The sequence below is a fragment of the Curtobacterium sp. MCLR17_045 genome, assembly GCF_003234405.1.
Taxonomy (GTDB): Bacteria; Actinomycetota; Actinomycetes; order Actinomycetales; family Microbacteriaceae; genus Curtobacterium; species Curtobacterium flaccumfaciens.
The window spans coordinates 336535-432641 of record NZ_QKTB01000001.1; the positions used below are offsets into that span (position 1 = coordinate 336535).

Annotated in this window: 95 protein-coding genes and 1 pseudogene (1 of these 96 running past the window's edge); 58 read left to right on the top strand and 38 right to left on the bottom strand. The window is 71.6% G+C overall.

The features are described 5' to 3' along the window. The 4 genes from DEJ05_RS01690 to DEJ05_RS01705 form a co-directional block, all read left to right on the top strand. Positions 1 to 1692, top strand: the 3' portion of a protein-coding gene (locus DEJ05_RS01690; protein WP_258376063.1) for a carboxylate--amine ligase/circularly permuted type 2 ATP-grasp protein. It extends 915 nt beyond the left edge of the window; the window shows 1692 of its 2607 coding nt (coding positions 916-2607); its start codon lies off the left edge, out of view; its stop codon occupies positions 1690 to 1692. Continuing rightward, positions 1692 to 3539 (top strand): N-acetylglutaminylglutamine amidotransferase, encoded by a 1848-nt coding sequence (locus tag DEJ05_RS01695; protein WP_111109557.1) that lies wholly within the window; start codon positions 1692 to 1694, stop codon positions 3537 to 3539. The genes DEJ05_RS01690 and DEJ05_RS01695 overlap by 1 nt, the downstream gene beginning before the upstream one ends. Then, complete coding sequence (locus DEJ05_RS01700) at positions 3536 to 5482, top strand: prolyl oligopeptidase family serine peptidase (protein WP_111109558.1); 1947 nt, start codon at positions 3536 to 3538, stop codon at positions 5480 to 5482. Before DEJ05_RS01695 ends, DEJ05_RS01700 begins: the two co-directional genes overlap by 4 nt. Before the next feature lie 172 nt (positions 5483 to 5654). Beyond that, positions 5655 to 6572 carry a GNAT family N-acetyltransferase gene (locus DEJ05_RS01705; RefSeq protein ID WP_220036990.1) on the top strand — a complete coding sequence of 306 codons (918 nt, stop codon included), beginning with the start codon at positions 5655 to 5657 and terminating at the stop codon, positions 6570 to 6572. A gap of 20 nt (positions 6573 to 6592) precedes the next feature. On the opposite strand, the gene DEJ05_RS01710 is transcribed toward DEJ05_RS01705, so the two are convergent. Further along, the gene (locus tag DEJ05_RS01710; RefSeq protein ID WP_111109559.1) at positions 6593 to 7447 is read right to left on the bottom strand and encodes an aminoglycoside phosphotransferase family protein; all 855 of its coding nucleotides are present in this window, start codon (positions 7445 to 7447) and stop codon (positions 6593 to 6595) included. 116 nt (positions 7448 to 7563) lie between these two features. Here DEJ05_RS01710 and DEJ05_RS01715 point away from each other — a divergent pair, with 116 nt between their 5' ends. The 3 genes from DEJ05_RS01715 (at position 7564) to DEJ05_RS01725 (ending at position 8818) form a co-directional block, all read left to right on the top strand. Continuing rightward, on the top strand, positions 7564 to 8088 hold the full coding sequence (locus tag DEJ05_RS01715; RefSeq protein ID WP_111109560.1) for an NUDIX domain-containing protein: 525 nt from the start codon (positions 7564 to 7566) through the stop codon (positions 8086 to 8088). 34 nt (positions 8089 to 8122) lie between these two features. Next, a complete protein-coding gene (locus DEJ05_RS01720; RefSeq protein ID WP_111109561.1) occupies positions 8123 to 8491 on the top strand; it encodes a hypothetical protein in 369 nt (122 codons plus the stop codon). 111 nt (positions 8492 to 8602) lie between these two features. After that, entirely contained in the window at positions 8603 to 8818 is a 216-nt protein-coding gene (locus tag DEJ05_RS01725; RefSeq protein ID WP_111109562.1) for a hypothetical protein, read from the top strand. An 8-nt stretch (positions 8819 to 8826) separates the two neighbouring features. Here DEJ05_RS01725 and DEJ05_RS01730 read toward each other — a convergent pair whose 3' ends face one another. After that, the gene (locus DEJ05_RS01730) at positions 8827 to 9018 is read right to left on the bottom strand and encodes a hypothetical protein (protein WP_111109563.1); all 192 of its coding nucleotides are present in this window, start codon (positions 9016 to 9018) and stop codon (positions 8827 to 8829) included. A gap of 102 nt (positions 9019 to 9120) precedes the next feature. On the opposite strand from DEJ05_RS01730, the gene DEJ05_RS17770 reads away from it, so the two are divergent. The 9 genes from DEJ05_RS17770 to DEJ05_RS01770 all read left to right on the top strand — a co-directional run bounded on the left by DEJ05_RS17770 (position 9121) and on the right by DEJ05_RS01770 (position 18090). Continuing rightward, positions 9121 to 9645 (top strand): hypothetical protein, encoded by a 525-nt coding sequence (locus tag DEJ05_RS17770; RefSeq protein ID WP_146244991.1) that lies wholly within the window; start codon positions 9121 to 9123, stop codon positions 9643 to 9645. A 278-nt stretch (positions 9646 to 9923) separates the two neighbouring features. After that, positions 9924 to 10268, top strand: a complete 345-nt coding sequence (locus DEJ05_RS01735) for a hypothetical protein (RefSeq protein ID WP_111102827.1) — start codon at positions 9924 to 9926, stop codon at positions 10266 to 10268. Between the two features lie 244 nt (positions 10269 to 10512). Next, positions 10513 to 11229 carry a GntR family transcriptional regulator gene (locus DEJ05_RS01740; RefSeq protein ID WP_017887786.1) on the top strand — a complete coding sequence of 239 codons (717 nt, stop codon included), beginning with the start codon at positions 10513 to 10515 and terminating at the stop codon, positions 11227 to 11229. 93 nt (positions 11230 to 11322) lie between these two features. Beyond that, complete coding sequence (locus DEJ05_RS01745) at positions 11323 to 12345, top strand: sugar phosphate isomerase/epimerase (RefSeq protein WP_111109564.1); 1023 nt, start codon at positions 11323 to 11325, stop codon at positions 12343 to 12345. Beyond that, the gene (locus DEJ05_RS01750; RefSeq protein WP_111109565.1) at positions 12342 to 13295 is read left to right on the top strand and encodes a 3-hydroxyacyl-CoA dehydrogenase family protein; all 954 of its coding nucleotides are present in this window, start codon (positions 12342 to 12344) and stop codon (positions 13293 to 13295) included. The genes DEJ05_RS01745 and DEJ05_RS01750 overlap by 4 nt, the downstream gene beginning before the upstream one ends. Before the next feature lie 16 nt (positions 13296 to 13311). Further along, positions 13312 to 14097, top strand: a complete 786-nt coding sequence (locus tag DEJ05_RS01755; RefSeq protein ID WP_111109566.1) for an SDR family NAD(P)-dependent oxidoreductase — start codon at positions 13312 to 13314, stop codon at positions 14095 to 14097. Positions 14098 to 14237: 140 nt separating this feature from the next. Beyond that, positions 14238 to 15629 carry an MFS transporter gene (locus DEJ05_RS01760; protein ID WP_111088818.1) on the top strand — a complete coding sequence of 464 codons (1392 nt, stop codon included), beginning with the start codon at positions 14238 to 14240 and terminating at the stop codon, positions 15627 to 15629. Next, the gene (locus DEJ05_RS01765) at positions 15626 to 17332 is read left to right on the top strand and encodes a dihydroxyacetone kinase family protein (protein ID WP_111109567.1); all 1707 of its coding nucleotides are present in this window, start codon (positions 15626 to 15628) and stop codon (positions 17330 to 17332) included. Before DEJ05_RS01760 ends, DEJ05_RS01765 begins: the two co-directional genes overlap by 4 nt. Next, the gene (locus DEJ05_RS01770) at positions 17329 to 18090 is read left to right on the top strand and encodes a triose-phosphate isomerase family protein (RefSeq protein ID WP_111109568.1); all 762 of its coding nucleotides are present in this window, start codon (positions 17329 to 17331) and stop codon (positions 18088 to 18090) included. The genes DEJ05_RS01765 and DEJ05_RS01770 overlap by 4 nt, the downstream gene beginning before the upstream one ends. Here the strand turns inward: DEJ05_RS01770 and DEJ05_RS01775 are convergent. Next, on the bottom strand, positions 18083 to 18925 hold the full coding sequence (locus DEJ05_RS01775; protein ID WP_111109569.1) for an NAD(P)H-binding protein: 843 nt from the start codon (positions 18923 to 18925) through the stop codon (positions 18083 to 18085). The two genes, DEJ05_RS01770 and DEJ05_RS01775, sit on opposite strands and share 8 nt — an antisense overlap. A 79-nt stretch (positions 18926 to 19004) precedes the next feature. On the opposite strand from DEJ05_RS01775, the gene DEJ05_RS01780 reads away from it, so the two are divergent. Beyond that, positions 19005 to 19757: a TetR/AcrR family transcriptional regulator gene (locus tag DEJ05_RS01780; protein ID WP_258376064.1), complete on the top strand. Its 753-nt coding sequence runs from the start codon at positions 19005 to 19007 to the stop codon at positions 19755 to 19757. Here the strand turns inward: DEJ05_RS01780 and DEJ05_RS01785 are convergent. The 5 genes from DEJ05_RS01785 to DEJ05_RS01805 all read right to left on the bottom strand — a co-directional run bounded on the left by DEJ05_RS01785 (position 19754) and on the right by DEJ05_RS01805 (position 23369). Then, positions 19754 to 20425, bottom strand: coding sequence for a response regulator transcription factor (locus tag DEJ05_RS01785; RefSeq protein ID WP_111109570.1), 672 nt, complete (start codon positions 20423 to 20425; stop codon positions 19754 to 19756). The two genes, DEJ05_RS01780 and DEJ05_RS01785, sit on opposite strands and share 4 nt — an antisense overlap. Next, complete coding sequence (locus DEJ05_RS01790; protein ID WP_258370460.1) at positions 20422 to 21633, bottom strand: sensor histidine kinase; 1212 nt, start codon at positions 21631 to 21633, stop codon at positions 20422 to 20424. Before DEJ05_RS01790 ends, DEJ05_RS01785 begins: the two co-directional genes overlap by 4 nt. Before the next feature lie 250 nt (positions 21634 to 21883). Beyond that, the gene (locus tag DEJ05_RS01795) at positions 21884 to 22429 is read right to left on the bottom strand and encodes an SDR family NAD(P)-dependent oxidoreductase (RefSeq protein ID WP_258376065.1); all 546 of its coding nucleotides are present in this window, start codon (positions 22427 to 22429) and stop codon (positions 21884 to 21886) included. Between the two features lie 237 nt (positions 22430 to 22666). Next, the gene (locus tag DEJ05_RS01800; RefSeq protein WP_111028792.1) at positions 22667 to 22987 is read right to left on the bottom strand and encodes a DUF6355 family natural product biosynthesis protein; all 321 of its coding nucleotides are present in this window, start codon (positions 22985 to 22987) and stop codon (positions 22667 to 22669) included. A gap of 10 nt (positions 22988 to 22997) precedes the next feature. Then, positions 22998 to 23369, bottom strand: coding sequence for a DUF6355 family natural product biosynthesis protein (locus DEJ05_RS01805; protein WP_111028791.1), 372 nt, complete (start codon positions 23367 to 23369; stop codon positions 22998 to 23000). Between the two features lie 489 nt (positions 23370 to 23858). Between DEJ05_RS01805 and DEJ05_RS01810 the strand changes: the two genes are divergently transcribed. Further along, on the top strand, positions 23859 to 24740 hold the full coding sequence (locus tag DEJ05_RS01810; protein WP_111022461.1) for a manganese catalase family protein: 882 nt from the start codon (positions 23859 to 23861) through the stop codon (positions 24738 to 24740). Positions 24741 to 24821: 81 nt separating this feature from the next. On the opposite strand, the gene DEJ05_RS01815 is transcribed toward DEJ05_RS01810, so the two are convergent. The 4 genes from DEJ05_RS01815 to DEJ05_RS01830 form a co-directional block, all read right to left on the bottom strand. After that, positions 24822 to 25148 (bottom strand): hypothetical protein, encoded by a 327-nt coding sequence (locus tag DEJ05_RS01815; protein WP_071248763.1) that lies wholly within the window; start codon positions 25146 to 25148, stop codon positions 24822 to 24824. An 11-nt stretch (positions 25149 to 25159) separates the two neighbouring features. Continuing rightward, on the bottom strand, positions 25160 to 25615 hold the full coding sequence (locus tag DEJ05_RS01820; RefSeq protein ID WP_071248766.1) for an Hsp20/alpha crystallin family protein: 456 nt from the start codon (positions 25613 to 25615) through the stop codon (positions 25160 to 25162). Positions 25616 to 25724: 109 nt separating this feature from the next. Beyond that, positions 25725 to 26378 (bottom strand): helix-turn-helix domain-containing protein, encoded by a 654-nt coding sequence (locus DEJ05_RS01825; RefSeq protein WP_258376066.1) that lies wholly within the window; start codon positions 26376 to 26378, stop codon positions 25725 to 25727. Beyond that, positions 26375 to 27892: an APC family permease gene (locus tag DEJ05_RS01830; RefSeq protein WP_111109571.1), complete on the bottom strand. Its 1518-nt coding sequence runs from the start codon at positions 27890 to 27892 to the stop codon at positions 26375 to 26377. Before DEJ05_RS01830 ends, DEJ05_RS01825 begins: the two co-directional genes overlap by 4 nt. Positions 27893 to 28085: 193 nt before the next feature. Between DEJ05_RS01830 and DEJ05_RS01835 the strand changes: the two genes are divergently transcribed. From DEJ05_RS01835 to glgX, 7 genes are all read left to right on the top strand, one after another. Beyond that, positions 28086 to 29579 carry an APC family permease gene (locus DEJ05_RS01835; protein ID WP_111109572.1) on the top strand — a complete coding sequence of 498 codons (1494 nt, stop codon included), beginning with the start codon at positions 28086 to 28088 and terminating at the stop codon, positions 29577 to 29579. Positions 29580 to 29628: 49 nt separating this feature from the next. Next, on the top strand, positions 29629 to 31656 hold the full coding sequence (locus tag DEJ05_RS01840) for a primary-amine oxidase (protein WP_111109573.1): 2028 nt from the start codon (positions 29629 to 29631) through the stop codon (positions 31654 to 31656). Position 31657: 1 nt separating this feature from the next. After that, complete coding sequence (locus DEJ05_RS01845; protein ID WP_111028786.1) at positions 31658 to 32218, top strand: hypothetical protein; 561 nt, start codon at positions 31658 to 31660, stop codon at positions 32216 to 32218. Between the two features lie 141 nt (positions 32219 to 32359). Further along, positions 32360 to 32542 carry a hypothetical protein gene (locus tag DEJ05_RS01850; RefSeq protein WP_071248776.1) on the top strand — a complete coding sequence of 61 codons (183 nt, stop codon included), beginning with the start codon at positions 32360 to 32362 and terminating at the stop codon, positions 32540 to 32542. A gap of 18 nt (positions 32543 to 32560) precedes the next feature. Beyond that, the gene (locus DEJ05_RS01855) at positions 32561 to 33097 is read left to right on the top strand and encodes a MarR family winged helix-turn-helix transcriptional regulator (RefSeq protein ID WP_071248777.1); all 537 of its coding nucleotides are present in this window, start codon (positions 32561 to 32563) and stop codon (positions 33095 to 33097) included. A gap of 133 nt (positions 33098 to 33230) precedes the next feature. Next, positions 33231 to 33845, top strand: a complete 615-nt coding sequence (locus DEJ05_RS01860) for a TetR/AcrR family transcriptional regulator (protein ID WP_027466979.1) — start codon at positions 33231 to 33233, stop codon at positions 33843 to 33845. A gap of 59 nt (positions 33846 to 33904) precedes the next feature. Then, on the top strand, positions 33905 to 35923 hold the full coding sequence (glgX, locus tag DEJ05_RS01865) for a glycogen debranching protein GlgX (RefSeq protein WP_111109574.1): 2019 nt from the start codon (positions 33905 to 33907) through the stop codon (positions 35921 to 35923). Between the two features lie 126 nt (positions 35924 to 36049). Here the strand turns inward: glgX and DEJ05_RS01870 are convergent, their stop codons facing one another. Beyond that, complete coding sequence (locus DEJ05_RS01870) at positions 36050 to 37165, bottom strand: Gfo/Idh/MocA family protein (RefSeq protein ID WP_111038652.1); 1116 nt, start codon at positions 37163 to 37165, stop codon at positions 36050 to 36052. Then, a complete protein-coding gene (locus DEJ05_RS01875; RefSeq protein WP_171907779.1) occupies positions 37162 to 37962 on the bottom strand; it encodes a sugar phosphate isomerase/epimerase in 801 nt (266 codons plus the stop codon). Before DEJ05_RS01875 ends, DEJ05_RS01870 begins: the two co-directional genes overlap by 4 nt. Positions 37963 to 38177: 215 nt before the next feature. Between DEJ05_RS01875 and DEJ05_RS01880 the strand changes: the two genes are divergently transcribed. The 4 genes from DEJ05_RS01880 (at position 38178) to DEJ05_RS01895 (ending at position 42504) form a co-directional block, all read left to right on the top strand. Further along, entirely contained in the window at positions 38178 to 39476 is a 1299-nt protein-coding gene (locus DEJ05_RS01880; RefSeq protein ID WP_051597042.1) for an MFS transporter, read from the top strand. 112 nt (positions 39477 to 39588) lie between these two features. Then, positions 39589 to 40911 (top strand): carboxylesterase family protein, encoded by a 1323-nt coding sequence (locus DEJ05_RS01885; protein WP_111109575.1) that lies wholly within the window; start codon positions 39589 to 39591, stop codon positions 40909 to 40911. A 77-nt stretch (positions 40912 to 40988) separates the two neighbouring features. Beyond that, positions 40989 to 41579, top strand: a complete 591-nt coding sequence (locus tag DEJ05_RS01890; RefSeq protein WP_181440622.1) for a TetR/AcrR family transcriptional regulator — start codon at positions 40989 to 40991, stop codon at positions 41577 to 41579. Between the two features lie 484 nt (positions 41580 to 42063). Continuing rightward, positions 42064 to 42504: an NUDIX hydrolase gene (locus DEJ05_RS01895; protein ID WP_111109577.1), complete on the top strand. Its 441-nt coding sequence runs from the start codon at positions 42064 to 42066 to the stop codon at positions 42502 to 42504. A gap of 5 nt (positions 42505 to 42509) precedes the next feature. Here DEJ05_RS01895 and DEJ05_RS01900 read toward each other — a convergent pair whose 3' ends face one another. From DEJ05_RS01900 to DEJ05_RS01910, 3 genes are all read right to left on the bottom strand, one after another. Beyond that, positions 42510 to 43013, bottom strand: coding sequence for a hypothetical protein (locus DEJ05_RS01900; RefSeq protein ID WP_111102861.1), 504 nt, complete (start codon positions 43011 to 43013; stop codon positions 42510 to 42512). A gap of 209 nt (positions 43014 to 43222) precedes the next feature. Further along, positions 43223 to 43411 carry a hypothetical protein gene (locus DEJ05_RS01905; protein ID WP_071404442.1) on the bottom strand — a complete coding sequence of 63 codons (189 nt, stop codon included), beginning with the start codon at positions 43409 to 43411 and terminating at the stop codon, positions 43223 to 43225. A 74-nt stretch (positions 43412 to 43485) separates the two neighbouring features. Further along, the gene (locus tag DEJ05_RS01910) at positions 43486 to 43854 is read right to left on the bottom strand and encodes a VOC family protein (RefSeq protein WP_111038647.1); all 369 of its coding nucleotides are present in this window, start codon (positions 43852 to 43854) and stop codon (positions 43486 to 43488) included. 54 nt (positions 43855 to 43908) lie between these two features. Between DEJ05_RS01910 and DEJ05_RS01915 the strand changes: the two genes are divergently transcribed. After that, the gene (locus DEJ05_RS01915; RefSeq protein ID WP_111109578.1) at positions 43909 to 44550 is read left to right on the top strand and encodes a nucleoside/nucleotide kinase family protein; all 642 of its coding nucleotides are present in this window, start codon (positions 43909 to 43911) and stop codon (positions 44548 to 44550) included. Positions 44551 to 44599: 49 nt separating this feature from the next. Next, positions 44600 to 45433 carry an SDR family oxidoreductase gene (locus tag DEJ05_RS01920; protein WP_111109579.1) on the top strand — a complete coding sequence of 278 codons (834 nt, stop codon included), beginning with the start codon at positions 44600 to 44602 and terminating at the stop codon, positions 45431 to 45433. A 1353-nt stretch (positions 45434 to 46786) separates the two neighbouring features. Here DEJ05_RS01920 and DEJ05_RS18270 read toward each other — a convergent pair. The 4 genes and pseudogenes from DEJ05_RS18270 to nucS all read right to left on the bottom strand — a co-directional run. Beyond that, positions 46787 to 47332: pseudogene (locus DEJ05_RS18270) on the bottom strand (ArnT family glycosyltransferase); the annotation flags it as partial. A 314-nt stretch (positions 47333 to 47646) separates the two neighbouring features. Beyond that, positions 47647 to 48924 carry a CynX/NimT family MFS transporter gene (locus DEJ05_RS01930; protein WP_111109581.1) on the bottom strand — a complete coding sequence of 426 codons (1278 nt, stop codon included), beginning with the start codon at positions 48922 to 48924 and terminating at the stop codon, positions 47647 to 47649. Beyond that, the gene (locus DEJ05_RS01935) at positions 48921 to 49595 is read right to left on the bottom strand and encodes an HAD hydrolase-like protein (RefSeq protein ID WP_111109582.1); all 675 of its coding nucleotides are present in this window, start codon (positions 49593 to 49595) and stop codon (positions 48921 to 48923) included. Before DEJ05_RS01935 ends, DEJ05_RS01930 begins: the two co-directional genes overlap by 4 nt. A gap of 101 nt (positions 49596 to 49696) precedes the next feature. Then, positions 49697 to 50392, bottom strand: coding sequence for an endonuclease NucS (gene nucS, locus DEJ05_RS01940; RefSeq protein ID WP_017887754.1), 696 nt, complete (start codon positions 50390 to 50392; stop codon positions 49697 to 49699). Between the two features lie 175 nt (positions 50393 to 50567). Here nucS and DEJ05_RS01945 point away from each other — a divergent pair, with 175 nt between their 5' ends. The 6 genes from DEJ05_RS01945 to DEJ05_RS01970 all read left to right on the top strand — a co-directional run bounded on the left by DEJ05_RS01945 (position 50568) and on the right by DEJ05_RS01970 (position 58613). Continuing rightward, positions 50568 to 51956, top strand: a complete 1389-nt coding sequence (locus DEJ05_RS01945; protein ID WP_111109583.1) for a cytosine permease — start codon at positions 50568 to 50570, stop codon at positions 51954 to 51956. Positions 51957 to 52103: 147 nt separating this feature from the next. Next, positions 52104 to 53660, top strand: a complete 1557-nt coding sequence (locus DEJ05_RS01950; protein WP_111109584.1) for a hydantoinase/oxoprolinase N-terminal domain-containing protein — start codon at positions 52104 to 52106, stop codon at positions 53658 to 53660. Further along, positions 53657 to 54799, top strand: a complete 1143-nt coding sequence (locus DEJ05_RS01955) for a DUF917 domain-containing protein (protein ID WP_220036992.1) — start codon at positions 53657 to 53659, stop codon at positions 54797 to 54799. Before DEJ05_RS01950 ends, DEJ05_RS01955 begins: the two co-directional genes overlap by 4 nt. Then, positions 54796 to 55920: a DUF917 domain-containing protein gene (locus tag DEJ05_RS01960; protein ID WP_017887750.1), complete on the top strand. Its 1125-nt coding sequence runs from the start codon at positions 54796 to 54798 to the stop codon at positions 55918 to 55920. The genes DEJ05_RS01955 and DEJ05_RS01960 overlap by 4 nt, the downstream gene beginning before the upstream one ends. Positions 55921 to 55998: 78 nt before the next feature. Then, complete coding sequence (locus DEJ05_RS01965; RefSeq protein WP_111109585.1) at positions 55999 to 57093, top strand: DUF917 domain-containing protein; 1095 nt, start codon at positions 55999 to 56001, stop codon at positions 57091 to 57093. Continuing rightward, positions 57090 to 58613, top strand: a complete 1524-nt coding sequence (locus DEJ05_RS01970; protein ID WP_111109586.1) for a helix-turn-helix domain-containing protein — start codon at positions 57090 to 57092, stop codon at positions 58611 to 58613. Before DEJ05_RS01965 ends, DEJ05_RS01970 begins: the two co-directional genes overlap by 4 nt. A gap of 12 nt (positions 58614 to 58625) precedes the next feature. On the opposite strand, the gene DEJ05_RS01975 is transcribed toward DEJ05_RS01970, so the two are convergent. Further along, positions 58626 to 59933, bottom strand: a complete 1308-nt coding sequence (locus DEJ05_RS01975) for an MFS transporter (protein WP_111040046.1) — start codon at positions 59931 to 59933, stop codon at positions 58626 to 58628. A 115-nt stretch (positions 59934 to 60048) separates the two neighbouring features. On the opposite strand from DEJ05_RS01975, the gene DEJ05_RS01980 reads away from it, so the two are divergent. Beyond that, on the top strand, positions 60049 to 61182 hold the full coding sequence (locus DEJ05_RS01980; protein WP_111109587.1) for a substrate-binding domain-containing protein: 1134 nt from the start codon (positions 60049 to 60051) through the stop codon (positions 61180 to 61182). A 30-nt stretch (positions 61183 to 61212) separates the two neighbouring features. Here DEJ05_RS01980 and DEJ05_RS18275 read toward each other — a convergent pair whose 3' ends face one another. The 4 genes from DEJ05_RS18275 to DEJ05_RS01995 all read right to left on the bottom strand — a co-directional run bounded on the left by DEJ05_RS18275 (position 61213) and on the right by DEJ05_RS01995 (position 64374). Next, entirely contained in the window at positions 61213 to 61338 is a 126-nt protein-coding gene (locus DEJ05_RS18275; RefSeq protein WP_258376067.1) for a hypothetical protein, read from the bottom strand. Between the two features lie 14 nt (positions 61339 to 61352). Then, a complete protein-coding gene (locus tag DEJ05_RS01985) occupies positions 61353 to 61778 on the bottom strand; it encodes a hypothetical protein (protein WP_111109588.1) in 426 nt (141 codons plus the stop codon). Next, positions 61775 to 62980, bottom strand: a complete 1206-nt coding sequence (locus tag DEJ05_RS01990; protein WP_146244992.1) for a lipopolysaccharide biosynthesis protein — start codon at positions 62978 to 62980, stop codon at positions 61775 to 61777. Before DEJ05_RS01990 ends, DEJ05_RS01985 begins: the two co-directional genes overlap by 4 nt. 83 nt (positions 62981 to 63063) lie before the next feature. After that, the gene (locus DEJ05_RS01995; protein WP_111109590.1) at positions 63064 to 64374 is read right to left on the bottom strand and encodes an MATE family efflux transporter; all 1311 of its coding nucleotides are present in this window, start codon (positions 64372 to 64374) and stop codon (positions 63064 to 63066) included. 237 nt (positions 64375 to 64611) lie between these two features. Between DEJ05_RS01995 and DEJ05_RS02000 the strand changes: the two genes are divergently transcribed. After that, positions 64612 to 65187, top strand: a complete 576-nt coding sequence (locus tag DEJ05_RS02000; RefSeq protein ID WP_111109591.1) for an RNA polymerase sigma factor — start codon at positions 64612 to 64614, stop codon at positions 65185 to 65187. After that, entirely contained in the window at positions 65187 to 65951 is a 765-nt protein-coding gene (locus DEJ05_RS02005; protein ID WP_111109592.1) for a hypothetical protein, read from the top strand. Before DEJ05_RS02000 ends, DEJ05_RS02005 begins: the two co-directional genes overlap by 1 nt. 165 nt (positions 65952 to 66116) lie before the next feature. Here DEJ05_RS02005 and DEJ05_RS02010 read toward each other — a convergent pair whose 3' ends face one another. Beyond that, positions 66117 to 67454 carry a uracil-xanthine permease family protein gene (locus DEJ05_RS02010; protein WP_111109593.1) on the bottom strand — a complete coding sequence of 446 codons (1338 nt, stop codon included), beginning with the start codon at positions 67452 to 67454 and terminating at the stop codon, positions 66117 to 66119. An 81-nt stretch (positions 67455 to 67535) separates the two neighbouring features. On the opposite strand from DEJ05_RS02010, the gene DEJ05_RS02015 reads away from it, so the two are divergent. After that, positions 67536 to 69500: a M13 family metallopeptidase gene (locus DEJ05_RS02015; protein ID WP_111029087.1), complete on the top strand. Its 1965-nt coding sequence runs from the start codon at positions 67536 to 67538 to the stop codon at positions 69498 to 69500. After that, entirely contained in the window at positions 69500 to 70438 is a 939-nt protein-coding gene (locus DEJ05_RS02020) for a serine hydrolase (RefSeq protein WP_111040034.1), read from the top strand. Before DEJ05_RS02015 ends, DEJ05_RS02020 begins: the two co-directional genes overlap by 1 nt. Positions 70439 to 70519: 81 nt before the next feature. On the opposite strand, the gene DEJ05_RS02025 is transcribed toward DEJ05_RS02020, so the two are convergent. From DEJ05_RS02025 to DEJ05_RS02035, 3 genes are all read right to left on the bottom strand, one after another. Beyond that, positions 70520 to 71845 (bottom strand): hypothetical protein, encoded by a 1326-nt coding sequence (locus DEJ05_RS02025; protein WP_146244993.1) that lies wholly within the window; start codon positions 71843 to 71845, stop codon positions 70520 to 70522. Between the two features lie 60 nt (positions 71846 to 71905). Further along, positions 71906 to 72325, bottom strand: a complete 420-nt coding sequence (locus DEJ05_RS02030) for a GNAT family N-acetyltransferase (RefSeq protein WP_111109619.1) — start codon at positions 72323 to 72325, stop codon at positions 71906 to 71908. A gap of 174 nt (positions 72326 to 72499) precedes the next feature. Continuing rightward, positions 72500 to 72694 carry a hypothetical protein gene (locus DEJ05_RS02035; protein ID WP_111022407.1) on the bottom strand — a complete coding sequence of 65 codons (195 nt, stop codon included), beginning with the start codon at positions 72692 to 72694 and terminating at the stop codon, positions 72500 to 72502. Between the two features lie 129 nt (positions 72695 to 72823). Between DEJ05_RS02035 and DEJ05_RS02040 the strand changes: the two genes are divergently transcribed. The 3 genes from DEJ05_RS02040 (at position 72824) to DEJ05_RS02050 (ending at position 76992) form a co-directional block, all read left to right on the top strand. Next, positions 72824 to 73990, top strand: coding sequence for a sensor histidine kinase (locus tag DEJ05_RS02040; protein ID WP_111109595.1), 1167 nt, complete (start codon positions 72824 to 72826; stop codon positions 73988 to 73990). Further along, positions 73987 to 74646 carry a response regulator transcription factor gene (locus tag DEJ05_RS02045; RefSeq protein WP_111022404.1) on the top strand — a complete coding sequence of 220 codons (660 nt, stop codon included), beginning with the start codon at positions 73987 to 73989 and terminating at the stop codon, positions 74644 to 74646. The genes DEJ05_RS02040 and DEJ05_RS02045 overlap by 4 nt, the downstream gene beginning before the upstream one ends. A 135-nt stretch (positions 74647 to 74781) precedes the next feature. Beyond that, on the top strand, positions 74782 to 76992 hold the full coding sequence (locus tag DEJ05_RS02050; protein ID WP_111109596.1) for an MMPL family transporter: 2211 nt from the start codon (positions 74782 to 74784) through the stop codon (positions 76990 to 76992). Between the two features lie 114 nt (positions 76993 to 77106). Here DEJ05_RS02050 and DEJ05_RS02055 read toward each other — a convergent pair whose 3' ends face one another. Beyond that, on the bottom strand, positions 77107 to 77778 hold the full coding sequence (locus DEJ05_RS02055) for a DUF4232 domain-containing protein (protein ID WP_111109597.1): 672 nt from the start codon (positions 77776 to 77778) through the stop codon (positions 77107 to 77109). 99 nt (positions 77779 to 77877) lie between these two features. Between DEJ05_RS02055 and DEJ05_RS02060 the strand changes: the two genes are divergently transcribed. Next, positions 77878 to 78153 carry a hypothetical protein gene (locus DEJ05_RS02060; protein ID WP_111109598.1) on the top strand — a complete coding sequence of 92 codons (276 nt, stop codon included), beginning with the start codon at positions 77878 to 77880 and terminating at the stop codon, positions 78151 to 78153. Positions 78154 to 78222: 69 nt separating this feature from the next. Further along, complete coding sequence (locus DEJ05_RS02065; RefSeq protein WP_206647597.1) at positions 78223 to 79491, top strand: Fic family protein; 1269 nt, start codon at positions 78223 to 78225, stop codon at positions 79489 to 79491. 3 nt (positions 79492 to 79494) lie between these two features. On the opposite strand, the gene DEJ05_RS02070 is transcribed toward DEJ05_RS02065, so the two are convergent. Together DEJ05_RS02070 and DEJ05_RS02075 are read right to left on the bottom strand one after the other, a co-directional pair. Further along, a complete protein-coding gene (locus DEJ05_RS02070; protein ID WP_110862035.1) occupies positions 79495 to 79893 on the bottom strand; it encodes an NUDIX domain-containing protein in 399 nt (132 codons plus the stop codon). A 35-nt stretch (positions 79894 to 79928) separates the two neighbouring features. After that, positions 79929 to 81251: a glutamyl-tRNA reductase gene (locus DEJ05_RS02075; RefSeq protein ID WP_110863603.1), complete on the bottom strand. Its 1323-nt coding sequence runs from the start codon at positions 81249 to 81251 to the stop codon at positions 79929 to 79931. A 38-nt stretch (positions 81252 to 81289) separates the two neighbouring features. Between DEJ05_RS02075 and hemE the strand changes: the two genes are divergently transcribed. From hemE to hemL, 11 genes are all read left to right on the top strand, one after another. Beyond that, positions 81290 to 82426 (top strand): uroporphyrinogen decarboxylase, encoded by a 1137-nt coding sequence (hemE, locus tag DEJ05_RS02080; protein WP_111028758.1) that lies wholly within the window; start codon positions 81290 to 81292, stop codon positions 82424 to 82426. Beyond that, on the top strand, positions 82423 to 83739 hold the full coding sequence (locus DEJ05_RS02085) for an NAD(P)/FAD-dependent oxidoreductase (RefSeq protein WP_220036993.1): 1317 nt from the start codon (positions 82423 to 82425) through the stop codon (positions 83737 to 83739). The genes hemE and DEJ05_RS02085 overlap by 4 nt, the downstream gene beginning before the upstream one ends. Before the next feature lie 100 nt (positions 83740 to 83839). Continuing rightward, complete coding sequence (locus tag DEJ05_RS02090; protein ID WP_017887727.1) at positions 83840 to 84094, top strand: hypothetical protein; 255 nt, start codon at positions 83840 to 83842, stop codon at positions 84092 to 84094. Beyond that, the gene (locus DEJ05_RS02095) at positions 84091 to 84549 is read left to right on the top strand and encodes a phage holin family protein (RefSeq protein WP_071404474.1); all 459 of its coding nucleotides are present in this window, start codon (positions 84091 to 84093) and stop codon (positions 84547 to 84549) included. The genes DEJ05_RS02090 and DEJ05_RS02095 overlap by 4 nt, the downstream gene beginning before the upstream one ends. Positions 84550 to 84599: 50 nt before the next feature. After that, complete coding sequence (locus DEJ05_RS02100; RefSeq protein WP_071404475.1) at positions 84600 to 84830, top strand: DUF3618 domain-containing protein; 231 nt, start codon at positions 84600 to 84602, stop codon at positions 84828 to 84830. Positions 84831 to 84898: 68 nt separating this feature from the next. Continuing rightward, entirely contained in the window at positions 84899 to 85666 is a 768-nt protein-coding gene (gene hemQ / locus DEJ05_RS02105) for a hydrogen peroxide-dependent heme synthase (RefSeq protein WP_181440624.1), read from the top strand. After that, the gene (locus DEJ05_RS02110; RefSeq protein WP_111022397.1) at positions 85663 to 86895 is read left to right on the top strand and encodes a ferrochelatase; all 1233 of its coding nucleotides are present in this window, start codon (positions 85663 to 85665) and stop codon (positions 86893 to 86895) included. The genes hemQ and DEJ05_RS02110 overlap by 4 nt, the downstream gene beginning before the upstream one ends. Continuing rightward, positions 86892 to 87944, top strand: coding sequence for a hydroxymethylbilane synthase (gene hemC, locus DEJ05_RS02115; RefSeq protein WP_232536557.1), 1053 nt, complete (start codon positions 86892 to 86894; stop codon positions 87942 to 87944). Before DEJ05_RS02110 ends, hemC begins: the two co-directional genes overlap by 4 nt. 258 nt (positions 87945 to 88202) lie before the next feature. Further along, complete coding sequence (locus DEJ05_RS02120) at positions 88203 to 88784, top strand: uroporphyrinogen-III synthase (protein WP_258376068.1); 582 nt, start codon at positions 88203 to 88205, stop codon at positions 88782 to 88784. Next, complete coding sequence (gene hemB, locus DEJ05_RS02125) at positions 88781 to 89836, top strand: porphobilinogen synthase (protein WP_258371260.1); 1056 nt, start codon at positions 88781 to 88783, stop codon at positions 89834 to 89836. The genes DEJ05_RS02120 and hemB overlap by 4 nt, the downstream gene beginning before the upstream one ends. Further along, positions 89833 to 91164: a glutamate-1-semialdehyde 2,1-aminomutase gene (gene hemL / locus DEJ05_RS02130; RefSeq protein WP_111109600.1), complete on the top strand. Its 1332-nt coding sequence runs from the start codon at positions 89833 to 89835 to the stop codon at positions 91162 to 91164. The genes hemB and hemL overlap by 4 nt, the downstream gene beginning before the upstream one ends. A 48-nt stretch (positions 91165 to 91212) precedes the next feature. Here hemL and DEJ05_RS02135 read toward each other — a convergent pair whose 3' ends face one another. From DEJ05_RS02135 to DEJ05_RS02155, 5 genes are all read right to left on the bottom strand, one after another. Continuing rightward, positions 91213 to 91860, bottom strand: coding sequence for a hypothetical protein (locus DEJ05_RS02135; protein WP_111109601.1), 648 nt, complete (start codon positions 91858 to 91860; stop codon positions 91213 to 91215). Positions 91861 to 91959: 99 nt separating this feature from the next. After that, entirely contained in the window at positions 91960 to 92757 is a 798-nt protein-coding gene (locus tag DEJ05_RS02140) for an ABC transporter ATP-binding protein (protein WP_111109602.1), read from the bottom strand. After that, positions 92754 to 94076 carry a hypothetical protein gene (locus DEJ05_RS02145; protein ID WP_111109603.1) on the bottom strand — a complete coding sequence of 441 codons (1323 nt, stop codon included), beginning with the start codon at positions 94074 to 94076 and terminating at the stop codon, positions 92754 to 92756. The genes DEJ05_RS02140 and DEJ05_RS02145 overlap by 4 nt, the downstream gene beginning before the upstream one ends. A gap of 3 nt (positions 94077 to 94079) precedes the next feature. Then, the gene (locus DEJ05_RS02150) at positions 94080 to 94748 is read right to left on the bottom strand and encodes a GntR family transcriptional regulator (protein ID WP_111040019.1); all 669 of its coding nucleotides are present in this window, start codon (positions 94746 to 94748) and stop codon (positions 94080 to 94082) included. Between the two features lie 92 nt (positions 94749 to 94840). Then, positions 94841 to 95818, bottom strand: coding sequence for an MDR family oxidoreductase (locus tag DEJ05_RS02155; protein ID WP_111040018.1), 978 nt, complete (start codon positions 95816 to 95818; stop codon positions 94841 to 94843). Positions 95819 to 96107 lie beyond the last annotated feature (289 nt).

Sequence of the window (96107 nt, forward strand, 5' to 3'; positions counted from 1 at the left end):
CTCGTGTCCCGCCTGCGTCCGGAGCTCGAGGAGCTCGGCGACTGGGGGACGGTGACGGAGCTGCTCGACGCGACCCTGGCCCGTGGCAACTCCACCGACCGGCAGCGCACCGCGTACGCCGAGCGCGGGGAGATGGACGACGTCGTCGCCCTGGTGGTGGAGGACACCGCGGGGCTCCCGTCCGGACGCGACGAGGACCCGGTGGTCCCGATCCCCGGGTACCGCGTCCGTGCCGGCGACGAGGCGGTCGGCCCCGGGGCGCGCCCCCGTCCGGCGTTCCGTGACCTGGCGGCGTTCTTCGACGGCTGGGACGCCGAGACCGCGATCGAGCGCTGCACCGCCCGCGACGTCTGGACCCGCGAGCACCACGTCGGCTTCGTGGTGGACGGCGGGGCGCAGGCGTTCGGCTGCGACCTGGTGCCCCGGACGATCAGCGCGTACGAGTGGTCGCAGCTCGAGCGTGGCCTGGGGCAGCGTGCCCGCGCGATCGAGCTGTTCCTGCGTGACGCGTACGGCGACCGGCGGATCGTGGCCGACGGCGTGCTGGACGCGGACCACTTCGTCGGCGCGAAGGGCTGGGACCCGGACGCCACCCGGCTGCCGGCGACCGCCGTCCGTGCGCCGGTGCTCGGGTTCGACCTGGTGCGCAACGAGTTCGGCGGCTGGCGAGTGCTCGAGGACAACGTCCGCTCGCCCTCGGGCGTCGCGTACGGCATCGCCCTGCGCGAGCTGATGGACGACGTCGTGCCGGACGCCCCGCGGCCGGCGCACCTGCGCGACCCGCACGGCGTGATCGACCGGCTGCGCCGGACCCTCTGCGCGAACACCACCGCGGTGACGGGCGCGACCGATCCCGTGATCGCGCTGGTCAGCGACGGCCCCGCCGCCGGCGCGTGGTTCGAGCACCGCAGGCTGGCCGACGGGGCCGGGTTGCGCCTCCTGCCCGGGTCGGACCTGGACGTCCGTGACGGACGCGTGGTCGACGCGACGACGGGTGACGTGCTCGACGGGCTGTACCTGCGGATCGACCGCGACGTCAGCGCGCTGACGGCGGAGCACGCTCCCGACATCGGTGCGCGGATCCTCGACGCGGCGGAGGCAGGACGCGTCTACCTGGCGAACGCGCCGGGCAACGCGCTCGTCGACGACAAGGCGATGTACGTCACCGTGCCGGACCTGATCTGGTACTACCTGGACGAGAAACCCCTGCTGGCATCGGTGCCGACGTACCGCACGAGCATCGAGGTCGAACGGCTGTCGGTCCTGGACCGCGTCGGGGAACTCGTCACGAAGCCGGTCGACGGCGAGGGCGGCCGCGGGGTCCTGATCGGACCGAGCGCGAGCGCCCCCGAGGTGGCCGAGCGACGGCGCGAGATCGCGGCCGACCCCGCCGGGTGGGTGGGGCAGGAGGTGGTGCAGCTGTCCTCGCACCCGACGATCGGACCCGCCGGTCTCGACCCTCGACACGTGGACCTGCGGGCCTTCGTGTACGCGACGGGGACCGGACCGGACGACGTGCACCTGGCCGACGTCGCCCTGACGCGCGTCGCGCCCGAGGGCAGCATGGTCGTCAACTCGTCGCAGGGCGGCGGCGCGAAGGACACGTGGATCGTCGGGAACGCCCCGGCGGACACCGACCCCGCCCCGGCGGACACGGACTCCGATGTGGCGGACACCGAGGGAGAGCGCTGATGTGTGGACTCGCGGGTGAGATCCGGTTCGACGGCCGAGCGCCGGACGTCGGGGCGGTCGCCCGGATGACCGGCTGCATGACGCACCGCGGCCCGGACGGCGACGGCCTGTGGGCTCGCGGCCCGGTCGCCCTGGGGCACCGACGGCTGTCCATCGTCGACCTGTCCACCGCGGGCGCGCAGCCGATGGTGCTGGCCGAGGCCGGGCTGACGATCGCCTACAACGGGATGGTCTACAACTACCGGCAACTCCGCGACGAGCTGCACGGCAAGGGGCACCGGTTCGCGTCGACGTCGGACACCGAGGTCATCGCCCTGGCGTACGCCGAGTGGGGCACCGCGTTCGTCGACCACCTGATCGGGATGTTCGCCATCGCCATCTGGGAGCACGGCAGCGGCCGGCTGGTGCTGGCGCGGGACCGGCTCGGCATCAAGCCGCTCTACGTCGCACCCGTCCCGGGCGGCCTCCGGTTCGCGAGCTCCCTGCCGGCGATCCTGGCCGGCGACGCCGGCGACGCCGGCAGCGGAGGCAACGGCAGCACGAGCGGCAGCGGCGGCACGAGCGCCGGCGGCATCGACACGTCCATCGACCCCGTCGCCTTCGCCTCGTACATGAGCTTCCACTCCATCGTCCCCGCACCCCGCACGATCCTGGCCGGCGTCGGCAAGCTCCCGCCGGCGACCGTCCGGGTGATCGAGCCCGACGGCACCGCGCACGACACCGTCTACTGGGAGCCCCGTTTCGAGCGTGACCCCGCCCGGGCCGACTGGTCGGAGCGGGACTGGGAACAGGCGTTCATCGGCTCGCTCCGCACCGCCGTCGAGCGCCGTATGGTCGCCGACGTCCCGGTCGGGGTGCTGCTCTCCGGCGGGATCGACTCGTCCCTGGTGGTCGGGCTGCTCGCCGAGGCCGGGCAGCAGGACCTCGCCACGTTCAGCATCGGGTTCGAAGCGGCGGGCGGTGAGTCCGGCGACGAGTTCGAGTACTCCGACCAGGTCGCGAAGCACTTCGGCACCGACCACCACCGCATCCACATCCCCTCGTCACGGCTGCTCGACGGCATCGACGGTGCGGTCGCCGCCATGAGCGAGCCGATGGTCAGCCACGACTGCGTCGCCTTCTACCTGCTGTCGCAGGAGGTCTCGCAGCACGTCAAGGTGGTGCAGTCCGGCCAGGGCGCCGACGAGGTGCTCGCCGGCTACGACTGGTACCCCCCGCTCGCCGACGTCCCGCGCGACCAGGCGGCCGAGGCCTACCGCTCCGTGTTCATGGACCGCCGCTGGCCGGCGCTGCAGGGCCTGCTCGGGGAGCGGTGGAAGAGCGACGACGACACCCCGTCGGCCTTCGTGGACCGCCAGTTCGCACGGCCGGGCGCGGAGACGAGCGTGGATGCCGCGCTCCGCAGCGACACCACGATCATGCTCGTCGACGACCCGGTGAAGCGCGTCGACAACATGACGATGGCGTGGGGGCTCGAGGCCCGCGTGCCGTTCCTGGACCACGAGTTCGTCGAGCTCGCCGCCGCGATCCCGCCGTCGATGAAGCTCACCGACGGCGGCAAGGGCGTGATGAAGCGCGCCTCGCGCGGGATCGTGCCCGACGCCGTCATCGATCGCAGCAAGGGCTCGTTCCCGGTCCCCGCCATCCGGCAACTCGAGGGCCCGTACCTGGAGCGCGTCCGCGACGCGCTGCACGCACCCGAGGCGCGGGAGCGCGGGCTCTTCGACCCCGCCACCGTCGAGCGGATGCTCCAGGACCCGAACAGCACCAGGACCGCGATCGGCGCCAACGCGCTCTGGCAGCTCGGCCTGATCGAGATGTGGCTGCAGCAGCAGGGGGTGCGGTGACCGTGGGTTCCGTCCGGACTGGAGGCGCGCAGGGCGTCGCGTCGTCGGCCAGCGTCGAGCCGTCGGTCACCACCACGGCCGCGGCCGACCTGGGTGCGCGCCTCACCGCCGCCTGGGGGTCGTGGGGACCGACCATGACCCGGAACGCCCGGCGGGTGGCGTTCGTGAGCGACCGGCACGGCACCCCCGAGGTCTTCGTGCAGGACGTCGTCGTCGACGGCGAGCTGCCGGAACCGGTGCGGATCGCGCTCTCCGACGACCCCGTGATCCGGGTGTCGTGGTCGTCCGACGGGGAGTGGCTCGCCGTCGCCATCGCGACCGACGGCGGCGTGAAGCAACAGGTCTGGGTGGTGCGGCCGGACGGCTCCGACGCCGCGCAGATCGCCGGCTCGCGGTACCAGCACGCCGAACTCGGACCGTGGAGCCGCAGCGGCCACCGGGTCGTCATCACCCTGCCGTCGACCGAGCCCGAGCAGCCGGCCCGCGCGTACCTGGTCGACCCGGTCACCGGGGACCGCGACGACCTGGCCGTGGGGGAGCTCATCCACATCCTCGACCTGTCGGTGGAGGAACGGCTCGTCGTGCTGAGCGACGGGCAGCGCGGCCAGGAGTTCGTCGTGGTCGTCGACCGGCTGACCGACGAGAGCCACGCCCTGTTCGCCGACGACCCCGACGGGTCCGCCGAGATCGCGTTCCTGCGGCCCTCGCCCGCGAGCGAGACCAGCCCGCTCGTCGCCTACGTCGCCACCGAGGCCGGACTGCCCCGCCGCGGACTCGTCGCGCAGCCGGTCGGGCCGCACGGCTGGCGCGGCACACCCCGACGGATCGTCGAGCGCGACGACGCCGAGCTCGAGTACCTGGACGCCGACGACGCCGGCCGCACGCTGCTGCTCGTCTGGAACGTCGACGGTCGCAGCGAACTCGACCTCATCAACACGCACGACGCCTCGCGCACCCCTGTGCCGGACCTGCCCGGGTACGTCGTCACCGACCCCGTGCTCAGCCGCGACGGTCGGAGCGTGCTGCTCGCCGTCGAGGGGCCGACCCGTCCGCGCGAACTGTGGCGGCTCGACACGAACGCGCTGACCTGGAGCCGGGTCACCGACGTGCCGGTGCTGCCCGACGTGCGGCTGGTCGAGCCGACGCTCGAGCGGTTCGCCGCCCGGGACGGACTGGAGCTGACCGGCTGGCTGTACCGGGCCGTGGAGCCGACCGCGTCGGGGACGGGAGCCGACGTCGGAACGCATGTCGGGCCTCCCGGCCGCGCAGCGCTCGTCCACCTGCACGGCGGACCAGAGTCGCAGGAACGACCCACGTTCTCGCCGCAGCACCAGGCGCTCGCCGCCGCCGGGGTGACCGTGTTCGCACCGAACATCCGCGGCTCCAGCGGGTACGGCCACGAGTTCGTGCACGCCGACGACCTGGCGCTGCGGTGGAACGCGCTCGCCGACGTCGTCGACTGCGCGCGGTTCCTGGTGACCAACGGGTACGCCGAGCGGTCCCGGGTCGCCGTCGAGGGACGCTCGTACGGCGGGTACGCGACCCTCGCGTCGTTGGCGTTCACGCCCGACGTGTTCGCGGCCGGGGTCGCGGTGTGCGGGATGAGCGACTTCGCGACCTTCTACCGGGACACCGAACCGTGGATCGCGGCCGCTGCCGCCACGAAGTACGGCCACCCCGTCGAGGACGAGGCCCTGCTCGCGGCACTGTCGCCGATGCGCGCGATCGACGACGTCACGGCGCCGTTGCTCGTCGTGCACGGCGAGCTCGACACGAACGTGCCGATCGGCGAGGCGCACCAGGTGGTCGCGGCGCTGCGGGAGCGGTCGCACGACGTGGAGTACCTGGAGCTCGAGGGCGAGGGGCACGAGTACCGGCGGGCGGCGTCGCAGGCGCTGCTCGTGCGGCGGATGGTCGAGTTCGTGGCGTCGCGGCTGGGGTAGTCGGGGGCGGGGTGCTCGCGCTGGTGCTCGCGCTCGCGCGGGTTCTCCGTGGTGCGAGGTTGCACGCTCGGTGCGAGGTTGTTTCCTCGCACCGGGTGGTCAACTTCGCACCGTGCCGTCACCGGGTGCAACGATGCGTCGGCGGCGCTCGCCGCGGGCGGAGAATGGTGGGATGACGACGACTGCGCCGACCTCGACCGCGCTGCCCCGACCCGGAGAGGTCCTCGTGGCCTCGGCAGCGGACATCGAGCAGGTCGTCCACCGTGCCACGAACCAGTACGCCTCCGGTGTCGTCGCAGACACCGCCGGGTGGGCGGACGGCGATCGTCGGCGGATCGAGGACCTCGGGTTCCGCGGCGGAGACTCCCGCGGCGACGCGCTCCGGACGCTCGACCTGACGATCGCCGACGACGGCACCCCGACACGCATGCTCGACGCACCCGCCATGGCCGCGCTGAACAGCCACCACGCGCGGTTCGCCGAGCGGCGCGGCGACGTCGTCCGCTACCAGACCGACGTGTCGGTGTGGACGGGGATCCCCGAGCAGCCCACCGCGCAGGACTGGGAGGACGTCCGGGCGCTGCTCGGGTCGGGCGGGATGCTCGGCGTCGGCGCGGCTGCCGTCCTGCCCGAGGGGTGGGAGCTCGTCGAGGGTGCCGGCGGCGTGCAGCTGACCGGTGAGGCGATCGAGGGTGCGCCGGACGACGAAGCCGTGGTGCTGACGCCCGACGACGTGCCGGAGATGACCGCCCTGGTGGAGCGGACGAAGCCGGGGCCGTTCCTGCCGCGGACGATCGAGCTCGGCACGTACCTGGGCATCCGGCGGGACGGACGGCTCGTCGCCATGGCGGGGGAGCGCCTGCACCCGCCGGGGTGGACCGAGATCAGCGCGGTGTGCACCGACGAGGCGTACCGGGGGCAGGGGTTCGGGCGTCGGTTGGTGCTCGCCGTCGCGCACGGGATCCGGGAGCGCGGGGAGACTCCTCTGATGCACGCGGCCGCCGGGAACACCGGGGCGATCGGGCTGTACCAGCACCTCGGCTTCCGACTGCGGGACCGTGGGGCGCCGCGGTTCGTGCGGGTGCCGTGAGCTGCGTTCGCGCCTGACCGTCAGAAGGCCGCGAGGGCGCGGCGGAGCATGTCGTGGCCCTGGGCCTCGAAGCCCTCGTCGCCGACTACGTAGGCCCAGGTCGCGGTGCCCACTGCTTCGCGGAGTTGGAGCCAGCGCCACGCGTCCGGAGTGCGCGGATCGTCCCCGTACCCGTCGAAGAACGCCGCTTCGAGGGCGGGATCGTGCTGCCAGTGGAGCACCGCGAGGCGGGTGAGGTCGAAGGACGCGGGGCGCCAGCCGAACCGGCCGAAGTCGATGACGCGCAGCCGTCCGTCGTCCACGATCCAGTTGCGCGGGTGGAAGTCGCCGTGGGTCGGGACGAGGGCCTGCGTCGCGTGGTCGGTCGGGAGTGCGCGCAGTGCCGCTCGTGCGCGGGCGACCACGTCGTCCGGGATCCGGTGCGGGGCGTCGAGCGCGGCCAGTGCCTTCGCCTGCTCGTGCAGTAGGCACGTCGGGTCGTGGCGGGTGTCCTGGTCGTGCAGCCGTCGGAGCACTGCGCCGGCCTGGCGGTGGACGTCGGTGTCGTGCTCGTCCGGGGTCCCGAGGGCGAGGTGCCCGGGGACGCGTTCGAGCACGAGGACGCGGTGTTCCTCGTTCGCGGCGACGAGGGCACCGGTGTCCCCGCTGGCTCGGAGTGCGGCGGTGGCGGTGCGGTGTGCTTCGAGCTCGCGGGGGAAGTGGGTGTTGGTCGGGCCGGAGGCCTTCACGGTGAAGCCGTCGTCGCCAGCGCGGACGTGCAGGACCCTCGTGTCGAGGAGCCCCCAGGAGTCATCGGCCACGACGACGGCATCGGGGAGTGTCTGCTGCACGAACGCGATCTGCTCGTCGTCGAGTCCGGTGTCCCCCCAGTGCACGGCGGCACGTTACCGTCCTGCTCCGACCACTGGAAACCCTCGACAACGTCGCGGCCGCCGATCCGCTGCCACCGCATGTCGACGTTCCGCCTGCCGGTTCGTCCTACGCTGGCGGTGTGGACGAGTGGTGGGATCTTCTTGACGCGGCCGGGGTGCCGATGGGTGGGACGTTCCGGCGCGGTGAAGCGGGTTGGCCGGGCGGGGCGTTCCATCTGGTGGTAACGGTGTGCGTCTACCGGGCCGACGGAACCGTCCTGCTCACGCAGCGGGCTCCGACGAAGGAGTTCGCCTTCGGGTGGGAGTTCCCCGGTGGGAGCGCGTTCGCAGGCGAAACTGGTCCTGCAGCTGCGTGCCGAGAGCTGCTCGAGGAGACCAACGTCACCGTCGAGCCCGAGGCGCTGCGCCGCGTCGGCCGCTTCACCGAGGAGACGGCGCTCGTGGACCTCTTCGTCGTGCAGGAGCCGAATGGGTCCGCGGTGCGAGCGGATCCGACCGAGGTGATGGATTCGCGCTGGGTCTCCCTGTCGGAGGTCACCGCGCTTCGTCAGAGTGGGGTGATGGCAGAACCATGGGGACCGCGGCTGGATGCGCTGTGGCCAGCGGCGATGGCATCGATCCTCGCTGCCCTCGTGGCACTCTAATGACATCCGAGAGACGGACCAGAACAGGAGCCCGATGGCGTTTCGCATCCAACGCGCACCGCTCGGCGACCGCGGCGCGCTGTGGAACCTCGTCCTCATCTGGGTCGTCATCGTCGTCGGGCTGCTCGCCGCGATCGGCTGCGTCGGCTACATCCTGAACGAGAGCCTCATCTCGTACAGCACTTGCGCCGCCCGCACCGTTTCCTGCGGGGATGCCGGCTGGTACAGCAGCATGGGCCTCACCTTCTTCGGCGGCTTCGCGGCAGTCGTCACCGGCGGTGCGTTCGGCATCCGCCGCCACCACCGCGCCAGCGGCGTCTGGTACCCGCTCGCCGGCCTCGGCGGCGCCCTCCTGCTGACCGCGGTCGCCGTCGTCATCCTCAAGGCGGCGACGAACACGTAGGTCGCCGCACCTCGCCGTCGCGGCAGGTAGGGGACGGCCGCAGTCCCCGTTTCAGTGAGCCATCGCCCATCGGGACGTCGGTCGGGTGGTTCCACGGGTACCTTGAGCATCATGACGACTCGCGAGTGGCTGGGCCGACGCCTGCCGCTATGGGCGCTGGTCCTCGTCGGTGTCGTTCTTCTCGGCGTCGCCGCGTCGCTATTGGTCCTCGTCGACTCGATGTTGGTCTTCCTGGCCATCTCGCCACTCACCATCGTGGGGCTGTACACGCTCGCCTATGCCGGCGGGGAGTGGCGACGACGAAGCGACAAGCAGAGCTCCCCGTAGCCGACCCGCTAGCGGTCTTCGCCGTCCCGCAAGCTTTTCAAGCCCGCAAACAGCGGCCACGGCATGAGCACGATCAACAGGAGCCACGACCCGGGGTGGGTGGTGTTGATGATGAGGTTCAGCAGTCCGAGCGCGAGCAAAAGACTGGCTGCGATCACCATGAACCACGCAAACGGGCGCGGATACTTCGGCGGCTTCACCAGCTCAACGTAACGGCGAACACATGGTCTCGCAGAACGATCCTCAACCGGGCGGGTGCCCGGTTGGAACGACCGCCGCGCTCGCCCTATAGCCTCCTTGGCGTGCGCATCTCCGACTTCGACGTCGAGCCCAGAACAGGGTCGCGCTCTGGGGTGGTCGTGCTCGGAATCGCGAGCGCAATCGCCGGAGTTCTCGCGATCATCGGGTGGCCGTTGCCTGTCATCTCGTCGACACATGGCCGAGGTCAGCATGCTTGGGTACGAACCATCCGAGGAGTCCAAGACTGGTTTGCGCACGACGGCTGGCGGATGTCTGGCGCATCGTGGATCTACGGTGCTTTCGCGGTCGTCGCCGCGGCCGCCGTGGTCGTTCTGCTTCATCCTGCTTGGAGCGGCCGCCGCGCCTTGCTCATCGTCGTCGTGCCGGCCGGAGCGTTACTCGTGCTGGGCCCTGCACTGCAATGGGCTCTCGGGTTGCCTTGGTCTAACTACGGAAGCGGGTCGACCGGCGGCACGGTCATTGGCATCGTTGCGACGGTTGTGTGCGGCGCCGTGCTCATGGCCTTCCGTCGGGCAGCGAAGCGAAGGGCCCGACGCGACAAAGATCACGGGACGCTCGCTCACTGACTTGGTGAGCCAGCGGGCGGACTCCCAGGGAGAAGGGCGAGCTGTCGCCCTGACACGTCTCGTAAGCCGATCGGCGGCCGGGCAGCGGCTCGACCGCAGCGGGATCTAGAGTGCGAACTGTGCTCGTTCCGTACGATCCGTCCTGGCCCAACCAGTTCGATGCTGCCGCTGAGGAGATCCAGAAGCTGGGGGGCAAGTCAGGACCCCTCTCCGAACACGATCGGGAAGTGGCACAGGCGCTCTTGGACGATCTGCAGAACGCAATGGGAGGCTAAGCCTTGACACCGACCGAATGGGGCGAGCAGTTCGTGGTCAAGCGCCCTGAATACAAGCAACTGCTCGACGACCCGGTCAATTGGGATGACAACCAGAATCTAATGGAGCACTTGTTCCTAGGTGACGTTGCTATCCAGATCTCCGCCGCATACCGGCTCGATCCCACGGATGCACGCATTCAGATGACGCTTGACGATTTAGATATCGATTATGCCCGCGGCGAGGAATGGTTGCAGAATGCGATAGCTGTATCATTCGTCGAAAGTCTCGGTCGGCGATCTCCTATTGTCGAGATCCTCGGGCCGGAACTGCGCCAAGTTGCTCGGGAGATGTTGCACGTGAAGTAGGCGTCTGATGATGCGGTTCCGTCGTTCAGCTGCGTTTTTTCCTCATGTTTTCCTGAGGCCTTAGCTGATGACCAGTTGACACAAGAGCGCCCTATCGGCGCGCGGGGCGCGGCAATCGAGCAAGCCAATCGGCGACATGAGCGCGTGGTCGAGGCGACGTCAAAGCGGGTGACGGCCGTGATGGCGCAGCGTGGCCCGGAGCCCACCCACCGAGCCCGAGTCGTGGATTCTCTAGGATCGACCCATGTCCACGACCATGCCCGGCTTCGGCACGGAGCGCATCACGCAGCTCGGTCTGCGCGACCGCGTCTACGACCGGGTGCTCGAGGTCCTGATGGGCCACGACGTCGAACCGGGCATGCGGCTGTCGATCGACGGCCTCGCCCGCAGTCTCGGGGTGTCCCCGACCCCGGTCCGCGAAGCCCTGGTCCAACTCGAACGCACCGGCCTCGTCACCCGTGAAGCGAACAAGGGCTACCGGGTCTCCCCGCCCCTGGCCGGCGACCAGCTCGAGGCCCTGTTCGACGCCCGGCTGATCGTCGAGAGCGGCGCCGTCGAGCTCGCGGCCCGCGGGGACGTCGACGGCCTGCGCGAGCGACTGGCGGCAGCGCTCGACGAGCAGGCGGCGGTGGCCGCCGAGGTCGCGTCCGTCGGTGCTGCGCACGCTCCAGAAGAGCTGATGGCCCGCTTCTTCCGCAGCGACTGGCAGTTCCACCAGCTGATCTTCGACGCGACACGGAACCCGTTCCTCGAGGAGATGTCCGAGATCATCACGACGCGCGTGCACCGCATGCGGCAGATCGTCGAGGGTGGCGGGGACGACACGGATCGTGCGGTCCAGGAGCACCGGGCCATCCTGGAGGCGCTGGCTGCGGACCCGACGTCGGCCGTCGCTGCGATGCGGCTCCACATCGACGCCGTCCGGTTGCGTTCGCGCGCGGACGCGTCCCACACGAGCTGAGGCGGAGGGGTTGCGTTCCGGCGTCGTGCGAGTATCTTTCCTATAGGAAAGAGGTTCAAGGCTGAACCACCACGACATGCAAGGGAGCATTCCGTGACCACTCCACAGGACTGGGTCGACCAGGATTGGGATCCCACCACCTGGACGTCGAAGACCTGGCCGATCGCCGCCTGCCTGCACGGGTTCGCGCAGGTCACCCGTGACGGGACGGCCTTCCACGACGCCCCCGCCGAGGTGTGGGACGAGGTGTTCGGGCAGATCGAGGCCGTCGGCTTCTCGCTCGCCGAACTCGCTGACAGCCACATCCGGCCCGCTGACCTCGAAGCCTCGCGCCGCGACGAGCTGTTCGCCGTCGCGAAGGCGCACGGCATCGGCATCCCGTCGGTGCACCTGCAACGCAAGAGCGTCATCCAGCCCGGGCAAGAGGACGAGAACCTGGCCTACGCCCACCGCACCATCGACGCGGCGGCCGAGTGGGGCATGCAGGTCTTCTCGACCGGGCTGCACCAGCCGTTCACCGACGCCCAGAAGCGCGCGCTCTGGTTCTGGACGGCACCGGGCCCGAAGGACCCCGACGACCCCGAGGTCTGGAACGCGGCGGTCAAGCGCCTGCGGGAGCTCGGCGAGCACGCTGCGAGCGTCGGGCTGCCGATGGCGCTCGAGCTGTACGAGGACACGTACCTCGGCACCGCCGACAGCGCGGTCCGCCTGGTCGAGGAGATCGGGCTCGACAACGTCGGGCTGAACGCGGACGTCGCGAACCTCATCCGTCTGCACCGTCCGGTCGAGGACTGGCGGGAGCTCTTCGCGAAGACCATGCCGTACACGAACTACCTGCACGTGAAGAACTACACGCGTGACGAGGCCGGCGACGGCAGCTGGGCGACGAGCGCGCCGAGCACGATGGAGACGGGCCTCATCAACTACCGCCAGGTCCTGCGCGACGCCGTCGCCGACGGGTTCCGCGGGATCGTCATGACCGAGCAGTACGGCGGGGACAGCCTCGGCGTCTGCGCCACCAACCAGCAGTACATCCGATCCGTCCTCGCGACGACGAAGCTCGACGCGACGGCGACCCCGACTGCAGCAACCAGCACCGAAGGAGCAATCCGATGAGCACCCTCGACATCGCCGTCGTCGGGTCCGGCTACATGGGCGGCGGGATCGCCCAGGTCCTCGCCCTCGCCGGCCACACCGTCCGGATCGCCGACGTCTCGGCCGAGATCGCCCAGCAGAACCTGGAGCGACTGCTCGGCGAGACCGCACAGTTCGTCGCCGACGGGCTGTTCCCCGAGGACGCCGTCGAACGGGTCCGCGCACACCTGAGCGCTGCCGAGTCGATCGAGGCCGCCGTCGCCGACGCGGACTTCATCGAGGAGGCCGTGCCGGAGAAGCTCGAGATCAAGCACGCCACGCTCCGCCGCATCAGCGAGGCCGCCCGCCCCGACGCCGTGATCGGCTCGAACACGTCGACGATCCTGATCGAGTCGCTGGCCGAGGCGGTCGTGGGCCCGGAGCGGTTCCTCGGCGTGCACTTCTCGAACCCGGCGCCGTTCATCCCCGGCGTCGAACTCATCCCGCACCCGACCACGAACGAGCACGCGGTCGAGGTCGGCGAGACCGTCGTCGCCGCGACCGGCAAGCAGTCGGCGCGGGTGAAGGACTCGACGGGGTTCGTCCTGAACCGCCTGCAGTACGCGCTGTTCGAGGAGGCCACGAAGATCGCCGACGAGGGCATCGCGAGCCCCGACGACATCGACACCATCGTGCGCACCACGTTCGGGTTCCGCCTGCCGTTCTTCGGTCCGTTCGCGATCGCCGACATGGCAGGGCTCGACGTCTACGCGTTCTGCTTCGAGTCGCTGCAGACCCGCTGGCCGGAGCGCTTCGCCACTCCGCCGTCGCTGCAGCAGCACGTGGACGCCGGTGAGCTCGGCACGAAGTCCGGCGCCGGGTACCTCGAGGTGCCGGCCGACCGAACGCCCGAGCTCGTGGCCTACCGGAACAAGGCGTACGTCGCGATGCAGAAGCTCCTCGACGAGCTCGGCCCGGCACCGATCCACTGAGCCCGGAGCACGAACCATGAGCACGCAGAACCAGTCAGCCGGCCAGCACCGGGACCGCACCGTCGTCCTCACCGGTGCCGCCTCACCGCGGGGCATCGGCCGCGCCACCGCCCACCACCTGGCCGAGGCCGGGTGGGACGTCGGGATCATCGACCTCGACCAGACGGCGAGCGAGCAGGTCGCCGCCGAGATCCGCGAACAGCACGGCGTGCGGGCCGTCGGTGTCGGTGCGAACGTCGCCGACGAGTCCGCCGTCCGTGCGGCCTTCGACACGATCGAGGCCGAACGCCGGCCGATCACCGCACTCGTGAACCTGGCCGGGGTGTCGTCCGCGCACGCCTACCTCGACCTGCCCGAGGGGGAGTGGCACCGGGTGCTGTCGATCAACCTCGACGGTGTGCACTTCGCCAGCCTGCGGGCGGCGGAGTCGATGGTGCGGTCCGGCTACGGGCGCATCGTGAACCTGTCGTCGGTCTCCGCCCAGCGCGGCGGCGGCACCTTCAGCAAGACCCCGTACACGGTGGCGAAGGCCGGCGTGATCGGCCTGACCCGTGGCCTGGCGCGCGAGCTCGGCCCACGCGGCGTCACGGTCAACGCGATCGCCCCCGGTCCGATCGACACCGACATCATGGGCGGCACCCTGTCCGAGGAGCGGAAGACCGAGATGGCCGCCGACGGCGTCCTGCCGCGCATCGGCACCCCGCGGGACATCGCTGCCGCCATCGCGTACCTGATCAGCGAGGACGCTGGGTTCGTCACGGGCCAGACGCTCAACGTCGACGGCGGCCTGTACATGCACTAGGGCCAGCCGCCCCCGGAACGCGCGCCGACCGGGCGACGCGATCCGTGCCTCCCGTCCGACAGGCCGACAAGCTGACAAGCCGACAGGCCCGACCGCCGGACGCCAGAACGACCGCACCGTGCTCGCAAAGGAGCGAACCCGTGTCACTACCCCCTGCCCCCGCGCTCGGGTCGACGAACGACCCCGGCCTGAAGTCCGCCATCGGCAAGGCGACGAAGCACCTCATGCCGATGCTCGTCATCCTGTACTTCGTCGCGTTCCTCGACCGCACGAACGTCGGCTTCGCCGAAGAGGCCCTCCGCGTCGACCGCGGTATCTCCGACGCCGCCTTCGCCCTGGGCGCCGGCATCTTCTTCATCGGCTACGCGATCTTCGAGATCCCGTCGAACCTGCTGCTCAAGCGGTTCGGTGCGCGCTTCTGGCTCGCCCGCATCGCCGTCACGTGGGGCATCGTCGCCGCACTGTTCGCCTTCACGACGAACGACACGATGTTCATCATCCTGCGGTTCATCCTGGGTGTGACCGAGGCCGGGTTGTTCCCGGGCGTGATCATGTACCTGTCCGAGTGGTTCCCGAACAAGGTGCGCGTGCGCATGTTCGCGATCTTCTACCTGGCGCAGCCGTTCTCGCAGATGATCGGCGCCCCGCTGTCCGGTGGGCTGATCAGCATCGGTGACCAGGTCACCCCGTTCCACGGCTGGCAGGTCATGTTCGCCGGCGAGGGGATCCTCGCGGTGCTGGCGGGCATCGCTGCCCTGGTGTTCCTGACGAACAGTCCGCAGCAGGCGAAGTGGCTCGAACCGGGCGAGAAGGCGTCGCTCACCGCGGCCATGGAGCGCGAGGACACCGCCCGCAGCGAGGACGGCCCGAAGGGCATCTGGCGCGCGATGGCGAGCGGGCGCGTCTGGTACTTCACGATCATCTACTTCTGCCTGCAGGTCGCCGTCTACGGCACGACGTTCTACCTGCCGCAGCAGGTGTCCTCGCTGCTCGGGCAGGACGTCGGCTGGCAGGTCGGTCTGGTGTCCGCGATCCCGTGGCTCGTCGGGCTCGTCGCCTGCTACCTGATCGGGTCGCGTGCGGACTCCGTCGGACGCCGTCGTCGCTGGGGCACCCTGTTCTACGTCACGACCGGCCTGTCGATCCTCGGGTCGGCGTGGGCGGGTGCGAACGGGCAGCCGGTGCTCGGCATCCTGTTCATCACCCTGGCCGTCGCGAGCTTCCTGGCCGTCGGCCCGATCACCTGGGCGTACCCGACGGCGTTCCTGACCGGTGCCGCAGCCGCAGCGGGCATCGGCCTGATCAACTCGCTCGGCAACCTCGGCGGGTTCGTCGCCCCGATCATGCGCACCGCGATCAACGAGGTGGTGCCCACCGACAGCGGTGCGTTCGGCATCGTCTCGCTCGGCGTCCTGGCGTTCGTCGCCGCGGTGATGATCTTCTGCACCAAGTTCTTCCGCGGGGCCAAGGCCGACGAACTGCTCGACACCTCGCACGTCCGCACCACCGACCCGAAGGGCAGCAAGCGATGACCAGACTGTTCAACGACCCGGCGGACTTCGCCGACGAGGCGACCGACGGCTTCGTCGCCGCGAACGAGCGGTGGGTGCGCGGGGTGCACGGCGGGGTCGCCCGTTCCACCACGAGCCCCGACGGCACGGTCGCGGTCGTGATCGGTGGCGGCTCGGGGCACTACCCCGCGTTCGGCGGACTGGTCGGACACGGACTGGCCGCCGGTGCCGCGATGGGCAACCTGTTCGCCAGCCCCAGCGCCCAGCAGGTCACCGGGGTCGCGAAGGCGTCCGAGCACGGTGGCGGTGTGCTGCTCAGCTACGGCAACTACGCCGGCGACGTCCTGAACTTCGACGCCGCGGCGCGCACGCTCGAGGCCGACGGCATCCCGGTGCGGACGGTCCGCGTCACCGACGACGTGACGAGCGCCCCGGCCGACGACCGCGCGAAGCGCCGCGGCGTCGCGGGTGACCTCTGCGTCTTCAAGGTCGCCGGCGCCGCCGCAGAGCGCGGGGACGACCTCGACACGGTCACCGCCGTCGCCGAACGGGCGAACGACCGGACGCGCAGCTTCGGCGTCGCGTTCTCCGGGTGCTCCCTGCCGGGCGCCGAGGAACCCCTGTTCACGGTACCCGAGGGCCGGATGGCGGTCGGCATGGGCATCCACGGCGAGCGTGGCATCGACGAGACGGACGTGCCGTCGGCCGACGGTCTGGCCGAGCTGCTGGTGTCCCGGCTGCTCGACGAACTGCCCGACGGCGTGACGCTCGAGGGCCAGCGGGTGGTCCCGATCCTGAACGGCCTGGGCTCGGTCAAGTACGAGGAGCTCTTCGTCGTCTACCGCTCGGTGCAGCGGCGCCTGGCGGACGCCGGCGTCGTCATCGTGGAGCCCGAGGTCGGCGAACTCGTCACGAGCTTCGACATGGCCGGGGTCTCCCTGACGCTGTTCTGGCTCGACGACGAGCTCGAGGAACTCTGGGCAGCACCCGCGGACACCCCCGCCTACCGCAAGGGCGGTGCCGTCGCCGAACAGCGGGTCGACCCGTCGACCGTGGCGGCGGACGCCGAGGGCGTCGGCATCGGCCCGGCGACCGACGAGTCCCGTGCGGTCGCCGAGCAGGTCGCCGCCGGGTTCGCGGCGGTCCGAGCCGTCCTCGACGAGCACGCCGACGAACTCGGGCGCATCGACGCCGTGGCCGGTGACGGTGACCACGGCATCGGGATGCAGCGGGGATCGCACGCCGCCGACGCCGCAGCCGCCGACGCGGTCAGCCGCGGTGCCGGTGCCGGCACCGTCCTGCTGGTCGCCGCGGATGCGTGGTCCGACAAGGCCGGCGGCACGTCCGGTGCGATCTGGGGTGCCGCCCTGGAGGCACTGGGTCGCGTGGTCGGGGACGACTCGCGTCCGTCGGGTGCCACCGTCGCGCAGGGGGTCCGCGCGGCCACCGAGGCCGTGCTCGCGTTCGGCGCCACCGTCGGTGACAAGACGATGGTGGACGCGCTGGTGCCGTTCGACGAGGTGCTCCACACCCGGCTCGACGCCGGGGCGGCGCTCGCCGAGGCCTGGGGCGACGCCGTCCGTGCCGCCCGCGAAGCCGCCGACGCCACGGAGTCCCTCGTGCCGAAGATGGGCCGGGCGCGCACCCATGCCGACCAGGCCGTCGGCACCGCGGACCCCGGCGCGCTGTCCTTCGCCCTCGTCGTGGAGACGGTCGCCCCGTGATCACCGTCGGGGTGTCGCTGAAGACGTACTTCTCGCACGCCCGGACGCTGTCGTGGGCGGCCGAGGTCGCGGACATCGCCCGGCGACACCCCGCGACACTGTCGAGAGCGGCGACGCTGTTCGTGGCGCCGACGTTCCCGGCCCTCGTCCCGGTGCGTGACCTGCTCGCCGGCACCGGTGTGCAGCTCGCCGCGCAGGACCTGTCGTGGGCCGACGCGGGCGCGTTCACCGGCGAGGTCTCCGGCGCCGAACTGCGGGAGATCGGTGTCGACCTTGTCGAGATCGGGCACGCCGAACGGCGCTCCCTGTTCCACGAGGACGACGCGACGATCGCGGGGAAGGTGCACGCGGCCTTCCGCAACCACCTGCGTCCGCTGGTCTGCGTCGGGGAGCCGGGCCGGGCCTCCGATCCGACCGAGGCCGTGGCGGCGGTGACCGCGCAGCTCGACCGGGCCGTCTCGACCGCCGTCGCGGACGGTCTCGCCGGACCCCTGACCGTCGCCTACGAGCCGGTGTGGGCGATCGGCGCACCGGCACCCGCACCGGACGACCACATCGTGGCGGTGCTCGCCGGGATCGAGCAGCACCTCGGCACCCGGCCCGAGCTGCACGGCAGCACCGTCCTCTACGGGGGCAGTGCCGGACCGGGCCTGCTCACCCGGGGGCAGGGCCGGATCGGCGGGCTGTTCCTCGGACGGTTCGCCCACGACCCCGCAGCGGTCGAGGCGATCCTCGACGAGGTCGCGGCGCTCAGCTGAGCTGGTCACGCACCGGCCGTGGGGCGCGACCGAGCAGTTCGCCGAGCAGCGGATCGGTGCCGGCGAACAGGCCCCGCTCGGCGGCCTGGTACATGCCGAGCAGGAACCCGACCATGTGCGGGTCCTGCCCCGCGGCCAGCGCACGGGCACGCCACTCGTCCTCGCCCAGGGCCTCGAACCCGATCGTCCGACCGGACACCTCGGACGCCTGCCGAGCCAGGTCGGCGAAGGTCGGCGCGTCCGGAGCGGTGAGCGTCACCGGCCCGTCGAACGGCTGGTCGGCGAGCAGGATCGCGGCGGCTGCCTCGGCGGCGTCCTCGCGGGCCGTCCACGACACCGGGCCGTCGACGGGGACGGACACCGTGCCGGTCTCCTGCCACGGGCCCGTCATCCAGGCGGCGCTGTGCGCGTAGAAGCCGTTTCGCAGGCTCGTCCAGGGCAACCCGGAGTCGCGGAGCAGGTCCTCGGTGGCGGCGTGGTGCGCGGCGGGCACGAAGGGCGAACCGTGCGCGGCGCCCTGGTGGCTCGTGTACAGGACCCGGCCGACGCCGGCGTCCACGGCTGCGTCGACCGCGGCACGGTGCAGCGCGACGGCGTCGGCGGCCGGGTCGCTCGACGAGACGAGCAGGAGCTGGTCGGCGTCCGCGAAGGCTGCCGGCAGGGTCTCCGGTTCGGCGTAGTCGCCGCGGCGGACCTCGACGCCGCGGTCGGCGAACCGCTGTGCTCGGGCTGGATCACGGGTCACCACCGCCAGGTCGGACGGCGCGAGGTGCTCGAGCAGGTGGTCGGTGGTCGCGCCGTTGAGGGCTCCGGTGGCGCCGGTGATGACGATCATGACTTCTCCGTATCGGTGAAAACAACTTGTTGGTATCGCTGGTAACACAGTGATAGCACAGATCCGTTATCGTTGTTCCGTGATCGAGCAGGGAAGCCAGCGCGACGAGACGCGTTCACGCATCGTCGAGGTCGCAGGCACCATGCTGCGTGAACGCGGTGCCGCGGCGGTGACCACGCGGGCGGTCGCGGACGGCGCGGGTGTCCAGGCACCGACCATCTACCGGCTGTTCGGCGACAAGGACGGTCTGCTCGAAGCGGTCGCCGAGCACGCGATGGCGACGTTCTCGGCGATGAAGGCCGACGCCGTCCGGGCTGCTCGTGACGAGGCGACCGATCCCGTCGAGGACCTGCGCACCGGGTGGTCGATGACGATCGGCTTCGGGCTGGCGAACCCCGACCTGTTCGTGCTGTTGAGCGACCCGGAGCGCGGCCGTCGGTCGGCAGCCGCCCGCGCCGGCACCGCGCTGCTCGCCGAACGCATCCGGCGGGTGGCCGAGGCCGGACGACTGGCCGTGCCGGAACACCGCGCGGTCGAGCTCGTGCACGCGGCCGGCACCGGTGCGGTGCTCGCGATCCTGGCCGCTCCGGCGGACGAGCGGGACCCGTCGATCGCCGACGACGTCCTCGACGCGGTGCTCGGGCGGATCCTCGTGCCGAGTGGGCCGACGACGGATGACGGCGGCGCGGCCCCGGGTGGTCGCGGTCGGGGGACCGACGCCGTGACGAGCGCCGCGATCACGCTCCGTGCCGCAGCGCCCCGGCTCGATCGACTGTCGGCAGCCGAGCGGACGATGCTCGCGGAGTGGCTCGACCGGATCGCCGCGGACTAGCCCTCGCGGGTGCCCGCCAGCCCGTGGTCGTGTGCGTAGACGACGAGCTGCACCCGGTCGCGCAGCGACAGCTTGCCCAGGATGCTCGAGATCTGGGTCTTCACCGTCGACTCGGTGACGTACTCCCTGGTGGCGATCTCGGCGTTCGACAGGCCGCGGGACGCCCACCCGAACACGACGCGCTCCCGCTCGGTCAGGGTCGCGAACTCCGGCGGCTGCGGTGCCGGGGCCCGCGCCACGTCGGTGCCGAACAGCTGCGCGAGGTCGTTCGGTGCGATGACCGAGCTGCCCTCGTGCACGGCCCGCACCGCGGCGAACAGGAACGGCGGCGTGGTGTCCTTGAGCAGGAACCCGCTGGCGCCGAGCCGGATCGCGGTCGCCGCCGCCGGGTCGAGCCCGAAGGTGGTGAGCACGACGACGCGGGGCAGCGGGCCCGGGACGGCGCCGGAGTAGAGCTGCCGGACGGTCTCCACGCCGTCCATGCCGGCCATCCGCATGTCGAGCAGCACCACGTCGGGGCGCACCTCGGGGATGAGCGCGAGCGCTTCGGCACCGTCGGAGGCCTCACCGACCACACGCATGTCCTCCTGGGCGTCGAGCACCACCCGGAGCCCGGCGCGGAACAGCGCCTGGTCGTCGGTGAGCAGGATCCTGATCGGTTCGGTCATCGGACGGGTCCCCCTTGGACGTCGAACGGGATGCGGGCGCGTGCCGTGAACACGTCGTCCAGCACGGCGGCGTCGAACGACCCACCGAGGGCGCCGAGGCGCGAGTCCATGCCGTCGATCCCGCGGCCCGAGCCGGCGGTGGTGCCGTCGCCGGCGACGTTCTCGACCTCGAGCACCAGGTCGGCGTTCCGCCAGGTCTCCCGCACGACGACCGGGTTGCCGGGGGCGCCGTGGCGCAGGGCGTTCGTGAGCATCTCCTGCAGCACGCGTCGGGCGGCGGTGCCGGTGTCCGGGCGCAGGGCCAGTGGGACCCCGCGCACCGTGCGGTCGACGTCGACCCCGGCGTCGCGGATGCCCTGCACGATCTCCTCGAGCGAGCCCGGGCCGGTCGCCTCGGCAGAGCCGTCGATGTGCCCGAGGACCTGTCGGACCTCGACCAGGGAACTCCGGGCGGTGCTCGCGATGGTGGCGCTGACCGCTCGGATGCGCGCCTCGTCGTCGAGGAACGGCACCGAGTCGGCCTGCGCGATGATGACCGCGAGCGAGTGGCCGACGACGTCGTGCACGTCGCGGGCGATGTCCGCGCGGATGCGTTCGGACTCGGCGACGTCGATGGCGCGGGTGGCGGTGGCCTCGGCCTCGGTGGCGACGGCCTCGGCACGCGATGCTGCGGCCTCGGCGTCGGCACGGCGCTCCGACTCGCGGTCGCGGGAGCGGAAGGCCCGGACGGCGACCCCGCCCGCCCAGACCCCGAGCAGCGCGGTCACCGGGGCGGCCATCGCCAGGAACGCCTGGTCGCGCGGGCCGTTGATGAGCACGAGGAACCGGAAGCCGGTCGACGCCAGGTAGACCGTCGCACCCGCTCCGGCGACGACCGCGAGCACGCCGGAGACGACGACCTCGGTGCGGGTGCCCACGACCGCGGCGGTGCCGATCACGACGAAGAGCGCGAGGTCCACCAGCGACGGGCGCTCGCCGCCGCCGACCTGGATCACCCCGAGGACGACGACCATGGCCATCGCGGCGGACGGGGAGATGCGACGCAGGGCGATCGCCACCGAGGCCGACAGCACCGCGGCGAGGCTCGCGTGCTCGAGCTCGAGGTCGATGGGCAGCAGGAAGACGAACGCCGCCAGGGCCGCCCAGGCCACGTCGACGGCGATCGACCGGGTGGCGAGCGGCCGGAGGAACGTGCGCCGGTCCGTCACGGCTCGATCATCGCATGCCGCCCACGCCGGGCAGCGCGGACCGACGTCACGCGCCCGCGGTCATGGCGGCGAGGGCGATGACGGTCGTGGTGACGATCGCGGCGCAGAGCAGCAGCGTGGCGATCGTGTGCTTCGTCGAGGACTCCATGTCACCAGACTCGTGGCCCGGAGTCGCCGGGGCATCGGGCGCAGGGGCGAAGCGCTTCGTCCCTGCGGGTGAAGCGAGGGGTGATCACCCGGTACTCGGGGATCAGACGACGACGGACCCCAGCTGGCGGTGCGCGATCGAGACGGACTCGCCGGACACCGCGTTCAGCGGCGACGACAGGAACGCGACGAGGTCGGCGATCTGCTGCGGTGTCGAGTCGCCGGGGCCTCCCGGGCGGACCTCGGCGGACGGGGTGTCCGTCACGGTCCCGGGGTTGATGACGTTCACCGTGACCCCGGTGCCCGCCACGTCGTCGGCCAGGTTCTTCGCGATGACGCTCACCGCCGTGTTCCGGAGCGAGGCCGTGATGTTGCCGGAGAAGTAGGCGTTCTGCCCGCTCACCACGACCACGCGGCCGAACCCGGCCTCGCGCTGGGCCGGGAGCACGGCGTTCGCGACGCGGAGGAACCCGAGCGCCTTGCCGTCGATCGCGTCGAGGACCTGCTCCGGGTCGGACTTCCGGGCCGGGTCGAGGGTGCTCGCGCTCGGGGCAGCGGTCACGACCAGCACGTCGATGCGCCCGTGCCGCTCGAGGACGGCGGCGATGCCTGCGTCCACCGACTCCTGCGAGGCGGTGTCGATCGGCACGCTGCCGTCGGAGTCCTCGGCGCTGCGGGAAGCGACGACGACGGTCGCCCCTCGGTGCGGAGGCGGTGGGCGACGGCGGTACCGATGTACCCCTTGCCTCCGACGACGAGTGCGACACGGTTCTTGAGTTCGAGGTCCACGCGGCCACGCTATGCCGGGACGGTGCGGTCTGCCCGCCCGTCGCGCACCGGAGCCCCCACCCGATGGCGGGCAGGAGCTCCGGTGGTCAGATCGCGATCAGCAGTACTTGCCGGTCCACGAGGCACCGGTCAGGGCCCCGTAATCCGGATTGGCGTACAACGTCGTCTCGCCGGCCGACAAGCACAGGCTCTTCGACGTGTACGTGTACTTGACGGTGATCTGGACCGGGTCCGACTTGCAGTTGTTGTAGGTGCCCTTCTCGTAGTGTCCGTCGTCCCCGCCGCCGATGTTCCCCGTCGTGATCGGGTAGAAACCGCACGGTGACGCGGCGTTCGCGGGACCGGCCGCTGCCAGCGACCCGCCGAACATCATGGTGGCGGCGAGTGCCGTGCCACCGATCTTCGTCCAGAGCTTCATCGCTCTCCCCCTAACAGCTTCCGACCTTGCTGGCCCCTGAGATCTGCTTGTCGTTCTCGGTGAATCCCAGTCGGACGTCGCCGGGCTGGACGCAGTAGTTCTTGCTCCCGCCCTTCATCGTCACCTTGATCTTCACATTGCCGCTGCCGCAATTCCCGTAATGCGCGACCTGGCGCTGACCACTGAACGGCGATATCGACCCGACCACTGGGACGTTGATCGCGAAGGTCGAATCGTAGTCCTCGATCTCTTCGCTGTACCCGCAGACCATCGCGCTCGCCGGCGCTGCGGTGACGGTACTCACACCGACGACTCCGCCGAGTGCGAGTGCGGCGGCCGCACTCCCCAGTGCTGCCTTCCGGATTTTCTGATGCAGATGCATTCTTTCTCCCCTCTGCGGGACTGCGGTAGGCTGTCCGCGCAACGAATTGTGCATCGTGCCCCGAATTCCGTTCGTGGAATTCGGAACAACAACGAACTTACTCTTGAAGAATCATCACGCAAGCCCGCCAGGTGTGCATGCGGTGGGTATCGCAACGGAACGAGGTGGACATGGGCTCACGATCAGCTGGCAATGTCGCGACGATCATCGCCGCAGGGTGTTTGGTACTGCTCCTCGTCGTCGTCTGGCTCCGCGGACAGCAGTCGATCGGAGATGGGTTCGCGATCCCCGTCGTGTCCGTGCTCGTTCTCGGGTTCACCGGCTGCACGGTCTGGGCCGGGGTCGTCGCCTTGCGTCGACGCGGGAGAGGACGCTGACGCCCGTCTGCGCGATCTGGCTTTCCTTGGGACGGCGCTGAGGCGGTCGCGCCGACCATCGCACACGGACCCGCTCGATCGACGGGCACCCGCTGGAGTGAAGGAGAGCCACGTGTACTTCCACAAGCAGGAACTGCAGTTCAAGGCAACGCCCGACAAGCCCGACGCGATCTACGCCCGCAAGCTGCAGGAGGTGCTCGGTGGCCAGTACGGAGAGATCTCCGTCGCCATGCAGTACCAGTTCCAGGCGTGGAACATGCACATCCCCGGCAAGTACCGCGACATGGTGTTCGGCATCGGCGCCGAGGAGATGGGCCACGTCGAGATGCTCGCGACGATGATCGCGCAGCTGCTCGAGAAGTCCCCGCTCGGCATCACCGAGGACGCGCTGCAGGACGACCCCACGGTCGCCGCGATCGTCGGCGGCACCGACGTCCAGCACGCGATCGTCGCCGGTGCGGGTGCCCGCCCGGTGGACAGCAACGGCAACCCCTGGCAGGGCTCGTACATCACCGCCAGCGGCAACCTGCTCGCCGACTTCACGGCGAACGAGAACGCCGAGATGCAGGGTCGTGTGCAGGCCGCCCGGCTCTACCACATGACCGACGACCACGGCGTGCGGGACCTGCTGTCCTTCCTCATCGCCCGCGACACCATGCACCAGAACATGTGGGCGACCGCTGCCGCCGAGCTGCGCGAGAAGGGCGTCGAGGGCTTCCCCGTGCCGAGCAACTTCCCGCAGTCGAAGGAGAACCAGGAGGTCAACTACCAGTACCTCAACTTCTCCGACGGTGCCGAGGCGAAGAACGGCCCCTGGGCGAGCGGCCCCTCGTTCGACGGCAAGGGCGAGTACTCGTACCACGACGGCCCGACGACCTCGGTCCCGATGCCCCCGCCCACGCACCCCGACGTCCGGCTCTACGGCACCACCGAGCTGCCGAACGTCGTCGAGAAGACGGCCGGCCTGGTGCAGGACAAGCTGAACAAGGAGTAGTCCCGACGGTCGCCCACGCGACCGACGGATGACAGGAGGCCCGGCGCACGACGTGCACCGGGCCTCCTGTCCGTCAGGTGGTCACCGCACCGACGGGGCGGACCCGCCCACGGTCATCAGCGCCCCCGTCTCGGGTTCTTCGTCGCGCGGTGCCTCGAAGATGCCCGAGTAGGCGCGCACCGCGCTCCACCCCGCGATCAGCAGGGCCGTGCCGAGGACCGCCGCGACCCAGGGCGCCAGGAGTGACTGCTCGAACAGCCGAGGCGCGGCGACCCAGGTCAGGAACGTGCCGGTCAGGCTGCCGGTCGCCCCGAGGAGCACGGCGGTGCGCCGGTCCAGGCTCGTCAGCGCGAGCGCCGCGGTGACGACGAGGACCGCGACCACCGCGTTCAGCAGGACGGACGTCATCGCTCAGCTCCTCACTCGGCGGCGCCGGAACCGGCGGCACCGGAGCCGACCGCGAGCTGCTCGGACGCGCCACCGACGGTGACGGCGATCTTGCGCGGCTTCGCGGACTCCTTGACGGGGATCGTGACGCTCAGCACACCGTTGTCGTACCCGGCGGTGATGCGCTCGGCGTCCAGACCGTCGCCGAGCGTCAGCTGCCGGACGAACGTGCCGGGCTGGCGCTCACGCGTGAGCCACTGCGAGCCCTCGGGCGCGCCAAGGGTGCGCTCGGCGCGGATGGTCAGGACGGAACCGTCCACGTCGATGTCGACCGAGCCCGGGTCGATGCCGGGCAGGTCGACGTCGAGGACGTAGTGGTCCCCGGTGCGGTACAGGTCCATCGGCATCGAGCGCGGGCCGGCGGCGGTGCCGAGGAGCGAACCCGCGAGTCGGTCGAGCTCGCGGAACGGATCGAAGTTCATCGTCATCGAAATCAACTCCTTCGTGGTTCTCGTTGAGTCCCCTCGACTCAACTGCCACCGTTTTAGCACTCGACCCTGGTGAGTGCCAAAAGATCGCTCGGAGGACGCCGAGAACTCAGCCGAGCAGGGGCTCGAGCCGCGCGACCGCCGTCCGCAGGTGCACCAGGGCCTGGCCAGGGGACTCCACCCGGGCCGCGGGCGCGGACAACGTCAGCCCCGCCACGAGCTCACCGCGCTCGCCGCGGACGGGCAGTGCCAGGCACCCGAAGCCCCGCACGAAGGCACCGACCTGCGACGCCGAGGCACCGCCGGCCGCGTGCAGCCGCCCCATCGCGCTCGACCCGGGTGCCGATCGCAGGGCGGTCGCGTCGAGGAGCGGGAAGTCCGGGTCGACGTCGACGTCGCAGATCCCGTCGGCGTCGTACCGGGCCAGGTGCACCCCGGCGCGGACCGCCGAGCGCACGTCAGACAGCACGGACCGGACGGCTCGGGGGAGTGGTGGGACCGACGGAGCCGCGGCCGGGGCGACACCGGCGAGCTCCGAGACCTTGTGCCCCAGCGCGAAGCCGCGCAGGTCCGGCAGCCGCACCAGGTACTCGTCCTCCACGAGCAGCGTGACGAGCCGGTAGGTGGTCGCCCGCGGCATCCCGAGCGCGTCCGAGATCTGCTGGGCGGTGACGCCGGGCCCGGCGTGCGCGACCGCCTCGAGCACCGCGAGGGCGTTCTGGATCGCCTTCGGCTGCCGCGCGCGGAGACCGGGTTCGCTCACCGCACCCCCGTCCCGTGGCCGGGTCCGGCGGACGGCCGGGAGGCGCCCAGCAGGTCCGCCTCGACCGGCACGTCGTACACCGCCCGGCTCCGACCCCGTCGCCAGGGTCGCCGACGGGTCGCCACCAGGAACGCGACGACGACCGCGGTGACCGCCCCGACGGCGAGGACGACGGCCGGCCACCGGGGCGATGCGGCCTCGACCCCGGCGTAGGTGAGCAGCACGGCGGTGAGCAGGACACCGGTCGTCACCGCGGTGGTCGCCACCCCCGTCGTCAGCTCGCCGATGCGTCGCAGGAACACCGGAGCCGCGAAGCACGTCATCGCGTACGCCGTCAGGTACCCGAGTGCCGCGACGACCAGTTCGGCCTCCATCAGGGACCAGGTCGGGATGCCGGTGAGGAGCCCGAGGACCGGCAGCGCGGTCAGCACCGAGCACGCCAGCACGCCCGCGACGAAGGGTGTCCGGAACCGGGGCGACGCCCGCCCGAGCGCGGCCGGCAGCACCCCTTCACGGCCCATCGCGAACAGCACCCGGACGAGCGCCGTCGTCGAGGCGATCGCGCACGCGGCGAACGAGGCGGCGATCCCGAGGTCGAGCGCCCACCCGACCCACTGCATGCCGAAGGCCGTGGCGAGCTCGTTGACCGGCGAGGCGCTCGTGGCGAGGTCGGCGCCGATCGCGGCGAACCCGGTCTGCTGGGCGGCAGCGCTCACGACGTAGAGCACGCCCGCGACCAGGACGGTCCACGAGATCGCGCGGGGGATCGCCTGGAACGGGCGCCGGGCCTCCACGCCGAGCACCGACGCGCTCTCGAACCCGACGAAGGCGGTGACCGCGAGCGCCGTGCCCACCGCGAAGGGCGCCGGTGCGGTCGGGCCGAGTGCGAGGGCGGACGTGTCGACGGGCTGCAGCCGTGCGACCAGGGCGACGATCAGCACGACGATGACGGCGACGGACAGGGTCTCGACGAGCAGGGTGAGGCGCGTCGACAACCGGACCCCGAGGGCGATGACGGCGAACACCGCGGCGCCCATGACGGTGATCACCACGACCGTGACCAGGGAGCCGGTGCCGGCCAACGGGACGAACCGGGACAGCAGGTAGTCGAGGTAGTAGCCGCTGCCGGTGAGCGAGAACATCGCGATGAACCCGTAGCCGAGCAGCAGTGCGGCGCCCGCGACCACACCGGCCGCCGGCCCCAGGCCGAGCGAGACGTAGGTGTAGAGCGAGCCGGTGCCCGCCACGCGTCGGACGAACTGGTTCACGGTGCGTCCGACCAGGAACGACAGCGCCATCGCGGCGAGCAGGGACCACGTCGCGCCCTGCCCGGCGACGGTCGCGACGAGCACCGGGATCGTGGTGGCCGCCGCCGACGGTGCGACCGCGGACACCGACTGCGCCAGCACGTCGACCGGGCCGATGCTCCGCCGGGACAGCCCGTCGACGGGGGAGCGCGTGCCGACGCCCGGCACCCGGGGCGGGTCGGCGATGGCACGGTCGAGCGCGGTCATGCGGCAACGGTACGGGCGCTGCGTTGCCCCGGTGTCTCGGTCGTGTTTCGCGGTGGTCTCGGGCAAATGAGACGCCTCGTCCGGGCCGTCCCATTCGGGTGCGTGCGGGTTTCACACCCGTGGAACGGGGGCGCAACGGCAGCGCGGGACCGTGGTCCCACCCCGACCCAGTCACCCGAACCGGAAGGCCACGATGTCCAGCATCACGAAGGACCCCGCGTCACTCGGAGCCGTACCCGCACCGCAGCGGACGATGCGCGGCTCGCTCGGCGTCACCGCGATCGTGTTCATGGTCGTCGCGGCCGCCGCCCCGCTCACCGTCGTCGGCGGTGCCGCCCCGCTCGGCATGCTGCTCGGCAACGGCGTCGGGTTCCCGTCGCTCTACGCCGCGTCCGCCGTGATCCTGCTGCTGTTCTCGGTGGGGCTGGCGGCGATGACCCGGCACCTGCCACGACCCGGCGCCTTCTTCACGTTCGTGGGCCACGGGCTCGGTCGTCCGGCCGGTGCGGGAGCGGCCACCCTGGCGCTGCTGACCTACACGACGATCCAGGTCAGCGTGCACGGCTACATCGGGTACCTGCTCGGGGTGACCGTCACGGGCCTCGGTGGGCCGGACATCCCCTGGTACGTGTGGTCCCTGGTCGTCGTGGCGCTCGTCGGGGTGCTCGGTTACCGGCACATCGACCTGTCGAGCAAGGTCCTCGGCGTCCTGCTCGTCGGCGAGGTCGGGATCGTGCTCGTCCTGGTCGCCGCGATCGTGTTCCGGGGCGGTGCCGACGGGCTCTCGCTCGCGCCGTTCGAACCGACCCACGTCATGTCCGGCTCGCCCGGCGTCGGCCTCATGTTCGCCATCGCGGCGTTCATCGGGTTCGAGGCCACCGCGATCTTCCGTGACGAGGCGAAGGACCCGGAGCGCACGATCCCGCGGGCCACCTACACCGCCGTCATCGGGATCGGGGTGTTCTACACGCTGGCGTCGTGGGGACTCGTGATGGCCTGGGGTCCGGACGGTGTGCTCGCCGAGGCCGCGAAGGACCCCGGCGCGCTCATCCTCGCCACGGCGGCGCAGTACATCGGCACCGCGGGCGAGGCCGTCATGAACGTGCTGCTGCTCACGAGCATGTTCGCCTGCGTCCTGTCCTTCCACAACGTCATCACCCGCTACCAGCACTCGATGGCGAACGCCTCGCTCCTGCCCGGTCGTCTCGGCAGCGTGCACCGCAAGCACGAGTCGCCGCACACCTCGAGCGTCGTGCAGACCGTCACCGCCGCCGTGCTCATGGTCCTGTTCGCCGTCCTCGGCCTCGACCCGGTCCTGCAGGTCTTCAGCTGGTTCGCCGGCGTCGCCACCCTGGGCGTGGCGATCCTGATGGCCGCGACGAGCCTCGCCGTCATCGTGTACTTCCGCCGGAACCGCGCCGACCGCCGCATCTGGAACACCGTCATCGCCCCGGTCCTGGGGTTCGTCGGGCTCGTCGCCTCGGCCGTCCTGATCTGGGCGAACTTCCCGACGCTCGTCGGCGACGTCGACGGTTCCGGAGCGAGCGTCTTCGGTGTCGTCAGCACCGTGCTCACCGGCCTCGTCGTGGTCGTGCCCGCCGTCGGCGTGCTGCAGGCCGTGGTGCTGCGCCGGCGCGACCGCCGCCGCTACGACCAGATGCTCGACCGTCTCGCCAGCGACGGCTGACCGACCCACCCGACCCGCGCCTCCAGACCGAACCGAAGGAACCACCAGCATGACCCTCACCGATCCCGTCACCGCCACCACCCACCCGCTCGCGAACCTGAGCCCCGACGAGTTCACCGCCGTCCGCGACGTCGTCACGGCGCAGCCGGACTGGACCGACACCACGCGCTTCGTCTACGTCGGCCTCGAGGAGCCGCACAAGCAGCAGGTCCTGGCCTGGCAGGCCGGCGACGGTCCCCTGCCGGACCGCCGCGCCCGCGTGATGCTCCTCGACATGGCGACCGGACGCTCCACCGACGGCGTCGTCTCGATCACCGACCGGATCGTCCTGTCCACCGACGTGCTCGACGGGTCCCGTGGACAGCTGCCCGTCCTCATCGAGGAGTTCGACGCCGTCGGCGAGATCGCGAACGCGGACGAGCGCTGGGTCGCCGCCCTGGCGAAGCGCGGCCTGACGCCGGACGAGGTGAAGTGCGTCCCGCTGTCGGCCGGGTACTACGACTACCCCGAGGAGGAGGGGCGCCGGATCCTCCGCGTGCTCGCCTTCCGCCAGGACCACCCCGCCGACCACGTCTGGGCGCACCCCGTGGACGGCCTGTCCGTGTACGTCGACGCCGCCAACCGCGCCGTGACCCGCATCGTGGACGTCGCGGAGATGCCCGTGCCCGCGACGTCCGGCAACTTCGACGACCCGGCGGTGCAGGGCGAACCGCTCGACCTCAAGCCGATCGTCATCACGCAGCCCGAGGGGCCGTCGTTCTCGGTCGACGGCGAGTTCGTGGAGTGGGCGAACTGGCGGTTCCAGGTCGGGTTCGACGCCCGCGAGGGGCTCGTGCTCCGGCAGCTGTCGTGGCAGGACGGTGCGCGGCTGCGGCCGATCGTCTACCGGGCCTCGATCGACGAGATGCTCGTGCCCTACGGCGACCCGTCGCCGGTGCGGTTCTGGCAGAACTACTTCGACACCGGCGAGTACCTGTTCGGACGCTTCACCAACTCGCTCGAGCTCGGCTGCGACTGCGTCGGCGAGATCAAGTACTTCGACGCCGTCCTGGCCGACGAGCTCGGCAACCCGCAGACCATCCGGAACGGCATCTGCATGCACGAGGAGGACTTCGGCACGCTGTGGAAGCACGGGGACATCTACACCGGGTCGCAGGAGGTCCGGCGCTCCCGTCGGCTGGTGATCTCCTTCTTCACCACCGTCGGCAACTACGACTACGGGTTCTACTGGTACCTGTACCTCGACGGCACGATCGAGTGCGAGGCGAAGCTCACCGGCGTCCTCTTCACCTCGTCGTACCCGGGTCGGACGGAGTCCGGTGCGGACTACCCGTACGCCTCCGAGGTCGCGCCCGGCCTCGGCGCCCCGTACCACCAGCACCTGTTCTCGGCGCGGCTGGACATGATGGTCGACGGGCTGTCGAACGCGGTGGACGAGGTCGATGCCGTCCGGGTCCCGGTCGGCCCGGGCAACGAGCACGGCAACGCGTTCACGAAGTCGGTCACCCGGCTGTCGTCCGAGTCGTCCTCCGGCCGTCTCGCCGACGCGTCGAAGGCCCGGACGTGGTTCATCTCGAACACCGAGGAGCGCAACCACCTCGACCGCCCGACCGGGTACGTGCTGTACCCGCAGGACGCCCCGGTGCTGCTCGCGGACGACTCGTCGTCGGTGGCCGCACGCGCCGAGTTCGCACGGAAGCACCTGTACGTGACGCAGTACGACCCGGCCGAGCGTTTCGCCGCCGGTGACTTCGTGCACCAGAACCCCGGCGGGGACGGTGTCGCCCGGTACGTGCAGGGTGACCGTCCGCTCGACGGCGAGGACATCGTGCTGTGGCACACCTTCGGTCCCACGCACTTCCCCCGGCCCGAGGACTGGCCCGTCATGCCCGTCGACTACGCCAAGTTCACGCTCAAGCCGTACGGGTTCTTCCCGCGGAACCCGGCCCTGAACGTGCCGGCGTCGATCGGGGCGGCGGCCGGGTCGCACTGCTCGCACCACGTCTCCGGCGCCGTCGAGGCCGCACACGACGCAGCCGAGCACCAGCACGACCACGGGCACGGGCACGGGCACTGACGTGACCGATCTGCTCGGGCTCGCGGCCATCGTGCCGGCGTCGGCCGGGGCCTGCTGCACGGTCGGGGCGTGGCGCCCCGGCCGTGCGGTCGACGTGGTCGCCGCGGTCGCGATGGTGGCGGCGATGGTCGACGGGGCGTTCGGACCCCGGGTCCTGCCGGGTGTCCTGTGGTTCCTGGTGCTGGCGTTCCTCGCCGTGGTGGTCGCGGGGGTGCACCGGTTGCAGTCCACGTCCGCCTGGAGGCGCGGGTCGGCTCAGCCGCCGGGCGCGGCCTCGGCGCACGGCCGGTACGGGCGACTGCACGCTGCCCTGGGCCTGCTCGTGATGGGCGCGATGGGTGTCGGCATGGCGCACGACGCCGGCGCCGCGGGGATGCACCAGCACCTCGGGGTGGTCGCGGTGACGTGGCAGGTGGTGCTCGGCGGGTTGACCCTCGGGTACCTGGTGCTCACCGTCCACATGCTCCGTGACGGCGTCCGGCGACGATCACGTCCGCTGCCGCTGGTCGAGACCTTGGCGATGGGGGTCGCGGTCGCGGTGATGTCCGCGGCGATGGTCTGAGGCGCGTGCCGCGTGCCGCCGAACCGTTCGGCGCGCAAAACGTACACAGCGCGAATGGTTCGTTGAACTGACCGTTCACATTGTGAAAGAGTTCAGCCGTCCGCAGGGGACACACGGCAAGCAAGAAGGGCGGGACACGACATGCACAGCACGTACTCCGGGATGCCTCGGACGGCGCGGATCGGTGGCAGCCACACCCGCGTCGGTCTCACCGACCCGGCGATCATCGACGCGTACGTCGAGCGTCGCATCCAGGACCCCTCGCTGCTCGCCGGTCGTTCCGAACCGTCCTACGCGGACTTCTTCAGCACGCCTGCCGTTTAGCAAGGAGCGCATGACCCCATGCCGTTGACCGTCGTCCGTCGAGAGCACGTCCACCTCTACGCCCGCGAACCCGAGTCCGGGGTCGCGAAGACCGCCGTCGACGCGCTGCTCCGCCTGCAGCACGCCGAGGACCAGCAGATCGAGTCCGCCCGCATCGAGAGCGGCCTGTCGAAGAACGAGTTCCTCGCCGTCCGGTACATGCTCCAGGCACACAGGGACGGCCGCACGATGGGCCCGAAGGACCTCGCCGTGATGCTCGCCGTCTCGAACGCCTCCGTCACCAAGATCGTCGACGGGCTCGTGCAGAAGGGGCTGCTGTCACGCACGGCGCACCCCACCGACCGTCGTGCGCAGGTGCTCGCCCCGACCGACCAGGCCGCCGAGAAGATCGACGCCTCGTACGCGCGCTTCCACGCGGCCGTCGTCGAGGTGCTCGAGCAACTCCCCGACGCGGACAACGCCGTCCTCGCCGACTCGCTCACGAAGATCGTCGACGCGCTCGCCGCGGGCACGCCCGCGCCGGTCGACGAGTACACGGTCGACGACCAGGACTGACGCGAGCGCACCCGGCTGACGCGACCCGGCGGGTGCGACGCGACCCGATACGGACGGGAGGCCCGTGGTGCGCCCGCCACGGGCCTCCAGACCGGACGGTGGCGAGAAAACCTTCCAGCGGTAAGTTGGGTGCATGACCCACCCCGCGGACGACGCCGACGCGGCCCAGCCGCGCCGCGGCGGGTACCGCAAGGGTGCCGAGCGGCGCACGCAGATCCTGGACGAGATGATCCGCATGGTCGCGGAGCAGGGGGTCGACGCATCGTCGCTCCGCTCGGTGGCCGAGGCCCTCGGGATCACGCACGCGGCACTGCGCCACTACTTCCCGAGCCGTGACGAACTGCTGCTCGCCGTCTACCGGGAGCACGAGGTCCGCGAGCAGGGCGCGCCCGACCGGATGAAGTCGGCGATCGGCGACATGCGCGAGAGCGCGTCGCGCAACCGGGCCGTGCCGGGGCTGGTGCAGCTGTACACGACCCTCGCGGCCGACGCCGTGCAGGAGGGCCACCCGGCCACGCGCGACTTCATGCGCGAACGCTTCGCCCGGCTGCGCGCCGAACTCGCCGAACTGATCGAGGCGGACCAGGCGAGCGGCCGGATCCGCGCCGACCTGGACCCGGTCGACCTGGCGAGCCTGAGCATCGCGGCATCCGACGGGCTGCAGGTCCAGTGGCTGCTCGACCCCGACGCCGTCGACGGCGAGCGGGTGCTGCGGCTGCTCGAGCAGCTCGTCCCGCCGGTGCGCTGAGCGGCCAGGGGTACGCCCAGACCGCCGGTGGCACAGCGACCGGCCGGTAGAAGGGCAGCATGACCACTTCCACGCGCACCCCGCTCGGCGTCACGCTCGTCGACGGGGGCGCCAACGTCGCCCTGTTCTCGAGCACCGCCGAGCGGGTCGAGTTCTGCACCTTCGACGACGACGGCACCGAGCACCGCACCGAGCTCCGCAACCGCACCGGCTACACCTTCCACGACGTCGTCCCCGGCGTGACCGTCGGCACCCGCTACGGCTTCCGCGTGCACGGCGCGTGGGACCCGGCGAACGGCCTGCGCCACAACGGCGCGAAGCTCCTGCTCGACCCCTACGCCACCGCGATCGACGGCGAGTACAAGTGGGGCCAGGCGCTCTTCGGTCACGACATGAACGAGCCCGAGCAGATCGACGAGACCGACTCGGCCAGCGCGATGCCCAAGTCCGTCGTCGCCGACCGGTCCTTCGACTGGGACGGTGACACCCTGCTGCGGACCCCGCTCGCCGACACCGTCGTGTACGAGGTGCACGTCAAGGGCTTCACGAAGCAGCACCCGGACGTCCCCGAGGAGATCCGCGGCACCTACGCCGGCATGGCCCACCCGGCGGCGATCAAGCACCTCACCGACCTCGGCGTCACCGCGGTGGAGCTGCTGCCGACGCACCAGTTCGTGCAGGACTCGACGCTCCTCGACAAGGGCCTCCGCAACTACTGGGGCTACAACAGCATCGGCTTCTTCGCACCGCACGACGAGTACTCGTCCGCCGGCACCGCCGGGCAGCAGGTCGCCGAGTTCAAGGAGATGGTGAAGGCCCTGCACACCGCGGGGCTCGAGGTCATCATGGACGTCGTCTACAACCACACCGCCGAGGGCAACCACATGGGCCCGACGCTGTCGTTCAAGGGGATCGACAACCAGTCGTACTACCGGCTGGTCGAGGGTGACGAGGCGAACTACTTCGACACCACGGGCACGGGCAACAGCCTGAACGTCGGGCACCCGGCGGCCCTCGGACTCATCATGGACTCGCTCCGGTACTGGGTCGAGGAGATGCACGTCGACGGCTTCCGGTTCGACCTGGCCACGACGCTCACCCGCCAGGACGGCGAGGCCGAGAAGCACTCCGCGTTCCTCGACATCATCCACCAGGACCCCGTGCTGCGCGAGGTCAAGATGATCGCCGAGCCGTGGGACACCGCCGGCTACCAGGTCGGCGGGTTCCCGGCCGACTGGTCCGAGTGGAACGGCAAGTACCGCGACGACCTGCGTGCCTTCTGGCGCGGCGACGAGGGCGCACTCGGCGACGCCGTCCAGCGGGTCCTGGGCAGCCCGGACGTCTACGAGGGCTCACGGCGCTCCCCGCTGTGCTCGATCGACTTCGTGACCGCCCACGACGGTTTCACCCTGGCCGACCTGACGATGTACGCCGACAAGCACAACGAGGCGAACGGCGAGGACAACAACGACGGCGAGAGCGACAACACCTCGTTCAACGGCGGTATCGAGGGCCCGACCGACGACGGCGCGGTGAACGACTACCGCGACCGGCAGCGCCGCAACTTACTCGGCACCCTGCTGCTCTCCGCCGGCGTACCGATGATCCTGGGTGGCGACGAGCTCGCCCGGTCACAGGGCGGCAACAACAACGCGTACTGCCAGGACGACGAGATCTCGTGGTTCGACTGGGCCGCCGCCGACCAGGACCTGCTCGCCTTCACCACGGCGGCCATCGCGTTCCGTCGACAGCACCAGGCGCTGCGTCCGGAGTGGTTCCGCACCGCGCCGGGTGACTCGGAGTCGACGGTGACCGTGCTCCGTGCCGACGCCGCCGGGTTCGAGGACGGCGACTGGGCGGACGGCGGCAACCGGGCCGTGACGCTCGTGCTGCACCAGGGCGACGACACCGTGGCCGTGCTGCTGAACGCGTCGGACACCACGGTGGAGTTCACGCTGCCGGAGCGTCCGGGTGGGGGCAGCTGGTCCCTCGGGCTGTCGAGCGACCCCGACCAGGCCGTGGTGGGCGACGCGGCGACCCTGCTCGTGCGCGACGCGTCCTTCACCGCGCTGGTCTGACGGGCGCGGGCTCGCGCGGCGGCGCGCTCGCGCGGTTTCGCTTGGTGCGCAGAAATGGTCGGGTTCCCGCGGGGGGACCCGACCATTCCTGCTCACAAAGTGGTGCGCGTGGTGCTCGCGGCGCTCCTAGGCGTTCGCGCCCGCGGTCAGCACAGCTGCCGCGGGGTCGAAGTCCTCGGGCAGCGGCGGGACCGCGTCCACGGTCGACGTGATGTCGACGGCGGAACCCGACTCGGCCGCGTCACGGATGCCGAGCAGCACGTCGAGCACGTGCAGCGCGACGGCGCCGGAGGCACGCTCGGGGCGGTCCTCCGCGATGGCGCGGGCGAGCTCGACGACACCAGTGCCACGGCCCCAGGTGGAGCCGACCGCTTCGAGCGTCTCGGGCTCGTCCTGTCCGTAGCGCCAGAGCTGCGACGAGCCCTCGAACGTGTTCGGGTCCGGCAGCGAGATCGTGCCGAGCGTGCCGTTGATCTCGACGAAGCCCATGCGCGGCAGGGCGTGCTGGAACGAGAACGTCGACTGGGCGGACTGCCCGCCGGCGAACTCGATCAGGGCAGCGTGGTGCGTCGGGACCTCGACCGGGAACGTCTCGCCGGCGCGGGGGCCGGACGCGATCGTGCGACGGTCGAGCGACTTCGAGGACACCGCCTGCACGCGCGAGGCGGTGCCGAACGCGTGCACCAGGGTCGTCACGTAGTACGGGCCCATGTCGAACAGGGGGCCGGCGCCGGTGGCGAACAGGAAGTCCGGGTTCGGGTGCCACGCCTCGGGTCCGGGGACGTGGAACAGCGTCGTCGCGGACAGTGGCTCGCCGATGTCACCGCGGGCGATGGCCCGCAGCGCCGTCTGGATGCCCGCGCCGAGCACGGTGTCCGGAGCGGTCGCGACGCGCAGGCCCTTGGCCTTCGCCGACTCGAGCACCGCGGCGGCCGACGCGTGGTCGGTCGCGATCGGCTTCTCGCTCCAGACGTGCTTGCCGGCGTCGATGATCTGCTGGTCGACCTCGGCGTGCGCGGCCGGGATCGTCAGGTTGATCACGATCGAGATGTCGTCGCGGGCGAGGAGTTCCTCGACCGATCCCGACGAGGCGACGCCGTACTCCGCCGCCTGGGCAGCAGCGCGGTCGAGCAGCACGTCGGCGACGAAGCGGACCTCGACGTCGGCGAACTTGGTCAGGTTCTCGAGGTACTGGGTGGAGATGTTGCCGGCACCGATGATGCCGATCCCGACACGGCTCACTTGTCGTTGTCCTTGAGCCAGGTGAGGGACTCGGTGATGCCCTCGAAGACGTCGCCCTTGTACGCGTCGAACTCGACCACGCGGATCGCCTGCGGTGCGGCGGCGAGGATGGCGGTCACGTCGACGTCGCCTTGACCGGCCGGCGTCTGGTTCTCGAAGGCGCGCTGCAGTGCCTCGGGCACGATGAGGGCGCTCTCGGACGAGGGCAGCGCGGTGCGGATGTCACCGTCGACCTTGCCGTCCTTGACGTGGATCGCGACGACACGGTCGCCCAGGCCCTTGAGCACGGCGGGGGCGTCGGCGCCACCGACGGTCGCCCAGAAGGTGTCGACCTCGAGGACGGTCTCCGGCGACAGCTGCGACACGAAGAGGTCGTAGACGGTGCGGCCGTCGACCTTGTTCGTGAACTCCCACTGGTGGTTGTGGTACCCGAACTGCAGGCCACGGCCGGCGGCCTCGGCGGTCAGCTCGTTGACGCGCTCGGCGATCTTCGCGACGTCGTCGGCGGTCTGCCAGCGGTCGGTCGGGATGAACGGGTCGATGACGGTGCGGATGCCGAGGCGCTCGGCGGCGTCCCAGATCGGGGCGGTGTCCTCGGCGTCGATCACGGCGACGTGGCCGGACGGAGCCTTGAGGCCGGTGGCCGCGAACGCACGCTCGAGGTCGGTGGCGCGCTCGACGAACGCGTAGGGCTCGACGTTCTCGTACCCGATCTCGGCGACACGGGCGATGGCCTTGTCGAGGTCTTCGGCGATGGCGTCGCGCAGCGAGTACAGCTGCACAGAAGTGGTGGGCATTGCAGAGGCTCCTTCGATCCTGTCTGGGTGTCGCGGCCCGTCGAGGAGCGATGCTCCGCGGCGAGATCGATGACGACGCTACCCCAAAAACCACCCGGTGTGTAGTTTTTGCTGCCCCGTGTGACGACCCCGGTGTTGCGGACAACACGTGTCGATGTATGCTCGCGTCGGAAAAACCTTGTCAGGCAAGGTTTTCATCGACTCAAGGAGGCGTCATGAGCACACCCGAACCCGGCAGCCCGGCACTGCTCAACCCGGAAGAGGGCATCACCCAGCCCGTCAGCACGGTGAAGGTGGGCATCGGCTACCAGATCGCCCTGTTCCTCGGGCAGTTCGGCCTCTTCGTCGCGCTCATGGCGCCCGTCTACGTGAGCATGCAGCTCAAGGCGCAGGCCCTGGTCGGCGACGACGCTGCGAACGTCATCGGCTCGGTGCTGCCGATCGGCGCGTTCGGTGCGCTCATCATGAACCCCCTCGCGGGTGCCCTGTCCGACCGCACCCGCACGCGCTGGGGCCGTCGTCGCCCCTGGCTGCTCAGCGGCGTCGTGGTCTTCGCGATCGCCCTCGCCTGGATCGCCTACTCGCCGGACGTCCTCAACCTGACGCTGGCCTGGCTGCTCGCCCAGCTCGCCGCGAACGCCACCCTCGCCACCCTGCTCGCGAGCTTCGCCGACAACGTGCCGCAGCTGCAGCGCGGCCGGTCCTCGAGCATCATCGCGCTCGCGCAGAACATCGCCGTGCTCGCCGGCACCTACCTGTCGGTCTTCTTCGTCGCGAACCTGCCCGTGCTGTTCATCGCGCCCGGCATCCTGGCGATCATCCTGGTCGCCGTGTACGCCGTCGTCGCGCGGGACGACCTGCCCACGTACAAGCTCAAGAAGTTCACGTTCCTGAACCTCATCGCTTCGTTCTGGACGAACCCGGTCAAGAACCCGGACTTCGCGTTCGCGTGGTGGTCGCGCTTCCTCATCATCTTCGCGACCTTCATGTTCACGACGTACCGCCTGCTCTACATGGAGCAGCACCTCGGCATCGAGAGCGCGAAGGAGGCGACGGCCGCCGTCGCCTTCGGTGTGCTGCTCTACACGATCGCGCTGCTGGTCAGTGCGGCGCTGTCCGGCTGGGCCTCGGACAAGCTCGGTCGCCGCAAGGTGTTCGTCGGTGGCTCCACGGCGATGTTCGCCGTCGGACTCATCGTGCTGGCGCACGCCGACACGGTCAACGGCTTCTACGTCGCCGAGGTCATCATGGGCTTCGCGTACGGCATCTACTCCGCGATCGACACCGCACTCGTCGTCGACGTGCTGCCGAACGCCGACCGCCCCGGCAAGGACCTCGGGGTCATCAACATCGCCAACGCGCTGCCGCAGTCGCTCGCCCCGGCCGTCGCCCTGTTCTTCCTGAAGATCGGGTCCGGTGACGCCGCCGACAACTACACGCTCATGTGCTGGGCAGCCGGCGCGATCGCCATCATCGGCGCACTCGTCGTGATCCCCATCAAGCGGGTGCGGTAGCGCCCGTCGCGCAACGCGACCAGAAGAGGGACGGGAGGCCCGTGGCGACGCCGCCACGGGCCTCCCGTCCGTCTGCCTGGTTGCGTCAGCCGGCCCCGATAGCGTGAACCACATGCTCGCCGCCGCCCCAGCCCCGTTCGACACCCCCGCAGGCCGCATCGTCGGGGCGGTCGACGGCGACGTGGTGCGGGCGCTCGGGATCCCGTACGCGCAGGCCGAACGGTTCGCCCCGCCGCAGCCGATGCCACCGTTCGATGGCGAGCTGCACGCGTCGACCCCGTCGCCGGTCGCACCGCAGCCGCACGAGGAGTTCGTCGACCTGCTGCTCAACCCGATCCAGGGCATCGAGGTCGACGAGCACTGCCAGCGGCTCTCGATCACGCTGCCCGCCGACGTCCGTCCAGGCGAGCAGCTGCCCGTGATGGTCTGGATCCACGGTGGCTCGTACGTCATCGGCGGCGGCGACCTGCCGATCTACGACGCCCGCGACCTGGTGACCGAGCAGCGCGTGATCGTGGTGTCGGTCACGTTCCGGCTCGGCGTGCTCGGATTCCTCGGTGACGGCGAGACGATCCCGGCGAACCTCGGGCTCCTCGACCTGGTCGAGTCGCTGCGCTGGGTGCGCGCGAACATCGCTTCGTTCGGCGGCGACCCCGACCTGGTCACCGTCTTCGGGCAGTCGGCCGGCGGGGACGCGGCCGCGCACCTGATGATCAGCGCCGGCGCCGAAGGGCTCTTCCGCCGCGCGATCATCCAGAGCGCTCCGCTCGGGCTGTCCCGCCGTCGGGCACGGATGAACCGCGCGATGGTCCGGGCGGTCGGCACCGTGCACGCCGACACCCCGCTCGAGGACCTGCTCGACCGTCAGGCGCTCGGCACCCGGGCCGCCGCGCCGTACGGACTCGCCGCCGGCATGCCCTTCGGCACCCAGTACGGGTTCGCGCCGCTGCCCGCCGAGCGTGACCTCGACGCCGCGTGGAGCCGGGTCGCCCCCGACGTCGACGTGCTGATCGGGTCCGGTTCGGACGAGGCCGGCATGTACGTGCCGCTCGTGCCGGGCCTGCGTCGGGTCACCCGGTCACGGGTGCTGCGGTCGGCCCTGCGGTGGTGGGTCGTCCGTCCGCTGTCCGACGTCATCTACGGGCGCGACGCCCGACGGTTCACCGAACGGCACCGACGCGCAGGCGGCCGCGCGACCTCGTACCGACTGCACCGCGGTGTCACGAGCACCCCGACCGGAGCCGTGCACATGAGCGACCTGCCGCTGCTGCTCGGCGGCCGCGAGGCCTGGGCCGGCACCCGGTTCGTCCCCGAACGCGACTGGCCCGAGGTCGAGCGCCGCGGCCGGGCCTTCCGGGCGATATGGGCCGACTTCGCCCGCACCGGCGAGGTCCGGGCGCCCGACGACGAGACGCTGACGTTCGACCGCGGCTGACCGGGAGCCGAGGACGGTGGCCGCGCCCCCTGAACTGGCGGTCGCGTGCCGCTGACCGGCCCCGCACAATCGTCAGCATGCCCACGACCGATGTCGACCTCCGCGCACGCATCGTCGCCGGGGCGATCAGTGCCTACCGAGCCGGGGACTTCCACCGTGTCGGGCCCGACGAGGTCGCCGAGCACGCCGGGGTCACGGCCGACGAGTTCCACCGGGCGTACCCGATGTGGGAACTCCTGGTGGTCGCGGTCATGGACAAGTGGAACAACGGCAGCCGACTCGAGCTCTGGCCGATCGCGGAGCGGGACGGCACGGTCGCCTACCTGCGTGCCCGGCTCGCGGCGGGCGTGGAGGATCCGGCCCTCGTGCGCCTCCGGGTCGCCGTGCTCAGCGCCGCCTCGAACCCCGACCACCCCGCCGCCGGGTGGTTCCGCACGCAGTACACGCGGGCGTTCGAGGACGTCACCCTCGCCCTGGTCCGTGACGTCGTCGCCGGCCGGGAGTCCCGTGGCGCCTCGCCCCGGCACGCGGCCGAGCAGCTCATGGCCCTGTACGAGGGACTCCAGCTGCAGTCCGTGATCCGTGACGACGGGGAGCCGCTCAGCGCCTTCGACCGGGCGGTCGCCCGGATGCGCGTGGGCTGGGCAGCGGCACGCGTCGACGCCTGATCCGGGTCGGGCGACCACGTCGGACGGCCGGTAGGCACCAACCCGGGTCCGGGGCCTCGCGCGGCGAGCGGTCATGACTCCCCGCGCGTGCAGCGTCGCGTGGTCACGTTCCGGCGTCTGGCGGTGCCGCAAGCAACGGTTCGTGACCGCTCGGCGGGCAGCCATCGGGGTGTCCTGACCGCGCGCCGGCCGCCCGGCGTGGACGTCCCGGCAGCACGCCGGACGGCCGGTAGGCCCATGGCGGCGGCGACTCGCGCCTGCCGGCCCGGGGAGTGGTCGCGACACACCGCACGTGCTGCGTCGCGTGGTCACGTTCCGTCGTTTGCGGGCGGCGGGGCCGACGGTCTGTGACCGCTCGGCGTGCGGGCCGCGGGGGGTCGTGACCGGTGGCGGGCTGGTGGAGCGTCCGCACCACCCCGGTCCACGGCCTGGAGGCCCGGCGCGGCTGGCAGACGTCGGTGCACCCACCTGGCATGGTCGGCCCATGGAGTACACGGACTACGACACCCGGCTCGCCGCCTACGGCGTGATCACGGACGGTGACCGCGTGCTCCTGGCGAAGCTGCGTCACCCCGACGCGGGCACGTGGACGTTGCCGGGCGGCGGGGTCGAGTTCGACGAGACCGTCGAGCAGGCCGTCATGCGCGAGATCCGCGAGGAGACCGGGTACGAGGCCCAGGCCGGTGCCCTGCTCGGGGTCCGGCACCACATCGTCCCCGCGGAGCGCCGCATCCACGCCAACGGTCGCCCGATGAAGGCCGTGCAGGTGGTGTTCCGGGCGACGATCACCGGGGGAACCCTGCGGCACGAGCTCGACGGCTCGACCGACGAGTCGCGGTGGATCCCCGTCGCCGAGCTCCCGCACCACCGCCACGGCCTGCTCGTGCCGATCGCCCTCGGCTGGGCGGGCGCCCTGTCCCGCTGACCGCGTCAACCCGCGTGCAGCACCGCGAACTGCGGTGGGACCGCGGTGGGTTCCGGGGGCTGGACACCCCACCCGAGGTTGCGGAGCGACTGCGCGGTCTCTGCCGGGAACTGCCGAGCGGTTGCCTCGGCTTCTTCGCGGCGCCAACGATTCCGGAACCCGTGCACGGCCTCCCGCCACGTCGGCAACGCGTCCACGCCGCACTCGACGATGACGAACTCGACCACGTCGGCGAGGCTCGGCCGGAAGTGCGGGCCGCCGAGCGGGAAGTGCAAGGACGACAACCGCGCCGCATCACGCTGCCCGGAACCGTGGTCGCGGGCTCTGGCCAGCAGCGAACTGAACGCGCCGCGCTCGGCGTGCAGGTGCCAGTGCGACTGCGGAGTCGCGGTCAACGCTTCCTGGAACTCGAAGCGGACCAGTGGCTGTCGTTCGTCGACCAGGAAGAGGGTGAACCGGCTCTCGTTCAGCTCGAGGACCTCGAGATGACTCTTCCATCGGTACCGCATCGACAGTGTGACATTGGCGGTGTGAACGCCGCCGATGTTCAGCCGGACCGGTGGAGTCGTTCCTGACGCAGCGGCAGGCTGCACGACGATCGTTCCATCGGGGACATCCAGCTCGTAGTCGATCTGCACCCCGTGCCCGGGCAGGGAAGAGTCCAGGAGCTCTTGGGCGACGGCTGCGTGATGCTGGCCGGCTCCATCGGACACCTCAGTCATCGCTCACCGAGCAGGAACGAGATGCTGTCCAGCCAGTCCTGTGCGAGGTACTCGTCGATGAACAGGTCGCGCCACTGCTCGGTCGGGGCGAACTCCCGCTCGTCCAGGTTCCACTCTGCGCGGACGCGTTCGCGCTCGGCGAGGAGCCCCTCGCGGGTCCAATGCCGTCCCAGCACCTTCGTCATGGCCGTCCTCTCGTCGGTGAGAGGACGGTAGGACGATCAGCAGCGCCGACGCGAGCTTTCGGAATACAACATGTTCACTCCTCGATGACGCTGAGGACGTTGCCCGACGGGTCGGTGAACCAGGCGATGAGCGGCCCGCCCTTCCGGTTCACACCCCGGTCGTCGGTCATCCCCTCGTACTGCAGGAACACGACGCCCTTCGCGGTGAGCTCGTCGACCGCGGCGTCGATGTCCGGCACCGGGAAGTTCAGCACTGTGAAGGCCGCCGGTTCGTGACCCGGGCCCTTCGGGTAGACGAGCACCTGGTGTCCACCGCCGAGCTGCAGGAAGAGCATGCCGTGGTCCTCGGTGACCTCGACCCCCAGGACGTCCTCGTAGAACGCCTTCGCCTCGGGCACGTCGCGCACCGAGAACCCGCTGAACGCCTTCGTCGCATCGACCATGCGGCAAGTGAACCACCGCGGCCCGGCGTCGGTGCGCTCTGCGAGGATGAAGCCGTGAGCGACTCCGGCACGACCGTCGACCAGGCCGTCGAGCGCGCCGTCGAACTGGCCCGTTCGAGCGAGCGCACGGTGCTCGGGATCGCCGGAGCACCGGGTGCCGGCAAGTCCACGCTCGCCCGTCGCATCGTCACCGCCGTCGACGACCGCCTGGGTGCAGGCACCGCTGTGCAGGTCCCGATGGACGGCTTCCACCTGTCGAACGCGGCGCTCGCCGCCCTCGGCCGGCACGACCGCAAGGGCGCGGCGGACACCTTCGACGCCGACGGCTACGTCGCGCTCGTCCGCCGACTCGTCGCCGCCGACGAGGACGTGGTGTGGGCGCCGGACTTCGACCGTCGCGTGGACGAACCCGTGGCCGGCAGCATCGCGGTGCCCCGCGCAGCCCGACTCGTGGTGTCCGAGGGCAACTACCTGCTCGACGACACCGCACCGTGGTCGACGCTGCCGACGCTCTTCACCGAGACCTGGTTCTGCGCCGTCGCCGACGACGTGCGGCTCGACCGCCTGGTCGGACGGCACATGCGGCACGGCCGCGACCACGACGCCGCCCGCGCGTGGGCGGTGGAGGTGGACGGCGTGAACGCCGCGAGGGTCGCGCCCACGGTGATCCGTGCCTCCAGGACGATCTTGACGTGACCACGACGACCCCGACCACCACGACGCGACACCGACACGAGGAGCGACCATGACCATCGCCATCACCGGAGCGACCGGCAACATCGGGGGCGCCGTGAGCGCGGCGCTCGCCGCGGACGCCGTGCCGTTCCGGATGCTCGTGCGCGACGCCTCCCGTGCGCCGGAACTTCCGGGCACCGAGGTCGCCGTCGCGACCTTCGCCGACGCCGACGCGAGCCGGACCGCCCTGCAGGGCGTCGAGGTGCTGCTCATGGTCTCGGCGGCCGAAGCCCAGGACCGCCTCGACCAGCACCGGGCGTTCGTCGCCGCGGCGGCCGAAGCGGGCGTGCGGCACGTCGTCTACACGTCGTTCCTCGGCTCGGCTCCCGACGCGACCTTCACGCTCGGCCGCGACCACTGGGCGACGGAGCAGGCGATCCGCGAGAGCGGGATGGCGTTCACGTTCCTGCGCGACAGCTTCTACCTGGACTTCGTCGAGGACCTGGTCGGCGAGGACGGCGTGATCCGCGGCCCGGCCGGCGACGGCGCCATGGCCGCGGTGGCCCGTGCCGACGTCGCCCGCGTCGCGACCGCGGTGCTGCACGACCCGGACGCCCACCGCGACCAGACGTACGAGCTGACCGGCCCCGAGGCGATCACCCTGGCCCAGGCGGCGGCGATCGTGTCCGAGGTCCGCGGCCGCACGGTCAGCTACCACCCGGAGACCCTCGACGAGGCGTACGCATCACGTGCGCAGTGGAACCCGGAGCCGTGGCAGGCCGACGCCTGGGTGAGCACCTACACGGCCATCGCCGAGGGGGCGCTCGCGCGCGTGTCCGGCGACGTCGAACGCATCACCGGGCGTCCGCCGATGTCCCTGCGCGAGGTGCTCGCCGCGAGCTGACCCGTGGTGGCGGAGCGCACCGGGTCCGATCGACGGGCCGGGCAGCCCGCAGTGCCACACGGTCCAGGCGATGCCGTCCGCCCGGCGCGGCTGCATCGGCAGGCGTGCGTGCCGGGTGCCGCTGGTGAGTGCTCGGCAGCCCCCGGCCAGTGCGGCGCGCAGGACCGGGTCGGTGCGGGGCGCGTGGGCCTCGACGACGAGGACGCGCAGGCCGTCGGCGATCCTCCGGCGGATCTGGTGCGTCGTGAAGACGGGCACGGTGCCCGAGAACCCGCCGTCCGTCAGCACGGGGAGTCCGGTCGCGTCGATGACGGGTGCGGAGATGTGCCACGTGTCCGTCATGAAGAGCGGTTCGTCGTGCCGGTACCCCTCCAGGCGTCGCGCGGTCGCGACGAGTCGGCTGAGGGCACGCGGGTAGGGCGTCGATCCGCCCCACGGGTCCGGGCGCGACACGTGGAAGACGTCCGGGCTGCCGACCGGGATCGGCCAGCGCGCGGGCCACGGCCCGACCGACGCGTCGACGCCGCTGCCGTCGCGGGTCGCGTCGAGGGCCTGCAGTGAGAACGCGGCGGGTCCGGCGACGAGCGCGAGCCCGGCTGCCAGCGCGATGGCCGTCCGGGAGGCCCGGTGCCGGTCCGGTCCGCGCGTCGCCTCCCAGCGGGGTCGCCACCACACCGCCACCAGCGTCGCGACGACGGCGACCGCCGAGACGGTGATCGCGGGCGCGGCGAGCACGCTCGGCATCGCGGTGCCCCGGGCGAGGAACACCACCCAGCCGAGCTGCGCCGCGGCGAGGACGACCGGGAGAGCCCGGAGCCCTCGAGACTGCGCCCGGACGAGCCCGACCGCACCGCGCCACCCGAGGGCTGCGAGCAGGGCGAGCTGCACGCCGATCGCGGCGACGTAGGCGGTGTGCGGCACGGCGGCCACCGAGAGCACGGCCGCCGCGGTGCCGAGCCAGACCACCAGGACGGCCAGGGTGGCGGATCCGGCGCGGGTGTCGAACGCGTGCCCGAACGGGGAGCCGAGGGCACCGGGCCGCTCCGCACGGCGGCGGACGAGCACCACGGCCGCGACCACCACGCCGAACACCGCCGCGGGCAGGAGCCAGGCCACCTGTGACGCCAGGTGCGGTCCGAGCAGCTTGCCGAACCCGGCCGGACCACCGCGCCAGGTGTGCGGACCGAACGGCACCGTGAACGACCGGACGGACCCGGGCACCGCGCCGGGCAGGAACCGGTCGATGCCGTTGTACCCGAACACCATCGCGAGCGGACTGTCGTCGGTGGAGCCGTCCGCCCACGGCCGCGAACCCGACGGGGTGAGTGCCAGCGCGGTCACCCACGACACCGACGCCAGGACTGCGACGATCCCGAGCACCCCGGCGCGGACCACCCGGGTGCCGAAGCGGAAGGAGCCGTCGTCGTGCCGGGCCGAGGCCAGCAGGGTGCCGAGCAGCAGTGCCGGCAGCACGAACCAGGCCTGCACCATCTTCGCCTGGAACCCGACGCCGACCGCCAGGCCCGCGGTGACGAGCGGCCACCAGCGCCCGGTCAGTGCCGCGTGCTGCCAGCACAGCAGGGCGACGGCCAGCGCGGCGGTGACCATGCCGTCCTCCATCGGGTGCGCGAACATCGACACGAAGACCGGCGTCGACCCGGCTGCTGCGGCAGCGACGAGGCCCGTCCCGACGCCGGCCCAGCGGAGTCCGACCAGGGAGCAGGCCCACAGGGTGACGAGCCCCTCGACGACCTGGGGGAACGCGAGTGCGGCGGTGGAGTGCCCGAACAGCCGGAGGCTCAGCGCCTGCGGGACGGCGAAGCCGCTGAGCTTGTCGAGCGTCACCGTCGCGGAGGGGTCGAACGCGCCCGAGAACAGCGCCGGCCACGACTCGGACATCGACCGCGCCGACGCCTGGTAGAAGCTGAAGTCCCCGCCACGGCCCAGGTTCCAGGCGAGCAGCACGGTCGTGCCGACCGCGATCACGAGCAGGGTGAGCCGTGCTGCGAGCGGCTGGTCCCGCCACCGGGCGGGTCGTCGGATGTCCACTCTCCGGACCTTGGCCGTCCGGGATGACGACCGGCCGGGACCGTGCCGCCAGCTGGCCCCGAAGCCGGTCCGCGCGCTGAGGGGTCGTGCGGGTGCGGCCCCCGTCGGTCAGCGCCTCGGGGGTCGAGCCGGAGCGGGGTCTCAGCCGGCGTCCGGGTTCGGGGTCAGGACACCCGTCGCGCGGCGAACGTCCCGACGACACCGAGGGTGAGCACTGCGACGAGCACGACGAGCAACGGTGCCGTCCAGTTCCCCGTCGCACCGTGCAGGGCACCGGCGACGAGCGGCCCGGCCGACCCGAGCAGGTACCCGCCGCCCTGCACGAACGCGGACATCCGGCGGGCGTCGGCGTCGCTCGAGACGATCCGCACGATGACGATGAAGATCACGGTGATGCCACCACCCTGGGCTGCACCGCCGAGCACCGACCACAGCAACCAGAGCTGCGGGGCGAACAGCAGCCCGAGCGGCATCGCCAGCCACAGGGTGCCGACCAGGGCGATGATCGCCGCCGGACGCCACCGGGTCGCGAGCAGCGGGACACCGAGTGCCCCGACGACGGCCAGGATCTGGAACACCGACGAGCTCGCGCCCGACGACGCCTTCGAGAACCCGATCTCGTCGTGCAGCAGCGTCGGGATCCACGCGGTGAGGGCGTAGTACGAGAACGCCTGACCACCGAAGGCGAGTGTCAGGCCCCAGGTGATGAGCCGTCGTGCCGGCCGGATCGGCTCGGCGACGGCGACCCGTGCGGCCTCGGCGGCGCGGGCGGTCCGGATCGCCCCGGTGTCGAGCACCTGGTCGATCGGGCCGGTGACGGGCAGTGGTTCGTCCTGCTCGGAGGGCAGCGGGCGTCGCCAGGCGGCGCGAGCACCGACCGTGTAGGTCCAGGCCGCGGCGGCGATGAGTGCGAAGACCGCCCAGATCGCGATGGCGACCGGCCACCCCCACAGGGCGGCCAGGGGAGCGGTGCCGAGCGACGTGATCATCGACCCGACGTTGAGCGCCGACGTGTAGACGCCGGTGACCAGGCCGACACGTTCCGGCGAGGTGTCCCGCCGGATGACCACCGGGATCACCACGTTGCCGATCGTGATGCCGATGCCGATGACCGCGGTGCCGATCAGCAGCGCCGCCGACGAGGGCATCGAGCGCACGACGGTGCCCGCGAGCACGATGACGAGCGACAGCGAGACCGCGCGCTCGGGGTCGGCCTTCGCGATGACCCAGCTGGCGAACGGCGTCGCGAGGGCGAAGCACAGCACCGGGATCGTCGTCAGCAGCCCGGCGATCGTCGCGGTCAGGCCGAGGTCGGCGCGGACGTCCCCGATGACCGGGGCGGTCGCGACGATCGGGCCGCGGAAGTTCAGGGCGATCAGGACGATGGCCGCCGGCAGCAGCCAGGCGGCGCCGCGGAGACCCCGGCGTGCAACGTCGTTCATGCGGACGGCGTCGCGGACGGCAGCAGGATCGGCAGCAGGTCGAGCGGGGTGGCGGCGCGGGCGATGGTGCCCTCGGCCTCGTCGGGGGAGCCGTAACCCCACTCGGCGAAGACGACCGGGACGCCGTGCACGGTCGCCCCCTCGACGTCGTGCTTCCGGTCGCCGATCAGCACCGGGCGGCTGGTGTCGAAGCCGTGGGCCTCGAGGCGTCGCAGGGCCTCTTCGACGACGTCGGCCTTGCTCGACCGCACCTCGTCGTCGCTCGCACCGGTGATGATGTCGATGTCCCCGGTGAGGCCGTAGTGCTCGAGGATGTAGGTCGCCGGGGTCTCCGGCTTGCTCGTCGCCATCGAGATCGGCAGCCCCGCCTGGTGCAGGGTGCGCAGCACGACGTCGATGTCCGGGAACATCTCGGAGTCGAGCGCCCCGTGCGAGAAGTAGTGCTCGCGGTAGACGGCGAGCGTGCGGTCGGCCAGTTCGTCGTCCATGCCCATCGCGATCCGGAACGTGTCCATGATCGGCGGGCCCACGAACGACATCAGGGTGTCGCGGTCCGGCACCGGGACGCCGACGGTGCGGAAGGTGTGCGTCAGGCTCTCGAGGATGCCCGGCGCGGAGTCGCTGATGGTGCCGTCGAGGTCGAACAGGATGGCGGAGAACGGGCTGGTCATGTCCTGCCCACCCTAGCCGGGCCGTGGCGGCGACCATCCGGGATCCGTCGGCGGCGGGGCGGGGGTGCGCCGTGCCTCCAGGCCGGACGGCCCGACGCGGGTCAGAACAGGCGGGTGTGCCCGCCCTCGATGCCGCGCATCGCGTCGTAGTCGAGCACGAGGACGCGGATGCCGCGGTCCTCGGCGAGGGTGCGTGCCTGCGGTGCCACGGTCTGCGCCGCCAGTACGCCCTGCACCGGACGCAGGTGCGGGTCGCGGTTCATGAGCTCGAGGTACCGGGTGAGCTGCTCGACCGCGTCGATGTTGGCGTTGCGCTTCATCTCGACCGCGACGCTCGCCCCTGCGTCGTCACGGGCCAGGATGTCGACCGGCCCGATCGCCGTCATGTACTCGCGGCGGACAAGGGTGTGGCCGTCACCGAGGAGCTCGATCTGCTCGGCCAGGAGCTGCTGCAGGTGCGCCTCGACCCCGTCCTTCACCAGGCCCGGGTCGACGCCCAGGTCGTGGGTCTCGTCGGACACCACCTCGTACAGGGAGACGATGAGCTTGTCCTGCGTCTTCTTCTGCGTCACCGTCCACACCTGCGTGATGCCGGCGACCGACTGCTCCTCGTCCGGCTCGGTGATCTCGATCGAGCACGGCGGACTCATCCAGTTCAGCGGCTTGTAGCTGCCGCCGTCGGAGTGCACGAGCAGGGAGCCGTCCGCCTTGAGCATGAGCAGGCGGGTCGCGAGCGGCAGGTGGGCTGAGAGCCGGCCCGCGTAGTCGACGGAGCACCGGGCGATGACGAGACGCACCCCGGAAGCCTAACCGGCATGGTGTCGTCGGCCGGACCGGGCGCGCGGTCCGTGCATCGTGCACGGATTCACATGCCCGTAACGACGTTCTGCACATGTACCGCAATCCGAAGCCGTCCTACCGTGGCTGACACCCCGATCGGCCCACGCCGACACCCCTCCCCGAGGAGCCACGATGGCCAGCGAGACAGCAGTGTCAGCACCACGAACCCCCCGTTCCGAGTCGGTCGCCGTCGACGACTACTCGCTCAGTCGAGTCCCGATGTCCGCGCGCTACGGCTGGTTCCAGGTCGCCGTGCAGCGCTTCGGGCAGATCTCGGCCCTGTCCCAGTTCCTGCTCGGTGCGACGCTCGGCTTCGGCATGAGCTTCTGGGACGCCTTCTGGGCGATCACCCTCGGCGCCGTGATCCTGGAGATCGTCTCGGTCCTCGTCGGCGTCATCGGCGTCAAGGAGGGCCTGAACACCTCGGTCATCGCCCGCTGGACCGGGTTCGGCAAGGCCGGCTCGGCGCTGGTCGGGCTGGCGATCGGGCTGAGCCTGATCGGCTGGTTCGGCATCCAGTCGGGCGTCTCGGCGGCCGGCCTCGTCTCGATCCTGCCGATCCTGCCCGCCTGGGCGTGGTCGCTCGTGTTCGGGCTGCTCGTCACCGCGATCGTGCTGCGCGGGTTCCACTCGATGCAGTGGCTGGCGAACGTGACCGTGCCGCTGTTCCTGGTGCTCGTCGGCTGGGCGGTCATCGTCGAGCTGAGCCGCCACTCGATCGCCGAGCTCGCCGCGCGTGCCCCGGCCGGTCCGGAGCTGAGCTTCGTCGCCGGCACCACCCTGGTGGCGGGTGGGTTCATCGTCGGTGCGGTGATCACGCCGGACATGACGCGCTTCAACCGCTCGGTCGGCGACGTCGTGAAGCAGACGCTGCTCGGCGTGACGCTCGGCGAGTACGTCATCGGCCTGGCCGGTGTCCTGCTCGCACACGCCGTCGGCTCCGCGGACATCACCCGCGTGATCACGTCGAGCGTCGGCTGGGTCGGCATCCTCGTGATCCTGCTCGGCACCTTCAAGATCAACGACTGGAACATCTACAGCTCGAGCCTCGGCGTCACGAACTTCATCGACGCGGTGTTCGGCAAGCAGGTGAACCGCGGGCTCGTGACGCTCGTGATGGGCGTCGTCGGCTCGGTGCTCGCCGCGGTCGGGTTCCTCGGGGCCCTGACACCGTTCCTGTCCGTGCTCGGGGTCGTCTTCCCGCCCATCGCCGGGATCATGGTGGCGGAGTACTTCGTCGTGAAGCGCTGGCGCCGCGAGCTGAGCGACGCCGAGAACATCCCGGCGACCTCGCCCACCTGGGTGCCGGCCACCCTGGTCATCTGGGCGGTCGCCTCGCTCATCGGGTACTTCGTCGCCGTCGGCATCCCGTCGATCAACTCCGTGGTCATCGCCTTCGTGCTCTACGTGGTCGCCGGCAAGGCCGGGCTGATCCGCGGCGTCGGGGTCAGTCGGACCGAGGCCGTGCCGGCTGCCCCGGTCGCCGCAGCGACCGCCGCACCGGCCACCCCCGCCGCCTGACCCGGGCGCTCCCCGAACGGCCGGTCGCGTCGCCGCACCCCTGATCCGCGCGACGGCGCGGCCGGTCCCCACTCCACGAACCAGCACCCCCCGCGAAGACCCCGCGAACACCCCGCACCCGCACCCGCACCACCGAAGGGAACCCCCATGCGCATCGGCATCGACGTCGGCGGCACCAACACGGACGCCGTTCTGATGGACGGCAGCACCGTCCGTGCGGCGGTCAAGCGGTCCACCACCCCGGACGTCACCTCGGGCATCGTCGCCGCGCTCGACGGCCTGCGCGAACAGCACGCCTTCGGCCCCACGGACATCGACGGCGTGATGATCGGCACCACCCACTTCATCAACGCCCTGGTCGAGGCACGCGGCCTCGCCCCGACCGCCGCGGTCCGCCTGGGCCTGCCGGCGACGGCGTCGCTGCCTCCGTTCACGGACTGGCCCGCTCACCTGGTGTCGGCCGTGCACGCGCAGCCGTTCCTGGCCCACGGCGGCCACGAGTTCGACGGCCGCGTCATCTCGGAGCTCGATCCCGAGGAGCTCAAGCGGCACGCCGGTGCCATCGCCGCCGCGGGCATCCGCTCCGTCGCGATCTCGTCGGTGTTCTCCCCGATCAACGACGAGTTCGAGCAGCGCGCGCAGGAGATCATGGCCGCCGAGCTCGGGCCGGACGTGGCGTTCTCGCTGTCGTCCGAGATCGGTCGCATCGGCCTGCTCGAGCGCGAGAACGCGACGATCATCAACGCGGCGCTCCGCGAGCTCGCCGACCGCATCGTCGACGGGCTGTCCGGGTCGGTCACGGGCAGCGGCATCGACGCGCCGCTGTTCCTGAGCCAGAACGACGGCACCCTGATGGACGTCGAGTACGCCCGGCGCTACCCGGTCGCGACGTTCGCCTCGGGCCCGACGAACTCGATGCGTGGCGCAGCGGTGCTGTCCGGCTTCGACACCTGCGCGGTCGTCGACGTCGGCGGCACGACGAGCGACGTCGGCGTCCTGACCGCGGGCTTCCCACGGGAGGCCACCGGCGAGGTCGCCGTCGCCGGCATCCGCACGAACTTCCGGATGCCCGACGTCCTGTCCGTCGGCATCGGCGGCGGCTCCCGCATCCGCGAGGACGGCAGCGTCGTCGGGCCGGACTCCGTCGGGTACCGCCTGACCGAGGAGGGCCTGGTCTTCGGCGGCACCACCCTGACCGCCACCGACGTGGCCGTCCGCGGTGGCCGTGGTGCGATCGGGGACCCGTCGCTCGTCGCCGGGGTGCCGGCCGACATCGCCGCCCGTGCGCTCGACGTCATCGCGGAGCGCGTCGCCGACATCGTGGAGCGGATGCGCACCTCGTCCGACCCGCTGCCCGTCGTGGCGGTCGGTGGCGGCTCGGTGCTGCTGCCGGACACCCTGCCCGGACTCGGCACCGTGCACCGCCCGGAGCACTACTCGGTCGCGAACGCCATCGGTGCGGCCATCGCGCAGGTCAGCGGCGAGGTCGACAAGGTCTACGCGATCAGCGACGGCCGCCGGTCCGCCGTGGTCGACGAGGCCCGGCAAGAGGCGGTCGACCGTGCGATCGCGGCCGGCGCCGACCCCGGCTCGGTGGACATCGTCGACTTCGACGAGGTCCCGATCCCGTACCTGCCGGGCAACGCGACGCGGATCCGCGCCAAGGCCGTCGGCGACCTGGCACTCGGGGCGTTGGTCCGATGAGCGCCCTCGAGACCATCACCGCCGTCCCCCGGCTCGCCGAGATCGGCGCCGACTGCTCCGCCCTCGCCCGCGGCGCCGCGATCCTCGGCACCGGCGGCGGCGGTGACCCCTACATCGGACGCCTGCTCGCCGAGGCCGCCGTCCGCGCCCACGGCCCGGTTGAGATCGTCCAGGTCGAGGACCTGCCCGACGACGCCGTGGTGCTCTCGGTCGCGATGATCGGCGCCCCCACGGTGATGGTCGAGAAGCTGCCGTCCGCCGGCCAGTTCGCCGAGGCCATCCGCAGCCTCTCGGCGTTCCTCAACGTGACCCCCACCCACCTGGCCTGCATCGAGGTCGGTGGCGTGAACTCGACGACCCCGATCGTCGCCGCGGCCGAACTCGGCCTGCCCCTGGTCGACGGCGACGGCATGGGCCGCGCCTTCCCCGAGGTGCAGATGGTGCTGCCGACCCTGTCCGGGGTCAGCGCGACACCGATGGCCCTGGCCGACGAGAAGGGCAACACCGTCGTCTTCGACACGGTCGACAACCGGTGGGCAGAGCGGCTCGCCCGCACGGCGACGGTCGAGATGGGCTGCTCCGCGATCACGGCGCAGTACGCCATGTCCGGCGCGCAGGTGAAGGAGTCGTTCGTCCGCGGCAGCCTGTCGCTGAGCGTCCGGCTCGGCGAGACGCTGGTCCGCGCACGCAGCGAGAACGCGGACCCCGTCACGGCGGTCACCGAGGTGCTCGGCGGCACGGTCGTGTTCGAGGGCAAGGTCGCTGACATCGAGCGCAAGACCGTCACCGGGTTCGCCCGTGGCACGGCCCGCATCGCCGGTTCCGGCAGCGACACCGGCCTGGAGGCCGTGCTCCGGTTCCAGAACGAGCACCTGCTGGTCGAGGTGGCCGGCCAGGTCCGCACCACGGCTCCCGACCTCATCATCACGTTGGACGCCGAGACCGGCGAGCCGATCACCACCGAGGCCCTGCGCTTCGGCGCCCGCATCCGGATCGTCACGGCACCGGCCGACGAGCGCTGGCACTCCCCGGACGGCTTGCGCCTGGCCGGCCCTCGGTACTTCGGCTACGACACCCCCGCTGTCCGCCACGACGGCACCACGAGCGCGGGCGAGACGAACACGGGAGCGCACCGATGAGCTGGATCCTCGACGTCGACGACCTGCCCGACCTGGCCCGCGGCGCCGCACTGCTCGGCACCGGCGGCGGGGGCGACCCCACCATCGGGATGCTCCTGGTCCGTGCCGCGATCGAACAGCACGGCCCCGTCACGATCCTCGACCCGTCCGAGGTGCCCGACGACGCCCTCGTCATCCCCACCGCGCAGATGGGCGCACCGACCGTGGTGCTCGAACGCATCCCCGCCGGACCGGAACCCCTCGGCGCCCTCCGTCGGCTCGAAGCCCACCTGGGCCGGACGGCGACCGCGACGATGCCCATCGAGTGCGGCGGCATCAACTCGATGATCCCGCTGCTCGTCGGCGCCACCGGCGGCCTGCCCGTCGTCGACGCGGACGGCATGGGCCGCGCGTTCCCCGAGCTGCAGATGGAGACGTTCTCGGTCTACGGGGTCCCCGGCAGTCCACTGGCGATCAGCGACGAGAACGGCCACGGCGTCATCATCGAGACCGGCACGGACAACAAGAAGATGGAGTGGCTCGCCCGCGGGGTCACCATCCGGCTCGGCGGCGTCGCCTACATCGCCGAGTACGCCATGTCCGGCCGCCAGGTGCGGGAGACCGCCGTCCCGCGCACGCTCTCCCTGGCACTCGCCGTCGGTCGGGCCATCCGGGTCGCCCGCGAAGCCCACCGTGACCCCATCGACGCGCTCGCCGAGGCCCTCGGCACGACGATCTACACGCACCTGCGCGAGCTGTTCGACGGCAAGGTCGTCGACGTCGAGCGCCGCACGGTCGACGGGTTCGCCCGCGGTCGTGCCACCGTGCAGGGCACCGACGGTTCCGAGCTCGAACTCCGGTTCCAGAACGAGAACCTCGTCGCCCGGCGTGACGGGCAGCTCGTCGCCGTCGTGCCCGACCTGATCTGCGTCCTCGACGCCGAGACCGCCGAGCCGATCACCACCGAGCGCCTGCGGTTCGGGCAGCGCGTCCGGGTGATCGGCATCTCGACTCCCGACCTGATGCGGACCCCGGAGGCGCTCGCCGTGTTCGGGCCGTCGTGCTTCGGGCTCGACGAGCCGTTCGTCCCGGTCGAGGACCTGCACGAGCACGTCCGACCGGCCGCCCCGGCGGTCGGCTGACGAACGGCCGCGCGCCGGCCCCGGCGCCCGGCCCACGCACCCGACCCCGGGCCCCGGCCACGGCAGCAGAATGGACCCATGGACCAGGGTGAGCGGCGGGGCGGCGGTGTGGCGGGCCTCCAGGCCGACGACGCGACCGTCTTCGGACGCGGCACCGCCCTGCTCGGCTGCGGCGGTGGCGGCCGCGTCGACCACATGGTCAGCGCGCTGCGATTCGCGCTCGGCGACCGCAGCGTGCCGGTCGTCGACCTCGACGACCCCGCGCTCGGCTCGGTGGTGGCCGTCGGGCTGATCGGGTCGACGACCGTGCTCGAGGAGAAGATGCCGAGCGGCGAGGAGCTGCCGGCCGCGCTCGCGGCGGTCGAACGCTGGACGGGCGTCCGCGCCGACGCCGTCGTCGCCGCGCAGATCGGCGGCGTGACCGGACCGGCTGCGGCCCTCACCGCCCACGCCGCCGGACTGCCGCTCGTCGACGCGGACCTGGTCGGCCGCGCGGTCCCGCGCATCGACCAGCTGTCGGTCTTCGTCGGCCCGACCACGACGGTCACGGCGGCGGCCGCGACCACGAGCGGGCTGCGGATCGTCGTCGACGCCCGGCACCCCCACGACGTCGAGACCGTCTGGCGCGAGGCCGTCTCGCACAGCGGCGGCTGGGCGGCCTTCGCGATCGGCCCGGTCCCGGTGGCGCTGCTGCGCGAGCGGGCCGTCGTCGGCAGCGTGCAGCGCGCCCTCCGGATCGGACGCGCAGCGGGCGGCGCACGCGACGCGGCGGAACTCGCCGCACTCATCGGCGGCCGCGTCGTAGCCCAGGGCCGGGTCATCGACGTCCAACGCGAGGGGGACGCGCTCGCGTTCGTCCGCAGCAGCCTGGCCATCCGCGACGCCGGCACCGGTGCGGTCGCCCGGGTCGAGGCGGGCAGCGAGTACGTGCACTGCCTGGTCGACGGCCTGCCGGTCGCCAGCACCCCGAGCGTCATCACGGTCGTCGACGCGCGCTCGCTCGCGCCGGTGGCGACCGACCGCACACGGGTCGGCAACGAGCTCGCGGTGCTCGTGCTGCCGTCGGCGCCGTGGTGGTGGGCGGACCCCGACCGCACCGCACGCATGGGACCGCGGGCGTTCGGGATCGACGCGGACGTCGTCCCCGAGGCCGTGGGCCAGGTGCTCGGGTGAACGCGGTCGGCGACCTGCTCCCGCTCCTGCCGCCCGGCACCCGCCTGCTCGTCGGTCCCGGCAGCACCGCGGTCCGGAGCGTCCGCGGGGTGGTGGGGACCCCCGACCAGGTCGGCCGGTCCCTGTCGCAGGGCGACGACGTCGTCGTGCTGCTCACCCCCGTCGACCGCGCGGACGCGCGCTTCGACGTGCTGCTGCGCCGGGCGTCCGCGGCCGGCACCACCCTGCTCGTCGTCGACGGGGCACTGGAACTCGGCCCCGGCACCACGACGCTCGCCGACCGGCTCGGCGTCGCCGTGCTCGCCACCCCGGACCCGTGGGCGACCTCGGTCCGCCTGCACGAACTCATCGGCACCGGGATGGGGCCGGCGGCCCGGGCCGCCCTCGACGCCTCCCGCGTCGCGCTCGACGCCGGCCCCGAACTCGACGACCTGTTCGCCCGGCTCGATCGCTCGCTCGGCCACCCGGTGCGGTTCCTCGATGCCTCGGGCCTGGCACTCCGCGGAGCCGCCGTCGACGACGCGGCCCGCGCCGTGCTCGTCCGCCGCGCCGGCACGAGCGACGTGCTGACCGCCGAGGGCGTCGACGAGACGCTCGTGGCGATCCCGGTCGGCACCGGCATCGGACCGCGCGCCTGGCTGGCCGTCGGCCTGCCCGTCCCGATCGCCGCCGAACAGCAGGTGGTCGCGAGTGCCCTGCAGGTCGCCGCCGTGGCCGTCGGGCACCGGCTGCTGCTCACCCGGCTCGACGACGAGCGCGACGCCCGCTACCGGATGGCGATGCTCGACGAACTCCGCGCGGCCGACGGGGCACCCGCCCCCCAGCTCGTGCAGCGGACCATCGCCGCCGGGTGGCGGCTGGACGCCTGGCACGTCGGTGCGCGCGTGGTCGCGCGGCAGGGCGTCGACCTGGTCGCGCTCCGCCAGCAGGTCGACGCCGCGGTGCGCGCCGAAGGACTCGACACGGTCGTCGTCGAACAGGCGGACGGCTGGGTCTTGTGGCTGTCGGAACCCGACGAACCCGGCCGGGAGGCAGTGGCCGACATCGCCGGTCGGCTGCGGCGCGCGCAGAACACGCTCCGCACCACCGTGGAGACCAACGTGGGCGTCGGCAGTCTGCAGGCGGGCCCTGCCGGGCTGGTCCGGACGCTCGGCGAGGCCGGCGACGCCGCCCGTCTGGCCGCGAGCCGTCCGGAGTCCGGGCACTTCGTGCACGTCGACCGGCTCGGGCTCGCGCAGCTGCTGCTCGCGTGGACGCAGACGGACACGTTCCTGCCGGCCTCGCGGCAGTTGCTCGCACCGCTCGAACGCGGTGGCGGGGCACTCCTGACGACGCTCGCCGCCTACCTGGACGCGGAGTCGTCGATCGCCGAGACCGCCGCGGTGCTCGGCGTGCACCGGAACACCGTCTCCGACCGCATCGCGCGGGTGGAGCGGCTGCTCGGGGTGGACCTGTCCGACCCGGAGACCCGGCTCGCCCTGCACCTGGCGACGCGGGCGCGGGCCGGCGACGGCGGCTGAGGGTGGGGTGCGTCAGCTGCGGCTGGTCTCGCTCGTCTTGTCGGTCTGGCTGGCCTTCTCGGTCTCGCGCTTCGTCGTCCCGCTCGTCTTGGCGGTCCCGCGGGCGGGCCGGGCGGCGGCGCCGGTCTCGCGTGCCGCACCCGAGGCCAGGCCGGCCGCGATGATGAACACGAAGACGATCAGCAGCGCCCCGAGCAGGCCGATCTCCTCACCGAGGAACCCGATCAGGGGCGGCCCGGCCAGGAACGCCACGTAGCCGATCGTCGCGACGGCGCTGACCTTGGCGGCCGCGGTGCGGGGGTCGTCGGCCGCGGCGGACATGCCCATCGGGAAGCCGAGGCTGGCACCGAGGCCCCAGAGCACGACGCCGACGATCGCGAGCGGCACGTTGTCGATGAAGATGAGCATGCCCAGGCCGACCACCGCGACGGCGGCGCTGATGCGCAGGATCGGCACGCGGCCGAACTTGTCGATCAGCGGGCTGCCGGCGACGCGGCCGGCGGTCATCGCGGCGAGGAACACCGTCAGCACGGCAGCACCGCCGGCGTTGTCGAGCCCGTGGCCGTCGATCATCGCGAGGGGCAGCCAGTCGTTCGCGGACCCCTCGGCCAGCGCCATGCCGAGCACGATCACGCCGATGAGCAGCGTGGACGGCTGTGCCCAGACCTGCCAGCGGGTGAGCGGGGTCGCGACCGGGCTGGTGTCGGTCGACACCGGCTGCTCGACGAGGTGCTCGTCCTGGAACTTCGCGACGGCGACGAGCATGGCGGCGCTCGTGATGACGACGAGCACGATGAAGTGCCACGACACCGGGATCTCGAGCTTCTCGGCCAGGGCGCCGAGGCCTGCGCCGGCGAGCGTGCCGAGGCTGAACGCGGCGTGGAACAGCGGCATGATCGTGCGTCCGCCGGCCTTCTCGGCAGCGGCGCCGGAGACGTTCATCGACACGTCGCACAGGCCGTTGCCGAAGCCGAACGCGATGAGTGCGATCCAGATGGCGGCGAAGCCCCACCCGAGCGTGACCGCGACGCCGGCGAAGATCATGCCGACCGCCAGGCACGCCGCAGCCACCTGCACGCCCCGACGGGCACCGAGCTTCGCGACGATGTGGCCGGCGAAGGTCAGACCGCCGATCGAGCCGACGGCCATGCCGAGCACGAGCAGGCCCATCTCGAACGTGCTCGCCCCGAGGGAGTCGCGGACGCTCGGGATCCGGCCCAGCCACGTCGCGATGTCGAGCCCGGACAGGGTGAACACCACGAACACCGCGATGATCCAGGCCTTGGTGGTCGGGACGGTGCGGGTGGACGGCGTCGTCATGGTGGTTCCCATCGTGCTGCGGCGCGCTCGGTGCTGCGCGTTCTGGTGCGTGTCGGTGCTGGTCTTGCGGCGGTCGAATCGATTCGACTGCTCGTTCCGGCTACGCTAACGGGCGATGGACGAACCGGCAACAGGACCCGGCGCGTCGCCTTCCCGCGGCGGCGTCACCCGTTCGTCGCGCCCGACGCTGGCCGCGGTCGCCCGTGCTGCCGGGGTCGCGCCGTCGACGGCCTCGCTCGCGTTCAGCGGTCTCGGCCCGGTGTCCGAGGACGCCAAGGCCCGTGTGCTCGCCGCTGCCGCCGACCTCGGTTACGGCGGCCCGGATCCCCGTGCGCGTTCCCTGCGCCGCGGTCGTTCCGGCGTCATCGGCGTCGTGATGGACGAGCGTCTGAGCGATGCCTTCCGTGACCCGGTCAACGTCCTGACGCTCGACGGCATCGCCGAGGTCGCCGGTGCCGCCGGTGCTTCGCTGTTGCTCGTCCGGAGTCCGCTCGACGACGAGCAGGGTGCCGGTCCGCTGGTGGATGCCCCGATGGACGCCGTCGTGCTCGTCGGGTGCAACGTCCGGATCGACCCCGCCGTCGCCGTGCTGCGTCGTCGGCAGATCCCCGTCGTCGCGATCGAGGCGGACGAGATCGAGGGCGCAGTCCCCGTCCAGCTCGACAACCGGGATGCCTCACGCCGTGCCGCGGAGTACCTGCAGGACCTCGGCCACCAGGACGTCACCGTCGTGACCCTGCCCCTCGATGCCGCACGCCGCCGTGGCCCGATCGACGCAGCCCGGCAAGACGAGGGCATCGCCTTCACCACACTCGAACGCTTGCGTGGTGTGCGGGAGGTCTACCCGGAGGCCGTCGCGATCGAGACCGCCGGCAGCTCGGTGGAAGAGGGACGTCTCGCCGGTACGGAGCTCTTCGCGCCGGACGGCCCCCGCCCCACCGCCGTCATCGCGCAGAGCGACCTGATCGCCGTCGGGGTGATCTCGGCCGCGCTCGACGCCGGACTCCGTGTCCCCGAGGACGTCAGCGTCGTCGGCTTCGACGGCATCACGGTGGACGACAGCCTGCTCCACCGCACCCCGATCCGGCACCTGACCACCCTGGTGCAGCCCTTCGTGCAGAAGGGCCAAGCCGCAGCCCGTGCCGCCCTGGCCATGCTCGAGGGGGCGGAGCCGCAGCCGGCGTCGTTCACCTCGGAGTTGCGGGTGGGGGACACGACGGGGCCGCCGCCAGCTCCGAGCCCCGGCTAACGAAAGCACTGCGCCTGGCTGCTTGCGCCGCTACGGAGCCACCCCGAGCACGCCGTCACGTTCCCGGATCGAGCCGTGCACGGGGATCCACAGCTGGAGTTCGTCGACGGTGAAGTGCTCGAGCTCGCCGCACCACGGCCACGGGCTCCCGCGCACGAAGCGTGTGCGGCCTAGTCGTCGGCGGCGGACAGTTCAGCCGTCATGCTCCACCCCTGACCTTCTGTCCACGACAGCGTGACCCAGCAGTCCTTCGCCCGCTTGTCGGCAGGGTGCACGAAGACGCCGACGATGGTCGTCACCACCGCATCGTTCGAGGTGACCTTCGCACCCGGTGTCAGGAGCGGCTCGCAGACCTTCCACGCCGTGACCGCGCCGGAACGCTGATCCTGTCCCACCGCCGACACGAAGCGGTGTTCGTCGTGCTCCTCGAGACCCTCGACCGCTGCTTGTCTCGCGGCGGTCTCCGAGGCGTCGGAGGGTTCGCCTCCGACATCGGTCGGGACGTTGTGTCCGGAGCAGCCGGCCAACGCGACCGCGGCGACGATCCCGATGCTCGTGAGCGGCGGGGTCCGCGAGTGGTTCCGTGCGAGCTTCATGCGACATTCCCTACGGATTGTTGAGGCACGGCGCTGGTGCGCACCCCGAGCCCCACCACCGCGACCAGGTTAACCGCACTCCCGACCAAGAACCCCGTGGTGCCACCCGCGACACCGGCGACGGGTCCGAGCACCGCCATGAGCCCAGCCCCGACGACGAACCCGGCGACCGAGGCAAGGGCGACCTGGCGCGAGCGCCCAGCGGCGAGCAGCAACGCCGCCGGCACGAGCCCGACGGTGAACACCCACACCGCGACCATGAGGTACCGCAGGTCCGCGACGGCAGTGGCGCCCTCGGCGGGGTAGACGATCGGCAGGAACCACCCGGCGAGCAGGGCGATCACACCGAAGACGACGGCGGACGCGGCAGCGAAGCCGACGACGAGCAGCAGGGCGCCGCGGGAGCGCAGCGATCCACCATCGGTCCGGTGCGCGAACGCCGGCACGAGCACCTGCCCCAACGCCTGCCCGAGCATCGACGCCGGCGTCGCCAGGGTGAACGCGGCGGCGTAGACGCCGGCGTCGTGCGCGGACGACGTCACCTGCGCCGAGATCATCGTCAACTGCAGCAACCCGTTCGAGGTCACCACCGCCAGCACGTTCCACGCCGCGAACCCGAGCACCCCGGCAGCGGGTTCGCGCGAAGCCGGCGCGAAGCCGTTGCCCCGGGGCCAGCACGCGATTGCGAACACCGTGTACCCGATGGCCAGGGGCAGCAGCACGAACGGCTCGAGCCGTGCGACGCACGCCACCACGAGCAACCCGAGCGCCAGGACGCTCGTCACGGAGTCCCAGAGTGCGACCCGCGGCGCCCGGTCGTAGCCGAGCTGCGCGCCGCGGGCGTAGCAGTAGAGGCCGTAGCCGACGACGACCGCGGCACCGCCGAGCACCATCCCGGGGCCGTTGCCCCAGGCCAGCGCGATCGGCACGGTGACCGCCGCGAGCACCACGCTCGACACCAGCATGGACACCCCGAGCAGCCGGTTCACCGCGGCGTCCGACCGCCGACCCCGCAGTGCGATCGCCAGGAAGCGTGACGCGGTGTTGCCCGCGGCGTTCGGCCAGAGCAGGGCGACGAACACCGAGAGCGACAGCAGCGCGGTGGTCTGCCCGAGGGTCTCGGTGCCGAACACACGCCCGACGACGACGGTCACGAGCAGCTTCGCGACGCCCTGCACCCCGATGCCGACCGTGGCGAGCACGGCCGACGAGGCCACCGAAGACGACGGAGCCGCAGGAGAATCAGGCCCGGCAGACGAAGCGGGCCCAGCCGGAGACGCCCCGCTCACCGCGCCAACGCCTGTTCCACCCAGCCGCGCCGGTGCGCCCGCACCCCGAGCGTCACCGCCCGGACCCCGATGTACCCGAGGGCGAAGGCCGCCCACAACCCCGCGAGCGTCCCGCCGGCCCACCACAGCAGCGGCAGGTACACGACGAGGTTCAGGCCTCCGGCGATGGCCAGGTACCGCGCGTCTCCGGCGCCGATCAGCACCCCGTCGAGCACGAAGACGTACCCGGCGACGGGCATCCCGACGGCGATGAGCACCAGCACGACGGGCAGGGCGTCCCGCACCGCCTGGGAGTCCGAGAACACCGGCCCGAGCACGCCGCTCACCGCCAGGGTCAGCACCCCGAGCAGCACACCACCGGCGATCCCGAGCAGCACGAGCCGTCGCGTCACCAGTCGCACCCGCTCCGGGTCACGTCCGCCGAGTCCGTGTCCGACGAGCGCCTGCCCGGCGATCGCCAGGGCGTCGAGCGCGAACGCCAGCGTCGAGAAGACGGTCAGTCCGACCTGCGTCGTCGCCAGCCCGGTGGTCCCCAGACCGGCAGCGGCCCCGACGGTCGCGAGCATCGCGATCCGCAGCGACGCGGTCCGCAGGAACAGCCAGGCGCCAGACCGCAGGGCCCGGGCGACGCCCGAGGCGCCGGGTCGCAGCGGCGCCCCCGACGACCGAGCGGCCCGCACCGCGATGCGCACGTAGACGACGGCCATCGCCCACTGCACGATGACGGTGCCGGCGGCGGATCCCTCGACGCCCCAGCCGGCGCCGTAGATCAGGACGGCGTTGAGCAGCCCGTTCGCGACGAACCCGATGGTCGCGACGACGAGCGGGGTCTTCGTGTCCTGCAGCCCACGCAGCAGTCCGGTCGAGGCGGTCACGACCAGGATGCCGGGCAGCCCGATCAGCGAGATGGTCAGGTACGCGGTCGCGGCGGCCGACACTTCGGCCGAGGCACCGAACAGGTCGACGAGCGGCCCGGCGAGCGGCCACCCGACCAGCGCCAGCACCACCCCCAGCACGAGCGCGAGCCACATCCCGTCGATGCCCGCGTGCACGGCTCCGCGACGGTCGCCACCACCGAGCGCCCGTGCCACGGCCGGGGTCGTCGAGTACGCCAGGAACACCAGCAGCCCGGTCACCGTCGACAGCACGGCACTCGCGAGGCCGACGGCCGCCAGCGGCGTCGCCCCGAGGTGCCCGACGAGCGCGGTGTCGGTCAGCAGGAACAGCGGCTCGACCACGAGCGCTCCGAGCGCCGGCACCGCCAGCCGCACGATGTCGCGGTCGACCGCGCGCCGCTCAGCGGTCACAGCGGGTCGCGTCGGTCGGTGCACCGACCCATTCTGTCGGCGATGCCGACCCGTCGTGGTCACCAGGCGCGGTGGGCGTGACCCCGGGACGGACTGGAGGCCCGTGGCCGTGTCCGCCACGGGCCTCCAGTCCGGTGGTCCCACGTCGTCGGGCTTGCGCCACGGACGACCTCGTTGCGCGACGAGCCGATCCGCTGGAGTCTGTAACGCTGGAGCCATGACCGGACACTCCAGAGTGTGAAGGACGAACAGGACGACGGCCCGCTGTGGATGCGAGCGGTCCGTGATGACGGGGCTGCGTTCGCCGCGCTGTTCGACCGGCACCGACCGCGCATCTACCGACGGGCGTTGAGCCTGACGGAGAACTCGCACGACGCCGAGGACATCACGGCGGCGGCGTTCTACGAGCTCTGGCGCAAGCGCAAGAACGTCACCCTCGTGGCCGGTTCCGTCGCTCCGTGGTTGCTGGTCACGACGGTCAACCTGACCCAGAACCATCGACGCGCAGCGGCGCGGTACCGGAAGCTCCTCGACGCACTCCCTCGGGACGATCCCCACACTCCTGCCACGGACGCCGAAGACCTCGAGGCCCGCGAACGCCTCAGGACGACGATCCGGGGACTCGCGCCGCAGGACGCCGCGCTGCTGGTGCTCACCGGGGTCGAGGAGATGCCCGTCTGGCAAGCCGCGCAGGCGGTCGGTCTCAAACCGCCGGCGGCACGCGTGCGGTTGCACCGGATGCGGCAGCGCCTGCAACGCGACCTGCACGACCTCCGTCCCAGTGTCCGCAACGCACCGGAAGGCACCTACTGATGAGCATCGACATGAACCCCGACGCTGCTGCAGCGGTCCGCTCGGAGCTGGCCGCCATCGGGACACGACGGAGCGCCCTGCAGCGCCAGCAACGACGAGCACGCCTCGGCGTTTCGATCGTCTCCGTCGCGGCGATCGCGGTGACGACGAGCGCCGCCGCCCTGGTCGTCGCCGGGCTCCCGGGGACCACGACGACGGCAGCAGTCGGGCGCACGACCACTGCGACGCACACCGGCCCCGCACTGATCGACATCGGGCAGGCTCCCGACACCGCGGGTGCCGTGATCGTCGACATCACGTGCCGCAACGACGTCGGCATGGTCCGCGTCCTCACCGTCGGAGGTGGCGCATCCGGCCTGAGTTGTCGGGACGAAGGGACGATGCGCGTCGTCGACGGCCGGCTCCCGGAGCGAGGGACGACGACGTTCAGCATCGAAGCGTCGGCGGGGACGAGGTGGACGGCGACGCTGCAGTACGCCAACGCGGTCACGTCGGACTGGGCGGTCAACGACAAGGGCCAGACCTACGGGGTCCCGAACGCGTCGGGTCACCCGGATCTGGTCCCGGGGAGGGCGGACAACGGCCGCAAGGGCTGGGTCCTGTGGAGCGAGCCGGACGGCGGCGACGTGTACGAGTCCGACGGCACGACCGTGGTCGGGCAGTGGACGGCGGGGGTCACCGATGAGGTCCCACTCGATCAGCGGTACATCGACGAGCAGGAGTCCGTGCAGACCGCGACCCCGTCGCCCAGCGCGCCCCGCTGAACCGGGCGAAGAGCGCGTGCGGACCGGAGCGACCGACTGGGGGGCGTTCCGGTCCGCAACGCACCACGTGACGGACTGGAGGCCCGTGGCCGTGTCCGCCACGGGCCTCCAGTCCGGTGGTCCCACGTCGTCAGGCCGGACGCGCGTTCCGGCCGACCACTCGCGTCAGTCTGCGCGCGGTTCCGCGGGGACGGCGCCGGTGGCGGCGTGCGCGGGGTCGGCGGCCTCGGTCGAGGGCTCGTCGGTGCCGCGGGCCCGGCCGATGACGTCCATCACGTGGTAGACGACGATCGCGGCGATCGTGCCGACGATGATGCCGCCGAAGCTCGCCTGGCCGAAGCGGAACGTGAAGTCGGCGATGCCGATGATCAGGGCGATGCCGGCGGTCAGCTGGTTCTTCGGCTTCGAGAAGTCGACGCGGTTCTCGACCCAGATCCGGATGCCGATGATGCCGATCAGGCCGTAGAGCGCGGTGGTGGCGCCGCCGAGCACGCCCGCGGGCACCGAGGAGATGACGGCGCCGATCCTCGGCGACAGGCCGAGCAGGACGGCCGCGATCGCGGCGACCCAGTAGGCGGCGGTGGAGAAGACGCGGGTGGCGGCCATGACGCCGATGTTCTCGCCGTAGGTGGTGGTGGCGGAGCCGCCGCCGACGCCGGCCAGGACGGTCGAGATGCCGTCGGCGAAGAGCGCACGACCGGTGAGCGGCGTGAGGTCACGGCCGGTCAGCTGCCCGACGCCCTTGACGTGGCCGACGTTCTCGGCGACCAGCGCCAGGACGACCGGTACGAACGCCAGGTAGATCGGGAGCTGCGACGGGTCGAACGCGGGAGCGGTGAAGTCCGGCAGACCGATCCACGCCTTGTCACCGACCTTGGAGAAGTCGACCTGACCGCCGATGAGCGCGGCGACGTACCCGACGAGCACACCGATGACGATCGACAGGCGGCCGATCAGGCCCCTGAACAGGACGGTGACCAGGATGATCGTCGCAAGGGTGATGACCGCGATGACCGGGGCTTCCGTGAAGTTGTCCCGGGCCGACGGAGCCAGGTTGAAGCCGATCAGGGCGACGATCGCGCCGGAGACCACCGGGGGCATCAGCCGGTCGATCCACCCGGCACCGGCCAGGTGCACGACGAGCCCGACGATCGCGAGCAGCGCACCGACGACGATGATGCCGGACAGGGCGAGCGGGATGCCGCCTATCTTGGTCGCGGCACCGATCGGGGCGATGAAGGCGAACGACGAGCCGAGGTAGCTCGGCAGGCGGTTGCCCGTGATGAGCAGGAACAGGATCGTGCCGATGCCGCTGAACAGCAGCGTCGTCGACGGCGGGAACCCGGTGATCAGGGGCACCAGGAACGTGGCGCCGAACATCGCGACGACGTGCTGCACCCCGAGGCCGATCGTCCGGGGCCAGGTGAGCCGTTCGTCGGGTGCCACGATCGTCGTCGCGGAGACGGTCTTGCCGTCGCCGTGCAGCTTCCACGGAAGTCCCATGCGATGACCGTACCGGCAGCGATGCACCGGTGACGACCCGGATCGACCTGCCCCATGGGGTCGGTGGCTATCGTGGACCGCATGACCGACGTCGCACGTGCCTCCGGCATCCACACTGACGAACTCGACCCCGCGGTGCGCCCCCAGGACGACCTGTACCGCCACGTGAACGGGACCTGGATCGAGGCGACGCCGATCCCCGACGACAAGGCCCGGTACGGCTCCTTCACGGTGCTGGCCGAAGCCGCCGAGATCGCCGTGCGCGACATCATCGAGCGCTCGCAGCAGGCCGCCCCCGGCACCGAGGAGCGCAAGGTCGGTGACCTCTTCACCTCCTTCACCGACGAAGCGCGGCTCGAGGAGCTCGGCACCGCACCGATCGAGCACCTGCTCGCCGAGATCACCGAGATCCAGTCCGTGCCCGAGGTCATCGCCGCCGTCGGCCGCTTCGAGCGCATCGGCCTGCCGAGCTTCCTGCAGCTCTTCGTCGACAACGACCCGGGCGACCCCGAGTCCTACGTCGTGTTCCTGGAGCAGTCCGGCCTCGGGCTGCCCGACGAGTCCTACTACCGCGAAGAGCGCTTCGCCGACATCCGCGAGAAGTACCGCGAGTTCGTCGCGGCGATGTTCCCGCTCGCCGGCCTCGACGACGGCGGTGCCCGCACCGAGCACGTCATCGCGCTCGAGACGGCGCTCGCCGCCCAGCACTGGGACAACGTCACGACCCGTGACAGCCAGAAGACCTACAACAAGCTGCCCTGGGCCGAGGTCGCCGCGCTCGCGAAGGGCGTCGACCTGCAGACCTGGTGGCAAGCCATCGACGCCCCGGCCGGCGCGTTCGAGACCGTCGTGGTGCGCGAGCCCTCGTTCATCACCGGCCTGGCCGACCTGCTGAACGACCAGCCGCTCGAGGTCTGGAAGGACTGGCTGCGCTGGCAGGTCATCCGTGGCTCCGCCGCGTACCTGACGAGCGCGTTCTCGGCCACGAACTTCTCGTTCTACGGCACCGCACTCACCGGTGCGCCCAAGCAGCGCGAGCGCTGGAAGCGTGGCGTCTCGCTGGTCGAGGGTGCGATGGGCGAGGCCGTCGGCCGCATCTACGTGCAGGAGCACTTCGACGAGACCTCGAAGGCCAAGATGGACGACCTCGTCGCCAACCTGGTCGAGGCCTACCGGCAGAGCATCACGGCGCTCGACTGGATGACCGACGAGACCCGTGCCCGTGCGCTCGACAAGCTCGACAAGTTCACGCCGAAGATCGGCTACCCGGTGAAGTGGCGTGACTACTCGGCGCTGCCCGTCCTCGCCGACGACCTGGTCGCGAACGTCCGCGCCGTCGCCTCGTTCCAGGTCGACCGCGAGCTCGGCAAGATCGGCAAGCCGATCGACCGCGACGAGTGGTTCATGACCCCGCAGACGATCAACGCGTACTACAACCCCGGCTTCAACGAGATCGTGTTCCCGGCGGCGATCCTGCAGTTCCCGTTCTTCGACGCAGACCGCGACGCCGCCGCGAACTACGGCGCGATCGGTGCCGTCATCGGGCACGAGATCGGCCACGGTTTCGACGACCAGGGGTCGCAGTACGACGGCGACGGCAAGCTCGAGAACTGGTGGACCGAGGCCGACCGCGCGGCGTTCGAGGAGCGTACGAAGGCCCTCATCGCCCAGTACGACGCCCTGGTACCGACCGAGGTGCCCGACAGCCACGTGAACGGTGCCCTGACGATCGGCGAGAACATCGGTGACCTCGGTGGCCTGTCGATCGCGTGGAAGGCGTACCTGCTGTCGCTCGACGGCCAGGAGCCCCCGGTCGTCGACGGACTCACCGGTGCTGAGCGCTTCTTCCTGAGCTGGGCCCAGGCCTGGCGCATGGCGATCCGCCCGGAAGAGGCGGCTCGTCTGCTGAGCATCGACCCGCACTCGCCCAACGAGTTCCGCTGCAACCAGGTCGTGCGGAACATCGACGTCTGGTACGACACCTTCGGCGTGACCGAGCAGGACGCGATGTACCTCGACCCCGCCGAGCGCGTCGCGATCTGGTGATGACGGAGCCGGACGCGGCCCGGTCGTCGCGCCGCCGGCGACCGGACGACCGCCCAGCAGGTGGCGGCCGCGGTCGTGGGCGGCACAGCGGCCGGGCCGACGACCGCTTCACCGCCACCACCGAGGCCATCGGCGCCCTCGCGCTCGAGGGCGCCGGGGTCAGCGCCTCGGTGATCGACACCTCGAGCGGCAAGGCCCTGCTCGCGATCGACGACACCCTGGTGCAGCCGGTCGCGAGCCTGGGCCGCGTCCTGCTGCTCATCGAGGTCGCCGCCCAGCTCGAGGACGGCCGCCTGCACGGTGACCGACTGCAGCGCATGGCCCGCGACACCGCGACCGGTGCCGGCCTGTGGCAGTTCCTGCAGGAGCCGACCATGCAGGTGCCCGACCTGGCGACCCTGGTGGGGGCCACCGCCGATGCCTGGGCCATGAACGCACTGCTGTCGACCGTGGGCATCGACGCCGTCCGGGAGCGGGCGGAGTCCCTGGGCATCGAGCGCACGGCGCTGATCGACCGGGTGCGGGACCGCCGCGGCCCGGACGACGCCCCCGACGCCTCAGTCGCACCGACCGGGGAGCTGTCGTGGGTGATGCGCGGACTGGCGCTCGGCGAGGTCGTCGACGAGGCGGTGTCGAACCGGGTGCTCGGCTGGTTGTCGTTGGCGAGTGACCTGAACCTGGTCGCCGGGTCCTTCGGGCTCGACCCCCTGGCGCACCGTGCGCTCGATCACGGGTTGCAGGTCGTCGCGGTCACCGGGTCGAGCACCGGTGTGCGGGCCGAGGCGGGGATCCTGCGGGGGCCCGGGTCGTCGGTCAGCTACGCCGTGACCGTCACGTTCGACGACGCCTCGTTGCAGCGGCGGTTGGCCGTGGTCGAGGCGCTGCGGACCATGGGGACCGAGGTGCTCGAGGCGGTGCACGCGCCGGCTCGTCGCTGAGGGCGCTCGCCGATCGTCGCTCGGCGCCCGCGAGGAGCGTGGACGCCCGGTGTTGTTCGTGGCGGGTGCGGTGTCGCCGGGTCAGGGCCGCGGGACGCAGACCGACTCCGCGCGCAGGCTCAGGCCGTCGACCGTGCCCCGGATGCTTGCCGTGGCTGGATCCGCATCCGTGGACGACGACCAGTAGTCCCGCCCCATCGCCCGGCCGCTGACCCGGAAGCCCTCCGACGTCCACAGCGCGGTCACGGCGTCGAACGGCTCCTGCGCGTTGTCGACGATCTGGAACACGGGCACGATGCTGAACGCCGTCGCGCGGGTGCCGGTCGCGTCGGGCGACCAACTCGATCCGGGTGGCGCGCACTGTTCGGTGCCCGTGGTCACGGTCGCCGGGACCCCGGCAGCGTCGGCGGAGCGCTCGAGGAACGCCCGGAGCGTCGCGGCCCGGTCGCTGACGTCGGCGGCCACCCAGGGGGTCGGCGACGGTCCCGACGTCGGGGTGCCCGGGGCAGTGGCGTCCTGCGGCTTCTCGGCGTCGAGGGGGAGTCCGAGCCAGCCGCTCGTCCCGTCGAGGCCGACGGAGAACGCGGTGCGCGGAGCGCGGTGTGCATCGGCGGCTTCGTCCTTCGTCCGGACGAGGACGTCGGCGACGGCGCCGAGTCGTTCGCCGTCGATCGACAGGGAAGGCCGTTCGGGCTCGGCAGCCGCTCCGTACTCGTCTGCGGGTGCTTGCGCAGCGTCGGCGTAGGTCGTGCCCGGTGAGTAGTACAGGCCCTCGACGTCTTCGTCACCGTCGCGGTCGAACCCGTCGATCGTGCGCATGAGTGCTCGCCCGGGGTGCGTCGCCGTGATCCCCACCGAAACGTCACCACGGATCAGGGAGGCCGGGTGATCGTCGACGATCGGCCGGGCCTGCTCGACGGCGTCGGTGAAGCTGACGCCCGGCACGAGCCAGATCGTGGAACGTGACGGGGTCGCCGACAGCCGGTGCACGAAGGGCTCCGCGCGCAGCCGTCCGGCCAAGTCGACGACGTCGGGGTCCATCGGGTCGACTGCGACCGGCGCCGACGCCCGGCCGCGGGGCACGTCCACGGTCACCGACAGCGTCGTGCCGGTGACACCCCGCGCTGCCGTGTGCCGGATCCGTTCGGCGACGGCGAGGTCCGTCGTGTCGGCCTGCACCTCGAGCGAGGTGATCCAGTTCTGCGGGTCGTCCTTCGCGTCGACCTGACGGATCTCGCCCTCGGCCGTGTCGACCCCGGGCAACCGCTCGATCCGGGTGATGAGCTTCGCGAGTGCCGATTCCGACCCAGCCGGCGGCGGTGGCGACGTGCACGCGGCGAGGGCGAGCACGACGCCGAGCGCGGTTGCGAGGGCTGCCGCTGAACGTGTCCGTGCGCGAGCCCCCATGCGTCCGAGTCTAGGAACGCCCTGCTGGCGCGTGGAATCGGTCGCGAGACCCATCCGTGCTCAGCGCAGGAGCACGAAGGAACGCAGCGGGTGCGGTTCGACGTCGTGGGCCTCCACGAAGCCTCGTGACTCGTAGAACGCTCGCTGCCCCGGCTCGTCGTCGGTGAGCAGGACCGTCTGGCGAACGCCGGCGTACCGCTGCAGGACCGCGTCGAGCAGTGCACCACCGATGCCGGACCGGTGCGCGGACGGCAGGACGAGGACGTCCTGCACGTACACGATCGTCACGCCGTCGGAGACCGTGCGGAGCAGGCCGAGCAGGTGTCCGTCGTCGTCGCGGGCGGTCAGCACGGTGTGGGAGCCGGCGATCGCCGCTGTGAGGGCTGCGGGGTCCTGCGTGTACGCGGTCCACCCGACGGCGTCGTACAGCGCCACCAGTTCGTCGGTGCCCGGTCGTTCGTCGCTGATCGTGGTGGTCACGGTGCCCATCGTGCCCGAGCCGGACGCGTGATGCGGCCTCGGGATCGCAGCGGGGCGACCGTCAGCGATCGGCGGGGTCCGCTCCGCCGGACTCGACCTCGCGCATGTACGCGGTGATGTCGATCGGTCGGGTGTCGGGGAGCGTGATGTCCTCGGGGCGGATGGGACGCATGCTCATGCCTCCTCGTGGTCGATCACGCGTCGGGCGCCGGCTTCGACGCCCATCGCGACGAGCAGGGTCATGAACCCGGCGAAGCGGACGACCTCGGAGACACCCATCAGGGCGGCCCACGCGGTGAGCTGCGGTGCGCGGGTGAGGGAGTGCCGTCGCGCCGTCGGTGCGGAACGGGGAGCGGTGATGGTCGTCATGGGGTGCCTTCCGGTGGGGTTGGTGCCAATCCTCCGGATCGGGACGCGGTGCCTCGTCGTCGTCGCGGATCGTCGAACCTACTGCGTCCGCAGTACGTGTCGGTGGGGTGGAGGCAGGAGACTCGGGGGATGACGAACGACGGCGATCTCGTGCTGCCACCGAACCCGTGGTGGCTCCGGTCCCCGGCGCTCCTGCCCGAGCTGGCCGCGGGCCTCGCCGTGGCCGGTGCAGCGGTGGAGATCGTCCGAGTCATCGTCGCGGGCGCCGGAGTCTTCCCGTTGGTCGGCGTGCTGCTCGGCATCGCCGGTGTGGCCGTGGCTCGTCGCTACCCGTGGCCGGGGGTGCTGCTCACCGTGGTCGGCTGTGCGGTGGCAGCGGTGCAGGGGTGGGACCCGATCGTGGGGTGGACGATCGTGGTGTTCGCGCTGTTCTCCGTCACCCTCCGCGGTGCGGCCCCGTTCCGCATGGTCGTCGCGACCGCGCTGCCGCTCTACCTCGTGGTCGCGGTGGAGTCCGGCGCGGGGCTGGTCAGTCCGGACGCGTTGGCGGCGGTCGCGGCGTGTGCGGCGGCCGGAGCCACGGGGGCCGCGGTCTGGGCTCAGCTCCGGTACTGGTCGGCCCTGCGGGAGCAAGCCCGCGAGGCGATCGCGTCACGGGACCTCGAAGCCCGCCGACGCGTGGACGCCGAGCGGCTCCGCATCGCCCGCGACCTGCACGACGTCGTCGGTCACCAGATCGCGGTGGCGAGCATGCACCTGGGTGCGGTCGAGGTCACGGTCGACCGCGACCCGGTGACGGCAGCACGCGCAGCAGGTGACGCGCGTGAGGCGTTGCAGATGGTCACCGCCGAGACGCAGCAGATCCTCGAGCTCCTCCGGTCACGGGATGCCGCTCCGGACCAGACGGTCGCCGGGCTCGGCTCGCTGCCCGCGTTGGTGTCGTCGTTCACGTCGATCGGGCTCGACGTCGTGGCCGACGTCGAGCTGCCGGACGAACCGGTCGCCCCTGTGGTCGAGGTCACCGTCTACCGCGTCGTGCAGGAGGCCCTGACCAACGCGCACCGGTACGGGATCGGCACGGTCACGATCACCGTCCGCGCCGAGCAGGGTCGACTCCACGTGGTCTCCGACAACCCGCGCGCGCCGCGGACCAAGCAGACGCAGGGGTCCGGGTTCGGGCTCGTGGGCATGCGCGAACGCGTCGGGGCCGCAGGCGGGACACTGGACGTCGACGAACGACCCGATCGGTTCGTCGTGCACGCCGTGCTGGCGCTGGACGGAAGGAAGCTGTCGTGACGACGATCCTGCTGGTCGACGACCAGGCGATGATCCGCGTCGGGCTCCGCACCATCCTCGAGGCGCACGACGACCTCACCGTCGCTGGCGAGGCCGGCGACGGCTTCGAGGCCCTGCGGTTCCTCGAGACGACGACGGTCGACGTCGTCCTGTTGGACGTGCGGATGCCGGGGATCGACGGCGTCGAGACCACACGCCGCCTCCGTGAGCGGTTCTCCGCCGAGCAGCTCCGCATCGTCATCCTGACGACGTTCGAGCAGGACGAGATCGTGGTCTCGGCGCTCCGGGCCGGTGCGAACGGGTTCCTCGGCAAGACCGTCGGACCCCGCGAACTCGTGGCGGGCATCAACGAGGTCGTCCTCGGTGGTGGAGCACTCTCCGCGGCTGCGCAGGCCGCGGTCATCGCGCAGGTCAGCTCCCAGTCCGACCGCGTCATCGACACCGATGCGCAGGAACGTCTCCGAGCGCTGACCCCGCGTGAACACGACGTGGTGGTGGCGATCGCCCGCGGTGGCGACAACGACCGGATCGGCCGGGAGATGTTCGTCTCGCCCTACACCGTGAAGACCCACGCCAACCGCGCGATGGCGAAGCTCGGCGTCCGTGATCGTGCGCAGCTGGTGTCCCTCGCCTACCGCGCCGGACTCGTCGACTGACCCGGACCTACTGCGGACGCAGTAGGTCCGTCGCTCCGACGGGACGACGGCCGGACGGAGCGTTGCTCGGAGCATTGAGGAGTACCCGCCGCGACGGTCTCCGCGTGGCTTCCTCTTCTTCTCTCCGGGAGCATCATGCCCAAGGTCCTCGCCGCGATCGGACGCTTCAGCGCCCGGCACCGGCTCATCATCGTCGCCGTCTGGTTGGTGCTCTTCGCGGGCCTCACCGCGGTCACCGCCGCCGGCATGGACACCAGTGCCACCGGCTCGGCCGGCAACACGACCGCCGCCGCGAAGGCGCTCACCGTCGTCAACGAGAAGTTCGACCTCGGTTCCTCGTCATCGGGCGACGCGAAGACGCTGCAGCTCGTCCTCCAGGCGCGAGACGGAGCGAAGGTCACGGACCAGGCCACCGCCGCCGAGGTACGGGCAGTCCTCGCCGACGCGAAGGGCCTTCCGCACGTGCAGAGGGTCTCGGACCCGTTCGCCCAGCGGAACCCGATGGTCTCGAAGGACGGCACCACGGTCATCTCCACGCTGACCTTCTCCGGCGTCACCGAAGCGAACCAGGAGAAGACGTACGACACCGTCCTGGACTTCGCAGCAGACCACCGTGCTGCCTTCCACGCCGAGGTCGGCGGGCACCTGTTCGGGGACACCTACGCCACCTTCGGTCCCGGCGAGGTCATCGGGATCCTGGTCGCGTTCCTGGTGCTGTTCCTGACGTTCGGTTCGCTCCTGGCCGCCGGAGCGAACATGCTCGTCGCGATCTCCGGGGTCGCCGTGGGGACGGTCGGTGTCCTCGCGTACTCCGCGATCAACCCGATCCAGGGGACCACCCTGACGCTCGCGACCATGCTCGGCCTCGCGGTCGGGATCGACTACACGCTGTTCATCCTCACCCGGTTCCGCTCGGAGCTCCGCGAGGGACGCAGTGTCGTCGACGCGGTCGCCCGGGCCACCGGCACCGCGGGCACCGCAGTCGTGTTCGCGGGCCTCACGGTCATCATCGCCCTCGTGGGTCTCGTCGTGACCGGCAACGAGGTCATCACCGTGATGGGCTTCGCCGGAGCGTTCAGCGTCCTGGTCGCGGTGCTGATGGCCCTCACGCTGCTCCCCGTCATCCTGGGGACCCTCGGGTTGCGCGCACTGCCCCGGAAGCACCGGGAACTCCTCGCCGCCGGCCAGCCGATCCCGCAGCGTCCTGCGAACCGCAAGAACTTCCTCCGCGGGTGGGCCAGGTTCGTCACGGGGCGCCCGTGGCTCGCACTCTTCGGCGCCGTCGTCGTCCTCGGGCTCGTCGCCGCACCGGTCCTCGACATGAAGACGGCCTCCAACATCCCCGGTGGCTCCGACCCGACGTCGTCGGAGCGGAAGGCCTACGACCTGATCGTCGACGAGTTCGGCGGCATCCAGTCCCCGCTGCTCGTGCTCGTGCAGGGCGACGACGTCACCAGCAACCTCACCGCGGTCGAGGACGAGATCACGGGCCTCGACCACGTCGAAGCCGTCGTCCCCGGCCAGGTCACGAAGACCGACGACGCCGCACTCCTCACCGTCATCCCGACCGGCGGTCCGATCGCCGAGAGTACGAAGCAGCTCGTCACGGACATCCGCGACGAGACCACGGCGATCAGCGGCGTGCGCGTCGAGGTGACCGGCGAGACCGCGATCGGGCTCGACGACACCGCGCAGATGAACCGGGCACTGATCACCTACATCATCGTGATCGTCGCGCTGTCGTTCCTGCTCCTGATCGTGATGTTCCGATCCCTGCTCGTGCCCCTGTTCGCCACCCTCGGGTACCTGTTCTCCGTCGGGGCGGCGTTCGGTGCATCGGTCGCGATCTTCCAGTGGGGCTGGCTCGACCCGCTCATCGCCGCACCCCAGGGTGACCCGATGTTGAGCCTGCTGCCGATCATCCTGGTCGGGGTCCTGTTCGGGCTGGCGATGGACTACCAGGTGTTCCTCGTGTCCCGGATGAAGGAAGAACACTCCCGTGGGCTGAGCCCGAAGGACGCCGTGTTCTCCGGGTTCACCAAGTCCGGCACCGTCCTCGTCGCAGCAGCCACGATCATGGCCGTCGTCTTCGCCGGCTTCGCCACGAGCGAGATGGCCGTCGCTGCCTCGATCGCCGTCGGGCTGCTCGTCGGGGTCCTCGCAGACGCCTTCCTGGTGCGGATGATGATCATGCCGGCGCTCCTCACACTCTGCGGGGAAGCAGCCTGGTGGATGCCGAAGTGGATGCAGAAGGTCATCCCGAACCTGGACACCGAGGGCCACGGACTCGACCGGGCTCCCGAGCACGACCGGGGGACCGGGGCCATCCCGGTGCCGGTCAGCTAGTCGGTCAGCACGTCAAGACCGAAGAAGCCGTCCCGCTGAGATCGCAGCGGGACGGCTCCGTCCGTGGCGGCAGCAGCCCGTGCTCGGGACCCGCCGAGACCGCCCGGCTGACCGCTACGAGGTCGCCTGCCCCTCCGGCACGAACGCCTGCACGGACAGCAGTGAGGCATCGGTCGACGCACATGCCTGGAAGTCGGTGTCCTTCACGAACAGGGACTGCTTCGACCCGGGCGGGTACACGCGGAAGCCGTCCGGGGTCTCGGGCGAGCAGTCGCCCGCCGAGTAGTTCTCGGTCCGGACGATCTTCAGCGGTGCGACGGCGGTCTTGCCGGGCGCCAGCGTCACAGTGGGGTGCGGTGAACTCTTCTCCGCGACGGCCGCCGCTCCGATCTGCTTGCCGGTGCCGCCCCCGACGAACGAGACGCCGGGCCACCCCTGCACGGTGCAGGTCGTCGACCCGGTGTTCTCGAGCACCAGGTGCACGATGACGCTGCCGGCGGCACCACCACTGCCGGCCTCGATGCGTCCGGCGAGCGACGACACCGCGCACCGGTCGCCGGAAGACGAACCGGTGGACGGCCCAGAACCGGACCCGGACGACGGTGCCGCCGAGGCGGACTCCTCGGACGACTGCGGCGTGGACGCCGACGCGGACGGCGACGGTGGGGGCGCCGTGACGGTCTCGGTGGCGGCGGGCTGCCCGTCCGAGGCGCACCCCGCCAGTGTCCCGACGGCGACGAGCCCGGTCACGACGAGCAGGAACTTCGATCGGCTGCTGCGTTGCATGGTGCACAGGCAACCACCGAACGCCGCATCCGGTTCGGTCGGCGTCCAGGGACCCCGAGCACACTCCGAGGCAAGCAACCCGAGCAGCGGAGGTCGGACATGACGGGCAAGCACGAACAGGCACGAGGCGACGAAGGTCGCGCGGACGGGGTCGAGCCCCGGGCCGGAGCCTTCACGGACAGCGAGATCCCGGGCGAGGAGCACGTCGAGTCGACTGAGCCCGTCGGCGAGTTCGTCTCGAGCGACATCCCCGGCGAGACGCGTCCGACCGGAACCGGACCCGACGGCGAGTACGTCGGCTCGGACATCCCCGGCGAGGCCGAGCCGGCCCAGAACGGCGAGGTCGGCGAGTACACCGACACCGACAAGGCCTGACGAACCCGAGTGGAACGCATCCCATGATCAAGGATAGGCAGTCATCCTTGATCATGGGATGATCCATGTATGGCTTCGTACGAGACGATCCGCCGCACGGGCGACCCGGCAGCCGCGACACGCGCCTTCCGGATGCCGATGGTCTTCGACGCCTACGTGCCGGATCCGCTGCAGGGCCGAACGGTCGATCTCGGACCGACCGAACAAGCGGCCGTGCTCGAGGCCACCGCTGCGGTGACGGAAGCCGAGACGAGATCCACGCTGCTCGGCAGCGGAGACGCACTGGGCCGGATGCTCCTCCGAGCCGAAGCGGTCGGGTCGTCGATGATCGAGGGCCTCGAGGTCTCCCCGCGGAAGCTGCTCGAAGAAGAGGCGCGCGGACGGAGCCCGCTCGGGCAGTGGAGCACCGCAACCGAGGTCCTCGGCAACATCGACGCGATGACCTTCCTCACCGAGTCGGTCGGTCCGGGTTCCCCGGTGACCCTCGACCTGCTCCTCGAGGCGCACCGGCGGCTGATGGAGGCCTCGGCGACCCCCGAGGTCGGGGGCACGGTCCGAGCGGTGCAGAACTGGATCGGCGGACCGACGCCTGCCGCAGCGGTGTTCGTCCCTCCCGTGCCGGAGCGGGTGCCAGGACTCCTCGACGACCTGTTGGCGTTCGTGAACTCGAGCACGCTGCCGACGATCGCCATCGCCGCCGTCGCACACGCGCAGTTCGAGACGATCCACCCGTTCGCCGACGGCAACGGTCGCATCGGACGCGCACTGATCCACGCTGTCCTGCGGTCACGGGGTCTGACCGTCGAGTCGTCTCCACCGGTGTCCCTGGTCCTGGCGACCCGTGCTGTCGACTACGAAGCGGGGCTCCAGCGGTTCCGCTCCACCGAGCCGCCGTCATCGGAGCCAGCGCAGCGGGCCGTCGGGCAGTTCGTCCGGCTCTTCGCCGAGGCGATGGCCGAGGTCGTGGACCGGATGGCGCAGTTCGAGCACGAGCTCGTCCGGATCAAGGAGTCCTGGCGATCTGCGCTCGTCGGAGTCCGCTCTGACTCCGCTGCGTGGTCGGCGCTCGAACTCGCGCCCCGCATGCCCGTGCTCACCGCGCAGACGTTCGCCGCCGCGACGGGCCGGAGCGAGCAGGCCGCGAACACGGCCTTGGGGGTCCTCGTCGAGCGTGGCGTCCTGACACAACGATCGGCGGGACGGCGGAACCGTGTCTTCGAGGCAGACGCCGTGATCGGCGCGCTGGCACTGCTGGAACGCCGTCTCGCCTCTCCTGCCGGTGACACCGGCGTCGTGCCGCCGACCAGGCACGTGCCGGCAGCTCCGCCGCGAGCCTGACGGTCAGTCGATGAGCTCCGCCGCCACCAGGCGGCGGAGCGTCTCCACGCCCGCAGGCGGGCAGCGGTCCGCGTCGGCGGAGGTGACCCACTCGACCTCGTCCACCTCGGCCGAGGCGACGGGCGTGGCGGAGTCCAGCGGGCCTCCCGGCCGGACCAGGAACAGCGTCATCGCGACCATCGTCCCCGGAGCCTGCCCGTGGGCGGGCTCGAGCACGACGCCGAACGGGTCGACGTCGGCGGCGGTGAGCCGCAGGCCGGTCTCCTCGTACGCCTCGCGCACGGCGGCCTCGACGTCGGTCTCGTGCGGCTCCGCCTTGCCGCCGGGCAGGTAGAGCACGTCGCGCGCCCGGGCGCGCACCATCAGGACACGTCGGTCACGCACCAGCAGCAGCGCACTCACGCGCAGCGTGGGTGGTTGCGAGCCTGTCTGGAGGCTCAGCTCGCGTCCGCCTGGTCGTCGCGATCCGAGGCGGTCGGGTCCAGTGCCGTGCGGTCGGCCAGCGGGACGACGGGCGACGGCAGCTCCGGCTCGGCCTCCGGCCGGACGCCGTACAGGGAGTCGATCGCCCCGACGAACTCCTCGCCGCGACCGGCGCGACCGAGCTCGCGGGCACGGACCGAGGGACGGTGCAGCAGGACGCCGACCAGGTGCCGGAGCGCCCGCTCGGTGTGCTCGACGGACTCGCCGTCGGCGTCCGCGCGGCGCTTGGCCCGCTCGATCTCGTCGTCGAGGATGTCGAACACGTGCTTGCGGAACGCCACGAGCGCCGGGGTCGTCGACTGCTCCATCGCCTGCGCGCGGAACCGTGACACGGCGTCGTCGACCATCGCGCGGGCCTCGGACTCGGCGTTCAGCTCGGAGATCGGGGCGTGGATGCTGATCGTCTCGAGGTCGAGCAGTTCGACGCCGTCGACGCCGGCGGCAGCGGGGTCGACGTTGCGGGGGAGCCCGAGGTCGATGACGATGCGGCGGACCCCGTCGTCGAGGTCGGCCGGCGCGACGACCGGGACCTCGCTCGAGGTGCAGGTGATCAGGACGTCGCTCTCGCCGATGGCCTGGCGCAGGTCACGGGCGGCGACGAGGTCGTGCTTGGCGGCGAACCAGGGTGCCCGGCCCGAGGGCGAGAACACCTGGATGTTCGTGGCGCCGCGGTCGCGCAGGGCGGCGATGGTGGTGGCCGCGTAGCTGCCGGTGCCGACGAGCAGCACGCGGGTGCGGGCCCAGTCGGTGACCCGCGACGAGGCGAGTTCGAGGCCGAGGCGCACGAGCGACCGGCCGGCGGCACCGATGCGGGTGCGGGTCTTGACGCCGCGCGAGGTGTGCGCGGCCTCTTGGAACAGGCGCTCGAGGTCCGAGGTGGTGGTGCCGTTCGACCGGGCGTCCTCGAGCGAGCGACGGACCTGGCCGGAGATCTCGGTCTCGCCGACGACGACGGACTCGAGTCCGCTCGACACGGCGAACAGGTGCTGCACGACGTCCTTGCCGTCCAGCACGTTGACGGAGTCCAGGACCTCGGTGGCGTCCAGGTCGCTCGCGGCGGCCACGGCCTGCACGGTGGCGGAGACGGCGGAGTCGCTCTCGTCGCCCGCGATGTCGAGGTACGCCTCGAAGCGGTTGCAGGTCGCGAGGACCACTGCACCGTCCAGGACGCCGGCATCCGTGACGAGTCGGCTGGCTGCCGCGGGTGCACCGATGCTCAGTCGCTCCAGGAGATCGAAGCTGGCGTTGCGATGCGACGCCGTGAGACAGATGAGCACGTAGTCAATGGTAACGCGCTCGATGGGAGAATCATCCGGTGACCGAAGCGACGACCACATCCCTCCCCGACTCCCACCCCCTGGCATCAGGGCGGACGAGTGGTTCCCGCCTGGTGCGGGCCCTGCGGGGTGACCGTCCGGAGACGCTCCCGGTGTGGTTCATGCGGCAGGCCGGACGGTCCCTTCCGGAGTACCGGGAGCTTCGGATCGGCACAGCCATGCTCGACGCGTGCCTCGACCCGGAGATGGCGTCGGAGATCACCCTGCAGCCGGTGCGCCGGCACGGGGTCGACGCGGGCATCTTCTTCAGCGACATCGTCGTGCCGATCAAGCTCGCCGGTGTGGACGTCGAGATCGTCCCTGGTCGTGGCCCGGTGCTCTCGTCGCCGATCCGCACCCCCGCCGACGTCGACGCCCTGGAGCAGCTCGACCCCGCGGCCCTCGCCCCGATCGAGCAGGCCGTCCGACGCACGGTCGAGCAGCTCGGCGACACCCCGCTGATCGGCTTCGCGGGGGCGCCGTTCACCCTCGCCGCCTACCTGGTCGAGGGCGGCCCGTCGAAGGACCACATCCGCGCCCGCACGCTCATGCACGCCGACCCCGAGACCTGGTCGCGGCTGCTCGCGTGGGCCGCCGAGGTGTCCGGGATGTTCCTCCGGGCGCAGGTGCTCGCCGGGGCCTCGGCCGCGCAGCTCTTCGACTCGTGGGTCGGGTCGCTCTCCCGCGCCGACTACGTCCGGTCCGTCGCACCGCACTCCGCGCAGGCGATGTCGCACGTCGCCGAGCTCGGGGTGCCGCGCATCCACTTCGGCGTCGGAAGCGGCGAGGTCCTGGCCGACATGACGACCTTCGGCACGGACACCGTGGGCGTCGACGCGGTCGGGGTCGACTGGCGCCTGCCGCTCGACCAGGCGGTCCAGCGCGTCGGCACCGGCGTCAGCGTGCAGGGCAACATCGACCCGGCGATGCTCTCGGCACCGTGGGACGTCCTCGAAGCGCACGTCCGCGACGTCGTCCGTCGGGGTGGCGCCGCACGGGCCCACGTCGTGAACCTCGGCCACGGGGTCCCGCCCGAGACCGACCCGGACGTCCTGACCCGCGTGGTCGAGCTGGTCCACTCGCTCGGCGACGGCCGCGCGGACGACGGTGCAGCGCAGGACGGAGCCGGCGCGTGACCGACGTCGTCGTGGTCGGCGGCGGGGTCGCCGGGCTCGTCACCGCCCGTGACCTCGCCAAGGGCGGCGCCCACGTGGTGCTCGTCGAGTCCTCGGGTGCGCTCGGGGGCATGATCCGTCGGCACACCGTCGGCGGGATCGACCTCGACATGGCGGCGGACTCCTTCGCCACCCGCACGGACGCCGTCGGCCGCCTGGCGATCGAGCTCGGGCTCGGCAACGACGTCGTCGCCCCCGACCCCCGCGGCGCCTGGCTGATGACCCGCGACGGCCGGACCTCCCCGATCCCGGCGACCGGACTCCTCGGCATCCCGAGCACCCCGATGGCCGCCGACGTGCTGGCCGTGGTCGGGCAGAAGGGCGGCCTGCGCGCCCAGATGGACTCGCTGCTGCCGGCACCGGTGGGCGCCAAGGCCTCCTCGCTCGGCGAACTCGTCCGCCGGCGCATGGGGGAGCGGGTGCTCGACGACCTCGTGGTGCCGATCGCCGGTGGCGTGCACTCCACCCACCCCGACCAGCTCGACCCCGACCGGGTGGCTCCAGGCCTGCGTGCCGCACTGCTGCGCGAGGGCTCACTCGCCCGCGCCGTCCTGTCGCTGCGGGCACGCGCGGCCGCCGGCACCCCGGTGCAGGGGATCCGCGGGGGGACGGTGCGCCTGGTGGACGAGCTCGTCGCCGACCTGGAGACCTACGGGGTCGAAGTCCGGCTGCACACCCGGGCGACCCGCATCGAGGCGCACGCGGTCGAGATCGTCAGTGCCGACGGCACGACCGAACGGCTGCCGGCCCAGCACACCCTGTCCTCCGTCGCCGACCCGGAGCGCACCGCCGCCCCCGACCGGACGGGCATCCAGCTCGTCACGCTCGTCGTCGGCCAGCCCGAGCTCGACGCCGCCCCGCGTGGCACCGGGATGCTCGTGCACCCGGACGCGCAGGCCGTGTCGGCGAAGGCCCTCACGCACGCGACGGTGAAGTGGCCGTGGCTGGCCGACGTGGCGGACGGACGCCACGTCCTGCGGCTCAGCTACGCGACCACCGCGACGGACCCTGCTGGCGTCGCCACGAGCCTCCCGGTCGACCCGACCGACCCCGTCGGCAGCCGTGCCCTGCAGGACGCGTCCACGCTGCTCGGTGTGCCGATCACGGCCGACCGCGTCAGCGGCGCCGCACGCGTCGGCTGGTACGGACCGGACCTCACCGCGGCCGGGCTGGCCGAGGGCGTCGTCGGGATCGGCGAGGCCTCGACCGGACGCGGCCTGGCGGGGATCATCGCCGCCGCTCGGAAGGCAGCCCACGAGATCCTCGGTTCCTGAGCGGACCGCGCAGCCCCTGAGGGCTACTGTTGGTGAGACCGCCGGACGTATTCCGTTCGGTGCATGACCACCGCACAACCAATGCACGGAGGAATCGCACATGCGCGGAAAGCTCCTGTTCGTCGCCGGCGCCGCACTCGGGTACGTCCTGGGATCGCGAGCCGGACGGGCGCGGTACGAGCAGATCAAGACCGTCAGCGGCAAGGTCTGGAACAGCAACGGCGTCCAGAAGGGCGTGCACGTCGCCGAGGACTTCATCGCCGACAAGACCCCGGACGTCGCCGAGTTCATCGGTGAGACGACCAAGAAGGCCGTCCGCAAGGTCGGCCAGAAGAAGGACACCACCACCTCATGACCGACACCCGCGATCGCAAGTCGCGTTCGCTGTTCGGCCTGGTCGGCGACGTCCCGAAGCTCGTCAAGGGCCTGGTCAAGGGCGAGATCGACCTGCTCAAGGCCGAGATGCTCGCGAAGGCGAAGATCTTCGGCCTCGCAGCCGGCCTGCTGGTCGGGGCGCTCGTCGTCGTGCTCTACGCGATCGGCGTCCTGCTGACCGCAGCCGTGATGGGCCTCGCGACCGTGATGCCGGCGTGGCTGGCCGCACTGGTGGTGGCCGTGGTGATGCTGATCATCGCCGCGATCCTCGGCCTGATCGGCTGGAAGCGCCTGAAGAAGGGCCTGCCGATCACGCCGAAGCGCACGATCGCCAGCGTCAAGGACGACATCAACGCGGTCAAGGGCCTCGGCAAGAAGCCGACCCCGCCGACGCAGTACGGCAGCCGCAAGCCGGACGTCGACGGCCGCTCCTGAGCACCGACAGCTCCGACAGCCCCGACAGCCGCACCACCGACGGAGGAACCGTGACCGACCCGCACGACGATCTCGCTGCTCGCGTCGCCGCGACCCGCGCCCAGCTGTTCGACACCCTCGACGCGATCGAGGACAAGCTCAACGTCCCGAAGCAGATCGGGATCGCGGCGTCGAAGTTCAAGCGCGGCCTCGACGAGAAGCCGGTGCCCTACCTGGCCGGTCTCGCAGCCGGCGTAGCGGTGGTCGGGGGTATCGTCGTGCTGGTGCTCCGACGGCGGTAGACCGCCCGAGCGCGGTCCACCGGATGCGGGGCGGCCAACACCCTGGCAACCGATAGGACAATGGATCCATGAGCTCCGACGCGCCCACGAACACCGGGCCCGTGCCCGCGCACGACCACCCCCACACGGAACCCGCCGAGACCGGTCAGCCGGACTCCGGGATCGACCCGAACCTGCTGACGGCCTACGCCCTCTGGGCAGTGTTCCGCCGGCCCCTCGGTCCGGTCCACCGCGTCGGCGACGACGCCGTGGCCGAACTCGACACCGTGATCGCCAGTGCCGCCGAGCGTGGGGTCACAGTCCGTGGCTTCTACGACGTCTCGGCCTTCCGTGCCGACGCCGACGTCATGGTCTGGCTGCACGGCGACGACGCGCAGGCCATCCAGGCCGTGCTGCGCGAGATCCGTCGCACCGGCCTGTTCCAGGACGCCGAGCCGGTCTGGCACGTCATGGCCATGCACCGCGAGGCGGAGTTCAACAAGCGGCACACCCCCGCCTTCCTGCGCGGCAAGGACCCCGAGGCGTGGATCACGGTGTACCCGTTCGTTCGCTCCTACGAGTGGTACCTGCTGCCGGAAGAGGAGCGCTCGAAGATGCTCCGCGACCACGGCATCGCCGGTGCGAAGTACCGCCGCGTGCTCACGAACACCATCGCGACCTTCGCCCTGAGCGACTACGAGTGGATCCTGCCGCTCGAGAGCCCGGACCTCGTCGACCTGGTCGACCTGATGCGCGATCTCCGCTACACCGAAGCGCGCATGCACGTGCGCGAAGAGGTCCCCTTCTTCACGGGTCGTCGCGTGACGACCGCCGAACTCCCGGAGGTGCTGTCATGACCGACACCAGCATGATCACGAACGGCCAGGTCCTCGCCGCCACCCCCGCGGCGGCGTCCGGTCCCGAGCACGTCGAGACCCCGACCGCGTACGACGCGATCCTGCTCGCCGGCTTCGGCGGCCCCGAGGGCCAGGACGACGTCATCCCCTTCCTGCGCAACGTCACCCGTGGTCGCGGGATCCCGGACGAGCGTCTCGAAGAAGTGGCGCACCACTACCGCCACTTCGGCGGCGTGAGTCCGATCAACGCGCAGAACCGTGCGCTCAAGGCGGCGCTCGAGGCCGAGCTGGCGTCGCGCGGCATCGACATGCCGGTCCTCTGGGGCAACCGCAACTGGGAGCCCTACCTGGAAGAAGCGTTCACCGAGGCGGCGGACAAGGGCTACACGAAGCTCGTCGCCATCGCCACGAGCGCGTACTCGTCGTTCTCGAGCTGCCGGCAGTACCGCGAGGACTACGCCCGCGTGCTCAACGAGACCGGTCTGATCGACACCATCCAGATCGACAAGGTCCGCCAGTTCTTCGACCACCCGGGCTTCGTCCGCCCGTTCATCGACGGCGTCCGCGACGGCATGGCCCGCGCGATCGCCGAGAACGAGGGCCTCGACGTCGCGACCGAGCTGCAGGTGCTCTTCTCGACGCACTCCATCCCCTCGACCGACGCCGCCCGCTCGGGCCCCGACTACCGCGGGTTCGACGAGCACGGCGCGTACGAGGCGCAGCACCTGGCCGTCGGCGAGGTCGTGCTCGACCAGGCCTGGGCCGAGCTCCTCGAGCAGCCCGAGCACGCCCACCTGCAGGGCACGTCGAAGCCCGCCTGGAAGCTCGTCTACCAGTCGCGCTCCGGCCCCCCGACGCAGCCGTGGCTCGAGCCCGACATCAACGACTACATGAACGAGGACCTCAAGGGCGGCCCGACCCGTGCCGTGCTGATCGTCCCGCTCGGCTTCGTCAGCGACCACATGGAGGTCATGTGGGACCTCGACGAGGAAGCCACCGAGACCGCCGGTGAGCTCGGCTTCTGGTCGCTCCGCACGCAGACCCCCGGCATCGACCCGGCCTACGTGTCCGGTCTCGTCGACCTGGTGCTCGAGCGGGTCAACGGCACGCCGAAGGCCGAGCGTCCGCACATGACCGACATCGGCCCCTGGTACGACGTGTGCCGTCCGGGGTGCTGCGAGAACGTGCGAGCGGGGTTCAAGCCCGCCGCCGCAGGCGTCGCTCCGTGACCGACACGACCGTGAACGACCCCAGCGCCACCGGGCCCGACGGCCCGACCCCGATCCGGCTCGGCACCCGTGCCAGCCGGCTCGCGGTCGCGCAGTCGCAGGACGTCGCCGACCGCCTGGCGAAGGCGGCCGGTCGGCCCGTCGAACTCGTCACCGTCACGAGCGAGGGCGACACGAACCGTGCCTCCCTGGCCTCGCTCGGCGGCACCGGTGTCTTCGCCAGCGCCCTGCGTGAAGCCCTGGTCGCGGGCGAGGTCGACGTGCTCGTGCACTCGCTCAAGGACCTGCCGACCGCGCCGTACCCGGGCCTGACGATCGGTGCCGTGCCGAAGCGTGCGGACGCCCGTGACGTCCTCGTCGCCCGGAACGGCGCCACCGTCGACACCCTGCCCGAGGGCGCGAAGGTCGGCACCGGTTCGCCCCGTCGTGCCGCGCAGCTCCGTGCGCAGCGCCCCGACCTCGACGTGGTCGACATCCGCGGCAACATCGACACCCGCCTCGGCCGGGTGGACGACGACCTCGACGCCGTGGTGCTCGCCGCCGCCGGCCTCGGGCGCATCGACCGCCTGTCGGCCGCCACGGAACTGCTCGACCTCGGCTTCTGGCCGAGTGCTCCCGGACAGGGTGCGCTCGCGGTGGAGATCCGCTCGGACGAGACCGACCGTGGGCTGCTCGCCGCACTCCGCAAGATCGAGCACGCCCCCACCCGCCTGACGGTGACGGCCGAGCGCGAGGTCCTCGCCAAGCTCGAGGCCGGCTGCTCCGCCCCGATCGGCGCGACGGCCGTCGTGGACGCCGAGCTGCTGCTCGTGTCCGCGACCGTCTACCGCCCCGACGGCACCGAGTACCGCACCGCGTCGCACGCGGCCGTGCTCGACGGGTCGGCGCAGGAGCGTCTCGACGAAGCGCTCGCGGTCGGTGGCCGTGTGGCGACCGAGCTGCTCGAGAACGGCGCTGCCGACCTCGCCGACCTGGCGACCACCGTCGCCGAGGACACCACGGACGGGCCGTACACCGCGGGCCCTGGCCTCGCGACGCCGGCCGAGTAGGCGGTCACCACGGAACCCTCCACCACCGCGACGGACGAGGCACGACCCCCGGTCGTCCTCGTCCCGCGTGGCGGCGCGTGGGGGGACCGGGTCGCCGAAGCGGCGCGGGCCCGTGGGCTCGCCCCCGTCGTCGTCCCCCTCATCACGGACGCTCCGCCGTCCGACCCCGTCGCCCTCGACGCTGCGGTCCGCCGCCTGGTCGCTTCCGGAGCGGCCGGGAGGCCCGGATCACCGGATACCGTCGGCGACCGGACCCCTGTGGCTGGTTACGCATGGGTGGTGGTGACCAGTGCGACGGCCGTGACGGTCCTGTCGGAACGCGTGGCGGGCCTCCCGGCCGGGGTGCGCGTCGCCGCGGTCGGCGAGCCGACCGCCCGTGCCGCGCGCGCTGCGGGCTGGGTCGTCGACCTGGTGCCGGACGAGACGTCCGCAGCCGGCCTGGTGCAGGAGTTGCCGGACACCGACGGCACCGTGCTGTTCCCCCGCTCCGAGATCGCGGCACCCACGCTCGTCGACGGCCTCCGTGCCCGCGGCATCGACGTGGACGACGTGGTCGCGTACCGTACCGTGGGGACCGGCGACGAGCCGATCACCCTCGAGACGACGCCCGCTGCGGTGCTCGTGACGAGCGGCAGCGTCGCCCGCGAGATCGCCCGCCGGATGACCCCGCTCGACCCCCGCACCATCGTGGCCTGCATCGGCCCCGGGTCCGCGACCGACGCCCGTGCGGCCGGACTCCCCGTGCACGCCGTCGGAGGCACCCGGTCCGCAGAAGCCCTGCTCGACGCCGTCGTCGAGGCACTGAACCCAACCACCCCCCACCAGGAAGGTCACCCGTGACTGGACGCTTCCCCCAGGTCCGCCCCCGTCGGCTGCGCGCCACCCCCGCGATGCGACGACTCGTGGCCGAGACCCGGCTCCACCCCGCCGAGCTCGTGCTGCCGATGTTCATCCGCGAAGGCGCGACCGACGCCGTGGACATCTCGAGCATGCCGGGCGTGCAGCAGCACTCCCTCGACTCGTTCCGCCGCGCGCTCGTCGACGCCGCGTCGGTCGGTGTGGGTGGCGTGAACCTGTTCGGCGTGCCGACCACGAAGGACGCCACCGGCTCCGGTGCGACCGACCCGGACGGGATCCTCAACGTGGCGATCCGCGTCGCTCGGCAGGAGGTGGGGGATGCCCTCGTGGTGCAGTCCGACTTGTGCCTCGACGAGTTCACCGACCACGGACACTGCGGTGTGCTCGCCGCCGACGGCTCCGTCGACAACGACGCCACCCTGCTGCGCTACCGCGACATGGCGGTCGCACAGGCCGAAGCCGGTGCCGAGCTGGTCTGCATGAGCGGCATGATGGACGGCCAGATCGCCGCCGCACGTGACGCCCTCGACGGCGCCGGGCACAGCGGCACCGCGCTGCTCGCCTACGCCGCCAAGTACGCCTCGGCGTTCTACGGTCCCTTCCGCGAGGCCGTGTCGTCGTCACTCGTCGGCGACCGCCGGACGTACCAGATCGACGCCGCGAACGGTCGGCAGGGGCTCCGCGAGGTCGAGCTCGACGTCGACGAGGGCGCCGACATCGTGATGGTGAAGCCGGCGATGAGCTACCTCGACGTGCTCGCCGAGACCGCTGCGACCTCGCCTGTGCCGGTCTGGGCGTACCAGATCTCCGGCGAGTACGCGATGATCACCGCAGCAGCGCAGAACGGGTGGATCGACCGCGACGCCGCCGCGATGGAGTCGCTCGTCGGCATCAAGCGCGCCGGTGCCGACGCGATCCTGACCTACTTCGCCGTCGACATCGCGCGGAAGCTCAACGAGGAAGCGGGCCTCCGCACCTCGGGCAGCACCGCGGACGTCGCCGGCATCGCCTCGACCGGGAAGGCCCCCGAATGACCACGAACGACCAGCTCTTCGGCCGTGCCAAGAACGCGATCCCGGGTGGCGTGAACTCCCCGGTCCGCGCCTACGGGTCGGTCGGCGGCACCCCGCGGTTCCTGGTGTCCGCGAAGGGCGCCTACGTCACCGACGCCGAGGGTCGCGAGTACGTCGACCTCGTCGCGTCGTGGGGTCCCGCGATCCTCGGGCACGCCCACCCCGGCACGGTCGAGGCCGTGCAGCAGGCCGCCGCGCGCGGACTGTCGTTCGGGGCGTCGACCCCGGGGGAGACCGAGCTGGCCGAACTCGTGAAGCAGCGGGTGTCGGTGGACGGCGACGGTCCCATCGAGAAGCTCCGCATGGTGTCGACCGGCACCGAGGCCACGATGACCGCGATCCGGCTGGCCCGTGGCTACACCGGTCGCGACCTGCTCGTGAAGTTCGCCGGCCACTACCACGGGCACTCGGACTCCCTGCTGGCCGAGGCCGGCTCGGGCGTCGCGACCCTGGCCATGCCGGGCAGCGCGGGCATCACCGCTGAGACCGCCGCGCAGACCCTCGTGCTGCCGTACAACGACCTCGACGCCGTCCGCCGGGCCTTCGACGAGCACTCCGAGCGCATCGCCGCCGTCATCGTCGAGTCCGCCGCCGCGAACATGGGCGTCCTGGCACCGGAGCGCGGCTTCAACCGTGCACTGGCGCAGATCACCCGCTCGCACGGGGCGCTGCTCATCGTCGACGAGGTCCTGACCGGGTTCCGCGTCGGCGCTGCCGGCTGGTGGGGCCTCGAGGCGTCGAAGGTCGTGCCGGACGGCGCCGGGTGGAAGCCCGACCTCATCACGTTCGGCAAGGTCATCGGCGGTGGCATGCCCCTCGCCGCACTCGGCGGACGGCGCGAGGTCATGGACTTCCTCGCCCCGCTCGGGCCGGTGTACCAGGCGGGAACCCTGTCGGGGAACCCGTTGGCCGTCGCTGCCGGCATCGCCACGCTGCGGGCCGCGACGCCGTCGGTGTACGAGTCGCTGAACGGTACCGCTGCCGTCATCTCCGCGGCCACGTCGGACGCCCTGTCGGCCGAGGGCGTCGCCCACACCGTGCAGCGCGCCGGCAACCTGTTCTCGTTCGCGTTCACCGAGCAGGCACCGCGGAACTACGACGACGTGCGAGCACAGGACGTGTTCCGCTACGCGCCGTTCTTCCACGCGATGCTCGACGCCGGGGTGACCCTGCCGCCGAGCGTCTTCGAGGCGTGGTTCGTCACGGCCGCGCACGACGACCGCGCCGTCGGACGGATCCTCGACGCCCTGCCCGCGGCCGCGAAGGCTGCTGCCGCCGCGACCGTGTGACGGGCGCGGAGGCTGCTGCCGCCGCGCCCGCGTGACGGGCGTCGGGGCTCAGGAGCAGTCGGCCTTCGTGAAGGTCGTGTCCACGGTCTTCGACGAGCCCTCGAACTTGTACGTGTAGCGCATGTCGACGTCCTCGTCGAGGAGCTTCTTCGTCTCGCTGTTCGAGCAGAGGTTCGGCCCGACGGCGTCGCGGATGGCACCCTCGGTGATCGAGGCCGGATCGACGTTCGACGACACCGTGTAGTCGTAGTGGATCGCGGCGCCCTCGGCCTCGATCCCGGTCCACGTCGTGACGGAGTCGACCTGCTTGGGCAGGTCGCTCTGCTCGCGGATCTGCTCGACGGCCTTCGAGACCTTCTCTTCCGTGGAGTCGCTGAAGGCCGCGTTGAGGCCCTGGCGGACGAGGAAGGCCACCACCACAGCGACGACGACGCCGAGCACCGAGATCAGGACGCGCTTGCCACGGGAGGACGACGACTTGGGCGGGGGAGCGTAGGGAGCGGCTCCGGCGGGAGCGGCCTGGGCGTACGGCTGGCCGGCGGGCTGCTGCTGCGTGTAGGGCTGGCCGGCGGGCTGCTGCTGGGGCTGGCCGGCGGGCTGCTGCGGGTACTGCTGGCCGTTCGGCTGGCCGGCGTTGGGCTGCCCGTCGTTCGGCTGCGGCTCGGACCCCGGGTAGGGCGGCGGCGTGTTCGTCATGGTTCCCCCTGGTGACGGTCCGCGGCGTGACACCGTGGTGCGGTGCCGGGTCCCTCCCCGACACGGGCCGCGGACACTGAACGGCCATTCAAGCACGCGTCAGGCGGATCGGCGTGCCGCCCAGCGCCCTTCCGACCGCAGGATCGCGAGCGGGAAGTCGAACGCGTGGGACACCGCCGACGACGTGATGACCTCGTCCGAGGTTCCCTGGGCCACGACGGCACCGTCGCGGAGCAGCATCGCGTGCGACGTCGAGGCCGGCAGGTCCTCCAGGTGGTGGGTCACCATGACGCTGCCCAGCTCGGGGTGCCGGTGCCGCAGCGCGTCGACGGTCTCGAGCAGGTGCTCCCGCGCGGCGACGTCGAGCCCGGTCGCCGGTTCGTCGAGCAGCAGCAGCTGGGGTCCGGACATCAGGGCCCGGGCGATGAGGGCGCGTCCCCGCTCACCCTGCGACAGCACGGGCCAGCGGGCGTCCCGTCGTGCAGTGAGCCCGACGTCGGCGATGTGCTGCTCGGCCAGCGCGACCTGCTCGGCCGAGGGGTCCCACCGCATCATGAGGTCCGTCGTGCCGGTCAGCCCGGTCAGGACCGTCTCGAGCACCGTGAGCGGCGAGAGCATCCGGTGCCGGGGGTCGACGTGGCCGATGTGCTCCCGGAGTTCGCGGACGTCGACGCGTCCGAGCCGGCGGCCGAGGACCTCGACCGTGCCGGCGGTGGGGTGGCCGGTCGCGCCGAGGACGGCCAGCAACGTCGACTTGCCGGCGCCGTTCGGTCCGAGCAGCGCCCAGTGCTCCCCGCGCCGGACGGTCAGGTCGACGTCGTGCAGCAGGTCGCGGCCGGAGCGCGTGACGCGGACCCCGGTGGCGTGGATCAGGACGTCGTCGCGCGGGTCGGTCATGACCCCATCGTGCCCCACCGGGCCGTGACGTCGTCCACGTGCGCCCGTGCGACGTCGACGAACCGGCGGGCCGCGGCCCGGGCGGCACCGACGTCTCCGCTGCCGGCCGCTGAGTCGAGCGCCAGCCAGAGCGCTTCAGCGTCCCACTGCCGGAACGCCGGGGCCTCGGGCAGCGCGTAGGCGAGCCGGGCCATCGAGAGGCGGAGGGCCTGCCGCGTCCAGCGGTTGCCGGACTGCTCGGCCAGGAACCGGGTGACGGCGAACGCGCTCTCCGTGTACCGGTGGTCGCGCACCTGGCCGTCCGCCCGCGCCCGTTCGACGAGCGCGCGGAACTCCTCGAGCGCGGGTCCCCGCAGGCCGGGCAGGACGTGGACGGCACCGTGCGTGAAGACGCCGGGGAGCAGTTCCATGGTGTCGCGCCAGGTCGCGAGCGACGGTTCCACGACGCGGTACCGACCGCCGTCGTCCTCGACGAGCCCGAGGTCGTGCAGCCAGCGCAGCCCGTCGAGGACCTGCTCGGGTGGAGCACCGGTCCGTGTCACGAGGTCCTCGAGCGTGTGCCTGGACCCGACCGCCAATGCGTCGGAGCGGACGTCGCGGAGCAGGGCGCGGCCGACCGGGCCGACACGCTGTTCGGTGGTGTCCTCCGCCGAGCGGCTCGTCCGCGGGACCCCGACGTTCCGCCGGTGGATCTCGAACAGCCCGTCGATGACCTCTGCCGCGGTGGTCGCGACTGCCGGGTCGCCGGTGCCCACGGCACGGCCGGTGGTCACGAACCACGCGTGCACGTCGTGGACCGACCAGGTCTGGGTGGGGACGCGTGCCCATCGCATCCGCTCGAACGCACGCAGGCCCAGGCTGCGCACCAGGGTGTTCGGGGAGTGCTCGAACCAGAACTGGCAGGCGGCGGAGAACGCTGTCGGGTACTCCGGCAGCCGGAGGGCAGCGGTGGTGCGAGCCCGCGCGACCCGGCGATCGAGCTCGGCGTGCAACTCCGGGGTGAGCGCCGGGATCGTCGCGCGGAGGGCCGGGCCGACCAGGGACACCCAGAAGTCCAGTGTGTCCGAGAGGTCGGCGTCCGAGAGCTCCTCGTACCACCACGTGCCGTCCGGGCCCCGGGACAGGATGCCGAGGTCCTCGAGCCGAGCGGCCGCTGCACGGACGCGGCCGCGGGACGTGCCCCACTCCCAGCTCAGTGCTTCGAGGTCGACGGCCACGGGCCCGCGGGGGCCGGTCCGGACGTGGGCGAGCAGGGACGCGTAGGCGTCGTCGTTCGCCGCCGCCCAGGGGTCGGCGTCACCCCACTCGCCGACGACCACGGGTCAGCCGCGGTCGGCGCGGACCGCCTCGATGTGCTGTTCGAAGTTGCGAGTGAGGGCGCGGCCGGCCTCGGCAGCGCCTTCGCCGTCGCGCTCGGTGAGTGCTTCGCGCAGGATCGAGAAGAACGCCTCGGACCCGTACTGCTCGAACGCCGGCGTGGGGTTGAGTGTGAAGCGGACCCGCTCCATGGCACCGACCGCGGCGTTCTGCACCAGGGGGTTGCCGGAGTGCTCGACCGCGAACTCGATGATCTCGTTGAGGGCGCCGCTGAAGCCGTAGTCCCGCACCTTGCGCATGCGGTCGGCCTTGTCGAGCAGCGTGCTGAGGGCCTCGACGTCCTCGTCGCTGTACTCGGGGACGCCCCAGCGCAGGCTGAGCTCGAAGAACCCGGCGGTCGCGCGGGTCGCGGTGACCCAGTCCTCGAAGGTCGGGGTGGCGACGCGGGTGTACCGGTTCGCCTCCATCTCGACCAGGCCGATGTCGACGAGCTTCGCGATCGCCTCGCGGATCGGGGTGCGACTCACACCCAGCCACTGGACCAGCTCGTCGTCGTTCAGGCGCTCGCCGTGCTGCAGTGTGCCGTCGCGGAGGGCCGCGAGCATCTTGTCGTACACGACGTCGCGCAGGAGCTTCCGGGGAGAGCTCTCCACGGTGGACTTGGGGACCGGCATGTCATCTCCTCGAGGACGAAATCGACACTCGAAATCCTAGCGTGCCAATATGCAAACGTTTGCTAAATGAATCGCTCGGAAAGCACGCCGGATCAGCCCGTGACGGCGACGACCGTCCGTCCGTGCACCCGTCCCGCGACGACCTCGGCCCCCACCGCGATGGCCTGCTCGGGCGTCACCGTGCGGGTGACGTCCGCCAGGAGCGCCGCGTCGAGGTCGGTCGCCAGGCGGTCCCACGCCCGACGACGGAGCTCGAGCGGGGCGTCGACGGAGTTGATCCCGAGCAGCGACACCGACCGCAGGATGAACGGCAGCACGGTCGTCGGCAGTGCGGAGTCCTGCGCCAGCCCGCACGCCGTCACGGCACCACCCCACCGGGTCGATGCCAGCACGTTCGCCAGCGTGGCCCCGCCGACGCTGTCCACCGCTCCGGCCCAGGTGGCACGCTGCATCGGCTTGCCCGGCTCGGACAGGGTGCCGCGGTCGACCACCTCGGTGGCCCCGAGCCGGCGGAGCGAGTCCGTGTTGGCCGCGCGACCGGTCGACGCCGTGACCCGGTACCCGCGGGCCGCGAGGAGTGCGATCGCCACGGTGCCGACCCCGCCGGACGCCCCGGTCACCAGCACCGGCCCGTCGTCCGGCGCGACGAAGCGCTCCAACGCCAGCACACTGAGCATCGCCGTGAACCCCGCGGTGCCGATGGCCGCCGCGAACGAGTCGTCGATCGCCTCGGGCAGCACGACGAGCGACCCCGACGGCACCACGGCCTGCGTTGCCCAGCCCCCGTGCCGGGTCTCACCCAGGCCAGCGCCGTTCAGCACCACCCGGTCACCGATCGCGACCTCGTGCACGCCCGGTCCGAGCCCCGACACCGTGCCGACGACGTCGATCCCCGGCACCAGTGGGTCGAGCCGGGCGACACCAGGGTTCCGCGCGAGGGCGAGGCCGTCCTTGTAGTTGACGCTCGAGTACGTGACGTCGACGAGGGCCTCACCCTCGGCCGGATCCGGCAGGTCGACGTCGGTGACGGTGGGCGGGGCTGCACTGGACACGAGGACGGCGCGGGTCATGCGCCGGACGCTACCCGGGCCTCCCGGCCTTCGGTCCGTTCTTTCCCAGAACGCGTGCGATGCCTGGTGGATTCGGGCGTACCGGGGCAGAAGAACCGACCAGGTACGCCCGATCTGACCAGGTACGCCCGATTCGACCCGGTGCAGAGTCGGCGGACCCGTCGGGCTGCCCGTTCTTTCCCAGAACGTGCGCGATGCCTGGTGGATTCGGGCGTACCTGGCCAGAACAACCGACCAGGTACGCCCGATTCGACCAGGTACGCCCGAAACAGCCCAGCCGCCCCAGCCC

Bases quoted from the DNA above. Each gene is read 5' to 3' on its own strand.
- DEJ05_RS01695 (WP_111109557.1), top strand. From the start codon at position 1,692: ATGTGTGGACTCGCGGGTGAGATCCGGTTCGACGGCCGAGCGCCGGAC.
- DEJ05_RS01705 (WP_220036990.1), top strand. From the start codon at position 5,655: ATGACGACGACTGCGCCGACCTCGACCGCGCTGCCCCGACCCGGAGAG.
- DEJ05_RS01720 (WP_111109561.1), top strand. From the start codon at position 8,123: ATGGCGTTTCGCATCCAACGCGCACCGCTCGGCGACCGCGGCGCGCTG.
- DEJ05_RS01725 (WP_111109562.1), top strand. From the start codon at position 8,603: ATGACGACTCGCGAGTGGCTGGGCCGACGCCTGCCGCTATGGGCGCTG.
- DEJ05_RS01740 (WP_017887786.1), top strand. From the start codon at position 10,513: ATGTCCACGACCATGCCCGGCTTCGGCACGGAGCGCATCACGCAGCTC.
- DEJ05_RS01750 (WP_111109565.1), top strand. From the start codon at position 12,342: ATGAGCACCCTCGACATCGCCGTCGTCGGGTCCGGCTACATGGGCGGC.
- DEJ05_RS01755 (WP_111109566.1), top strand. From the start codon at position 13,312: ATGAGCACGCAGAACCAGTCAGCCGGCCAGCACCGGGACCGCACCGTC.
- DEJ05_RS01765 (WP_111109567.1), top strand. From the start codon at position 15,626: ATGACCAGACTGTTCAACGACCCGGCGGACTTCGCCGACGAGGCGACC.
- DEJ05_RS01775 (WP_111109569.1), bottom strand. From the start codon at position 18,925: ATGATCGTCATCACCGGCGCCACCGGAGCCCTCAACGGCGCGACCACC.
- DEJ05_RS01785 (WP_111109570.1), bottom strand. From the start codon at position 20,425: ATGACCGAACCGATCAGGATCCTGCTCACCGACGACCAGGCGCTGTTC.
- DEJ05_RS01800 (WP_111028792.1), bottom strand. From the start codon at position 22,987: ATGAAGCTCTGGACGAAGATCGGTGGCACGGCACTCGCCGCCACCATG.
- DEJ05_RS01805 (WP_111028791.1), bottom strand. From the start codon at position 23,369: ATGCATCTGCATCAGAAAATCCGGAAGGCAGCACTGGGGAGTGCGGCC.
- DEJ05_RS01815 (WP_071248763.1), bottom strand. From the start codon at position 25,148: ATGACGTCCGTCCTGCTGAACGCGGTGGTCGCGGTCCTCGTCGTCACC.
- DEJ05_RS01820 (WP_071248766.1), bottom strand. From the start codon at position 25,615: ATGACGATGAACTTCGATCCGTTCCGCGAGCTCGACCGACTCGCGGGT.
- DEJ05_RS01830 (WP_111109571.1), bottom strand. From the start codon at position 27,892: ATGACCGCGCTCGACCGTGCCATCGCCGACCCGCCCCGGGTGCCGGGC.
- DEJ05_RS01835 (WP_111109572.1), top strand. From the start codon at position 28,086: ATGTCCAGCATCACGAAGGACCCCGCGTCACTCGGAGCCGTACCCGCA.
- DEJ05_RS01840 (WP_111109573.1), top strand. From the start codon at position 29,629: ATGACCCTCACCGATCCCGTCACCGCCACCACCCACCCGCTCGCGAAC.
- DEJ05_RS01850 (WP_071248776.1), top strand. From the start codon at position 32,360: ATGCACAGCACGTACTCCGGGATGCCTCGGACGGCGCGGATCGGTGGC.
- DEJ05_RS01855 (WP_071248777.1), top strand. From the start codon at position 32,561: ATGCCGTTGACCGTCGTCCGTCGAGAGCACGTCCACCTCTACGCCCGC.
- DEJ05_RS01860 (WP_027466979.1), top strand. From the start codon at position 33,231: ATGACCCACCCCGCGGACGACGCCGACGCGGCCCAGCCGCGCCGCGGC.
- glgX (WP_111109574.1), top strand. From the start codon at position 33,905: ATGACCACTTCCACGCGCACCCCGCTCGGCGTCACGCTCGTCGACGGG.
- DEJ05_RS01875 (WP_171907779.1), bottom strand. From the start codon at position 37,962: ATGCCCACCACTTCTGTGCAGCTGTACTCGCTGCGCGACGCCATCGCC.
- DEJ05_RS01880 (WP_051597042.1), top strand. From the start codon at position 38,178: ATGAGCACACCCGAACCCGGCAGCCCGGCACTGCTCAACCCGGAAGAG.
- DEJ05_RS01885 (WP_111109575.1), top strand. From the start codon at position 39,589: ATGCTCGCCGCCGCCCCAGCCCCGTTCGACACCCCCGCAGGCCGCATC.
- DEJ05_RS01890 (WP_181440622.1), top strand. From the start codon at position 40,989: ATGCCCACGACCGATGTCGACCTCCGCGCACGCATCGTCGCCGGGGCG.
- DEJ05_RS01895 (WP_111109577.1), top strand. From the start codon at position 42,064: ATGGAGTACACGGACTACGACACCCGGCTCGCCGCCTACGGCGTGATC.
- DEJ05_RS01900 (WP_111102861.1), bottom strand. From the start codon at position 43,013: ATGCGGTACCGATGGAAGAGTCATCTCGAGGTCCTCGAGCTGAACGAG.
- DEJ05_RS01905 (WP_071404442.1), bottom strand. From the start codon at position 43,411: ATGACGAAGGTGCTGGGACGGCATTGGACCCGCGAGGGGCTCCTCGCC.
- DEJ05_RS01910 (WP_111038647.1), bottom strand. From the start codon at position 43,854: ATGGTCGATGCGACGAAGGCGTTCAGCGGGTTCTCGGTGCGCGACGTG.
- DEJ05_RS01920 (WP_111109579.1), top strand. From the start codon at position 44,600: ATGACCATCGCCATCACCGGAGCGACCGGCAACATCGGGGGCGCCGTG.
- DEJ05_RS01930 (WP_111109581.1), bottom strand. From the start codon at position 48,924: ATGAACGACGTTGCACGCCGGGGTCTCCGCGGCGCCGCCTGGCTGCTG.
- DEJ05_RS01935 (WP_111109582.1), bottom strand. From the start codon at position 49,595: ATGACCAGCCCGTTCTCCGCCATCCTGTTCGACCTCGACGGCACCATC.
- DEJ05_RS01945 (WP_111109583.1), top strand. From the start codon at position 50,568: ATGGCCAGCGAGACAGCAGTGTCAGCACCACGAACCCCCCGTTCCGAG.
- DEJ05_RS01950 (WP_111109584.1), top strand. From the start codon at position 52,104: ATGCGCATCGGCATCGACGTCGGCGGCACCAACACGGACGCCGTTCTG.
- DEJ05_RS01955 (WP_220036992.1), top strand. From the start codon at position 53,657: ATGAGCGCCCTCGAGACCATCACCGCCGTCCCCCGGCTCGCCGAGATC.
- DEJ05_RS01960 (WP_017887750.1), top strand. From the start codon at position 54,796: ATGAGCTGGATCCTCGACGTCGACGACCTGCCCGACCTGGCCCGCGGC.
- DEJ05_RS01965 (WP_111109585.1), top strand. From the start codon at position 55,999: ATGGACCAGGGTGAGCGGCGGGGCGGCGGTGTGGCGGGCCTCCAGGCC.
- DEJ05_RS01975 (WP_111040046.1), bottom strand. From the start codon at position 59,933: ATGACGACGCCGTCCACCCGCACCGTCCCGACCACCAAGGCCTGGATC.
- DEJ05_RS01980 (WP_111109587.1), top strand. From the start codon at position 60,049: ATGGACGAACCGGCAACAGGACCCGGCGCGTCGCCTTCCCGCGGCGGC.
- DEJ05_RS01985 (WP_111109588.1), bottom strand. From the start codon at position 61,778: ATGAAGCTCGCACGGAACCACTCGCGGACCCCGCCGCTCACGAGCATC.
- DEJ05_RS02005 (WP_111109592.1), top strand. From the start codon at position 65,187: ATGAGCATCGACATGAACCCCGACGCTGCTGCAGCGGTCCGCTCGGAG.
- DEJ05_RS02010 (WP_111109593.1), bottom strand. From the start codon at position 67,454: ATGGGACTTCCGTGGAAGCTGCACGGCGACGGCAAGACCGTCTCCGCG.
- DEJ05_RS02015 (WP_111029087.1), top strand. From the start codon at position 67,536: ATGACCGACGTCGCACGTGCCTCCGGCATCCACACTGACGAACTCGAC.
- DEJ05_RS02020 (WP_111040034.1), top strand. From the start codon at position 69,500: ATGACGGAGCCGGACGCGGCCCGGTCGTCGCGCCGCCGGCGACCGGAC.
- DEJ05_RS02025 (WP_146244993.1), bottom strand. From the start codon at position 71,845: ATGGGGGCTCGCGCACGGACACGTTCAGCGGCAGCCCTCGCAACCGCG.
- DEJ05_RS02035 (WP_111022407.1), bottom strand. From the start codon at position 72,694: ATGACGACCATCACCGCTCCCCGTTCCGCACCGACGGCGCGACGGCAC.
- DEJ05_RS02040 (WP_111109595.1), top strand. From the start codon at position 72,824: ATGACGAACGACGGCGATCTCGTGCTGCCACCGAACCCGTGGTGGCTC.
- DEJ05_RS02050 (WP_111109596.1), top strand. From the start codon at position 74,782: ATGCCCAAGGTCCTCGCCGCGATCGGACGCTTCAGCGCCCGGCACCGG.
- DEJ05_RS02055 (WP_111109597.1), bottom strand. From the start codon at position 77,778: ATGCAACGCAGCAGCCGATCGAAGTTCCTGCTCGTCGTGACCGGGCTC.
- DEJ05_RS02060 (WP_111109598.1), top strand. From the start codon at position 77,878: ATGACGGGCAAGCACGAACAGGCACGAGGCGACGAAGGTCGCGCGGAC.
- DEJ05_RS02065 (WP_206647597.1), top strand. From the start codon at position 78,223: ATGGCTTCGTACGAGACGATCCGCCGCACGGGCGACCCGGCAGCCGCG.
- DEJ05_RS02090 (WP_017887727.1), top strand. From the start codon at position 83,840: ATGCGCGGAAAGCTCCTGTTCGTCGCCGGCGCCGCACTCGGGTACGTC.
- DEJ05_RS02095 (WP_071404474.1), top strand. From the start codon at position 84,091: ATGACCGACACCCGCGATCGCAAGTCGCGTTCGCTGTTCGGCCTGGTC.
- hemQ (WP_181440624.1), top strand. From the start codon at position 84,899: ATGAGCTCCGACGCGCCCACGAACACCGGGCCCGTGCCCGCGCACGAC.
- DEJ05_RS02110 (WP_111022397.1), top strand. From the start codon at position 85,663: ATGACCGACACCAGCATGATCACGAACGGCCAGGTCCTCGCCGCCACC.
- hemL (WP_111109600.1), top strand. From the start codon at position 89,833: ATGACCACGAACGACCAGCTCTTCGGCCGTGCCAAGAACGCGATCCCG.
- DEJ05_RS02135 (WP_111109601.1), bottom strand. From the start codon at position 91,860: ATGACGAACACGCCGCCGCCCTACCCGGGGTCCGAGCCGCAGCCGAAC.
- DEJ05_RS02140 (WP_111109602.1), bottom strand. From the start codon at position 92,757: ATGACCGACCCGCGCGACGACGTCCTGATCCACGCCACCGGGGTCCGC.
- DEJ05_RS02150 (WP_111040019.1), bottom strand. From the start codon at position 94,748: ATGCCGGTCCCCAAGTCCACCGTGGAGAGCTCTCCCCGGAAGCTCCTG.
- DEJ05_RS02155 (WP_111040018.1), bottom strand. From the start codon at position 95,818: ATGACCCGCGCCGTCCTCGTGTCCAGTGCAGCCCCGCCCACCGTCACC.